The 115343-nt window shown below is 40.1% G+C and carries 84 protein-coding genes and 4 tRNA genes (2 of these 88 only partly in view); 50 read left to right on the plus strand and 38 right to left on the minus strand.

Annotated elements, in window-relative coordinates; genetic code table 11:
• From AC2SLT_RS04575 to AC2SLT_RS04660, 18 genes are all read left to right on the plus strand, one after another.
• Nucleotides 1-854, plus strand: partial view of an NUDIX domain-containing protein gene (locus AC2SLT_RS04575; RefSeq protein WP_486546453.1) — the 3' portion only. 283 nt of this gene lie to the left of the window's left edge; only the last 854 of its 1137 coding nucleotides appear in the window; the start codon falls outside the window, past its left edge; the stop codon is at nucleotides 852-854.
• A 339-nt stretch (nucleotides 855-1193) separates the two neighbouring features.
• Nucleotides 1194-1874: a lipocalin family protein gene (locus tag AC2SLT_RS04580; RefSeq protein WP_486546454.1), complete on the plus strand. Its 681-nt coding sequence runs from the start codon at nucleotides 1194-1196 to the stop codon at nucleotides 1872-1874.
• A 276-nt stretch (nucleotides 1875-2150) separates the two neighbouring features.
• On the plus strand, nucleotides 2151-3593 hold the full coding sequence (locus tag AC2SLT_RS04585; protein WP_486546455.1) for a glyceraldehyde-3-phosphate dehydrogenase: 1443 nt from the start codon (nucleotides 2151-2153) through the stop codon (nucleotides 3591-3593).
• A 541-nt stretch (nucleotides 3594-4134) separates the two neighbouring features.
• Complete coding sequence (obgE, locus tag AC2SLT_RS04590) at nucleotides 4135-5346, plus strand: GTPase ObgE (protein WP_486546456.1); 1212 nt, start codon at nucleotides 4135-4137, stop codon at nucleotides 5344-5346.
• Between the two features lie 235 nt (nucleotides 5347-5581).
• Nucleotides 5582-6745, plus strand: a complete 1164-nt coding sequence (gene proB / locus AC2SLT_RS04595) for a glutamate 5-kinase (protein WP_486546591.1) — start codon at nucleotides 5582-5584, stop codon at nucleotides 6743-6745.
• A 68-nt stretch (nucleotides 6746-6813) separates the two neighbouring features.
• Complete coding sequence (gene hemE, locus AC2SLT_RS04600) at nucleotides 6814-7920, plus strand: uroporphyrinogen decarboxylase (RefSeq protein ID WP_486546457.1); 1107 nt, start codon at nucleotides 6814-6816, stop codon at nucleotides 7918-7920.
• 200 nt (nucleotides 7921-8120) lie between these two features.
• Nucleotides 8121-9188, plus strand: coding sequence for an N-acetyl-gamma-glutamyl-phosphate reductase (gene argC, locus AC2SLT_RS04605; RefSeq protein WP_486546458.1), 1068 nt, complete (start codon nucleotides 8121-8123; stop codon nucleotides 9186-9188).
• A gap of 460 nt (nucleotides 9189-9648) precedes the next feature.
• On the plus strand, nucleotides 9649-10368 hold the full coding sequence (locus tag AC2SLT_RS04610; RefSeq protein WP_486546459.1) for a hypothetical protein: 720 nt from the start codon (nucleotides 9649-9651) through the stop codon (nucleotides 10366-10368).
• Nucleotides 10369-10553: 185 nt separating this feature from the next.
• Nucleotides 10554-10994, plus strand: a complete 441-nt coding sequence (gene clpS / locus AC2SLT_RS04615) for an ATP-dependent Clp protease adapter ClpS (protein ID WP_486546460.1) — start codon at nucleotides 10554-10556, stop codon at nucleotides 10992-10994.
• A gap of 952 nt (nucleotides 10995-11946) precedes the next feature.
• Complete coding sequence (locus AC2SLT_RS04620; RefSeq protein WP_486546461.1) at nucleotides 11947-14610, plus strand: AAA family ATPase; 2664 nt, start codon at nucleotides 11947-11949, stop codon at nucleotides 14608-14610.
• Between the two features lie 196 nt (nucleotides 14611-14806).
• Nucleotides 14807-15547: a uracil-DNA glycosylase gene (locus AC2SLT_RS04625; protein WP_486546462.1), complete on the plus strand. Its 741-nt coding sequence runs from the start codon at nucleotides 14807-14809 to the stop codon at nucleotides 15545-15547.
• A 13-nt stretch (nucleotides 15548-15560) separates the two neighbouring features.
• A complete protein-coding gene (gene tadA, locus AC2SLT_RS04630) occupies nucleotides 15561-16130 on the plus strand; it encodes a tRNA adenosine(34) deaminase TadA (protein ID WP_486546463.1) in 570 nt (189 codons plus the stop codon).
• Between the two features lie 202 nt (nucleotides 16131-16332).
• Complete coding sequence (gene cmk, locus AC2SLT_RS04635) at nucleotides 16333-17037, plus strand: (d)CMP kinase (protein WP_486546464.1); 705 nt, start codon at nucleotides 16333-16335, stop codon at nucleotides 17035-17037.
• A 232-nt stretch (nucleotides 17038-17269) separates the two neighbouring features.
• Nucleotides 17270-18952, plus strand: coding sequence for a 30S ribosomal protein S1 (gene rpsA / locus AC2SLT_RS04640; protein ID WP_486546465.1), 1683 nt, complete (start codon nucleotides 17270-17272; stop codon nucleotides 18950-18952).
• Between the two features lie 339 nt (nucleotides 18953-19291).
• A complete protein-coding gene (locus tag AC2SLT_RS04645) occupies nucleotides 19292-19591 on the plus strand; it encodes an integration host factor subunit beta (protein ID WP_486546466.1) in 300 nt (99 codons plus the stop codon).
• Between the two features lie 70 nt (nucleotides 19592-19661).
• Complete coding sequence (locus AC2SLT_RS04650; protein WP_486546467.1) at nucleotides 19662-20879, plus strand: CNNM domain-containing protein; 1218 nt, start codon at nucleotides 19662-19664, stop codon at nucleotides 20877-20879.
• A 527-nt stretch (nucleotides 20880-21406) separates the two neighbouring features.
• Complete coding sequence (locus tag AC2SLT_RS04655) at nucleotides 21407-21898, plus strand: hypothetical protein (RefSeq protein WP_486546468.1); 492 nt, start codon at nucleotides 21407-21409, stop codon at nucleotides 21896-21898.
• Nucleotides 21899-22385: 487 nt separating this feature from the next.
• The gene (locus AC2SLT_RS04660) at nucleotides 22386-25550 is read left to right on the plus strand and encodes a LysM peptidoglycan-binding domain-containing protein (protein WP_486546469.1); all 3165 of its coding nucleotides are present in this window, start codon (nucleotides 22386-22388) and stop codon (nucleotides 25548-25550) included.
• 79 nt (nucleotides 25551-25629) lie between these two features.
• Here AC2SLT_RS04660 and AC2SLT_RS04665 read toward each other — a convergent pair whose 3' ends face one another.
• Both AC2SLT_RS04665 and AC2SLT_RS04670 read right to left on the minus strand, forming a co-directional pair.
• Nucleotides 25630-26856, minus strand: coding sequence for an MltF family protein (locus tag AC2SLT_RS04665; RefSeq protein WP_486546470.1), 1227 nt, complete (start codon nucleotides 26854-26856; stop codon nucleotides 25630-25632).
• 1247 nt (nucleotides 26857-28103) lie between these two features.
• Nucleotides 28104-28871: a Nif3-like dinuclear metal center hexameric protein gene (locus AC2SLT_RS04670; RefSeq protein ID WP_486546471.1), complete on the minus strand. Its 768-nt coding sequence runs from the start codon at nucleotides 28869-28871 to the stop codon at nucleotides 28104-28106.
• Nucleotides 28872-29510: 639 nt separating this feature from the next.
• Here AC2SLT_RS04670 and AC2SLT_RS04675 point away from each other — a divergent pair.
• Nucleotides 29511-30851 carry a S1C family serine protease gene (locus AC2SLT_RS04675; RefSeq protein ID WP_486546472.1) on the plus strand — a complete coding sequence of 447 codons (1341 nt, stop codon included), beginning with the start codon at nucleotides 29511-29513 and terminating at the stop codon, nucleotides 30849-30851.
• Between the two features lie 205 nt (nucleotides 30852-31056).
• Here AC2SLT_RS04675 and yfaE read toward each other — a convergent pair whose 3' ends face one another.
• Together yfaE and nrdB are read right to left on the minus strand one after the other, a co-directional pair.
• Nucleotides 31057-31314 carry a class I ribonucleotide reductase maintenance protein YfaE gene (gene yfaE, locus AC2SLT_RS04680; protein WP_486546473.1) on the minus strand — a complete coding sequence of 86 codons (258 nt, stop codon included), beginning with the start codon at nucleotides 31312-31314 and terminating at the stop codon, nucleotides 31057-31059.
• Nucleotides 31315-31590: 276 nt separating this feature from the next.
• Nucleotides 31591-32724 carry a class Ia ribonucleoside-diphosphate reductase subunit beta gene (gene nrdB, locus AC2SLT_RS04685; RefSeq protein WP_486546474.1) on the minus strand — a complete coding sequence of 378 codons (1134 nt, stop codon included), beginning with the start codon at nucleotides 32722-32724 and terminating at the stop codon, nucleotides 31591-31593.
• Between the two features lie 879 nt (nucleotides 32725-33603).
• On the opposite strand from nrdB, the gene AC2SLT_RS04690 reads away from it, so the two are divergent.
• The 4 genes from AC2SLT_RS04690 to AC2SLT_RS04705 all read left to right on the plus strand — a co-directional run bounded on the left by AC2SLT_RS04690 (nucleotide 33604) and on the right by AC2SLT_RS04705 (nucleotide 38559).
• On the plus strand, nucleotides 33604-34701 hold the full coding sequence (locus AC2SLT_RS04690; protein WP_486546475.1) for a TRAP transporter substrate-binding protein: 1098 nt from the start codon (nucleotides 33604-33606) through the stop codon (nucleotides 34699-34701).
• 140 nt (nucleotides 34702-34841) lie between these two features.
• Nucleotides 34842-35378, plus strand: a complete 537-nt coding sequence (locus AC2SLT_RS04695; RefSeq protein ID WP_486546476.1) for a TRAP transporter small permease subunit — start codon at nucleotides 34842-34844, stop codon at nucleotides 35376-35378.
• On the plus strand, nucleotides 35375-36721 hold the full coding sequence (locus AC2SLT_RS04700) for a TRAP transporter large permease (RefSeq protein ID WP_486546477.1): 1347 nt from the start codon (nucleotides 35375-35377) through the stop codon (nucleotides 36719-36721). The genes AC2SLT_RS04695 and AC2SLT_RS04700 overlap by 4 nt, the downstream gene beginning before the upstream one ends.
• A 1028-nt stretch (nucleotides 36722-37749) precedes the next feature.
• Entirely contained in the window at nucleotides 37750-38559 is an 810-nt protein-coding gene (locus AC2SLT_RS04705) for a DUF5020 family protein (RefSeq protein WP_486546478.1), read from the plus strand.
• A gap of 534 nt (nucleotides 38560-39093) precedes the next feature.
• Here the strand turns inward: AC2SLT_RS04705 and AC2SLT_RS04710 are convergent.
• The 7 genes from AC2SLT_RS04710 to AC2SLT_RS04740 all read right to left on the minus strand — a co-directional run bounded on the left by AC2SLT_RS04710 (nucleotide 39094) and on the right by AC2SLT_RS04740 (nucleotide 51471).
• On the minus strand, nucleotides 39094-39828 hold the full coding sequence (locus AC2SLT_RS04710) for a tetratricopeptide repeat protein (RefSeq protein WP_486546479.1): 735 nt from the start codon (nucleotides 39826-39828) through the stop codon (nucleotides 39094-39096).
• Between the two features lie 809 nt (nucleotides 39829-40637).
• Nucleotides 40638-41756 (minus strand): protein kinase family protein, encoded by a 1119-nt coding sequence (locus AC2SLT_RS04715; RefSeq protein WP_486546480.1) that lies wholly within the window; start codon nucleotides 41754-41756, stop codon nucleotides 40638-40640.
• A gap of 222 nt (nucleotides 41757-41978) precedes the next feature.
• A complete protein-coding gene (gene nrdA, locus AC2SLT_RS04720; protein ID WP_486546481.1) occupies nucleotides 41979-44255 on the minus strand; it encodes a class 1a ribonucleoside-diphosphate reductase subunit alpha in 2277 nt (758 codons plus the stop codon).
• A 555-nt stretch (nucleotides 44256-44810) separates the two neighbouring features.
• Nucleotides 44811-45158 carry a YbeD family protein gene (locus tag AC2SLT_RS04725; protein WP_486546482.1) on the minus strand — a complete coding sequence of 116 codons (348 nt, stop codon included), beginning with the start codon at nucleotides 45156-45158 and terminating at the stop codon, nucleotides 44811-44813.
• Nucleotides 45159-45247: 89 nt separating this feature from the next.
• Complete coding sequence (rpoD, locus tag AC2SLT_RS04730; RefSeq protein ID WP_486546483.1) at nucleotides 45248-47128, minus strand: RNA polymerase sigma factor RpoD; 1881 nt, start codon at nucleotides 47126-47128, stop codon at nucleotides 45248-45250.
• Nucleotides 47129-47552: 424 nt separating this feature from the next.
• Nucleotides 47553-49847, minus strand: coding sequence for a DNA primase (gene dnaG, locus AC2SLT_RS04735; RefSeq protein ID WP_486546484.1), 2295 nt, complete (start codon nucleotides 49845-49847; stop codon nucleotides 47553-47555).
• 403 nt (nucleotides 49848-50250) lie between these two features.
• Nucleotides 50251-51471 (minus strand): outer membrane protein assembly factor BamD, encoded by a 1221-nt coding sequence (locus AC2SLT_RS04740; protein ID WP_486546485.1) that lies wholly within the window; start codon nucleotides 51469-51471, stop codon nucleotides 50251-50253.
• Nucleotides 51472-51726: 255 nt separating this feature from the next.
• On the opposite strand from AC2SLT_RS04740, the gene AC2SLT_RS04745 reads away from it, so the two are divergent.
• The 3 genes from AC2SLT_RS04745 (at nucleotide 51727) to AC2SLT_RS04755 (ending at nucleotide 55309) form a co-directional block, all read left to right on the plus strand.
• A complete protein-coding gene (locus AC2SLT_RS04745; protein ID WP_486546486.1) occupies nucleotides 51727-53022 on the plus strand; it encodes an RluA family pseudouridine synthase in 1296 nt (431 codons plus the stop codon).
• A gap of 123 nt (nucleotides 53023-53145) precedes the next feature.
• On the plus strand, nucleotides 53146-54438 hold the full coding sequence (locus AC2SLT_RS04750; RefSeq protein ID WP_486546487.1) for a purine nucleoside phosphorylase YfiH/LACC1 family protein: 1293 nt from the start codon (nucleotides 53146-53148) through the stop codon (nucleotides 54436-54438).
• Nucleotides 54439-54676: 238 nt separating this feature from the next.
• A complete protein-coding gene (locus AC2SLT_RS04755) occupies nucleotides 54677-55309 on the plus strand; it encodes a flavodoxin family protein (protein ID WP_486546488.1) in 633 nt (210 codons plus the stop codon).
• Here the strand turns inward: AC2SLT_RS04755 and AC2SLT_RS04760 are convergent.
• Nucleotides 55290-55610, minus strand: coding sequence for a hypothetical protein (locus AC2SLT_RS04760; protein ID WP_486546489.1), 321 nt, complete (start codon nucleotides 55608-55610; stop codon nucleotides 55290-55292). The genes AC2SLT_RS04755 and AC2SLT_RS04760 overlap by 20 nt on opposite strands.
• Before the next feature lie 297 nt (nucleotides 55611-55907).
• On the opposite strand from AC2SLT_RS04760, the gene AC2SLT_RS04765 reads away from it, so the two are divergent.
• The 3 genes from AC2SLT_RS04765 (at nucleotide 55908) to AC2SLT_RS04775 (ending at nucleotide 57701) form a co-directional block, all read left to right on the plus strand.
• Nucleotides 55908-56723 (plus strand): tetratricopeptide repeat protein, encoded by an 816-nt coding sequence (locus tag AC2SLT_RS04765; protein ID WP_486546490.1) that lies wholly within the window; start codon nucleotides 55908-55910, stop codon nucleotides 56721-56723.
• Nucleotides 56714-57145: a hypothetical protein gene (locus tag AC2SLT_RS04770; RefSeq protein ID WP_486546491.1), complete on the plus strand. Its 432-nt coding sequence runs from the start codon at nucleotides 56714-56716 to the stop codon at nucleotides 57143-57145. Before AC2SLT_RS04765 ends, AC2SLT_RS04770 begins: the two co-directional genes overlap by 10 nt.
• Nucleotides 57146-57314: 169 nt before the next feature.
• A complete protein-coding gene (locus AC2SLT_RS04775; protein ID WP_486546492.1) occupies nucleotides 57315-57701 on the plus strand; it encodes a surface-adhesin E family protein in 387 nt (128 codons plus the stop codon).
• Between the two features lie 117 nt (nucleotides 57702-57818).
• Here AC2SLT_RS04775 and AC2SLT_RS04780 read toward each other — a convergent pair whose 3' ends face one another.
• The 5 genes from AC2SLT_RS04780 to tolQ form a co-directional block, all read right to left on the minus strand.
• Complete coding sequence (locus tag AC2SLT_RS04780) at nucleotides 57819-59150, minus strand: hypothetical protein (RefSeq protein WP_486546493.1); 1332 nt, start codon at nucleotides 59148-59150, stop codon at nucleotides 57819-57821.
• Nucleotides 59151-59319: 169 nt separating this feature from the next.
• Nucleotides 59320-59673, minus strand: coding sequence for a TonB C-terminal domain-containing protein (locus AC2SLT_RS04785; protein ID WP_486546494.1), 354 nt, complete (start codon nucleotides 59671-59673; stop codon nucleotides 59320-59322).
• A 165-nt stretch (nucleotides 59674-59838) separates the two neighbouring features.
• Complete coding sequence (locus tag AC2SLT_RS04790) at nucleotides 59839-60696, minus strand: hypothetical protein (RefSeq protein ID WP_486546495.1); 858 nt, start codon at nucleotides 60694-60696, stop codon at nucleotides 59839-59841.
• Nucleotides 60697-60730: 34 nt separating this feature from the next.
• Nucleotides 60731-61183 carry a protein TolR gene (gene tolR / locus AC2SLT_RS04795; protein WP_486546496.1) on the minus strand — a complete coding sequence of 151 codons (453 nt, stop codon included), beginning with the start codon at nucleotides 61181-61183 and terminating at the stop codon, nucleotides 60731-60733.
• A 12-nt stretch (nucleotides 61184-61195) separates the two neighbouring features.
• Nucleotides 61196-61936 carry a protein TolQ gene (gene tolQ, locus AC2SLT_RS04800; protein ID WP_486546497.1) on the minus strand — a complete coding sequence of 247 codons (741 nt, stop codon included), beginning with the start codon at nucleotides 61934-61936 and terminating at the stop codon, nucleotides 61196-61198.
• A 719-nt stretch (nucleotides 61937-62655) separates the two neighbouring features.
• Between tolQ and AC2SLT_RS04805 the strand changes: the two genes are divergently transcribed.
• The 6 genes from AC2SLT_RS04805 to AC2SLT_RS04830 all read left to right on the plus strand — a co-directional run bounded on the left by AC2SLT_RS04805 (nucleotide 62656) and on the right by AC2SLT_RS04830 (nucleotide 73374).
• Nucleotides 62656-63951, plus strand: a complete 1296-nt coding sequence (locus AC2SLT_RS04805) for an NCS2 family permease (RefSeq protein ID WP_486546498.1) — start codon at nucleotides 62656-62658, stop codon at nucleotides 63949-63951.
• A gap of 755 nt (nucleotides 63952-64706) precedes the next feature.
• Nucleotides 64707-67949, plus strand: a complete 3243-nt coding sequence (gene putA, locus AC2SLT_RS04810) for a bifunctional proline dehydrogenase/L-glutamate gamma-semialdehyde dehydrogenase PutA (protein WP_486546499.1) — start codon at nucleotides 64707-64709, stop codon at nucleotides 67947-67949.
• A gap of 76 nt (nucleotides 67950-68025) precedes the next feature.
• The gene (locus tag AC2SLT_RS04815; protein WP_486546500.1) at nucleotides 68026-68718 is read left to right on the plus strand and encodes an aldehyde dehydrogenase family protein; all 693 of its coding nucleotides are present in this window, start codon (nucleotides 68026-68028) and stop codon (nucleotides 68716-68718) included.
• A 341-nt stretch (nucleotides 68719-69059) separates the two neighbouring features.
• Nucleotides 69060-69791, plus strand: coding sequence for a hypothetical protein (locus AC2SLT_RS04820; protein ID WP_486546501.1), 732 nt, complete (start codon nucleotides 69060-69062; stop codon nucleotides 69789-69791).
• 244 nt (nucleotides 69792-70035) lie between these two features.
• Complete coding sequence (locus AC2SLT_RS04825) at nucleotides 70036-72093, plus strand: AAA family ATPase (protein WP_486546502.1); 2058 nt, start codon at nucleotides 70036-70038, stop codon at nucleotides 72091-72093.
• A gap of 174 nt (nucleotides 72094-72267) precedes the next feature.
• Nucleotides 72268-73374 (plus strand): type I glyceraldehyde-3-phosphate dehydrogenase, encoded by a 1107-nt coding sequence (locus tag AC2SLT_RS04830; RefSeq protein ID WP_486546592.1) that lies wholly within the window; start codon nucleotides 72268-72270, stop codon nucleotides 73372-73374.
• 59 nt (nucleotides 73375-73433) lie between these two features.
• Here the strand turns inward: AC2SLT_RS04830 and AC2SLT_RS04835 are convergent.
• The 7 genes from AC2SLT_RS04835 to AC2SLT_RS04865 all read right to left on the minus strand — a co-directional run bounded on the left by AC2SLT_RS04835 (nucleotide 73434) and on the right by AC2SLT_RS04865 (nucleotide 78289).
• Nucleotides 73434-73524: transfer RNA gene (locus AC2SLT_RS04835), tRNA-Ser, on the minus strand.
• A gap of 270 nt (nucleotides 73525-73794) precedes the next feature.
• A tRNA-Ser gene (locus AC2SLT_RS04840) sits at nucleotides 73795-73885 on the minus strand.
• A gap of 95 nt (nucleotides 73886-73980) precedes the next feature.
• Nucleotides 73981-74316 carry a CopG family transcriptional regulator gene (locus AC2SLT_RS04845; RefSeq protein ID WP_486546503.1) on the minus strand — a complete coding sequence of 112 codons (336 nt, stop codon included), beginning with the start codon at nucleotides 74314-74316 and terminating at the stop codon, nucleotides 73981-73983.
• Nucleotides 74317-74705: 389 nt separating this feature from the next.
• A tRNA-Asn gene (locus AC2SLT_RS04850) sits at nucleotides 74706-74781 on the minus strand.
• Between the two features lie 114 nt (nucleotides 74782-74895).
• The gene (locus tag AC2SLT_RS04855) at nucleotides 74896-76887 is read right to left on the minus strand and encodes a flotillin family protein (protein ID WP_486546504.1); all 1992 of its coding nucleotides are present in this window, start codon (nucleotides 76885-76887) and stop codon (nucleotides 74896-74898) included.
• 224 nt (nucleotides 76888-77111) lie between these two features.
• Nucleotides 77112-77903 (minus strand): YqiJ family protein, encoded by a 792-nt coding sequence (locus AC2SLT_RS04860; protein ID WP_486546505.1) that lies wholly within the window; start codon nucleotides 77901-77903, stop codon nucleotides 77112-77114.
• A 310-nt stretch (nucleotides 77904-78213) separates the two neighbouring features.
• A tRNA-Asn gene (locus AC2SLT_RS04865) sits at nucleotides 78214-78289 on the minus strand.
• Nucleotides 78290-78624: 335 nt separating this feature from the next.
• On the opposite strand from AC2SLT_RS04865, the gene AC2SLT_RS04870 reads away from it, so the two are divergent.
• Nucleotides 78625-79194, plus strand: coding sequence for an acyl-CoA thioesterase (locus AC2SLT_RS04870; RefSeq protein ID WP_486546506.1), 570 nt, complete (start codon nucleotides 78625-78627; stop codon nucleotides 79192-79194).
• A 167-nt stretch (nucleotides 79195-79361) separates the two neighbouring features.
• Here the strand turns inward: AC2SLT_RS04870 and dps are convergent, their stop codons facing one another.
• Entirely contained in the window at nucleotides 79362-79847 is a 486-nt protein-coding gene (gene dps, locus AC2SLT_RS04875) for a DNA starvation/stationary phase protection protein Dps (RefSeq protein WP_486546507.1), read from the minus strand.
• A gap of 462 nt (nucleotides 79848-80309) precedes the next feature.
• Between dps and uvrB the strand changes: the two genes are divergently transcribed.
• On the plus strand, nucleotides 80310-82427 hold the full coding sequence (gene uvrB, locus AC2SLT_RS04880) for an excinuclease ABC subunit UvrB (RefSeq protein ID WP_486546508.1): 2118 nt from the start codon (nucleotides 80310-80312) through the stop codon (nucleotides 82425-82427).
• A gap of 311 nt (nucleotides 82428-82738) precedes the next feature.
• Here the strand turns inward: uvrB and AC2SLT_RS04885 are convergent, their stop codons facing one another.
• Entirely contained in the window at nucleotides 82739-82909 is a 171-nt protein-coding gene (locus tag AC2SLT_RS04885; RefSeq protein WP_486546509.1) for a hypothetical protein, read from the minus strand.
• A 620-nt stretch (nucleotides 82910-83529) separates the two neighbouring features.
• Between AC2SLT_RS04885 and AC2SLT_RS04890 the strand changes: the two genes are divergently transcribed.
• The gene (locus AC2SLT_RS04890; protein WP_486546510.1) at nucleotides 83530-84522 is read left to right on the plus strand and encodes an META domain-containing protein; all 993 of its coding nucleotides are present in this window, start codon (nucleotides 83530-83532) and stop codon (nucleotides 84520-84522) included.
• 356 nt (nucleotides 84523-84878) lie between these two features.
• On the opposite strand, the gene AC2SLT_RS04895 is transcribed toward AC2SLT_RS04890, so the two are convergent.
• Together AC2SLT_RS04895 and nirB are read right to left on the minus strand one after the other, a co-directional pair.
• The gene (locus tag AC2SLT_RS04895) at nucleotides 84879-85280 is read right to left on the minus strand and encodes a nitrite reductase small subunit NirD (protein WP_486540272.1); all 402 of its coding nucleotides are present in this window, start codon (nucleotides 85278-85280) and stop codon (nucleotides 84879-84881) included.
• Nucleotides 85281-85328: 48 nt separating this feature from the next.
• Complete coding sequence (gene nirB, locus AC2SLT_RS04900) at nucleotides 85329-87956, minus strand: nitrite reductase large subunit NirB (protein ID WP_486546511.1); 2628 nt, start codon at nucleotides 87954-87956, stop codon at nucleotides 85329-85331.
• Between the two features lie 609 nt (nucleotides 87957-88565).
• On the opposite strand from nirB, the gene AC2SLT_RS04905 reads away from it, so the two are divergent.
• The 5 genes from AC2SLT_RS04905 to cobA all read left to right on the plus strand — a co-directional run bounded on the left by AC2SLT_RS04905 (nucleotide 88566) and on the right by cobA (nucleotide 98635).
• Nucleotides 88566-90071 carry a NarK family nitrate/nitrite MFS transporter gene (locus tag AC2SLT_RS04905; protein ID WP_486546512.1) on the plus strand — a complete coding sequence of 502 codons (1506 nt, stop codon included), beginning with the start codon at nucleotides 88566-88568 and terminating at the stop codon, nucleotides 90069-90071.
• Between the two features lie 235 nt (nucleotides 90072-90306).
• Complete coding sequence (locus tag AC2SLT_RS04910) at nucleotides 90307-92397, plus strand: bifunctional protein-serine/threonine kinase/phosphatase (RefSeq protein ID WP_486546593.1); 2091 nt, start codon at nucleotides 90307-90309, stop codon at nucleotides 92395-92397.
• Nucleotides 92398-92560: 163 nt separating this feature from the next.
• Nucleotides 92561-94018, plus strand: coding sequence for an NAD(P)/FAD-dependent oxidoreductase (locus AC2SLT_RS04915; RefSeq protein ID WP_486546513.1), 1458 nt, complete (start codon nucleotides 92561-92563; stop codon nucleotides 94016-94018).
• 2 nt (nucleotides 94019-94020) lie between these two features.
• Nucleotides 94021-97497: a molybdopterin-dependent oxidoreductase gene (locus AC2SLT_RS04920; RefSeq protein WP_486546514.1), complete on the plus strand. Its 3477-nt coding sequence runs from the start codon at nucleotides 94021-94023 to the stop codon at nucleotides 97495-97497.
• 184 nt (nucleotides 97498-97681) lie between these two features.
• Nucleotides 97682-98635 carry a uroporphyrinogen-III C-methyltransferase gene (gene cobA, locus AC2SLT_RS04925; protein WP_486546515.1) on the plus strand — a complete coding sequence of 318 codons (954 nt, stop codon included), beginning with the start codon at nucleotides 97682-97684 and terminating at the stop codon, nucleotides 98633-98635.
• Between the two features lie 44 nt (nucleotides 98636-98679).
• On the opposite strand, the gene AC2SLT_RS04930 is transcribed toward cobA, so the two are convergent.
• The 4 genes from AC2SLT_RS04930 to AC2SLT_RS04945 form a co-directional block, all read right to left on the minus strand.
• A complete protein-coding gene (locus tag AC2SLT_RS04930; protein WP_486546516.1) occupies nucleotides 98680-98826 on the minus strand; it encodes a hypothetical protein in 147 nt (48 codons plus the stop codon).
• A gap of 185 nt (nucleotides 98827-99011) precedes the next feature.
• Nucleotides 99012-99398: a hypothetical protein gene (locus AC2SLT_RS04935; protein WP_486546517.1), complete on the minus strand. Its 387-nt coding sequence runs from the start codon at nucleotides 99396-99398 to the stop codon at nucleotides 99012-99014.
• A gap of 153 nt (nucleotides 99399-99551) precedes the next feature.
• Nucleotides 99552-99893: an AzlD domain-containing protein gene (locus tag AC2SLT_RS04940; protein WP_486546518.1), complete on the minus strand. Its 342-nt coding sequence runs from the start codon at nucleotides 99891-99893 to the stop codon at nucleotides 99552-99554.
• Nucleotides 99890-100738, minus strand: coding sequence for an AzlC family ABC transporter permease (locus AC2SLT_RS04945; protein ID WP_486546519.1), 849 nt, complete (start codon nucleotides 100736-100738; stop codon nucleotides 99890-99892). The genes AC2SLT_RS04940 and AC2SLT_RS04945 overlap by 4 nt, the downstream gene beginning before the upstream one ends.
• 206 nt (nucleotides 100739-100944) lie before the next feature.
• On the opposite strand from AC2SLT_RS04945, the gene AC2SLT_RS04950 reads away from it, so the two are divergent.
• Nucleotides 100945-102402 (plus strand): SLC13 family permease, encoded by a 1458-nt coding sequence (locus AC2SLT_RS04950; protein ID WP_486546520.1) that lies wholly within the window; start codon nucleotides 100945-100947, stop codon nucleotides 102400-102402.
• 92 nt (nucleotides 102403-102494) lie between these two features.
• On the opposite strand, the gene AC2SLT_RS04955 is transcribed toward AC2SLT_RS04950, so the two are convergent.
• Nucleotides 102495-102965, minus strand: a complete 471-nt coding sequence (locus AC2SLT_RS04955; protein ID WP_486546521.1) for a Dps family protein — start codon at nucleotides 102963-102965, stop codon at nucleotides 102495-102497.
• Nucleotides 102966-103457: 492 nt separating this feature from the next.
• A complete protein-coding gene (locus AC2SLT_RS04960; RefSeq protein WP_486546522.1) occupies nucleotides 103458-104120 on the minus strand; it encodes a YcxB family protein in 663 nt (220 codons plus the stop codon).
• 411 nt (nucleotides 104121-104531) lie between these two features.
• On the opposite strand from AC2SLT_RS04960, the gene serS reads away from it, so the two are divergent.
• Nucleotides 104532-105818, plus strand: a complete 1287-nt coding sequence (gene serS / locus AC2SLT_RS04965; protein ID WP_486546523.1) for a serine--tRNA ligase — start codon at nucleotides 104532-104534, stop codon at nucleotides 105816-105818.
• A 214-nt stretch (nucleotides 105819-106032) separates the two neighbouring features.
• On the plus strand, nucleotides 106033-108033 hold the full coding sequence (tkt, locus tag AC2SLT_RS04970; protein WP_486546524.1) for a transketolase: 2001 nt from the start codon (nucleotides 106033-106035) through the stop codon (nucleotides 108031-108033).
• Nucleotides 108034-108364: 331 nt separating this feature from the next.
• On the opposite strand, the gene AC2SLT_RS04975 is transcribed toward tkt, so the two are convergent.
• Together AC2SLT_RS04975 and AC2SLT_RS04980 are read right to left on the minus strand one after the other, a co-directional pair.
• Nucleotides 108365-109108 (minus strand): hypothetical protein, encoded by a 744-nt coding sequence (locus AC2SLT_RS04975; protein WP_486546525.1) that lies wholly within the window; start codon nucleotides 109106-109108, stop codon nucleotides 108365-108367.
• Nucleotides 109105-109677 (minus strand): ComF family protein, encoded by a 573-nt coding sequence (locus AC2SLT_RS04980; protein WP_486546526.1) that lies wholly within the window; start codon nucleotides 109675-109677, stop codon nucleotides 109105-109107. The genes AC2SLT_RS04975 and AC2SLT_RS04980 overlap by 4 nt, the downstream gene beginning before the upstream one ends.
• A 321-nt stretch (nucleotides 109678-109998) precedes the next feature.
• On the opposite strand from AC2SLT_RS04980, the gene AC2SLT_RS04985 reads away from it, so the two are divergent.
• From AC2SLT_RS04985 to AC2SLT_RS04995, 3 genes are all read left to right on the plus strand, one after another.
• Complete coding sequence (locus tag AC2SLT_RS04985) at nucleotides 109999-110610, plus strand: TrmH family RNA methyltransferase (protein ID WP_486546527.1); 612 nt, start codon at nucleotides 109999-110001, stop codon at nucleotides 110608-110610.
• Between the two features lie 292 nt (nucleotides 110611-110902).
• The gene (locus AC2SLT_RS04990) at nucleotides 110903-111544 is read left to right on the plus strand and encodes a hypothetical protein (protein ID WP_486546528.1); all 642 of its coding nucleotides are present in this window, start codon (nucleotides 110903-110905) and stop codon (nucleotides 111542-111544) included.
• 91 nt (nucleotides 111545-111635) lie between these two features.
• Nucleotides 111636-112211, plus strand: a complete 576-nt coding sequence (locus tag AC2SLT_RS04995; protein ID WP_486546529.1) for a hypothetical protein — start codon at nucleotides 111636-111638, stop codon at nucleotides 112209-112211.
• Nucleotides 112212-112313: 102 nt separating this feature from the next.
• Here the strand turns inward: AC2SLT_RS04995 and AC2SLT_RS05000 are convergent, their stop codons facing one another.
• On the minus strand, nucleotides 112314-113291 hold the full coding sequence (locus AC2SLT_RS05000; protein WP_486546530.1) for a DMT family transporter: 978 nt from the start codon (nucleotides 113289-113291) through the stop codon (nucleotides 112314-112316).
• 418 nt (nucleotides 113292-113709) lie between these two features.
• On the opposite strand from AC2SLT_RS05000, the gene AC2SLT_RS05005 reads away from it, so the two are divergent.
• Nucleotides 113710-114711 carry a GlxA family transcriptional regulator gene (locus tag AC2SLT_RS05005; protein WP_486546531.1) on the plus strand — a complete coding sequence of 334 codons (1002 nt, stop codon included), beginning with the start codon at nucleotides 113710-113712 and terminating at the stop codon, nucleotides 114709-114711.
• A 64-nt stretch (nucleotides 114712-114775) separates the two neighbouring features.
• Here the strand turns inward: AC2SLT_RS05005 and AC2SLT_RS05010 are convergent, their stop codons facing one another.
• Nucleotides 114776-115343, minus strand: partial view of an FMN-binding negative transcriptional regulator gene (locus tag AC2SLT_RS05010; RefSeq protein WP_486546532.1) — the 3' portion only. 65 nt of this gene lie beyond the right edge of the window; 568 of the gene's 633 nt are visible here — the last part of the coding sequence; its start codon lies off the right edge, out of view — the gene reads right to left on this strand; its stop codon occupies nucleotides 114776-114778.

The raw sequence follows: 115343 nt of genomic DNA on the forward strand, positions 1-115343 counted from the left end.
GAGTCCGTTTAAGTCAGCGTCAGTTTGAACGCTATTTAGTTCGGAATCAAGGTAATGAAGGGCAGTTATTGAGGTGGGTTACAGGGTCTGATCTCATTTCGCACCACTATCGGTTGCCAGAAGCCAATAAAACTATTTTGCACTGGCTTAGTTTGTCAGATCTTATCACCATTACTCAAGATATAGAGTTAGAGACAGGTAAAAAAGCATCTGATGATGTCAATCGACGGAGACTGACCAGTGCAGAAGCCTGGAGTCACTTCTATCAGCAATATCTACCTTTAAATGCTACTGTATATGTACGTTTAAAACATTCCGACATCGATAGTCAACTGCCGTTGGTGCAACAACTTGCTCTCAAGCGAAGAGATTTGAGTTTGATAGTGAGTAGTCAACTTGCCAGTTCATGGTTCAAACAACTACGAGATAATGACTCAACAAAAGCGAAGATGAAACTGCCTATTGCACAACATATAACAGAATCACAGGTGAATAATCTGGTGTCAGACGATATGGTTATTGAGGAAAGTAATGTAAAAAGTCTGGTCAATTTACCGCTTACTGCAAGTTGCCATACCGCACTAAGTCTTGAGAAACTCAATAGGTTGGCTCAATATAGGTTATCGTCTAATAGCTCGCCAGTAATCGGGGTTTACTTATCACCCGTTAACCCAACTCAAACCCACCCAGAAAAACATGCTCTAGGTTGGCAAGGACTCAATCAGCTTGCTTTTAAGTCAGAGGTCCCTGTTATTGCATTAGGGGGAATGGCGCCGAATGATTTAGATACAGCAAGACAACATGGCGCAGATAAAGTTGCTGGGATCCGCCAGTTTTTAACGAATTCTAGGTAATTGTTTCGTTTGAAATTAATATTTTACAAAATCATATCCTAATCACACATATTATCGATAGTATTGATTCAACTGAATACTTATTATGATAAGGACTTAACGCTCAACTCCTAACAAAGATTATGGCTTAAACCGAGTATTTTTAGTTAAAGGTCTCGATTTTCTGAGCTAAAATCGACAGTCTACCCTGAACTTTAATAAGTTGAGAACGGGGTATGTTAAATGAAGCCTTATTAAATGGACCCTTAGTAAATGGACCTTGCTCTAAAGATTAAATGGACCTCATTCTAAAGATTTCTATCGTAAATAAACTCATTTTAAATTCAGATAAATAATATTATGACTGATTATAAACCCGACATCCCAGATCGTAAATTCATGCGGACGCTACTTAAGCATACCGGTATTGCTTTAGCTATATTGATACCATTAGCAGCTTATACATCTTTAGCCCACTCTGAAACAGGGGAGGTTGTGACCCCTGCAAGCAGATTAAACGCCGAGATGAGAGTCTCTGAGCCTTCTTCAGTAGCTCAAGTTGATCTGCATAAGTATGCTGGTCAATGGTATGAGATTGCACGTCTGCCTATGCCTTTTCAAAAAAACTGCGCGTCAGATGTGACAGCAACTTATTCTTTAAATTCTGATGATGCCGGTAATATTGAATCTGTTAATGTTATCAACCAATGTAAAAAAGAAAACGGTGATACATTACGTGATGAAGGGCTTGCCATGCCGGCTAATGACTCAGGTAGTGAACTTAAAGTTAGTTTTTTACCCAGTTGGCTAAGATGGTTGCCAGTAGGTAAAGCTGATTATTGGGTTTTAGGACTGAGTGATAACTATGAGAGTGCGTTAGTGGGTACACCTGATAATAAGTATTTATGGATATTATCGAGAGACCCAAGCCTATCAAAAAACGTTTATACCTATTATACGGATATCGCTCAAAGTCAGGGCTACGATATCTCAGCGCTTAAATTAACGCCTCACACGACGCCTCAGCCTGTAAGTGATTAACAGTATTTAACAGATTTAAATTATATTTTGTTGAGTTTATATCTATCCATACCAATTTAATTTCAGTTGTTTGTGAGACACGTCAATGCATGAATCTCCAAACCTCAGAGTTAACTGACTGGCTAAATTTGGCAATATGATTTAAAATCTAGCAGTCATATAGACCACCGTGCTATAAATTGGCACTATAAAAAAACGCATTGTTATTCGTTAAATTGATTTGACAATAATGCGACGTTCATTAATTTTTCCTTCTTATTTTCATTTATCCAAAGGATGACTATTGTGAGTAATGCTGATACGCGACGCAAATTACACCAAGTTCACTTAGCCAAATATCAAGAACAAGATAACCTAGCCTATGAGCTGGTTAACATACTCCATGATTTATATATTAATAAAGATATTAAAGTTAACTTGTTCGGTGAAGCCCTAAACGGTTTATCGACAGCCGATGTGGTTACTAAAGTTCAGCAAACTGCACAACGTAATAATGGTAATGCTTTAGCTCTGTCAGACGTTTTAACCACTGTTAAAGAGGTTGCTAAAATTGATAATCTTAAGACAGCCGTTATTGATGCGGGTCAACTGGTTAAAAATAAAGACAACGCAGCAGATGCTTTAGCCAATAGCGACCAATCTCAGTCAGCCAATAGTACCGCTACGGATGTCGTATTATATGGTTTTGGACGTATCGGACGTATTTTAACCCGTTTATTATTATCTGAGGCAGCGACCGATAAGGGGCTACAATTAAAAGCCTTTGTTGTGCGTCCCGGTAAAGAGGGTGATATAGCTAAGCGTGCCTCTTTACTTGAGCGTGACTCAGTTCACGGAACCTTCTCAGGCTCAGTGGTGGTGGACGAAGAAAACCAAGGTATTATTGCTAATGGTCGTTTCATTCAAGTTATCTACGCCAATGATCCTAGTGAAATCGATTATACTAGCTATGGTATTAACGACGCCATTGTGATTGATAATACTGGCATTTGGAAAGATGAAGACGGTTTAGGTAAACACCTTAAAGCAAAAGGGGTCAAAAAAGTTCTATTAACCGCACCCTCTAAAGGTGATATCAAAAACGTTGTATATGGTGTTAATAACGATACCATTGGTGATGATACTATCGTCAGTGCCGCTAGCTGTACTACCAATGCTATTACGCCGTCTTTAAAAGTAATCCATGATGAATTTGGTATTGTTAATGGTCATGTTGAAACTATTCATGCCTTTACTAATGACCAAAACTTGATTGATAATTATCATAAGTCTGATCGCCGTGGACGCAGTGCTGTATTAAATATGGTAATTACCAGCACAGGCGCAGCAAAAGCTGTCGGTAAAGCAATGCCAGAGCTAAATGGTAAATTGACCGGTAATGCGATACGTGTACCGACACCGAATGTCAGTCTGGCTATCCTAAATTTAAATCTTGAGAAAGCACCAGAGAGTGCAGATGCTTTAAACGCATTTTTCAAAGAAGTGTCTAATAGCGATGCTTGGCAGTCGCAAATTGCTTACTCTGATTCAACTGAAGCGGTATCAACTGATTTCGTAGGTACTAAACAAGTTGGTATCTATGATGCTGAAGCGACAATTGTGACTGATAATCATGCGACTGTTTATGTTTGGTATGATAATGAAGTCGGTTACAGTACTCAAGTATTAAGAGTAGCGGCACAAATGGCTGGTATTCACTATACTAATATTAGCGCTTAGCTAGTACTAGCGCTAAGTTTTGCCAATTTTCTCTAGTTACTGTTCTGTCAAGATACTGGTTTTATGACTAATCGGCTATAGGCAGCGAGATAGTTGTTGGCAAACCGCAGATATATAGACTTACCCTTTTCTTATTTAATATTTTGCCAATAGTCTTTCGTTGTTCTCAAGCGTTAGCAATGACATAGGGTGATAGAGGGCAAAATGTTGTAATCTTTGAAGATTAATTTAGATTTTGATAGGGTATGACTGGTATATTTTAACGATACCCGATAATCAATATGGTTATCGGGTATTTATACATATAATCTTGGTTTAATGCTGTAGAATATGGCGTTATGATTTTTTATTATTGATTGTTATTGATTATATTAATGCCTAATTAATAGCTAATTTTATTAGCACCTTATTTTTAAAGAATAAATTTTATAGAATAATTTTTATTATTTTTCTGTTTTTATCCATATATCTATATCCGTTTTAAAGGGCTTTGTTTAGCATTTAAAATTGACTAACTTAAGAAAAGAAGGGAGCAAGACCAATGCGATTTATTGATGAAGCAATTGTTACTGTCAAAGCAGGGGATGGCGGTAACGGCATTGTGAGCTTTCGCCGAGAGAAGTATGTACCTCGGGGTGGGCCAGATGGCGGAGATGGCGGCAAAGGCGGTGATGTCTTCGTTGTTGCTGATGATAATACCAACACCTTAGTAGATTACCGTTATACGCGTCGTTATGATGCCGGACGAGGTGAGAACGGTCATAGCAAGAATTGCTCAGGTAGAGGTGCAGAAGATATCTATTTGCGCGTACCCATTGGTACCACTATCATTGATAACGAAACAGGCGAGGTCATCGGTGATTTGACTGAAATTGGTCAAGAGCTATTAGTTGCCAAAGGCGGCGATGGTGGATTGGGTAATACCCACTTTAAAAGCTCTACTAATCAAGCTCCGCGTAAAGCAACCAATGGATTTGATGGTGAGATAAAGGAGCTTAAGTTTGAGCTCAAAGTAGTGGCTGATGTGGGATTAATTGGTTTGCCCAATGCCGGTAAATCGACCTTCATCCGTCAAGTGTCGTCAGCTAAGCCCAAAGTTGCTGATTATCCCTTTACTACCCTTGTTCCGAATTTAGGAGTGGTGGATGTTGGACTACATCGCTCATTTGTAATGGCTGATATTCCTGGTCTTATTGAAGGTGCTTCAGATGGGGCGGGTCTGGGTATACGGTTTTTGAAACATGTGGCTCGTACTCGTCGTTTACTTCATATCATCGATATTAAGCCGATTGATGGCAGTGATCCTGTTGAGAATGGCCGTGTGATATTAAACGAACTCGAACGCTTTTCTCCAGAATTAGCAAACTTACCTCAGATTTTGATATTAAACAAAATCGACCAAGTACCGGATGCTGACGAGTTAAATGAACTGTGCTTGCATATTGTTGCTGAACTCGGCTGGACGGGTGCCGTTTTTAGAACCTCTACGTTAACCGGTCAAGGCGTCGATGATGTCAAATATCACTTGATGAACGTTATTGAACGTGAAAAAGAGCGTGAAGAGGAAGATCCTCTATTTGCAGAAGCCCAAAAAGAGAGATTTGAGCGCCTAGAGGCGGAAGTACGATTAAATACGGAAGAGCAAAAAGAGGCCTATCGAGCCGCTCGTCGAGCCCAACGGGAAGCTGCTTTTAATATGGAAAACCCAGACGATGATGACGAAGACGGTGTTGAAGTTGTCTATGCGCCATAATCCTTAGAGAAACGTTATACTTTGCATTAAATAACCTATCTTTAAAGGAATTATTGAAACGACTATCTTCGTGTTTACGATCGCCACCCTTAATAGGTTAACCTCAAGATTTAGTATTACTGAATGGCTGACATAGTGAACACAGCCTAACTAATTCATTAATTTTGGAAAAATTATGAGTGTAGATAATAAGAATAAAAACTCAGAGCTTACAAAGCTTGACGGGCCAATACCAATGCCCACCTCTCCAGATGATGAGCGTTTTGCTACTGTTAATCGATCCTTTGATGTCAAACGCGTAATCGTTAAGATTGGCTCTTCATTGCTCACTAATAATGGTAAAGGATTAGATCGCACGGCTATCTATGAATGGGCAAGCCAGATAGCAAAGCTGCATCATGAGGGTACTGAGGTGATATTGGTATCTTCAGGGGCGGTTGCTGAGGGGGTTGTGCGTATGGGGCTTGAGGAACGTCCCAAGAAGCTTGAGGGTCTACAAGCTTGTGCTGCTATCGGCCAAATGGGTTTGATAGAAACATGGGCGGCCGCGCTCATGCAAAGTGGCATTCGTAGCGCCCAGATACTGCTCACTCATGATGACTTATCAAACCGTGAGCGATATCTCAATACTGCCAATACATTAGATAAGCTGTTATCTTGGCGAGTATTGCCCGTTATTAATGAAAATGACACCATTACAGTGGACGAAATAAAATTTGGTGATAATGATACGCTAGGTGCGATGGCTGCGGCTATGGTAAGCGCAGACTTATACATTATTTTGACCGATCAAGACGGTGTGTTTACGGCTAACCCTCGAGAGAATCCTGATGCTAAAATGATTCGCCAAGAGCGTGCGATGGCTGAATATTTGTTCGAAATCGCAGGAGAAGGCGGAAAATTGGGCAGTGGTGGTATGCTGACCAAGATTCGGGCAGGTAGGTTAGCGGCTATGGGGGGCTGTCCTACGGTAATTGCCAATGGTAGTTTTGAGAAGGTGATTACCCGTGTGGTAGCCGGAGAATCGGTAGGCACCTTGCTTAAGACCAATCAACAAGACAAAATTATTGCCCGTAAGCAGTGGTTAGCAGCTCATTTGCGTATGGCAGGTACTTTGTACATTGATGCTGGCGCTGTTGATGCTATTACTGTACAAGGTAAAAGCCTATTGCCTGTTGGTGTCGTTGATATCCAAGGTGATTTTGAGGAAGGTGATGTGGTCGCTGTTGTTGACCAAGACACTAAAGAGCGTGTCGCAGTGGGACAGGTTAACTTCTCATCCGATGAAGCTCGTAGAGTGGCGAGAGAGCGTACTCAAAATTTTGACAAGATTCTGGGTAGCTCAGAGGATAGAGTGGTTATGATTCATCGAGATGACATGGCCATTCTTAATAAATAAAATGAGCACCATAAACTAGCACAAAAAATATGCATAGCCATTAATTTTAGTGATTTAAAGAGATAATAATGTCCACATTGAAAGCTGATAAGACTAATCATTGCCACAACTTTGCGCCGCTTAAGAATGATCGACTATTGAGGGCCTTACGATTTGAATCTATCGATGTCACCCCCGTTTGGATGATGCGTCAAGCAGGGCGTTATCTGCCAGAATATAAAGCCACACGGGCTGAGGCAGGTGACTTTATGAGCCTATGTAAAGATACTGCTCGGGCAACTGAGGTAACCCTTCAACCTCTTAGACGCTTTGACTTAGACGCCGCTATCCTGTTTAGTGATATATTGACGATTCCAGATGCTATGGGTTTAGGGTTGTACTTTGAGACGGGTGAAGGGCCTAAGTTCAAGCGAACCTTGCGGACAGAAGCTGACTTTAACAATCTTGAGCCCTATGACCCAAATGATGCCTTGGGGTATGTTATGGATGCCGTGACCAGTATCCGTAAAGCGCTTAATGGTTTAGTACCCTTGTTTGGATTCTCTGGCAGTGCTTGGACATTAGTTACTTATATGATCGAGGGTGGCAGCTCAAAAGACTACCGCTATACTAAAGGTCTTTTGTATAGTAAACCGGAGTTCTTGCACCAAATTTTAGATTATGTGACAACGGCTATCATTGATTATCTAGATGCTCAAATTGTAGCAGGGGCACAAATAGTCCAGCTTTTTGATAGTTGGGGAGGGGCATTAGGACATCGACAATTTGTCGAGTTTTCCCATAAATACAACAAACGTGTCGTCACTGAGTTAAAACAACGCCACCCCGATATTCCGGTCGTTGTCTTTACAAAAGGGGGAGGATTATGGTTGGATATTCAGGCTGATAGTGAGGCGGATTGCCTAGGACTGGATTGGACAATGCCGGTCGATAAAGCGAGAGAAATATTAGCCAAGGCACAAAATAAAAAAGCAGTTCAAGGCAACCTTGACCCCGCAACGCTTTATGGGTCACCCGATAGCATTCGCCAGCAAGTCAAACTTATGCTTGATGATGCTTATGTGGATAATGAAAAAACAGGATATATTGCAAATCTTGGGCATGGCATTACCCAATGGGTAAACCCGGAACATGCTAAAGTATTTATTGATTCAGTACATGCGTACAAGCTCTAATTAAAATATGACTGAGGGCAGAGCTATTTTTGACTCGCTACTTTTATTATGCAATAAAGTTTATAATGAGCGGACTCTGTGAAAATCAGTATCTATAAAACTAGTATCTATATAACTAGTATCTAAAAAACTAGTATCTATAAAATAAGTATTTAATAGTTATGATGTCATAGCTATCAATAAATCAAATAGGATTGACTATGATTAATGCAGCCATTGTTGGTGGAACAGGATACACTGGGGTTGAATTAATACGTTTATTATCTTCACATCCCCACGTTAATATTAAATGGTTAACGTCACGCTCTGAAGCTGGTAAACCTGTTTCTAGTATTTTTCCTAGTCTAAGAGGCATATCTAATTTGACCTATAGCGACTTAGGTGACAATACCCTAGAAGCATTGGCTGAATGTGATGTGGTCTTTTTTGCGACTCCTCATGGTGTTGCAATGCAGCAAGCTGAAAGCTTGGTGTCAGCTGGCGTCAAAGTCATTGATTTAGCAGCCGATTTTAGATTACAGTCTCTTGAAACCTTTGAGCAGTGGTACAAACATACTCATGTCTGTCCAGAGTTACTGAAAGAGGCGGCTTATGGTTTGCCTGAGATTAATCGTGAGGCTATCAAATCTGCTAATGTTATTGGCAATCCTGGGTGTTATCCAACGACTGCTATCTTAGGATTGAAACCCGTCATTGATGCTCAAAATCAATCGGACGCGCCAATTATTGAATCTCGTATTATCATTGATGCCAAATCAGGTGTTTCTGGTGCAGGTCGACAAGCAAAGTTAACCCTTAACTATGCTGAAACCACAGATAACTTTAGTGCTTATGGTGTATCGGGTCATCGACATTTACCTGAAATAGAACAGGGCGTACATCAACTTCTAAAAAGTAAATATAAGCAAAATATCCGTTTTGTCCCGCATTTGGTGCCTATGATTCGTGGCATGTTCACTACCATTCATCTAGGGTTGACGGAAGCTGGGTGTCAGCTTGACTTGCAGTCAGTGTATGAAAAGGCCTATGTAAACGAGCCGTTTATTGATGTGTTGCCTAAGGGTGAGCTACCTGACACACGTAGTGTCCGAGCTAGCAATCGATTGCGTATTTCCGTTTATCAGAACAATGATAAACAAGAAGCAACGATATTAGTCGTTCAAGATAATTTAGTAAAAGGTGCTGCAGGACAGGCGGTACAATGTATGAATGTAATGTTTGGCTTCGATGAAGGATTAGGATTGGACCATATTCCTGTGGTCCCATAGAAAGCAATAAGTTTATAGGCAACCTAGGGATTATGAATATTGATATGCCTGCTTAATGCTTGGGTTGCATATATATGTTGATTCTAATATAAAATTGTCGATGTAAAAAATAAAATTAAAACCTTTATCTAAAATTATCATTCCTTGTTAGACTCTGTCAGGCTCGTTAAACCTGCTATCAATAACGTTAGCACTCGACTTCCTAGATAGGATAATTTCTAGATTTAGTATAAAATTACTGTTTTTCAGATTAACGTAAGGGTGTTTGACTTTCACTAAAGTGTCAGAATCTGCGTAAAGTCAACATTTGTTAGTTAATGCCTAAAGAGTTAGGTATAATATTGAGCCGTTTCATTGGTGTTTTTTATTAATTGCCGATACATAATGCGAGTCTAGTACCATGCCCAGCGAGATTAGTAAATCAACTTCAAGTTATTCAAAGCGATCATCTTATGGAAAAATGAGCCCGCTGCTATTGGTATTATTTGCGTCTGCAGTATTATTAACGGGTGTAATTGCGACTGCTTTTGGCTATAAATTTGGTTATATTCAAGGCTATAAATCCTCACAGAAAGATGCTCAAAAGGAAGGTGTTGCCCAATCACTGAACTCCCAAGAAGTTAAAAAATTACAACAAAATGTTGAAAATTTAACGTCACAACTTGATTCGACCAGAAAAGAAAGAGATATTAGTCTTAATAATCTAGGTCAATTACGCAGAGACATGCAGAAACTTGAAGTTAAAAATCTGCAACTCTTACAAGTAAACGACGTATATAGTAATAGTCTTATTAAGCAGGGTGGCTTACCACTACAAATAGTGGGTGCTAAAATGGAGCCGTTACCCGAAAATGCCTTTGAATATCGGTTTGATGTGGCCATGTTAGACAAAGATGGTCAGCAACATACTTTGAAACCTAGTTTAACGTTGCTAGATGAAGACAGTTTGGTAGAGGTGCCTTTAGAGCCACGCAGGTATGACATTAAAGGTATTGCACGTATCAGAGGTAGATTTGTTATGCCTGAAGGGTTTAAACCAAAGCAAGTTAAGTTAAATTTACAATCTAACGGACAAAATGTCGAACAAATATACAACTGGCAACTGTCTTCACCTATTGATAAAATGCCGATGTCCTTATCAGAAGTACCAGAACCGGATCAACGTCCTGTAACAGAGTAACTAAGTTCAGCGATGATAAATTAATAGCCCAATTATGGGCTTTAAATTTGCTAATAAGTATAAATAATTCTGTAAAATTAAATATTTATGATTAACTGTCGTCGTGTCATAGATACTATAACTTTAATATTTTGACTTTTATTTAATACATTTATCAACACATACTGACTAAATAAATATAACTTATGATTGAACCTATCGACACTGAAACTCTGATGATTCTTGAAGAGTCCGTTTTAGCAGATTGGCACCACCCAGCCACTCTACCTAAGTCGTATCCTTTAAAGACCACGCCTTCTAAATTAATTGACGAGGAAAACGAGGAAGAGGCTGAAGTTGAAATTATGGTGGCAGAGCCAGAAATAGCTGAGCCGCCTATGTATGCAGTCGTCATGTACAATGATGACTATACACCAATGGAGTTTGTCGTGTATGTATTACAGTCAGAGTTTCGTCATAATGCTGACAAGGCCGTTGAAATTATGCTGAACATTCATCATCAAGGACGTGGTATCGCAGGTATTTATCCTAAAGATATTGCTGAGACTAAAGCTAAGAAAGTCAATCAAACTGCTCGCAAAGAAGGCTATCCTCTTTTAACTCAGATTGAGCCTCATCAAGGATAATTTCTTTATCTACTACTATCCTAAACCTTACTTATTAGTACTATAGGTTTCGTATTAATATATTTTGTTAATAGCTTTCCTAATTAATTTTTTTAATCCCTTACCACTTAATCCTTCTCTCTTATCGTAAGTAAACCCTCTTTTAATTTCCAGTCATCGCAAATGTCCTTTCAACGCTATCAATCAATTCACTTTGAAAGTCTACTAGTGATTGTTTGCAAATTTTAAATCATTATTATTACCCTATTTATTGCTTAGAGAATATTCTTTACTATCTTGAAACTGTTAATTCGTACATAATTTGAGTATAGACTTGATTTTTACCGTTCATAACCTTACTTAGTTAGTGTACTGATCAAATTAACCGTTCAAATTGCCTCTATAAATCAGCTATTGTGACAACATTTAAAATCGTTTTTTAAAACCACCAATAGTTGCAGTTAAATAAGTTGCGCCTGGTTATCAGGTTGCGGTTGAGTATTGACGCTGATATCTGATGAGATTTCATGGTGGTATGTATTAATGCAGTATTGACGGTTTTTTTAGATTAATTCACGTTTTTATCGAACGAAAAATAACCCTTTTAAACATTTACACTGCTTTGCTCGTTAATTATCCCGTTTATATGATTAACTATTGAACCAATAACCGTAAAACTAGTATCTGTAGCGTTAAAAACCGTAGAAATAGCTGTCAATAGATATATTATCAATGGGTGTTCGACAGCAATATAAACGTTTTGGTTTGTCAGTCTAAAATGAGGCATGATAAATGCTTATACTTTATGTGATCCCAACCTTTAATGTATCATGACAGTTACATAACAGAATTAGATTCACACTAAATTAGATAACCCAAATATATATTAACTTGCTATAGTTAATAGTATGCCTAATCTTATTATTAACTATTTGACCAATTTATAAAATTATAAAACTATCAGGACATATCTATGTTAAGTCGTCATCTCGAAGTTTCATTACGTTTAGCCATGACGTTAGCACGGCAAAAGTCACACGAATATTTAACGGTCGAGCATTTGCTATTAGCATTGCTTGAAAATAATAATGCTGTCACAACCTTAAAGTCTTGTGGCGCAGATATTACCAGTTTACGCTCTGATCTTGAAGCCTATATTGAGAAACATACCCCTACTATTGATGCTGATTTGGAGCAGACACCACAAGCGACTCAGAGTTTTGATCGCATTCTCCAACGCGCCATTTTCCACGTACAGTCGATTGGCTCAGGTAGACTTGTTGAAGGCTCTGATATCTTGGTATCAATGTTTTCAGAACATGATACCTATGCGGTTTATTTACTGAAGAAACAGGGCGTTAGTCGCCTTGAGCTTACCCAGTATTTATCTCATGGTGCCGAAGGAGATGAATCTCGGAGCAGCGCCGCAGATGCAGAAGCGACTGATGCCAAGGGGGTTAAAAATAAGAAAGACCCGCTTACTGAATTTGCTCAAAATTTAAACAAACGGGCTGCTGAGGGTAAAACAGATCCCTTAATCGGTCGTTCTAGTGAAATCGAACGTACTGCTCAAGTATTATGTCGCCGTCGTAAAAACAACCCTTTACTGGTTGGTGATCCTGGCGTGGGTAAAACATCTATTGCTGAAGGTTTGGCATGGTTGATCATAAATAACAAAGCCCCAAAGCCATTACAAGGCTGCGTTATTTACAGCCTTGATATTGGTTCTTTAATTGCTGGAACTAAGTATCGTGGGGACTTTGAGAAACGTATGAAGTCTCTACTTGAGGCTTTAAAAGATAGTCCCAACGCCATCCTATTTATTGATGAAATCCATATGATTATTGGGGCTGGCTCCTCAATGAGCAGCAATATGGACGTGTCAAATTTAATTAAACCTGCATTGGCAAATGGTGAATTAAGATGTATAGGTTCAACAACCTTTACTGAATATCGTCAAGTATTTGAAAAAGACCATGCTTTATCACGTCGCTTTCAAAAAATTGATGTCAATGAGCCAAGCATTGATGACAGTATTGACATTCTGCGAGGTTTAAAGTCTCGTTATGAAGAGTTTCATAATGTTGAATACACGGATGCGGCCTTGGTTAGCGCAGTTAATTTATCAGCCAAACATATTCATGAACGGTTTTTACCCGATAAGGCAATTGATGTTATCGATGAGGCGGGTGCATACAAACGTTTAGGGATTATCCCAAATGCCGATCAGGTTGAAGATGAAAACAGTTTGATTGATGAACTCAATAGTTCTGAATTTGAGGCTGACTTTGATGACAATGAGTCACTTACAAAGTCAGATGATCAGCTAGAAACGCGAGAGAGTGAATCCGATAGTGCTGAGGGTAGCACTGATGACAATGTATCTGACCAGAATACTGATAATACGGACAGTGATATCACTTCAGCAATGGACGACGATGATAAAGAAAGTGAAAAAGTCGTTGACGAAATGCTCTCACAAAGTGAAGGTAACGCTGATGTAGCCGAAACTGATACTGAGACAAGTAGTGATGAAGAAAAGGATGATGCTGTTAAAGCGCCTGTCGTGATCGATGTTGAAGATATTGAAGCTATTATCTCCAAATTGGCACGTATTCCACCCAAATCAGTATCGAATGATGATAAATCCTTGTTGCAGCATCTTGAACGTGATTTAAAACGCTTAGTATTTGGTCAGGATGAAGCCATTAAGACGTTATCTGATGCTATAAAACTGTCACGCGCAGGACTAAAGTCTGCTGAAAAACCGATTGGATCTTTCATGTTTGCAGGTCCTACTGGTGTAGGTAAGACTGAGGTCTCAAAACAATTGGCTAATTTAATGGGCATTGAGCTCATACGTTTTGATATGTCAGAATATATGGAAGCGCATACGGCATCTCGATTGATTGGAGCGCCTCCAGGCTATGTCGGATTTGATCAGGGCGGTTTATTAACTGAAAAAATTAACCAGCACCCACATTGCGTGTTGCTACTGGATGAAATTGAAAAAGCTCATCCTGATGTCTTTAATTTGTTATTACAAGTTATGGATCATGGTACGCTGACCGATAACAATGGTCGTGTGGCTAGCTTTAAGCAAGTTATTCTAATTATGACTACCAATGTAGGAGCTGAAAATATCAGCCGTGCGTCAATGGGCTTTACTAAGCAAGATCACAGCCGAGATAATACAGAGGCGATGAACCGAGTGTTTACGCCTGAGTTCCGAAACCGTCTAGATGCCATTATTCAGTTTAATGCGCTAGATCCATCTGTAGTGGTCTCTGTTGTTGATAAGTTCTTAGTTGAATTGCAAGCGCAGCTTGATGACAAACAAGTGGTATTAGAAATTGATGATGCCGTTCGTGATTACTTAGCGGAAAAAGGCTATGATCGCTTAATGGGGGCACGTCCAATGCAGCGACTCATCCAAAACGAGATCAAAAAACCACTAGCTAACATGGTTTTATTTGGTGACTTAGCTGAGGGTGGGGCTGTCCATGTAACACTATCCGATGAAGCGTTCGATGAGCCAGTTGATGATGATGGTAAAGCAGCCGCTGAAGGCAGTCGAATCTTACTCACGGTGGTTGAGAAACATGGTCAACGTGGCGTTGAGTACGCTGAAGGTTAATATTAGTCTAGATAAGTCTCTTTAGGAATAAGTATTAACTTTCAAGCTATTTTTATCATAGCGTTTTTCAATAAAAAAGAGGTTAACCTAAGGTTGGCCTCTTTTTTTACAAACCAAATTTATAAATATCCACTATAATGAGTATAAGCACTAACATCGACAGGACTAACCCAGTTATTCATAAAAGAGTGAAGATATGCAATTATTAGAAGAGGCAGAAAATCATAAAACTGATGCCGAAAAGCAAGCAATTTTGGCTAGAGTACAGATGCCTGAAGACTGGAAGCAGGCGTTATCAGATGAGTTAACGTCGCATAATATGGATAAATTACGACAGTTTCTCAAGCAAGAGTATGCTTCAGAGAAAAGTATCTATCCTAAAGCCAGCTTGATGTTTAATGCGTTTAATTTAACCCCATTATCGGACGTCAAAGTCGTAATCTTGGGTCAAGACCCTTATCACGGACCAGGGCAGGCGATGGGTTTGTCCTTTTCGGTACCTAAAACTATACCTAAGCCGCCATCATTAAATAATATTTTAAAAGAAATGGCAGATGATATCGGGACTTTGCCTCCCAAACATGGTGATTTAACGCACTGGGCACAGCAAGGTGTACTATTATTGAACACATCACTGACGGTAGAGGAGGGCATAGCAGGCAGTCATCAAGGTAAGGGCTGGGAGCAGTTTACAGATGCTGTTATTGATGTGGTTAATGAACATACTCAGCATACGGTTTTTATACTATGGGGTAGTAAGGCGAAGCTGAAAGGTAGGTTTATTGATACAGAAAAACATTTGATTTTATCAGCGGTACATCCGTCACCCTTAGCGGCCAATAGAGGTGGTTTTTTTGGTACAAAACCATTTTCAAAGGCCAATGATTACCTACTACAGCATGATAAAACGCCAATAGATTGGCAACTGCCGCAGTAGGTTAATCAAAATTATGAGTCACTCTAACGCGTTAAGCCCGCCGTTCAAATTTGACAATGAGTCAAACTATGCAAAGTTTAGTGCCAGCGCCAAGTATTGGTCTATTAACGATGTAAATTACATGCGTCAAGCTTTGGCATTGGCTCAGCAGGGCGCAGGAAATCAAGAAGTGCCGGTTGGCGCATTACTGGTATGTGATAACCAAATTATCGGGAAGGGGTTTAATCAGCCAATACGTCGTTGTGACCCCACGGCACATGCCGAAATTGTGGCATTACGTGAGGCTAGTGGCGCCATAAATAATTATAGGTTACCACCGAATACAACGCTATACGTAACCTTAGAGCCTTGTACAATGTGTATAGGCGCATTAATACATGCTCGATTATCAAGGCTTGTCTTTTCTACCTATGAGCCTCGTGCGGGTATGGTTGGTAGTCAGCTAAATTTGACTGATATGGACTTTTACAATCATAAAATAACGGTTCATTCAGGGTTATTGTCCATTGAAAGTCAGCAACAATTAAAACGCTTTTTTCGTGCTCGGCGGTCTAAAAAGAGAGAATTGAATAAGCTACCTTAATATGAGCCTTAATTATTTTTAGGGTTAAATTTAGCTGGTGAATAAGTTGATTTTTTGTTATAATCCCGCCCTATTTATGTTTAATGCAATTAAACAATTGGTAATATACGTTTTAATTTAAGACTTATAACCCATAAATTGCACACAAGCGCACTTAACTAGTCGTTAAAAATCAGTTAATAATCAGTAGGTGATATAATTAATGAGCTTTCCTGTTATTACCATTGATGGCCCAAGTGGCGCTGGAAAAGGAACAGTTTGTTTGCAGTTGGCACAAGCGTTGAATTATCGCTTACTGGATTCAGGTGCTTTGTATCGCATTGTGGGTTTAAAGGCATTTGAATCTGGATTGTTACCTGATCAAGAGTTGGGTAATAATGACGAAGAAAACATAGCAAAGTTAACGCAGAGCTTAGATATTAAATTTTTGCCGCGTGAATCAGGTGAAGTAGATATCATTGTCAATGATTCAAATGTCGCAGGCGAGATTAGAAACGAGACGGTTGGTGGTTATGCATCCAAAGTAGCCGCTCTACCAAAAGTAAGATCGGCTTTGTTGGAACTACAGCAAAATATGGCCAATAAATCAGGCCTCATTGCAGATGGACGCGATATGGGGACGGTAGTGTTTCCCAATGCTGATGTCAAAATATATCTGACAGCCAGTGCCGAAGCTCGAGCAGATAGACGCGTTAAGCAATTGCAGCAAGCAGGGCAGACTGTAGATTATGAAACTATTTTGAATAACATTCAGGAAAGAGACGAGCGTGATGAAAATCGAGAAGTGGCTCCCTCTAAACCTGCGGAAGATGCCTTAGTTCTTGATAGCTCACACATGAGTGCCGATGACGTATTTAATGAAATTAAACGTTTCTGTCAAAAAAAAGGTATTAGCTTTAGTATTTAACTTAAACGTTAAGACGTAGGTTAAACCTTAATAGGTCGAGCGTCACTAGGCTAAGCATCAATTATGTTATCAACGGTAAGATAACAATAAATTTTAAGTGTTTTATAAGGTGAGAATTTAACAATTTTTTTAAATGTGGATATAAAGAGTAAAAACCAGCGTCAATCTTTTATCCACATTAACTTGAACCGTACTGTGCTGGACAGGATACGGCTATATTAAGGTAATCATAATGGAATCATTTGCTGAACTATTTGAAGCGAGTCTAGAAGAGCAAGGTCTTGATATTGAGCGTGGCTCAGTTATCAGCGGTGCTGTTGTAGCAATCGATAGCGATTGGATTACAGTTGACACTGGTTTAAAGTCTGAGGGTGTTGTTGCTCGTGAAGAGTTCTTAGACGACAATGGCGAGCTTGAAGTAGCAGTGGGCGATAGCGTTGATGTGGTAGTTGAAGCTGTTGACAATGGTATGGGTCAAACCTTACTATCACGTGAAAAAGCCAAACGTGTTGAAACATGGAATGCACTTGAGAAACTATTTGAAGGCGATGAAATCGTCAAAGGTATTATCTCTAGTAAAGTAAAAGGTGGTTTTACAGTTGATATCGGCTCAGTACGCGCATTCCTACCAGGTTCTTTAGTGGATGTCCGTCCTATTCGTGATACGACGCATCTTGAAGGTAAAGAGCTTGAATTCAAAATTATAAAACTTGACCAAAAGCGTAACAACGTTGTTGTTAGCCGTAAAGCAGTTATGGAAGCTGAAAACTCAGCTGAACGTGAAGAGCTACTGAATAAGCTTGAAGAGGGTATCGAAGTAGAAGGTATCGTTAAAAACCTAACAGACTACGGTGCATTCGTAGATCTTGGTGGTATTGATGGTCTATTACATATCACTGATATGGCATGGCGTCGTATTAAGCACCCATCTGAAGTAGTCGAAGTGGGTCAAGATCTTAAGGTTAAAGTTCTTAAATTTGACCGTGAACGTAACCGCGTAAGCTTAGGCTTAAAACAGTTAGGTACAGATCCTTGGGATAACGTTGGCGGCACTTATCCAGTAGGTAGTATCGTTAAAGCACGCGTTACTAACCTAACTGACTATGGTTGTTTCGCAGAAATTTCTGACGGTATCGAAGGTCTCGTTCACGTATCAGAAATGGATCATACTAACAAAAACATTCACCCATCTAAAGTTGTTCAGATTGGCGATGAAGTTGACGTTATGATCTTAGATATCGATGAAGAGCGTCGTCGAATCAGCCTAGGTATCAAACAAACTCTACCAAATCCATGGGAAGAGTTTGATAAGAAATATGATCGCGGTGACAAGCTAACGGGTACGATCAAGTCAATCACTGACTTCGGTATCTTTATCGGTCTTGATGGCGGTATTGATGGTCTCGTTCACTTATCTGATATCTCTTGGAATGAAACCGGTGAAGAGGCAATCCGTAACTACAACAAGGGCGATACCGTTGAGGCTATGGTTCTGTCAGTAGATGCTGAAGCCAATCGCATTAGTCTAGGTATTAAGCAGTTAAGCTCTGACCCATTCAACGAATATCTGGTCGGTAACGATCGTGGTTCTATCGTTAATGGTACCGTTAAAGATGTTGACGCTAAAGGTGCAACAATCACTTTAGCGGATGAAGTTGAAGGCTACTTACGTGCATCAGAAATTCAACGTGATAAAGTTGAAGATGCAACTAAGCACTTAAATATTGGTGATGCTGTTGAAGCAAAAATCATTAGCGTAGATCGTAAGTCACGTAGCATTAGCTTATCCATCAAATCTAAAGATGAAGCAGAAGAGCGTCAAGCGATTAAAGAGCTTGGTAGTACGCAAACGGCAGCTCCAGAAGCACAGCCAAAAACTATCGGTGATTTGATCAAAGAGCAGATGCAAGACTAATAATTATAGTTTACTATAGTTATACTTAACTTAAATTTAACTGTTTATTAAAATTAAAAAGGAGTAACCTCGTTGTTACTCCTTTTTTTAATTATCTACTATTCTATTCTACATATAACATTGAACCAGCCAATGCCATAGAATTAAAATTTGTTATAAAATATATATAAAACAACAATATAGTTTAATTTTATCGTCAAATATAAAGTTAACTGTTTAATTATGTTTCAAAGTTAATGAAAAAGCTGTAAAATATCCTAATGCCTTTATTGTTCTAAGTTCTCTAACGGACTAGAAATTTAAAACGATTTAACCATTATTAATTAAGGTCAATAGGATATGACAAAAACTATCAATAAATCAGATTTGATTCAAGATATTGCAGCCAGATGTGAATACATTTCTGAAACAGAAGTAGATGGCGCAGTGCGTGAAATTCTTGAACTACTCACTGATGAATTAACCAACGATAATCGAATTGAAGTACGTGGTTTTGGAACGTTTTGTTTACATCATCGTGAAGCACGACAAGGTCGAAACCCGAAAACGGGCGAGATGGTACAGGTACCAGCCAAAGCAATTCCCCATTTTAAGCCGGGTAAAGCATTAAGAGAAGGCGTTAATGATAAATGGATGTAAACTGAAGGAAATTAATGGTATCCTGTTATACATAATTTCTTTTCTGTTTTAATTACATTAGGTGTTTGACTTGAAAGCTCGATTTAGAACATCTCTATTTCCATCTCAAAAATTCATTACCCTATTAATCTTATTAGTCTCCATGCCATTGGTTGCCTATGCAGCGGGTGGTGTAGATCCAGATGCAGTGGTACAAACGTCTTCTTACAGCTTCCACGTTATGTTGCTGTTGGCTTTTGTGCTACTGTCTGTCATGGTTTCTTTTGTCTGCTCAGTTTCAGAAGCTGCACTATTAACCATGACACCTTCCTATGTAGCCTCTATTGCAGAAGAAAATCCCACAAAATCCCTGATGCTAAAGAAGGTTAAAATTGACAATATCGATCAGTCAATTGCGGCAATCTTAACCCTGAATACTGTGGCTCACACTGTCGGTTCGCTGGGTGCAGGAGCACAAGCAACTATTGTATTTGGTAGTGAATGGTTTGGGGTATTCTCAGCACTTATGACTTTATTTATTCTCATTGGTTCTGAAATTATCCCTAAAACTCTAGGTACGGTTTACTGGAGGCAGTTATCTGGCCCTGTCGCCTATTTCGTTAAAGCCATTATCTTTGTGCTTTATCCTCTTATATGGGTATCTGAAAAGATCACTAAGCTATTAACTGGTGGTAAAAAAGCGCATACTTTTAGTCGCAATGAATTTGCTGCTTTAGCCAGTGTCGGTGAACAATCTGGTCAAATTGACCCTTTGGAATCTAGAATCATCCGAAATCTTTTGGCATTTGGTGCTATTAAAGTTGAAGATATAATGACGCCGCGCTCTGTGATGCATGCGTTTGATCAGTCTATAACCGTAGCTGAACTGTTGGCGAACCGGCCGAAGCTTATGTTCTCAAGATTACCTATTTACGATGGTGATTTAGATAAGGTCACAGGATTTGTGTTAAAGTCAGATATACTTCTAGCCAAAGCCAATAATCACATGGACAAACCTTTGGAGAGTTACAAGCGTGAAATTACTTTTGTATTCTCAAAAATGAAATTATTTGATTTATTGGACCTTATGTTAAATACACGTATTCATATTGCCGTCATTGTCGGTGAGTATGGAGAGGTTAAAGGACTTGTTACATTAGAAGATGTCATGGAGACGTTATTAGGGTTAGAGATTGTTGATGAAGTAGATAGGGTAGAGGACATGCAGGTTTTAGCCAGACAAATGATGCAGCGTCGAGCCACTCGTTTAGGCATGTTAGTTGAGGATGATGATACATTCATCAATTAAACTATTAATTGATCAATAGTAATACTCTTTGGAGCCTATAGCCTCATTTTATTTTTAATAAATGAGTGAAACCTCATGAGCTTGGGTTGAAAGTTATTGATCTTCTAGAGCATAACCATAAATATTTTGGGTGAATCAACCTTATTTTACTTACTAAATGAGCTCGTTGTACGTTTTAACGGTATACATGACTTATAGTCAAAGAACTTTAAAGTAGTCACAAGGTAACCGATTGCAAGTACTACTGGACTAGGCTTAGCGAGGTTAACACCGTGACTCTTTATAAGTTCGCCGACTATAGATTAAGAGCGAACTTACTTTTTTGTTGTAAGAAGAGTTTTATTAAAAATTTAGTACATAACTTTTTTGTGACTAATAATTACAAGAGGTTAAGATTTACCTAGGATAGTCATCATCTAATTATAGTAAGATAAAGTGTATACATTAACTAAGTTTATAAATTCTTAGATGATACTAACTTACAGTCTACTTGAGTACTCAACCATAAACTCAATAAGGAAGCAATAATGACTAGGTCTATCTTAAATTCTACAAAGTACTTAACCGCTATCGTTGCCCCAGTAGCGTTGGTTGCTGCTGTATCTATGATGGCATCAACGGCACAAGCAGCTGACATCACTGAAGCAGATGTACAAAGTTACGCGACTAAAATGAAAGCCGCTGCCAACAGTAAAAACTTGAATCAAATTTCAAATTTAGTAGCAGATGAAGCAATAATTTCATTATCCCGTCGTGGTAAGACAACCAGTTTGGATAAGTCTGCCTATTTAAATTTGCTGCAGGACAGTTGGACGAATACTAATGGCTATAACTATGACATAAGTATTTCAAATGTAGTGACCAGCGGTACACAGGCTAAAGCAGATGTTAAAACGGTTGAAACATGGGAAAAAGACGGTGTTAGAAGAACATTTACCACAACCTCAAGAGCGACATTAAGATCTAGTAATAATAATGCTGTATTATTAAGAGCGGTCTCTCAAATAACCATTGAATAACGTATTAAGCGGTTAGGTTATCTACTTGAAGAATTGTAAAATGAATATGATATTTGAGTAATTGAATAGCTAAACTTAATAAGATGATTCATTATTTACTTTTTTTTGCTGAACATAATATTTAAATGTTCTCATTTAATTGATTTATATGGTATTAAATGTATTTAACCGTTTTATAGATCTAATTTATAGTTCTAAGTAGTTAAATCTAAGTTTATTAATCTAAAGATTTTAATACTTTTATTAAATTCTGTACTATTTATTAAAAGTCATATCGTTTAAAATTGATAAATTAGTTGAAATTCCCAATCTAATTTATTCTTCTTTATTCGAAATTTATCATAAGATTTTGAATGATTAACTGCCTTATTGACTATTTTTTTGACCGAAATATAGTTTTCTCTACTCGTTAAATCGTAAATGACTGAGATGCAGACGCACCTTAAATCTTTACGATTTCTATTTATTGTACTGGGTCATTATTACTATGAATTTTAGAAAATCTACTCTTTCATTTTGTAAGCTCCCTTTAGTTATTGCTATGGGCACTGTTATCTTAAGCGGGTGTAATAATACAGCACCAGTAAGAGGAGGGGTTAGTTCTCAGACTAGTCGAATCCCAGTTGCCCAGAATGATGCGGTATCGAATGTCCCAGCGACTGAGGGAAGTTATAGTACGTCGTTGTTAGACGATGATAGTTTGTCTGAGCTTGAGAATCTGCTTGAAGCGACAGATATGAAAATGGTGGAGGATGATAAACTTGCTATTCAACAGTACGGTAATCTATGGGATAGAATGCGTGCTGGTTTTCGCATGGACCAAAGCGCTTATGGGTTTAGTCAGCAACAACGTATTGATGCGCAAAAAAATTGGTTTATAACCCGACAAGAATATATCAATCGATTAACGGCACGTGCCAGTCGCTATTTATATCATACGGTAAGAGAAGCAGAACGTCGTAACATACCAACTGAATTGGCACTTTTACCGGTTATCGAAAGCTCTTATGACCCTACTGGTACCAGCAATGCAGCGGCTGCGGGTCTTTGGCAATTTATTCCTAGTACCGGCCGTATCTATGGTCTAACCCAAACGGCAACTTATGATGGTCGACGGGATGTCATTGAGTCAACACGAGCAGCTTATGATTTCTTAACCTCACTCTATAATCAATTTGGTAGCTGGGAGCTGGCTTTGGCTTCTTATAACGCAGGACCAGGTAGAGTGCAACGCGCCATTGATGCTAACCGAGAAAGAGGTCTACCTACGGATTTCTGGTCATTGTCGTTACCTACTGAAACCATGCATTATGTACCCAGATTCCTAGCAGTCGCTCAGATTATCAAAAATACCGACCAATATAGTATTTATTTACCCGCCATAGCAAATCGTCAACATTTTAGAAGTGTCCCAGTAAATTATGGAGTCAGTTTATATGATGTCTCTCAACTTACAGGGGTAAGCTACGATGAGCTAAAAGCTCTTAACCCTTCATTGACGACAGGTAATATAGATCCTGCTGGTCCTAATCGAGTGATTATTCCTAACCAAGTTAATGTGTTAGTAGATGCTAAGATTAGTAGTTTAAGTGGTACTGGGGGTAATGGCTCTCCTTATACCATCCCTGAATCTCAATATGAAATAATGGCTAAGTCACCCGAAGGGCTTGCGGAATTTGCGGCTAAGGCACACGCACCTCTACAAAATAGTACTTATATCGAGCCTATTGCATCAACAAATTCAACCGTTGTTAAAGAACCCCCAATCAGCCAATCAGAAAAGAAAAAAATAGAATCTGAACTAGCGTCCTCTAACACCTTACCGACGACCTCTGCTCAATTGACAAAAAATGATACGATTGTGCAAGAGCCGCCTTTGTCACCCCAGGAAAAAGAGTTTATTTCCCAGCAAATTCGGCAACAATCTCCTGAAGTAGGTGAAGTAGTCAGCTCGGTTGATGGAAATATTAAACTTGAGGCCATTCAAACCCAACAGTCCATCCTTGAAGCGCGCGGCGAAGAGAAAAAAATTAGTTTTGACAAGCCAGTAATCGAACAATCCTCAACTCCACCAAAGCCCACTGGAAAGCGCACTATCTATACGGTTCAGCGGGGTGATACCCTAATAAATATCGCGTCTAGAGCTGGGTTGAATTGGCGTGATATTGCAGATTGGAACCAGATAAACCCCAATGCTACTTTGTTAGCTGGATCAAAGCTGTACTTGTACAATGCAAGACCTATTTTACCGCTTGATTCAGCAACGGCAGAAACAGATTCTAGCCAGAGCGCAGCCAAGCCAAATACTTATATTGTCAGACCCGGGGATACATTGATAGGGACTGCCAATCGCGTGGGACTCAGTGTGTCTCGTTTGGCCAGTTATAATGGCTTATCAACAAATGCTCAATTGCGTGTTGGACAGAAGCTATGGTTGATACCAGGCATGGTTGAGTCTAATACTGGTAGTTCGAGCAGTGCTAAACCAAGTAGTGCTTCAGCCTATACAGGTAAAACTGAAAGTTATACGGTTAAACGTGGAGAAGGGCTGATAATGCTGGCTTCACGATACAATATATCCGTTGATACCCTCGCTGCTATGAATGACTTAGAGACTGATGAACAGCTATTAGTCGGTCAACGTCTAACCGTACCCGCTATAGCGTCAAAAAGCTCTGTATCCTCTAATACGACTTCAAACAGCGCTTCATCCTCCGCTAGTACCTATCGTGGTGAAACCAGTAGTTATACCGTTAAGTCTGGTGAGACTTTAATCGGTATTGCTAATAAATTAGGTGTATCTCATACACTTATTGCTGACATAAACAATATACCTGCCAATACTCAATTACTGCGCGGTCAAAAACTAAAATTACCCGTTAGTAAAGAGCAGATTAGTTTAGGACTCAATAATGAGGCTATTAAATACAAAGTTCAATCTGGCGATTCGTTAACGAGTCTATCTAATAAGTATAATATTTCTGTTAGTGATCTTGCCAAAGCCAATAACTTAAGTGTGACCTCAAACTTGTTAATTGGACAAGTGATTACTATTCCTAGTGGAAGTAGCAGTAGCTCCAGTACTACTACTAATACCTCTAAATCAGCTTCGTCTTCTACTAATTCCAATGTATCTTATACAGGCACATACAAAGTTAAAGCAGGAGATGGGCTAATTAGCTTAGCCCGTGACTTTGGAGTATCTACCCAAGATCTTGCCTCTGCGAATAATATTAGTCCTACAGCGGGATTATTTGTGGGTCAAACATTGAAGGTACCTAATAAGGGCTCAGCTTCAAGCTCTAATAGCTCAACCAGTGCTAAGCCAGCCAATAGCACTACCGGCGTAACAACGGGTAGTAGCTATACCGTTCAATCGGGGGATTCTTTGATTCGCTTAGCCAGTAAGAATGGATTAAGTGTCAGTCAGTTGGCAAGCGCAAATGGTTTAAGTACCAATGCTCAGCTAAAAATAGGTCAAAAGATTACCATACCGGCTACCACGACCACCTACAAGGTGAAGTCAGGGGATAGTTTGATTGGTCTGGCTAGTAAATATGGTATGACACCTGAGAAGTTTGCAGAGCTTAATAACATTAGCAGTAACGCCATGCTACAGATTGGTCAGACTTTGATAGTGCCTGTACAGTAAAATATACAAATATAAAAAGAGCTCAATTTGAGCTCTTTTTTTATGGCATATATATTTGAATATTTAAACATACAATATGCTAAGTGGTACGTGTCTTTAGGGTCTCTAGATAACTGCGAATGTTAGTAACGTAGTGCATACACTGCACATAGCGAGAATTTCTTGATGCATTGTCAGACATGTAAGTGTATACATTGGACCAGCTATTAGGGTTTTGACCAGATTTTGCTAATTTACTTTGAATCTTTTTAACGGCATTGGGACCCATATTATAAGAAGCTAATGCAAACCACAATCGGTCAGGCTCTGGTACATCACTAAAGGTTTCTTTCATTTGTTCAAGGTAACGTGCGCCACCGCCAATACTTTCGTAGGGGTCTACTCTGTCAGATACGCCCATTGCTTTAGCGGTACTACTTGTCAACATCATAATGCCTTTAACACCTGTTGGAGAAACGGCATCGGCATTAAGATGAGACTCTTGATATCCCATTGCTACTAATAATTCCCAATCATGATCATAAGTATTGGCTTGTTTTTGAAAAGAAGACTTATAATGAGGCAAGTTTGAGTTAAGCGCTTTCTCAAAATGATCACGGTTATAACTATCTTGCAACAGAGTCTGATCATAAAAGTTTGCAATTTTGGCTGTATTTAAAAGTTGGTCGTCATCACACAAAAAGTGACTGGCTTTAACCGCTAATGGATCGATACTACTCCGAAAGCTCCAACTGGTCTTAGGATGTAGTCCATTTTGGGCTAAGGTGTTGTCGAAACCACAGCTAATATTAATGGTAGATACAGCCATCTCTTCAGCCAACTGCGTACTAGCAGTAGTCAACGCCATGTCTGCCTTACCTTGATGGACTGCTTTGAGTGCCTGTTCGTCCGATTTATAACTTTTCACGACTAAGTTGACGCCTAACTGATGGGCATATGATCGAGCGACATCATAACCAAATCCATGTTGGAAACCGTCGGTAGAAAAGAAGGTGCTATCACCAACCACTGACGCTAACGTTAGAGTTTTTGAGGACAAAACCGTATCATAAGCCATCGATTCTGTATTCAATACAGACGTCGTAATACTTTCAGCAGGGAGTGAGAGTAGCGCTATGCTAGATACTTTGGCTAGCATTTTAGTTTTAGCAAATTTCTTATTCGCCGGTATTTGTTTAGACGCTAGATTAATAGAGCGATTTGGGAATAAAAAACGGTGTACGTTTTTAAAATTTTGAGTAGATTTTAGGGGTAATTTAGTTTTAAATGCCTTGCTGCTTTTTAACCAATAGGTTATGCGTTGCATGGATGTCTCCTTTGTCTAATCATCCATACTGTGTGGAGGTCAATACACCATTGTATTAAGCTCTCTTTAAAGCCACAGTAATGAGCAACACATTCGTTATAATCTCATTAATGATACGTAGTAGAAATAATACAACTCGTATCAGTAAGACGCTCATAAAGGCATTAATTGCCTGGTTTAGACCCGCTTTACGGATTATTAAAATACCGTTAGCTGAGATCAAAAACCTTAAAATGAGTCAATATAACGTTTTAACCGTATAAGTGAGTAATACATTATTTAAAAAATAGAGTGATTCTCTAATGAATCATGCTCTAATAAACAATAATGCTTAAAACTTATAACATTAAAAGTGCTGCTAGCAAGACGAACTAAAAACAAAAAGACGCTAGACGTAACTTAATCGCAGACCTAGTGGATATAGCTACTAAGTAATATCGATTTAGTTAGAAATAGGACGAATATCGAGGTTTAGAAATGAAACTCATAAACTCGGTAATCATCTTATTCATAACTGACCTATTCAAACTAACGCTATAAACTTAAAAAATAATACAAACATTACATTTAAGCATGGTCAATCATGTCTAACATTTTGTCTTTGATATTGAATGCAATAGTTTATTAACGGTTTATTAGAATATTCGAATTATAAATTAAATAGGCATATTTCAAAGGTAGAAATAATTCTTAAATATTAAAATCGAAACACTAAAATAAAAATAAATAAACGAATGCTATCAAAACCTTGACAGGCTATACTTTTTACCACATACCTATAATGAATGAAAATAATAAATAAAAACTATATTATCAATTGCATTCAATAACTTGTATTCAACACTTAAATAATAATCTATTCAAGAGAGGGCAGTAAAAGCTAGACCATTGTCAAAATTCGCACTTGCGACGATTTGTAAAATTGGCAGTTCACCGCAAAACAAAATAAACCTGATAGTACTTAGGCATACATTTTGCTATCCAATTAAGTAGTATATGGTGCTTAAATACTAAAAATTCAAGGGTTAGTTAACAACTACTAAACTGAACCAAACACTCCATCAATAACTATTCTAATAAAGAACCATACCTATTAAAGTGTCTTTAAATTTTTTTAATCAATAACTACTTAATAGCCTATATTATACTTTAAATTGGGTTAAAAATGGTAATTGTTGCTTTCAATCTTAATCTTTTAACATTTCAAAGCTTATTACATTGATCAGTTAAAGCTAGCAAGTTAGGTATTATGCGGGGTTAGGATCGTCAATAAATGTGACGTTTAAGTCATGATGTTGTTCAATGAGTTCACCTAATCTTTTAATACCACCAATTTCAGTCGCATGATGTCCACATGCTAAATAATCGATACCTAATTCCCGAGCTGCGTGAGTGGTACGTTCAGATATTTCTCCAGAAATATATAGCTGACAACCCATTAACGCTGCTTGTTCTATCATATCTTGAGCACCTCCAGTACAGATGCCAATTTTGGTTATAGATTCATTTCCAGCAGAAATATGGGTAGGCGTTCGCTGCAAGCGATGGGTGACTTTATTGATTAGATCAGCAATGGAAACAGGTTGGCAGCGTGCTATATTACCGACAGGGTTCTTCTCATTGGGATATAGTGCTCCTATTATTTCAAGATCAAGCTGTTTTGCTAGCATCGCATTATTTCCTATAAGCGGATGCGCATCTAATGGCAGATGATAGGCAAGTAGTGAAATATTATTCTGTAGCAAGCTTCTGATTCGTTTGCCTTTCATACCCACCAAAGGCTGAGATTCACCTTTCCAAAAATATCCATGATGCACCAATATGGCATCTGCACCTTCGTCAATAGCAGCGTCGATTAGGTTTTGAGTGGCAGTAACCCCAGTTATGATTTTTTGAATGGGGGTATCTGCATCAACTTGCAGTCCATTTGGACAGTAGTCTTTAAATTCTGCGACATTAAGATACTCATCGCTCCACTTCGAAAGTTCTAACGGTGTCATTACTACATTGCTCATATTTTCAATCCAAAGTGTCATTTTTTAAGAATGTCTTTTATTAAAAGTGTTTATTTTAAAGGGTCAATTTTAAAAAGTTTTAAGCGTTTTAAGGTTTAGATACTAATTTTAGGTTAATTCAGAGAAACGCTTTTCCTATAAAAATAGAGTTATTGTACAGGTATAGATAAGTGATATAAAAAGTTTAAGTCAGGTGTTTAAGTCGGGTAATAACTGGCTATAGTGTTATATTTATATCAGTAAATAGTAAATAAAGAGTGCTAAAAACCGATTATTGCTAAAAATAGACAGTTAAAAATGTTGTGTAACATTAACTTAACAATTAATCGTTGCTATTAAGGTTGCAGAAGTATCAGATAAACCCTAACAAATGCTAAAATAGTGCAAGTTATAGTATTAGCCGGTTTAAGAGAGTTTTTATTGAATGAGTTCAATTTAATTGAAAGTTAGAGGTCATCTTAAAACTTACTCCGCTTTAAAACTATCTAAGCTAAAAACGTATCAAATTAAATGAAATCAAACCAATCTTTTAAAAAGCTAGCATACACAATAATAAGACTCGGTGCTAAAGCATTAGGTACCTATTGTAAATAAAATGTGTTTAGTAGCCTTACAACATTTTGACCATCGAGGAGCTAAATGTCTACATCTTCAAATTCGAATATCCTATGGAAGGTTTTACCTTGGCTGTTATTGGTTGCCGTACTCGCGGCTTTTATATGGGTCTATATCGATCAAAAAACCAGTCAACAATCGATGTGGGAGCCCCCGCGTAGTGAAACGACCTCCATTCCTTTAAATGCTAATCGAATTTCAGATCGACCTGAGCCAATCACTTCCTATCATGATGCAGTGGCGAGAGCGTCTCGCTCAGTGGTAAATATTTATACCACTCAGAAAGTGACTCAAAACCCTTATATGAGTGATCCGGTATTACGTCGTTTTTATGAGTTTCATGGACAGATGCCAGAGGCTGGTTCAGAGACTAATTTAGGCTCAGGGGTAATCGTATCAAAAGATGGTTATATCGTCACTAATGCGCACGTTATTGCAAAGGCTGATGAGATTGTCGTGGCGTTAAACGATGGCCGTAAAGCAGTTGCTAAGGTTGTGGGTACTGATCCAGATAGCGACTTAGCGGTTGTGAAAGTGGATATGACAGGCTTAGAGCCTTTAGCATTTAGAGAAAATCCGATTGAAGTTGGGGATGTTGCTTTGGCTATTGGGAACCCGTTTGGGGTGGGTCAAACGGTTACTCAGGGTATCATTTCAGCGACAGGTCGTACCGGTCTAGGGGTTAATACTTTTGAAGACTTTATCCAAACAGATGCGGCTATTAACCCTGGTAACTCTGGCGGTGCACTAGTGGACGCCAGGGGTGAGTTGGTCGGTATTAATACCGTCATATTCTCACGATCAGGGGGTTCAATGGGTATAGGCTTTGCTATTCCTACTGCCTTGGTTGAGCAAGTTATGAATGCCATTATCAAAGATGGTAAAGTGAGCCGCGGCTGGCTAGGCATAGAAGTATTATCACAACTTCGAGATCCTACTGATTTAAATAGTTCTACTGGTGTTCAAGTGCGAAGCATTATTCCAGATAGTCCTGCTGCAAAAAGTGGACTCAAAGTGGGTGATGTCATTTTGTCGATTGATGGCGTTGAGATGACAGATGCCAACCGTTTGATCCAATACGTGGCACGTAAGTTACCGAATACCGTGTTGTCTGTACAAGTGCTTAGAGATTCTAAGAATATGAATATCAATATTACCTTAGCTGAACGTCCCACTCAAAATACGATGTTAATGCCTGATGTTCCTGAAGATTCTGGCGTTCCTGAGGAGTTGATGCAGTCACCTCAACCACCAGAAGGCACGGGTAATCCAATCAGTGATGAACAGCGCGAGCGCTTACGTGAAGAGCTTATTCAACTGTTTGAAAATGGGGAACGACCTGATGTTGGGTCCACTTATCAATAATGTCTCATACGTTAAGCTATGATTTAATGACAGTTATTTGATAAATCGATTGAGACGAAAAGACCGCTATTTCATTTAAATAGCGGTCTTTTTATTCTATAGTCAGCGACCTACTAAACGGTTACAGTGTTAATCTCGTTAAACCTACTCCCGTATTACTTGCTACTTTCACTCAGTTGTAACCATTTTAGACTTCTTTGACTATCTATGTGACATCTTTTAAATGAATCATACCTTGAACCTGACAACAACACGGCAATATCTCATTTTTTTCGATCATTGCTAAAGGTGGCGTTGCATAAGTCACTGGAAGAGAAGACGCCGTTAACTTAACACGACAGCTGCCACAATATCCTTCACGACATTGAAAATTGACATCATGCCCCGTTCGTAACAAGCCATCTAATAACGTTTCATTATCGTGTAAATAAAAACGTGTTTTCGAGGTAAAAACCCAAGTCATACACTAACCAATAACCTCAGATAATAGCCTAAGCAAATACTTAATTAAATATCTCGCTATCAACAATTGAATACATATAATTTAAATCGATCAGGTCTAAACTAATCTAAACTTATGAATACAATATGACAGAACTGACTTAACGCTTGTTTATCATAATTGAATCATAATTGAATCATAATTGAATCATAATTGAATCATAGTTGAATCATAGTTGAATCAGTAGTGATCATGATCTGATGGGTACTGGATCGATATTTCGTGTTTATACAATGGCTACAGCTCGAAGTCATCAAAGTCAGTATCCGATAAGTCAGAATCGATTTGACCGACCAAATAAGAGCTGATCTCCGTTTCTTGCGGGGCAACCTGTACGTTGTCTGAGGATAACCAAGTATTAATCCACGGGATAGGATTGCTCTTAGATTCAGAAAATAGGGGAGGTAGGCCTACCGCCTCCATACGTAAGTTGGTAATATATTCAACGTATTGGCACAAAATATCTTTATTAAGACCAATCATTGATCCATCTTTAAATAAATAGCCCGCCCATTCTTTTTCTTGCTCAGCCGCTGTTCGGAAAATCTCGATACTTTCTTCATAACATTCTTTTGCGATGTCCGCCATCTCAGGATCGTCTTTACCGGCTGCCATAATATTAAGCATATGCTGCGTACTGGTTAGATGAAGTGCCTCATCACGGGCAATCAGCTTAATAATCTTAGCATTCCCCTCCATCAGCTTGCGCTCAGCGAAGGCGAACGAGCAAGCAAATGACACATAAAAACGGATGGCCTCTAATACGTTGACTGCCATTAAACATAGATATAGCATTTTTTTAAGTTTGCGTAAATCAACATACTTCTCTTCACCATTGACTGTATGGGTTCCTGGACCAAACAAACTATACAGCTGCGAATAATGGTAGAGCTCATCATAATATTCTGCAATGCCTTCAGCACGATGCAAGATGTGCTCATTTTCCATAATGTCGTCGAATACCACCGCCGGATCATTGACGATGTTACGGATAATATGAGTATAACTGCGTGAGTGAATAGTCTCAGAGAATGACCACGTTTCAATCCAAGTCTCAAGCTCAGGGATAGACACCAACGGCAACAGCACCACGTTTGGACTACGACCTTGGATTGAGTCAAGCAATGTCTGGTATTTTAGATTACTAATAAAGATATGCTGCTCATGAGTGGATAGATTACCATAGTCAATACGGTCTTTTGACACATCAACTTCTTCTGGACGCCAGAAAAAAGACAATTGCTTTTCGATAAGCTGCTCAAAAATAGGATGTTTTTGTTGGTCATAACGCGCCACGTTAACAGGCTGACCAAAAAACATAGGCTCTTTTAAAGCATCGTTTTTGGTTTGGCAAAAGATTGAATATGTCATGTTTTTACCTTTGAATATAAAAGTGTTCTGATAGATTAATAATGTAGAGATATGCAGTATAGAGCGGTTTAAAGTCTAATTATAGTCCTCGATAGTGACTATATAGAACCTGCATATTTTTCAATGTATTCGACAACCGATAAGAATTTCCCATAAATTATTTTCAACACCAATGCCTGTCCTAAAATGAAAGGCATTATTTAATTTATAGGCGGAAGGATTAGATTTATAGGTCAGGTTTAAGATTACGTTTTAAGGCTCGATATTAACATTCATTTTTCGCTGTATTCGAGTAGCAGTTTATTGTCTTTACTCATTCGCATTTAGGAGTATCAATGAATAATAGCAGGAATGAGGTTGTCGCATTACTTATTAAATAAAGAATAAAATATGTCATGTTTATTATATCGGAGAGACACGAGACGGTTGTGATAATTGATCATTTTTTTCTCATCAACGATAAGTCAATAAAGAGGCGGTTTTGGACAAACTAAATTATAACCATAAGGTCGTAAGATGTCTAAATTATAATACTTGAATGAAGGATTAATTACTTTAATAGCTCAGTCATTCTTGATGCTTGGTAGGATATCCAATTGTTATAACATCGAAATTTTTAAAATAAAGTAAAGGATTTCAAAAGGCTGTTATTTAAAACAAAATTTGTGAAAGCAATTAGTAATCAGCGTTTAGGGATAAATTATTTCTACTCCTAAATTAAGTAATGCTTAAAAATAATTTTTATAAATTTAAGTTTGGTGTTTCATAAAAAATGTGTATACTTGAGTGAAAAGTAAGTCTTTGTTGTCTTGTTATTTAAATTGTAACAAAACTGTTAAAAAAGATTTCAGGGAGTTTTATCTAAAAAGGAGCAGTAACTTGTTAAAAAAAATAACATTCATTCTAGCAGCCTCAATACTAGTCGCCGCATGCGGCTCTAACTCAGAAAGTTCAGAAGCTAATGATGCTGGTTCTGTAAATTCAGACAAAGTACATAAGCTTAAATTAGCGGCAACATGGGGTCCTACGCTGACGCCATTTATTGATGCAAACCAAAACATGGCCAAAATGGCTGAAGAGATGTCAAACGGCCGCCTTCAAATTCAAGTCGATCCTTCAAATAAACATAAATCCGCCCTCGGCATACTAGATTTAGTAAAATCTGGTCAATACGACATGGGTCACACGGCGTCTTATTATTACAAAGGTAAGGATATCGCTACGATACCTTTCACAGCGATGCCATTTGGTCTAACCGCAACTGAACAGCAAGGTTGGATGTACTACGGTGGTGGTCTGGAGCTCATGCAAAAAGTATATAAACCGCATAATATTATTTCTTTCCCAGGGGGTAACACAGGCATGCAAATGGGAGGTTGGTTTAAAAAAGAAATCAACACTGTAGATGACTTTAAAGGTCTAAAAATGCGTATTCCTGGTTTTGCAGGCGAAGTCATTGCTGAAACGGGTGCAGTGCCAACCACCATACCCGGTGGCGAGTTATACACGGCTTTAGACCGCGGTACTATTGATGCTTTAGAGTGGGTAGGCCCTTCAATGGATATCACCATGGGCTTTCATAAAATTGCGCCATATTACTACACAGGCTGGCATGAACCCGGTGCAGAGCTTCATTATTTTGTAAACGATAAAGCCTATGACAAGTTGCCAGCAGACCTGCAACAAATTTTAAAAACGGCTATGCGTGTATCTGCAGATGATATGTCAGTAAGAACTCAGTATATGAGTGCTGAATTTTTGGATAAGATGAAATCTGAAGCACCTAATGTGCAAATAAAAACCATGCCCCCTGCAGTACTTGATGAACTCAAAAAAATTAACACTCGACTCGTCGGCGAAATGGTGAAAGACAACCCGCTTATGAAAGAGATTATCGACTCTCAAAACGCGTATCAGAAAAAAGCACGAGCATGGAGCAAGATGTCTGATTATCAATATATTCAAGACAATCAATAGTCTATGAGTTTGTTTATGTTCAACATCTAAAAACTATAAAAAGGACAATAACACCAAAATGCACATTTGCATTTTTGGTGTTTTTTACAAAAGATTTGTTAAAAAGGATAAAGGAACTATTTAAAAAGGATAAAAGAACTATGCTCAAGCAAATCGAAAAAGGATTCGATGCCTTTGGTATCGCAATAGGGAATTTGACATCAATTATTCTAGTAGTGATGATTGCAAACGTATTTTATGATGTAGTGATGCGATATTTCTTCAACGTAGGTAGCATCGGGCTTCAAGAACTAGAATGGCACCTCTTTTCAATCGTATTCTTATTAGGGATGTCTTACACGCTACAACAAGATGCTCATGTGAGAGTCGACCTAATTTACGACAACTTAAACATACCCAAAAGAGCCTATATTAATATTTTAGGTACGCTACTTTTTATAATACCCGTTGCCATAATTATTGGTTATGGATCTATAGATTACGTCATTGAATCCTATCAATCAGCTGAGGCGAGTGGTAATCCGGGGGGCTTAACCCATCGCTGGTTAATAAAATCACTCATTCCTTTGAGTTTTTTATGCCTTGTTATATCTGCTATAGGGTTTTTGATAAAACAAATAAACCTCTTAAAAGAGTATAAGTTAAATAAAAATACGCTCAAAGGAGAAAAGTCATGATTGGTATTATCATGTTTTTTACCGCCTTAGTCATGCTCCTTATGGGCTTTCCTGTGGCGTTTACGTTTGCGGCAGTGGCGTTAATGTTTGCCATTATTGCGGGGCTTGTCGAAACAGACTTTAATCTCGGTGACGGCTTTGCCTCAGCACTCGATATGTTTGATTTTATGCCGTTTCGTATCATGTCCATCATGACGAATACTATCTTAATGGCCGTGCCTATGTTTATCTTCATGGGCGTCATTTTGCAAAAAACAGGTCTTGCAGAGAAGCTACTAGAGTCGATGGCAAAGCTATTTGGCGAAATACGTGGTGGTCTTGCCATCTCAACCGTACTGGTTGGCTCTTTGTTAGCGGCATCAACCGGTATTGTCGGCGCGTCAGTGGTATCGATGGGGGTCATCTCCTTACCGATTATGCTAAGGCATAAATACAGCCCAGAGCTTGCCTGCGGTACCATTTGTGCCTCTGGTACACTGGGACAAATCATCCCGCCCTCTATCGTACTGATTATTTTAGCGGATGTGTTTCAAGTACCGGTTGGTGATTTATTTAAAGCGGCTGTGTGGCCTGGTTTATTATTGGTTGGTCTATATATTGTTTATATTTTGGTTTTCGCATTCTTTGTAAAAGGAGCAGCCCCTGCCATACCAGCAAGTGAATTAGGCGCGACCAATAAAAAAGCCTTAATCTTTGAAGCTTTAAAAAACATTGTGCCGCCATTAACGCTTATCGTACTGGTACTCGGTTCTATCTTCTCAGGTATGGCAACTGCGACAGAGTCCTCAGCTGTTGGCTGTGTCGGTGCCTTGGTACTAGGCGCACTGTATAGGAAATTCTCGTTTGATATCGTAAAAACCGCCGCGCAAGAAACGGTTAAAATTACCTCAATGGTATTTGCGATTTTAATTGGGGCGACGGCGTTCTCAATGGTATTTAATTATACGGGTGGAGAAGAGCTAGTTGAGCAGTTTTTGCTTAACTTACCGGGTGATGGAAAATGGAGCTTTGTCATATTCACTATGCTGGCGATCTTTATCCTAGGGTTCTTTATTGATTTTGTCGAAATAGCCTATATTATCGTGCCTATTTTATTGCCCGTATCTGAGATACTTGGTATCAGCCCATTGTGGTTTGCCATCTTAATCGCAATGAATCTACAGACCTCCTTCTTAACCCCGCCCTTTGGATTTTCACTATTTTACTTAAAGGGGGTCGCACCGCCAGAGGTTAAAACAACCCAAATTTATAAAGGGGTGCTGCCCTTTATTGGCATACAGGTATTTGTGTTGATGTTAATTGCAGTATTTCCTGCTGTGTTTGGTATGACAGCGATGCTGTAGTCTTTTAATACTTTAAGTTTTCAATAGTTTAATCAGTTAAAAGGGTCTGTTGTATGTCAACAGACCCTTTTTTTCGCTTATTTTTTTGCTTATTTTTATGGATAATTTATAGCAAATCCCGCTTTTCACTACTATCTTGGCTGGCACGGCGGCAGATGCTATTAGCCAGTGTCGTTCCTGCGCGACGATACCGCCACTGGCTAAGCACCTGCATCGCCGTGCTGTACCAAGTATATCCGTTTCAATCGGGGCTAAACCACTCCCCAAGGCGGCTATCGTCGAGTCAATCAAGCTTTGCTCGATGCGAAGTTGAACACGAGGTTTTCAAAGCGTTGCACCCATAACATGCCTGCTTAGAATAGCTTCAATAGCTCATATCTACTTCAATATATATTCCCCATATAACCCCAACCAAGTCATGCCGCATTTACTATGTTCATAGTCATCTATCAATGTATAAATAAATCTAAACTTTATAACTATTCTAATGCCTAACTTCACAAGCATATTAGCAACTTTGATTTATAGAGAATAGGTTGCCTAACCACCAGAGTTTTTAAGATAACGAAAAGTAAGTTTTGATTCACTAGATAGAATTTCTATCATTTTTATGACAAAAACCCTACCAAATGTATATTTTTTGTAGTAGTATCAATCTTGACCAAATGGTCAGTTATATTTTTTAACCGCTTTTCAGAATTCTAAACCTAATATAACTCATCAAAAAGTTTGGTTGTTAACCACCATTCTGTTAGTAAATGCCTTATATCAAATTTATCGTAAGACTATGTTCTATATAGATAAATAAGTGAAATTGTAGTTTTTTTCACACTATATTCGATATATTTTTCTCTTAGATATTTATATTTTATCGCATTAAAACACCTTGAATAGGGCATTAGCCATACTAACGGAATCTAAACCTTAAAAATAGTAAGGCATGATTATTGCAATAAAAAGAATAGGGAAATCCTATTTCAAATTTTGCTTTGTTTCATGCACAAACTAACAAATTAAAAGGATATACTGTGCATTTTGACAACCCAAACAACGTATCAAAGCAAGCGCATGCAAACGCTTGTAAACTATCGACACTTAATCTAGTCTGTTTAAAATCAGTGATGTTAGCAACCGTCACTATTGGGTCCCTAGGGTTGATGAGCACTGCTCAAGCCAAAACCTTTTTTTCTGACACCAGCATATCCGCCTTATACGGCAGTGACTATGAGCTGGTAGAGGATGGAGAATTAACCACGGTTACGCTAGAGCATGTCTCAGCACATGATTGGGGTGGAGTGTTCTTCTTTGTAGACCGTCATCAAGGCGACAAAAATGATGAAGGGGCCACTTTTAAAGAGACATACGGTGAGCTGTCTCCAAAATTTAAACTTGGGAACTACAAAAACGGCCTTATTAAACAAATAAACCTTGCGGGTACGTATGAGTTTGGCTCAAACAGTAGCGGCTTTAGCCAAGACAACTATTTAGTAGGTATCGGGGTAGACTTAAACTTGCCTATTCCTAATATGAAATATGCGTCAGCCACCTTATATCATGCATTTAATGACAATACAGATGACGACCAACAAATTACCTTGACCTATGGTTGGGAGAAAAATAACGTTGTACTAGAAGGTTATGTTGATTATGCCTTTAACAATGATGACCGTGAAGACAACATCCATATTAATCCGCAACTCAAATACAACTTACAAGACGCTTTAGGTATTGATAATCGTTTGGAAGTTGGCGTCGAATACAGCTATTGGAACAATAAATACGGTATCGATGGGGTCAATCAAAGCGTACCTAGTGCGTTAGTTAAATTTCATTTTTAACCTATAATAGCCGTAGCCGTACAAATCGAGTAAACACCAAACCAAAAAAAGAGCCCAAATGGGCTCTTTATTTATTTTAAACAGTATAGTAGCGTGGGTGATAGCGTATGACAAGCTAAACTATTATGCAAAATTAAACTTACTATTTATAAATTGATTGAACTATTTAATAACTGAAGCGCTATTCAATCCGTGGGTTGCACTGCGTTGCGCCCATGCTACGGTTCTTTTTTTATTACATTAAGAATTTTAAATCATCACAAGTTTTACTAGGTATAAATTCAATCAGTTCATAATCTGATAGTTCGTTTATCTTAAATGGGTCTTTTGCAATAATAGATTCTAGTTCAAATTTTGATTTTACATTCGATAAAATTATTTCGTCCGTTCGCGCCACATTTACAGGCTGACCAAAAACATGGGCTCAGCATATCAATATATGCATAAGAGCTGGGTTAATAAGCAAGACTATGATTGCTATTTTTAGAGTCTGTTGCTAAGCCAACAGACTCTATCTAGTTTGTAGCATTAAGGCTAATTAAATCCTGAAGCGAAGTTCTCGCAAGCTTTTTCATTACCATTCATACAAGATTTTAAAAAGAGTTCTTCTGATTTTACAAGGTCTTTTTCGATACCAGAGCCATTATAGTAAGCAATCGCTAGATTATATTGAGCATTTGCAAACCCGTAATCGGCAGCTTGTTTGTACCAATAAACTGCTTTTTCTTTATCCATAGGAACGCCTTCACCTTTGGCATACATAGTACCTAGTGTGTTTCGGGCATCTAATAGTCCACTCTCGGCGGCATGTTGCAAATATTCAGCTGCTTTTTCTAAGTTTTTATCAACACCTTCACCCAAGTAGTACATCTTTGCTAAATTAAACTGAGCATAATGTAAACCTTCTGCGTCAGCTTTTTCATACCAGTATCTGGCATAATCATAATAGCTTTGAATAGTCTGCTCATCCAATGAGTCGCTAGATTTAATAGTTTCTACGTAGATGCTACCTATTAGATTAAATACATTAGGATCAGTGTTAGGGTAAGGTTCGAACCTTTCAGCCCAGTATAAGGCGTTTTTATAATCGCCGATGGTAAAATATTGTTTCATCAATTGAACTTGCGATGGTCCATTACCTGCCTTTGCCCTTATCAAGAGGTGATTTTTTGAGTCATCAATGGCCGCCGGATTTGATTGAACGTCTGATGCGGCGTAAGACAGGGATGATACCCCAATAATGGATATTGATAGTGTTATAGTCAGCAAATGTTTTATCATAGGTGTTTTGTGTGTTTCGATAGAAGTTTTATGGATTGATTGATCATAGCATCAATAGCTATCCAAAATCCATTTATGAACCAATAGATACCATAGTAACGTTGATGCTTACTCGCACAGTGTTTTATAGTTACTTTCATGTCTAATGGCTCTAATTGCCATCTATACGATGGTAAAAAATTGAATATGTCATGATTTCACCTTTTTAATCTTTTAATTCGCTGGTTTGTTTGATTACTAACTCTTAAATATTGAAGCGCTTTATTTATTCTGCGTAGGGTGCGTCCCATTCAGCTATTTGTTAGATAAAAGGTTTATTCGGTGCGTAAGATGCACCCTATGACTACTATTCCATTATGAATTTTAACTTGTCATAAGTTCTACTAGGCATAAATTCAGTCAGTTCATAATCCGCTAGGTCGTTTATTTTAAATGGGTCTTTTTCAATAATTGATTCTAGTTCAGATTTTGACTTTATATTCGATAAAATGATTGAACTATTTAATAACTGAAGCGCTATTCAATCCGTGGGTTCCACTGCGTTGCACCCACGCTACGGTTCTTACATAAATCTGTTTTAATTATAGGTTGTACGTCCTTTCAGGTTGCATTGTTTGGTAGACTGAGCTTTCGTGGGATTTATGGTGGCGTGGGTGATAACCCACGACAAACGGAGCTATTCTCCGAAATAGATCTTACTATTTTAATTAGTGATTCATTGAACTGTTTGAAGACGTAATTATTCAATCCTTGGGTTGCACGTTGTTGCACTCACGCTACACTTGCTATTCTATGATTTAGAACGGAATGTCATCATCAATAGTGTTAACTCTTCTTATGTTATCAAGTCTATGCCAAATATGGTTTATAATTATTTTTTGTTTCTCTTTAGACGACTCGTTTAAGAATTTATAAAATTTAGATAGAGTTTCAACTTCTATAATTTCGATTGACTTATAAGCAAATTCACCTTGTATGAAACATTTTATTAAAGCTACATTACTTTGAATGTAGTCCTCTAAAATAGAGTTTTTACATAAATCTCCTAGTTTTCTTATGATTTCGGAAACCTCTGTATTATATGAAGCATTGGAGTCTATATTGACTAGGGAATCATCTAATCCACGTGCAAAAGCCTGATAAATTTCTTTTTCAAAATAATCAATAGGTTCTTGTAATACTGTAGTCTCAATTAACTCTCTTTCGATATCAAAAAAAGTTTCAATTCTCTTAGAATAATCCGTTTCAATCATTTGATTTAGAATACTCATGTAATCGAAAGATTCAAGTTGATTAATTCTAATTATTTCTTCAAACAACTTACCAACGAAATATATTTCTGTTCTGAAGTCGTATATGTTCTCATTAAAGTCTAAAGGCAAGCTATAAATCCAATTTAAGCTAATACTTTTATTATAATCTAAGTTTAAGGAGACTTTTTTGCTAAAGCCAAAGTCTATAATTTTAACAATGCCATCAGTCGAAACTAATATGTTCTCAGGTCTAATATCTCTATGCAATATTCCTTCTTGTTCTAAGTGAGTGAATCCATTTATAACTTGTTTAAAAACATCATTTAGCTTATCAGGGTTATCAGCAAGAAATTTACTAATGTTTTGACCTTCGATGTACTCCATTAGAATGTAACCAGTGTATATTTCAGGGTACAAATAATAGTTAAATACTCGAACAATATTTTTATGATTCAGCAAGTATAATAGTTTAATTTCATCTTTAAAGTTCCGAAAGTAAATCGGTTTATGTTCTTCATAATAAGGTGAATACTTTTTGCAGATGAATTTTTCGTTAATTGTTTCATCTTGGAGTAATACTGTGCGTCCAGTACCACCCTGTCCGATTTCTTTCAAAAATATATAATCTTTCTGACGAATAAACTCTATTAATTTTCCCTGCATTAAATTAAATCCTAATCTGTAAAATAAAACTTAAATTTCCATATACTAGTTGTATCAGAGGAGCGGTTTAGCCCTGACAAAAGCGGTATCCTGCTGACGACAATGGCGATGCGAACTGTGGATAGGAGTGGTGTCGAGATAACAGCAACACACCTAGACACGATAGTTCGCACGCCATTGGCTAAGCAGATACAAGCGGATGGCAGGATTAGCTACCAAATACTACAACTTACAAGCCCCACTCGCACAGCCATCATCAATATCAGCTTGAGCATCGTTAGCACCATCACGGGTATTATGGTAATACAAGGTCTTCACGCCAAGTTTATACGCCATGAGTAAGTCTTTGAGGAGTACTTTCATAGGCACACGCTGACCGTCATAATGCGTCGGATCATAGTTCGTGTTGGCAGAAATACTCTGGTCAATAAACTTCTGCATAATCGCCACAAGCTTTAAGTAGCCTGCATTGTCAGGCATCTGCCACAATAGCTCATACTGGTCTTTTAACTTTAAGATATCAGGCACGACTTGCTTTAAGATACCGTCTTTAGACGCTTTGACCGATACCAAACCGCGTGGAGGCTCAATGCCATTGGTAGCGTTCGCAATCTGGCTCGAAGTCTCAGACGGCATTAACGCAGATAGGGTAGAGTTGCGTAGGCCATGCTCGACGATATCACGACGTAACGCTTCCCAATCTAGTCGCAATGGCTCGTTGCATACTTTATCAAGGTCAGATTTATAGGTATCAATCGGTAAGATGCCTTTTGAATACGTCGTCTCATTAAAAGCAGGGCAAGCACCTTTTTCTTTAGCAAGCTTATTTGAGGCTTTCAATAAATAATACTGTAAGGCTTCAAAGGTTTGATGAGTAAGACCAAGGGCGGAGTCGTCAGAATACTTAGTACCATTTTTCGCTAAATAATAGGCATAGTTAATCACCCCAACCCCAAGGGTACGGCGGCGCATACTACCATTTTCAGCTGCTTTAACGGGGTAGTCTTGATAGTCAAGTAAGGCATCAAGCGCACGTACGATAAGCTCAGTCGGCTCTTCCATATCGTCTAAGTTTTTAACTTCGCCCAAGTTAATTGCCGATAGTGTACAAAGGGCAATCTCGCCTTTTTCGTCATTGATGTTATCCAGTGGCTTAGTAGGCAGAGCGATTTCCATACATAAGTTGGACTGACGGATAGGGGCGACAGTAGGGTCAAAGGGGCTGTGAGTGTTGCAGTGGTCAACATTTTGGATATAGATACGGCCAGTGCTGGCACGCTCTTGCATCATTAAGCTGAACAATTCAGTCGCAGGGACGTGACGTTTGCGGATATTGTCATCTTGCTCATATTGGGTATACAGCTCTTCAAACTTATCTTGATCGGCAAAGAAGGCTTCATATAATCCAGGTACGTCAGAGGGCGAGAATAGAGCAATGTCTTTGCCTTTGATTAAGCGGGTATACAATGTTTTGTTGATTTGAACCCCATAGTCCATGTGACGCACACGGTTGTCTTCTACGCCGCGGTTGTTTTTAAGTACCAATAATGACTCAACTTCAAGATGCCATAAGGGATAGAATAAGGTTGCTGCGCCGCCACGAACACCGCCTTGTGAGCAACATTTAACGGCGGTTTGGAATAGTTTGTAAAATGGAATACAGCCAGTATGCTGAGCTTCACCGCCACGGATAGGGCTTCCTAGCGCACGGATATTACCAGCATTGATACCGATACCGGCACGCTGCGAGACGTAACGAACAATAGCGCTGGTGGTGGCATTGATAGAGTCTAAGCTGTCGCCACATTCAATCAGTACGCAGGAGCTGAACTGACGAGAAGGAGTGCGGACACCTGACATAATAGGCGTTGGCAATGAAATCTTAAACTGTGATGTCGCATCGTAGAAGCGCTTAACGTAGTCTAAACGCTCAGACTTGTCGTAGCTTGCGAACAGACACATACCGACCAGCATATATAAGAACTGTGGACTCTCATAAACGGTCTTGGTGACTCGGTCTTGGACCAAGTATTTACCTGCCATTTGCTCAGCAGCGGCGTAGGCAAGGTTCATATCGCGCCAATGGTCGATGTAGTCGTTTAACTCATTAAACTCTTCACGTGAGTAGTCTCGTAAGATATGTTCGTCATATTTACCCGCTTCGGTCAGCTTGCTGACATGGTCAAATAAATGAGGAGGCTCAAACTGGTTATAAGCGATTTTACGAAGATGGAAAATTGCTAAACGTGCGGCCAGATATTGGTAATCTGGGGTGTCTTCAGAGATTAGGTCGGCAGCGGCTTTAATAATAGTCTCGTGAATGTCACGGGTTTTTATGCCATCATAAAACTGGATGTGCGACTTGAGTTCAACTTGTGACACAGAGACATTGTCTAAGTCTTTGGCTGCCCAAGTAATGACCTTATGGATTTTATCTAAGTTGATAGGCTCTAGTCGGCCATCTCGTTTGGTTACTTTTATATTATCCACATGTGTCATTGTTGTCTCCGCTAAAGGTTATGATGAGTGCAAACGGTGTTACTTATTCCGATACTGTTAATTGGCAATAAAGAGCGCGCTACCAAAACTATAAGCCCAAAAGCAATTGTGTGTGATTTACGGTGTAGGCACAATATATGGGGTAGTTTCGATGATGTAGACACAATATAAAGGAAAAAAAGTAAATTTACTATATTGACAAAAGCGGTGTAAGCAGTTCAAGTTTTGATATTTTATGCAATATTAGGATATTACAAATAAGTGAAAATCCGTGAGCGTTGAAACGGTGAAGGCTAGGGAAGATGTCAAGAAAAAATTGATACATTTACAGACCTAAAAAATTTAATTCAAAAAGTTTAGACCCAAGCGTCATGCTATAGATAATTAAATTTAGAAAGTTAAGATGTTAAGTTTTAATAAACAATAGACGAGTATTTTAGATTATAAAAGCCCGTTATAGATTATTAATTTGAGCTTATACACATATAAAAAAAGCAACCAATATGGCTGCTTATTTTTATAATTAACTTGAGTGATAGGATTTATAGATACTATTTAAACCACAGTACGCACGGTAGCGGCTTTATCTAACGCTGCATAAAGCTCATTGACCTGTGCTGCTTCTGTAAAGTACAGCTTGACACGAAGTGAGCTAAATCGACCGGTGCTCGATTTTTTGACCTGAATGGTCTCATGATCAAAGTCGGGGAACTGAGTGCCTAAGATGAGTTTTACTTCATTTAATAATGTTTCATGTTCTCCTTCGTGGCCAATGATACTCATGGGATAGTCCATTGGAAACGACCAAAGATCAGGATTTTGAATATCTGTTTTTTTAGCAAATGGATCGGTACGTAAGGTCAGCTCACGGGTTAAATCGATGTTTTTGTTATTATTAGTCATAGTGTCTCCATAATTTTGATATAAAAAAAGCTGGGGTAGCAATAACTGACCCCCAGCTTTTTATAAACAACCCATTTATTGGCTATAAATTAGTCATTTTCTAAAAATGAGCGAAGGTGCTCAGAGCGTGAAGGGTGACGTAGCTTACGTAACGCTTTCGCTTCAATTTGACGGATACGCTCACGCGTCACATCAAACTGTTTACCCACCTCTTCTAAAGTGTGATCGGTTGGCATATCAATACCAAAACGCATTCGTAACACACGGGCTTCACGTTCTGTTAAATTACCTAATACATCACGCGTAGCTTCTTGTAAGCCAGCAGCAGTCGCGTCTTCAACAGGACTTGAGATGGTTTGGTCTTCAATAAAGTCGCCCAAATGGGAGTCTTCATCATCACCGATGGGTGTCTCCATAGATATGGGCTCTTTGGCAATTTTCAAGACCTTACGAACTTTCACTTCATCCATCTCTAAACGTTCGCCTAGCTCTTCAGGGGTTGGCTCACGCCCCATTTCTTGTAGCAGTTGACGGGAAACACGGTTTATTTTGTTAATAGTCTCAATCATATGCACCGGAATACGGATAGTACGGGCCTGATCCGCAATAGAGCGGGTGATGGCCTGACGAATCCACCAGGTCGCATAGGTTGAGAACTTATAACCACGGCGATATTCAAACTTATCCACCGCTTTCATTAAGCCAATATTACCTTCTTGGATAAGATCTAAGAACTGTAGACCACGGTTGGTATATTTCTTGGCGATAGAGATAACCAGACGTAAGTTTGCCTCAACCATCTCTTTTTTAGCACGACGTGCTTTCGCTTCACCAATGGCCATACGACGGGCCACTTCTTTCATCTCAGTAATTTCCATGCCAAGCTTGTCTTCATGGTCACGGATACGACGTTGTAATACCACCACGTCGTCAACAACTTTCGCAAGATTGTCAGCAAACTTCGGATTGCCTTTTAAGCGATCGGACAACCAGTCAACATTGGTCTCGTTACTTGGGAAAGTCTTACGAAATTCAGCACGCGGCATCTTACCGCGGCGTATCACCAAGCGCATGATTTGACGCTCTTGCTTACGCACATCATCATAGACATCGTGCATGATGGCCATAACGTTATCAGACATACGATTATTAAGCTTTAATAGCATAAAACGGTCTGCAAGCTGTGCATACGCTTCTTCTGCTTGAGGGCTACCACGTCCATATTCTTCAAGTGCCTGCTTGGCAGTTGCAAACAGCTCACGTATTTCTTCAACACGCTGACGAACAAGCTCAGGGTCTAGACCTCCACTTTCTTCAGCGTCTTCATCGGCGTCGTCATCAAGATCCGTATCATCTTCTTCTTCATCGTCGTCATCTATATCTTTAGCTTTAGACTTCGTGCTGACAATAGGGATCTCTTCTTCTTCAACCTCAACAGGTTCTAGTTCTTCTGGATCTAGAAAACCGGTAATGACATCTGAAAGCTTTTTTTCACCCGCTTGAACAAGGTCATATTCATCCAAAATAAACTGAACAGTACCTGGCCAATAAGCCATTGCGTGCTGTACATCACGGATACCTTCTTCAATGCGCTTAGCGATAACAATCTCGCCTTCACGTGTTAACAAATCGACGGTACCCATTTCACGCATATACATACGCACGGGGTCAGTCGTACGGCCCGGCTCAGTTTCAACAGCAGCGAGCACAGCAGCGGCTTCGTCAGTAGCCATGTCATCATCATTGGCACCATCGTTCATCAAGATGTCATCAGCATCTGGTGCTGACTCGAAAATTTTGATACCAACATCAGTTAGCATTTGAACGATGTCTTCGATTTGGTCACTTTCAGTAATAGAGGCGGGAAGTTGGTCATTCACCTCAGCATAAGTCAAATAGCCTTGCTCTTTACCCATTTGGATAAGGGTGGCTAGTTGAGAGGTAGATTGAGAGGCTGCCTTATCGGTCATAATATCTCGCTTGCAGTTGAAGATGTGGATTAAAGGTAGAGTGATAGGTGCATTGTTTTCTGAAATTTGCAGAGTATTGTCTATTTAGTCCTCTATTTATTATGCTATTTATTATGAGATTATTAGAGTTGAGGAACTAAACCTGTAGAACGAAAACTTCAAAAATGGGGTTGCATTATAACATAATATGAAAATTGGCACCGCAAATACGCTCTTAAGTGTCTAACATAAGCGTGATTATTTGCAATATTACTACCCGTGGTTAATTATACTATGGGGGCTTAACGGTTTTTTTAAAGTTTAATACTGTCTGTTCGTTGTAAATCTAGCGAAGGAGTAGACATTTTAGTCGATTGACGCTTAATCTAGAACGATTTTAGCTATCAGCACTCCTAATAGATGAAGTCTATATAAGCCCTAATCATTATTTATTAGATTGTTCAGCTTGCTGTTTTTTAAACCAGTTCAGTAGCGTCTGGCGTTGACGGTTTAAATGGGTAGTGATGATGATATTTTTAGACTCAGTCATCTGTTTGGCCAGAGCTTGCGACATAAGCTGTATTAATAAATCATCCACTAACTCATCGACGTCAATGATCCCTCGCTGATTTAAGTTGGACCAAAACGGATGCCAGCGTTTGGCTAGTTTTTGTTGTACTGGATTGGGTAAGTTTGCCAAAATAAAATGGGCAGCCGCGTTAGTATCTTTCGGCAAATGCGGAGATAGGGTGTTAATGGCTTGGGTTAATTGTATTAAGCTGGTGCTATTAAAGTCCTGCCAGCTAGGCAAAGCAGGAATGGTAACAGGCTGTCCCTGATCTCGAATCGCCTTTTGAGGTAATTTAATAGCGGTGACACCAGACTCTTGCCATAGACGTTCTATTGGATCAGAATCTAATAAGTTTGGCGCAAATAATAAACACAGCTCAAGCTGACGACAAACGGTCATATCACTGTCGAAATCCAGCAAGATATCATGCGCTGAGTTTTTTTGACCTTTTCTACCGCCTAGCTTTTGATAGATATCATTATTGAGCAAATACTTAAAGCTGGAGCCTTTAGGAAGGTTATTCGTCAGTTGTCGAACTTGGGACATGAGTTTTGCTTTGCCTTCTGCCACACTTAAATCATAACGCTCGCTAAGGTAGGCGAAAATATACTGAGACAATGGCATGGCACGTTTAATTTGATCACGCATTGCGTCGACCCCATGCGAGGAGACATAGGTATCGGGGTCATGACCTTCAGGCAAGGTCAAAAAACGCAGCTCTTTATCATCACTCAACACAGGTAGCGCAACCTCTAATGTGCGCCATGCTGCCTTTTGACCGGCACTATCGCCATCAAAACATAGGGTTAGCGTTGGATTCATTTGCAGTAGGCGTGAAATCTGACTTTCATTTATCGAGGTACCCATAGAGGCGACCGCACCGTAAATACCAGCTTGGTATAAGGCAATGACATCCATATAGCCTTCGACAACTACCCAGTCGTTAGCACGATGCTGGCGTGACTCATAATAGCCGTATAACACATGCTGTTTATGAAATACAGGAGAGTCACTGGAGTTAATATATTTTGGTTTGACCTCATTATCTAGCGCCCGACCTGCAAAGCCGATTACTCTGCCTTGATTATCGCGAATCGGAAATATCACGCGATCACGCAGTAAATCGTAGTCATTGCCTTTTTCCGATTTACGGACAAGTCCAAGTGCTTTTAGACCTTCTATATCTTGCGGGAATGCTTGCTCTAGATGTTGCCAACCACTAGGGGCGTAGCCTAACATGAACTCATTGATGGTTTTGTCTGTTAGCCCTCGTTCTTTAAAGTAGGACATCGCATGAGAGTTTTGGTGTAAGTTGTTCTGATAATATTGGCATACATTAATCAGAAGATCATAAAGATCACCCTCTTGAGAGGCAACAGGCATAGATATATTTGAGGTATGGTCAGGATTTTGAAATCTGCCAGACGCATTAGATCCAGATGACATCAAGGCGCTGTCTGGAGCGGATGACTCTAAGGGATAGTCTTGCGTCCAATCGGGTGGTGGACTTGACTGATTAAAATAGCTGGCTTCATCAAAGTAACCATTATCCGCAGACGTATAACCTGCTTCTTCGAGGTTTGCGGTCTGATTGACGACGCCGTTAGGGTTATCAAGAGTAGACTTATTCTGAGTGGTACTGTCATTACTGGATGGGTTAGGGGAGGTGTTATTCTGAGTCGGTTTGCTTTGGTCTATAGTGTTTTGATTTGAGTGACTATTGCTAAAGTTGCTTTGCTTTGAATTGCCTTGATTAGATGTGTTTTGGTTTGTGATAGTTTGCTGTGGCTTTATCCGTTGTGTTGGACTGGTTTGACTTTGACCAGATGGTGCTTGACGTGCAGGACTGCGTTTATATTTTAAGTCTCTATTATCTTCTTTGGGAATTTCAATGCCCGTTTGACGAGAGAGCTCTCTTATGGCCTCCATAAAGGTTAGGTTTTCATAGTCCCTTAAAAAGCTAATGGCATTACCACCAACACCGCAACCAAAGCAGTTATAGACATTCTTTTGTGGATTGACATAAAAGGAAGGGGTTTTTTCACCATGAAAAGGGCAGTTCCCTTTAAATTCTTTACCCGATCGCTTTAGGGTAGTATGCTTGCCAATGATCCCCACCAAGTCGGCTTGGCTGTTGAGCTGGTCAAGAATATGGTTTGGAATGCTCATAAGGGGCTTTTAGAATATAAAGTGAAGACTGAATGATTCAATACAGTAAAGGAAGGAGACTTAGTGCAAATAACCAAATCACCGAGTAGCTCATAAACTGATAAAGTATAGCTAGTAACGTAAAAGCTCGTAACTAAATAGCGAGTAGACTTAGAACTAATGTCAATAGTAGACTCAATGAGTTGTCGTTCACTATATAATAACCCCTATACCTTGTAGTTAATATAGGCAGCATAGGGGTTAATTGATCATAGATAATGATATAGCTCAATGTCTCTAAGCAAATCTGCACTCCACAAAATTATGCTAGTCATATTCAATAAAGACATGAGTAATACCAGTAAATTATGTCAGTCAATTGACCTAAACTTGGGTAGTTTAGCGCAGCTTAGACTATTGGTGACTACTCAGAAGGCGTCATTTCGGGCTCTAAAGGTTGAACAGGGGTTCTATTTTCGTCAGGATACATCTCACTAGGGCTCAAAATTTGGCGTTGAGGCTGTGTAGGAGTCGTAGTTTGAGCACCTGGATCGTCAGGTAACCCAAGGCCAATATTGAAGCCTCTGTTGTTATCCGTTAAAGTTGGTAGGCTAGACTGAGTAGTAGCAGCATTATCATCTGGCAATTGCAATTGAGCCGCTTGCCGAATCACTTGCTGTTTGGTCGCACCTGTATATTGTCCAGATGACATACCAGTAGACTTATCACGCTTGTCTGCTCGACCTAATTTTCCGTAGGTAATTTTATTAAGTAGACTGCTGGTATTATTGTTATTTATACGAACTCTTCCATCGCTGGTCAACCACTCTGGATAGTTGATTTGCAATAAGGTTTTGTATTGCTGAGCGAGATCAGTTAAACCAAGCTGTTGATGACTAAACGCTAAAATGGCGATGGCTTCTGGCACTTGCTGGCTTAATGGATAGTATTGGAATACCCATTTGGCACGGTTTGCCGCAGCGACATAGGCTTCACGTTTTATGTACCAGCGTGCAGCGGCAAGCTCGCTTTCTGCAAATTGGTTATAAATGAAGGTCATTCGTTGGGCGGCATCTGGCGCATAGCTGCTTGAAGGAAAGCGAGATAGTAAGTCTTGGAAGTTGCTAAAGGCAAGACGATAATATGAGGTATCGCGGTGCGCCTGATTCATCTTAGCTAAGCTTAGTAAAGTGCTAGTACCCGCTTGCATATTGGACACACCACGCACGTAATATGCATAATCTACTTGCGGGTTACGCGGATATAACTTGATGAACTGTTCTGCACTGGCTGCCGCCAACTCATACTCTTTGGTATGGAACTGACTGTACATCAAATCCAGTAAAGCTTGCTCTGCATAAGGACCGGTTGGGTAAAAGGTGCGCAACTCAGTTAATTGCTCAGAGGCGTATAAATAACGACCCTTTTCCATAGACTCAACCGCTTCATGATAATATTGGGCATCTGTCTTTTCAGCAGTGGCTACTGCCTCATTGTCATCGCCAGTTATGTTTTTCAAGGTCTGACAGCCCGTTAAGCTTAGCATACCAGCAGTGAGCATCGACAACGCTAACTTAGTTTTAAGAGTAGATTTAGGTTTTATACGAGCTGATACAATAGAAAGAGGGGTAGATGCACGCTGCATGGAAATCTCCGCAGAATATTTTAGTAAATTATAGTGGCACTAGTGTAGCATGACCGCACAAAATTTTGGTATAGGAATTGAGCTATTATAACGTGAATATATTTGGTAAGAGTATCGCTCATTCTGACGCTGATGTGGAGATTATTCAACAGATGCTTAGTTTATTACTACTATAAAAGGCCAGCATCAATCGAGATTTGACCAAACCATGCTACACTTAGCTCATTAATTAGTAATTTTTCGGTTCAAAATATTATGTCTTCAAGATCATTATTGCAAAATAGCTCAAACTTGCCCAATTATCAAGATAGCTCACCTTATCGCCGTCATGAGGAAGGTAATGCCATTGACCATCAACCTGATAAGGGTTTAAGCTCAAAAGAACGCTTATCGAAAGGCTTAGATCATGACGACTCTTATATTGAGCTGGCATCACATAGTGAAGAAATAGATGTCGAAACTGAAGATGAACTGCCTCTAGACGATTTAAATGAAGATGAACTGGACACTGATCAACTGGACACTGATGAACTGGACATTGAGGATGATGTTGAGAGTGATGAGGTAGAAATAAATAACGTCTACCAACATAAGGTTATACAAGTTGAGGCGACCCATACGGTCACAGAAGAAGAGGCTGGCGAGCGTATCGATAAAGTGGCCGCAGATATCTTTTCAGGGTATTCGAGAGCACAACTTCAAGACTGGCTTAAGTCTGGCAAGCTCAAAGCCAATGGCAAAGTTGTCAAACCGAAGCATAGAGTCAAACTAGGGGACCATCTGTCTTTGGTTGCGACACTTGAGCAACACAGCGGTGATAAACCTGAAAATCTAGCTCTTGATGTCATTTATGAAGATGATAGTGTGGTAGTGATAAATAAACCCGTCGGCATGGTCGTTCATCCTGGCGCAGGTAACTGGACAGGTACTCTGGTCAATGGCTTGCTATACCATTATCCCAATCAAGCCCATTTGCCTAGAGCTGGTCTAGTACACCGTATTGATAAAAACACCTCTGGATTATTGGTCATCGGTAAAACCAAAGCCGCTCAACTCAATTTACAAGAGCAATTAAAAGATAAGAGTGTCTATCGTCACTATCAGTGTGTGGTGGCAGGAGATGCGCCAAGCTTGACTCGCCAGCGTGTGATTGATGCGCCCATAGGTCGTCATCGAACTCAGCGGACTAAAATGACTGTCAGCAGTGTGGGGAGAACAGCGGTGACTCATATCATGACGATCACACCGCTTAATGATAATTATAGTCTGCTTGATGTACGACTTGAGACAGGGCGAACTCACCAAATTCGCGTGCACCTTAGTCATATAGGACACCCCATTATTGGCGATGATATTTATGGTAATCGTAAGCAATTACGGGCAGGGCTGACTGAAGAACAGCGTCAAGCCGTTGTTAAATTTCCACGTCAAGCACTACATGCCTATAAACTTGGGTTCATTCACCCTGAAACCAGTGAGCAACTTGAGCTAACGGCACCTTTACCAGCGGATATGGTGGCACTGATTGACGTACTGAGTGATGGGGCGTAAATAACTATTTGGCTATTTATCCATTTAGCCATTTAGCCATTTAGTATATTAAGGGTTAAGGGTTAAGGGTTAAGGGTTAAGGGTTAAGGCCTGTGTCCTAGCTTTGGCTTTGGAATATAAACGATGAATACCTTAAATAATGTGACTCACGACAATTCAGTGACTAAAACTCAAAGTCGTAATGCTATGGACGTATATGAAGTATTGGCGCATACCGATGACATCCTAGTTATCCAGACCAATGCTGGTATGCGTCTAGACGCCAATAGTATAGAACAAGCGTCTAACGATAATAACAACACTATAAGTGTCAATACCGATAAAAATAGCTTTGCCCGTTTTAATTTAGGTCTGCATGTCAATGATGATCCACAAACGGTCTTAAAAAACCGTGCGCAACTGATGACTGAAATTAATCATTATCTTGCCTCCCAAGCTCAGATAGATTCTCAACAACAAAAAACTAATGATTTAACCTCTAACCTTGAGTCAAATTCTAAATGTGAGCTTGAAGCCAAGCATGAGCCTAAATTAGCCAATAAGTCAAAACCTCAGCCAGAGACTCATTTACCTAATGAGTCACCGTCAAAATTCAGTCCGTCCATCGAGTCAATTTATTGGTTAAATCAAATCCATAGTAATCAAGTTGTGCGTGTGGGCAATTATCCTAAAACACAAACCCGTATTGATACTTCTATTGACTCTGATAACGCTCATTCTGCACTTAAGCTATCACTAACGCCGCCAGCAGCAGATGCAATGGTAACCAATCTCCCCCATCAAGCACTGGCGATCATGACTGCCGATTGTGTGCCTATTGCCTTATACGATCCCAATTCAAAGCAAATCTCAGCCATTCATGCAGGCTGGCAAGGTTTGGCGAATGGTGTAATTAATGCAAGCTATACCGAGATGTTGAATGGTACAAGTGACGATGCTCAGCATGAACCAATGCAAGCTTGGATAGGGGCTTGTATCAGTCAGCCTTGCTATGAGGTATCGACGGAGGTAGTCCATAAACTGTTGTCAGGTTGTGAAGCGATGGGTATGGACAGTCAGGTTGTTCATCAACAAATCATTAAGGTTCATGACAATCCTGACAAAGCGTGGTTGGATCTTCCAAAGTTGGCTGAGCTACAATTGACAAGCCTTGGTATCAAGGTTAATAGGGTTAATAAGGTTAATCAATCGAAGCAAGTGGCTATATCAGAAGATTATCAATCTATTAGTTCGAAAGAGTCGTTACCATCGGAAGGGTTGTTAAACGATAACGTTGCGGCCAAATCTCTGGAAAACAGCAGCCCAGCGTATGCGTGTAGTTATGCTAACTCGCGTTATTATTCTTACCGCCGAAAAACGCACCTTGCTGAAAAAAATACCGGACGTATGGCATTACTCATCATGCGACTTAAATAGCAGTGTCAATAGCAGTGTTAAAGGTGTTGTATTTTGTTAGCAATATTTGCAAATTTAGGTCAGGTTAGGTTAAATAGGCACTTTTATAGGGTTTTATAGGTTTAAGCCGAATAAGCGGTTATTGAAATGGCTTTATTGGTTAAATTATATCTAAAAATCCCATATTTGAAAATTACTCTATAAAATTACCATTTTAAATGCCCCCTCTGCCAGTTATTAATTAGGATGCTCGTAACCCATGACTGATATAAACTCTAAATCTGTAAGTAATGAGACATCAAATGATGAACCAAATCAGTCCCGAAGATCTGATGAGCAGTTAAAAATCGCCGTCATCTATCACAGCAACTATGGCCATACTCGACGCGTTGCCAATGCTATCGCTGAAGGGGTCAAAGACTATGCAGGTGCCACTGTGGAAGTAAAATCCATTGATATTGAGCACATGGATTGGGACTTTGCAGATGAGTCACAAATGATGGTATTTGGTAGTGCGGTATATATGGGTAGTATTACCGCTGAATTTAAGACATTTATGGACAGTACGTCAAAACGCTGGTTTCACCGCAATTGGCATGGCAAGTGGGCTGCAGGATTTGCAAATTCTGGCGGTCTAAGTGGGGATAAGCTTGCAGCCTTACAACAAATTTGTCTGTTTAGCATGCAGCATGGAATGAACTGGGCTGGATTTCCAGTGATGCCAACCGGTCATACCGAGCAAGATGTTAATCGCTTATCAAGCTTCTTAGGATTAATGACTCAATCTACCGATGACTCGCCAGAAGTGACCCCAGGAGAAGGGGATATTAATTCAGCGAAGCTGTTCGGTGAGCATCTGGCACAATTATTAATTAATCAGCCGCCGTTATAGCGTGAGTACTGCTATTTGATGATAGGTCGGTTGTTGTGGGGTTAAAATCTGCTGTCACCGGTATTGGATTTCTAGCCAGTTGTATATGTTGACAGGCGGATAAGCTTAACGCAACAGCAACCAACAACCATTGGCATACTTTAATAATACCCTTTCTATAAAAGACGATATGTTTATTAACCTTATTAAACCTACTGTTTTTGGCGTTTGGAATAGTAGTAGAGTTTGCACTCATTTTTCTTGATAGATTGGTTTCTATATTTGTTATAAGTTTGCCGGTGATCATGATTAATGCTTTCATAACGTGAGTTCTTTGATTATAAAGTTGTTTATCAGGTTTGACTATAGGGTAACCCTTTTCTATAAAATAACCTATCTTTGTCTTTCTGGCTGAACCTACTAAATTTGGTATTTGTTCAGAGGGATGGTTGAGAGTCTGTTAGAAACTCATTAAAAAAACCCTCAGTTCAAAATAGTAGGGGTTTTTATTGCCTAGTTATAAAATCAACATAATGAGAAGTAATTGCTGAATGAGTACCTATAAGGTAGAATAGTTTTACAAATGTAAAAATTTAATCAATTTAAATAGGTTTGAAAGATGAGCATTCAGCCACAGACAAAAGCTAGTGAAGTGAATCGCTATATTAATACCTATAACGGTATATTAGAACCTGATAACTTTAAATTTAAATTATGGCTGAGAGACGCTAAAGCTTTACGTTCTTCACGACCAGATGATAGTTATTTAATAGAAAGCTGGGTATATCGTGTGCAAGGTAAATTAAATAAGGCGCTAGAGAGTGCGAAAAAAGCATATGCTATTGATAAAGGCCTGTACGATAATTTAGTTAATATACATATCGCTTTGGGTAACTTTGATGAAGCAGAGGAGCTTTGTTTAAATGCCTTGCGTAAAGACTCGTCTGATTTTACTGCATTAAATGTTTTGTTCATGTCATGTATGACTACGCTGAATAAAGCCAATATAGAAGAAGGTCTAAATATATTTAGATCAACAAACTCTAAGACTAATGAACGTGTTGATTTTATTAAAAAATCTATTGAAGATATTAATATAACGCTAGATCTATTAGATGAAGTAGATATTTCTGTAGAAGTCTATAAAAGAGTTTTTGAAGTTGGATCTAAAATAAAAAGTTATAGTTATATTGGCGATAGTGCCGTAGGCATTACTAAACAAAATAATGAAGTTGGTAATTATCTTCTAGTATCTGAGAGTTTATATAATGTTAGCATTGATGACTGCTTAGACTTAAACGATAAGCTGATTGATGCTTTGCTTGAAGAGGAACTTCCATTCTTGGAGTCATCTAGAATCATATATGAATTTAAGCCATATATTGATATTGAAGAGTCGAACCCCGAGTATAAGGAGTTAATGGAATGGGTGTAAATTTATCGGATCTTGAAAATGCGGTAGATACTCTATTTCCTTCTCCAGAAACAATAGAAGATGAAGCCTTGCGAAGAGCGTGTGTCAATCGGAAATATTATCTTATTTATCATATTCTTTTACAGTTTATTTGCAAATATTTTCCTGATATAGATATGAGTGACAATGGTACATTTAAAAACACTGGATCCCATCAAAGAATTTATTTGGCGTTTAAAAAAGAATTTGAAGATACTAATGATAGAAGAATAAAGAAACTTTTCACTAAATATCAAAACTTCTTAACTAAGCGCCATGCAGCTGACTATCACTTAGATATTGACTTTCACGAATTTGAGTTTAAACAGGCAATAAAATTTGCCAAAGATATTCCTGAATTAGTTGAAGATCTAAAAAAAGAATATAGTCAAAAAGCAGTTTGATATTAATATACGATCTATTAAATTTTGATACTAATTTTAAATGCAAAAGCCCTACTCGTTGAGTGGGGCTTTTTATTGATGAAGTGATTATCGGATTTGATGATCAGGTTGCTAGTCACTAGCCTCAATGTAGAGTATATTGTAGCTATATTAAATAATAGAGTGCGATATGAGAAAATTACTATTAACAGCACTGCTGTCTGTTTTGACGATTAGTGCAAATGCAGAAGACCCAAAATGGCATCAAATTATCATCTACGAAGAAGGTGGTATTTATTTTATGCCTTCATCTTACACTGAAGATACGTTAGGATTCCGCGCCATGTGGATGCGAGTTGATTTCACGAAACCAGAAGATGATATTTATAGATCTGACGTTTTGCTAAGAGCCGACTGCCTTGCAAGAAAATTAGGACCTACACAGATTATAAGTTACGGCAAAAATGGCAAAGTTATTGAGAAAAATGAGGTTCCTGAATACCTTTCTCCAATGAAAACCGTACCGCCTAATGGGCTTGAGTACTATATGCTTGAAACCATGTGCAATAGATCCTAACTCATAAGAAAACAAATAAAACCAGCCACCTTAATGAACTGAACCCCAAATTTTGGACAGTTTAGTTTAATCCCAAGGACTGAGGTTTTTTTTATGACTGACTCATCATTCAAATATTTAACGACTGGGTATCCAAATCGGTGAGCTTGCTCTGCCATCTATTGGTAAAGTGATGGTCTTTCCGCCTTTAAGATAACGTATAACAATTTTGCTATTCTCTTTGCCTTGAGCATAAACCACCCGATGGCTAGTCGGAGAGAAACAAGGGGCTTCATCAATATTGGTAACACCAAAGTTTTTAAGAACGGTACCGTTGAGGCTCATTACCGCAGCACTACTGCCACTTAGATAACCTATTTTAGTACCATCGGGGCTAAAGCATGGATTTGCAGCATAACTTTCACGAGACAGCTTAGTAATTGGACCTCTAAAGCTAAAGCGATAGATGCTAGGACGACGAGGGCTTGCATGGTCAGAGACAAATACAAAACTACCGTCTGGCCCATAACTGGGCTGAAATTGGTCATAATCCAACTCAATGAGCGGCTCAGCTACGCCGCCCATACTACTGATTCGATAAATATCATGGTCACCATTTTGAGAGTTTGAAAATAAAATAGTGCTACCATCTGGTGAAAAACTCGGACCGAGGCTGCTGCCCTTTAAATTGACAAGCTGGGTGATTTGTCGAGTTTGCATGTCATATTTAAACAAGTGAGCCGCATTATTCTTTAATTGAACTGAGTAGGCGAGGTAACGACCATCGGGCGATACGGCGGGACTAATAATACTAGCATCCGTTACTTGAGTCAGTAGTTTGGGGTTTGAACCATCCGCATTAATAAGTTTCAAAGACGACGTTTTGTTTGCGCCTTCACCTTTTTCTTCCACATAAACAATACGGGCATTTAGATCTTCTCGATCCCCGGAGAGTAGTTCATAGATACGTCCAGCTGCTTTGTGAGCGGCTACTTGTGCATCTGGGTCACTGACACTTTGTTTGCCTTTAATAATTCTACCTTTGGCAACTTCGATAACCTCAAAGTCAGCTACGGTATTGCCACCCACGGTTTTTACGGTACCAATGACTAAGTAGGGAATCCCTAGTTGTTGCCAAGCGGGTAGGGTAGCCGCTAAGTCGTCACGGGTGTGCGGTTGACCAATCAGACCTTGACTCGTAACGGTTAGTGGCGAGTTTTCGAGATCTTTTTGAACAATATTAGATAAGGTACTATTGCCTGCAAAGGGTACAAAAGCGACTTGGTTTTGGCTTCGAGTCACTTCAATTTGTTTTTCAGCTTCAAATCTTAATACATTATCATCGTTATTGATAGCTATCTCTTCTGCATATGCAGTGGTAGCATAGGTAACTACACCTAATGAGATGAACGATGACAGTAGAGCGGTATTAATTAGTGAGCTTTTATAGTTTTTCAAAGTTAGAAACATGGAGATTACCCAATTATCTTAGATGATATTAGTTCAGAAATATTTATATTGATGATGCTGACGTTATTAATTTAAGCTTATAGAGGACTTGAGTATATCACCAATAATTCTGCTTTAATTTTAACATACGTATAACGATTAAAAACTGGCTAAAAAAATTAAGGTTTATTTATTCTACTGTGAATGTCGCTTGAATTTTAGAATACCCTGAACCATTTAGTGGCTTTAAAGGGCTGGCTGCATAGATAGCTGCTAACACTGACTTTTCTATAGAAGAATTAGGCATATTGGTAGATGCTTTAAGTATATTGCCTTCATCATCAACAGTGATGTATACCGTAATCTTTTGACCTAATGCACTTTGAGGGGGAGTCCACAAAGGTAATATTTGAGTGGTTACCTCTGCAGCGGTTACCTCTGCATATGCTGTGGTAGCATAGGTAACTACACCTAATAAGATGAATGATGACAGTAAAGCGGTATTAATTATTGAGCTTTTAACGTTTTTCAAAGTTAGAAACATTGAGATTACCCAATTATCTTATATGATATTAGTTCAGAAATATTTATATTGATGATGCTAATTTTATTAATTCAAGCTTATAGAGGTTTTGAGTATACCACTAATAATACTGCTTTTATTTTAACATACGTTTAACGATTAAAAGCTGGCAAGATAAGTTAAGGTTTATTTTTTTTCCGTTACTGTAAATGTCGTTTCAATTTTAGAATATCCTGAACCATTTAGTGGCTCTAATGGGCTAGCAGCATAGATAGCTGCTGATAATGACTTTTCTAAAGGTGAATTAGCCATATTGGTGGATACTTTAAGTACATTGCCTTGGGTATCAACAGTAATATATGCCGTTATCTTTTTACCTAATTCACTTTCAAGAGGCTCCCATTTAGGTAATATTTTAGCGGTGACTTCCGCAATTATTTGCCTTTTACTTTTATTATTACCGCCCTTAGGTTTAGTGGTTGGATCACTCATGTCAGGATTATCTCCATCGGCGGGAAAAGAAACATCAACCTTCTTATTGGTAGGGTCTTTAGGATCCGTATGAGGCTTGGTAGTAGGCTTCTCATCAAGATCTAAATCTGAGAAATCATCTTCCTGTGTAATATCTTCCTGCTCCTGATCGAACGGGTTAGGTTGTTCTGAGAGTTCGATAGGTTTAATAGTATTTTTCTTTGATGTGAATATCGACGATATACTACTCGCAATAGATGAACTAGAGTTATCAGTACTACTATCCACTGTTTCAGGAAAAGCCTCTGACGCCACATTAACGGTATTGTTCCTACCACTGTCAGCCATAGCAGCACGATTGGCTTTGATCTCTGATTGCAATGCTGCCAGCTCTTCTGGTGTAATGATGGTGGTTTCGATGGGCGGCGGCGTGTCAATCTCTGGCGCACGGTGGAAAAAGATAATAAACGTTAATATAGCACCATGCACAAGTAAACTTAAGACAGTGGGTAGGACGATACCATTGTCTTCAGGCTCTATAGGCGTATAAACACTAGGCGCACGATTTAGCACAGTTATAATCTCTAAAAGTTATTAAGACAGTATATTAGTTTTGAGTTGCAGGTAGCGGTTGCCCCGTTAATAGTCCGACTTTTTCAATGCCCGCTTGTTGTAGGTTTGCCATCAGCTGCATAATGATACCGTATTGATTGTTCTGATCGGCGTTAATCATGACTCTTAACGTCTCGCCGCCTTCCTGACTTTGTAATCTTAGAAGCGTCTCAATAAGCTCAGGCTCTGATACTGGCATATTAATGTCATTTTCATAACTGATATAGATCTCCCCATTGCTCATCAAAGAGACAACCACTGGCATTTGTGAACCTGTGCTGATGTTCTCGGTCTGTGCTTTGGGTAATTCGACATTAACCCCCGTGGTCATCATGGGTGTCGTCACCATAAATATGACTAATAGCACTAGCATCACATCGATGTAGGGCACCACATTCATGCTGGCATTAAGCTCTTTTTTTTGCCTTGAAAAGGGGCTTGATTTCATGCGTTGCTCCTTTTACACCAATGGCGATTGTATATTCTGCGCTCTATTCACATCCTGCTCACGAGGAACAGGGTTTGTCGCTGTGGTCTCATGAGTCTCACGCTGAAGCATACCCGTCATTTCATCACAAAATAAGGCACGACTGTCATATATTGAGGCAGATTTTGCTGTAAAATGGTTATAGGCCAATACTGCAGGAATAGCGGCAAATAAGCCCATAGCAGTGGCAATAAGTGCTTCGGCAATACCAGGGGCAACTGCGGATAAGCTCACCTGATCAGCAACAGATAAACCTAGAAAGGCATTCATGATGCCCCAAACGGTACCAAATAGACCAATATACGGAGAAACGGAACCGATACTTGCCAGCACGGCAAGGCCGGACTCTAAAGACTGCTGCTGACGACCAAGTCCCACACGCAGCTTACGCTCTACACCATCAATAATCTGGTCTTTGGGTTGGCGTTTCTTATTCATACGCAGAAATTCAGAAAACCCAACATAAAAAATGTTCGCTAGACCATGTCTATCTGGTGAATTTTGAATACCTTGGTATAGTTTTGCTAAGTCTTCACCAGACCAAAACCAATTTTCAAAATGTTGATCTTGGCGTTTTGCGGTACCTAAACGGGCGCTTAATCGAAAAATCAATACCCAACACACAAGGGAGGCCAATAGCAAAATACCCATAACGATTTGTACCAATAGGCTGGCATCGGTAATAAGGGAAATGAGATTAATAGACTCTGGCATGAATAGCTCGCTCAATGCAATAAAAAACAATTAAAGAATAATTTTAGCCCCATTATCAACTTTTAACGTAGGCTGTGGCTTTAGCCCAGCATTTTTGATTAAAGGTTTTGATTTGCTGGGCTAAAAGCACCAGCCTACAATGAGGTTTAATAAGTTAAGAACGGAGTAATTTTAATAAAAAAATAGACGGTTATAAATGAAGTGTTGTCAAAATATACTAGTAATAAAACTTGCTTGGTAATCAAAGGATGACAAGCATTAATTGCCATTTATTTTAATTGCTAAAGCTCTCAAGAGTTTAATAACTAAGTAGTTTAACAAAAACCTGCCCGCACTAAGTAAATTATTTTAATCAAATATCTCAACATAAGGCCAGCCATACAATATCAGGGAACTCATGATAATGGCAATAATCTTAAATGATTAAGTTAAAAAATAAGCTCTGTTGAGACTCGCTACAGGTTTTGTGAAGGTATTGTACTTGTAATTTCAAAAATTAATATACTAGTTTTGATACATATACTTTATAATTCACCCTTTTTGTTCCACACGCCCTAGTATATTGGCTAAAACTTAGAACTTATATTTAAACTCTGTAATAGGCAATTTTAGCCATAAATAAAGTACTAATTCCATATTTTAATCTTAAGCGACTTCAATCCATACTTTGGTTTGCCACTCGTATAACAAACTAAAGCGATAAACTCAGGCTAATTCTTATGAATGCAATAGAGCGTTATTTTGGTATTAATGGTCAAAACACCACGATAAAAACAGAAATCTTAGCAGGGCTTACCACGTTTTTAACGATGGCGTATATCATCTTTGTGAACCCAAATATCTTAGCAGATGCTGGGATGGATAGAGGCGCTGTATTTGTCGCGACCTGTTTAGCAGCGGCGGTCGGTTGTTTTATTATGGGTATTTACGCCCGCCTTCCTGTCGCACTAGCGCCTGGTATGGGACTGAATGCCTTCTTTACCTATGGCGTCGTATTGGGCATGGGCCATACTTGGCAAACGGCGTTAGGTGCTGTCTTTTTATCGGGCTGTATATTTGTCCTATTAAGTTTATTCAAAATACGTGAATGGGTGATTAATGCCATACCAAATAGTTTAAAACAAGGTATTGTTGCAGGTATAGGCGCTTTTCTAGCCTTTATCGCCCTAAAAAGCTCTGGTGTTATCATTGCCAATGAAGCCACCTTTGTCAGTCTTGGTAATTTACAACAGTTTCCACCTATGATGGCGGCGCTGGGGTTCTTTTTAATTATTGGCTTAGCCTATCGCAATATTCATGGCGCAGTGACCATTGGTATTTTGATCGTGACTTTGATCGCGGTGATCGCAGGTCAAGTTCCTTTTGAAGGCATGATGTCTATGCCGCCTGCAATAGCGCCCACCTTGCTACAATTAGATATTGCGGGTGCTTTTGATGTGACAATGATCAGTGTTATCTTTGCTTTTTTATTCGTCGATCTATTTGATACCTCTGGTACCTTGATAGGGGTAACTAACAAGGCAGGCTTGGTCGATAAAAAGGGGGATATTCCAAACCTTGATAAAGCCTTATTAGCAGATTCAACGGCAACTGTTGCAGGGTCGCTACTTGGTACATCGTCTACCACAAGCTTCGTTGAAAGTACGGCTGGCGTGGCCGCAGGTGGACGTACTGGCCTAATGGCAGTCACTGTTGGGGTGCTGTTTTTATTAAGTATATTTTTTGCGCCTTTAGCAGGTATGATTCCTGCCTATGCCACAGCAGGGGCGATATTCTATGTATCTGTACTGATGTTGTATACCTTAAAAGACATCGATTGGGAAGACTTAACCGAAGCGGCCCCTGTGGCAGTTGTACTATTACTAACGCCATTAACTTATTCAATTGCCGATGGTATATCTCTTGGGTTTATAACCTATACCGTGGTGAAAGTCCTTACAGGTAAGTTTGAGCAAGTGAGTCCTGCTGTTTGGGTGTTAACGTTTGTTTTGTTAGCAAAAATCATGTTTTTATAATGTCTGGCTTAGCGCTTGCAAGTTGTGATAACATTTATAAACCAAGCTCATAACCTCAATCAACGCCGTAGAGGTTTTTCTTTTAGGACTGACGCAGAAACAAAAAATAAAGCAACTGGCGTTATATCAACTGGATAGCCTGCTTTGCTTTTAATAGCTTCGCAAACGGTTTATCAGTACCAGAGGCTTAACTAATTCTAAATGGCTTTAAATATCTTAATCTAGTTCCTATAGATTTTTTGCGTACATCCTATCTTAAACAGGCTTGATGTGTTAGCGTCGCGTTAACAATCAGGCCTGTTTCTATAAAGAAGAAGGCATTAGTGAGTTTGGTGTTACCCAATGTCTACCTAGCGTTATTTATACCGAGCGTTAGAGGGCTAATAAGTAATACCGCTTGGGCTCGCTATGCTTTTTTTACCTGCCTATTACTTAACTGCCTATTACTTAACTGTGTATTACTTAACTGTGTATTACTTAACTGTGTATTACTTCTCTGTTTATTATTATTAGGCCCCGCACTTAACGTATTAAAACTCACTTTAGACTGGTGCTTTTAGCCCAGAAAATCAATACCTTTAATATATTGCTTTGCTAAAGCCACAGCCTACAATAAGAGTTGAGAATGAGGTTTAGTAAGTTATAACTATCCTATAAATTCTGACCTATAAAAGCATCTTATTAATCTACTGTTTAAATCCATTTTAAAAGAATCCCAATGACCCTAAACATAACAATATCTCAGTGGAGTTGATATGAGTTTGAATAACCCATTTTATCCTAAAAATCCAATTCAATTTTCACCACAACAAGTCTTACAACCCGACTTTATCAGTAAACCCGCCAGTGAGATTTATAGCTATATTTCTCCGCTATATAGCGCAGATGAGGACGAGTGGTTAGGGGCGTTATTGCCTCTGGCTGAGCCTAGAGTGAAAGAAGATGTTAATGAACGTGATGCCATAAGTGATCAAACAAGAAGCCTCGTTGAGCACGTACGCAGTAATGATAAAGCGGTTAAAATGGTGGACTCATTGTTACTTGAATATAGCTTAGATACCCAAGAAGGTATTTTGTTAATGAGCTTGGCGGAAGCCTTGATTCGAGTACCCGATAATGCCACTGCCGATGCGCTAATCCGTGACAAAATGAGTGTGGCAGACTGGAAGAAGCATTTAAAAGACGACAATGGCTTTATCGTGAATGCCTCAACGTGGGGCTTAATGATGACAGGCCGAGTGGTCAGTGTGGATAGTAAGACCACGGCGGCAGGCTTCTTAGATCGGATGACTAAGAAAATGGGTGAACCTGTCATTCGTAGTGCCATGCAGCGCGCTATGAAAATTATGGGTCATCAGTTCGTACTCGGTGAGACCATTGAAGAGGCCAGACGCAATAGCCTACCTTATCGAAACAAGGGCTATACCTATTCATTTGATATGTTAGGGGAAGCGGCTGTCACGCACAAAGATGCTGAGAAATACTTCAGCGACTATCTACATGCCATTCGCTCAGCGGCAAATATCGAAGTGAAAGAAGGGATGCCAAAGCCTTCGGTGTCCATTAAACTGACGGCATTACATCCTCGTTACGAGGCAACGCAAATTGATCAGGTGCTTGGGTTACTACGTCAGCGTTGTCTCTTATTGATTGAAGCGGCGCGCGAAGTCAATGTCGATATCAGTATTGATGCAGAAGAAGCTGACCGTTTAGAGGTGTCATTAAAGCTATTTGAATCACTATATCGAGACACGATGACACAAGACTGGGATGGTCTTGGTCTCGTAGTGCAAGGCTACTCTAAGCGTGCTTTACCAGTGTTAGCGTGGCTGGCAAGCTTGGCGAAAGAAGTCGGTGACCGCATCCCAGTTCGTCTAGTAAAGGGCGCTTATTGGGACTATGAAATTAAGCTTGCGCAGCAAAAAGGGATTACCGGCTATCCTGTATGGACCCGTAAAGAGGGAACTGACGTTGCGTATTTGGCCTGTGCAAGATTTCTGTTAACGGATCAGATTCGCGGAGTGTTGTGGCCTCAGTTTGCAACCCATAATGCGCACACGTTGTCTTCAGTCATGACCATGAGTGAGCATAGAGATTTTGAATTCCAACGTCTACATGGTATGGGCGATGCGTTATATGACCATATTATTGAGACATATAATATACCAGTACGTATCTATGCACCGGTTGGCAAGCATCATGATTTGTTGCCATATTTAGTACGTCGTTTGCTAGAAAATGGCGCCAATAGCTCGTTTGTGCATCAACTGCTGGATAAGTCGCACCCGATTGAAGCGTTAACGGTGCATCCTTATGACAAGCTGACCGCCCATGATACCTTGCATAATCCTAAAATTCCGATGCCCTTAAATATCTATGACGATAGACTGGCAAGCTTTGGGCCAAATATTTTTGTTGAGTCACAGTGGATTCCGTTTAAAGCTGCAGTCGATCAGTTTTTACCCGAAACATGGACGGCGAACTCCATAGTGAATGGTGAGCAAATAACGCATAGCATAAATGAGCAAGGTGAGCAGACCGACGAGGCACTCGAGCGAACCCAAGTTGTTGCTCCTTGGAACCATCGTGTCACTGCCGGTGAGGTCGTCTATGGCGATGCAGATATTGCTAAATTAGCGATCAAAACAGCTAATGAGGGTCAACAAAAGTGGCAAGCCCTTGGTGCTAGCGAACGTGCTGAACTCTTAAGACGTATCGCTGACTTGTATGAGGATAATTATGCGCAACTTGTGGCGATGTGCCATAAAGAGGCGGGCAAGACCATGCAGGACAGTATTGATGAGGTGCGTGAAGCGGTAGACTTTTGTCGCTTCTATGCTAATGAGGCAGAACGCTTAGCCCAGCAAGTCAATAGCTTTACTGACCTCAATGGCGATCAAATGACGCAAAAACGTAGCGCCCGTGGTACGGTCGTTTGTATTAGTCCTTGGAATTTCCCGTTAGCCATCTACACCGGACAAATTACCGGAGCATTGGCCGCCGGTAATACTGTAGTGGCTAAGCCTGCTGAGCAAACCAGCTTGATTGCTTACTTTGCCGCGCAGCTGATGTATAAAGCCGGTATCCCAGATTATGCCTTGCAATTTGTGACAGGTGCTGGGGAAGTAGGCGGCGCACTAACAGGATCAGCTTATATTGATGGGGTAGTATTCACTGGATCGACGCAAACGGCTCAGCTTATCAATAGAGCGCTGCATGATACCCAGCGCTTAGCTAAAGTGGATGATGAACTTAATAAAGATCGTAAAGATACCTTGCCTCTATTAATAGCAGAGACTGGTGGTCAAAATGCGATGATTGTTGACTCAACTGCGCTACCTGAGCAAGTGGTGAAAGATGCGGTGTTGTCTGCATTTGGTTCAGCCGGTCAGCGGTGCTCAGCGTGTCGTGTCTTATGTGTGCAAGAAGATGTGGCCGATAATGTCATCGAGCTATTAAAAGGCAACATGGCAGAGCTTATCGTTGGTAATCCTTCCTATGTCTCAACTGATGTAGGCCCTGTGATCGACAAAGACGCGCAAAAATCACTGCGTGCTCATATCGAAGCCATGCGTAAAGACACCCGTGCCCGTATTATTACTCAGACGCCTATTAGTTCAGAGGCAGCAAACAACCTAAGTCACAGCACCTTTGTACAACCAACGGCCATTGAAGTTGACAATATTGGGGTTATCGGTGGTGAGCACTTCGGTCCGATACTGCATGTCGTCCGCTATAAAGCCAATAAGCTTGATGACCTCATCGATGAGATAAATGCGACGGGTTATGGTCTTACTCTCGGTATTCACAGTCGGATTGAGTCAGTAGCGGATCATATCGAGCGCCGCGCTAAAGTAGGTAATACCTATATCAACCGCAACCAAATTGGCGCTGTCGTAGATGAGCAGCCCTTTGGCGGTAGTGGCTTGTCAGGAACAGGGCCTAAGGCCGGTGGGCCTCATTATGTGGCTCGCTTGACCAAATGGCAGGCGGTATAGCATTGGCTTCATTTATATTGATAACTAAACAATGCTAAACATTGACCAAAAAGTGGATTAAAAATAAGGAAGGCTCATGAGTGCAATATTTAAACAAGATCAAGCCAAGCAATGTGAAGCTTGGGGTCAGATGGATGCCGTGCAGCGCAAAATAATATTGAATGAAGCCGGCAGAAAGTTGGCAGAGTTGACTGATGATAGTGTCAAAGCGCAACAGCTGTTTGAGATTATTTTGTCGCAAGCGGCGCGATTAGATATCGTTCAACAGATGACAGGTGCGACAGGAGAGTCAAACCATTTATATTTCGCGCCACGTGGCAAGTCGATGATCGTCGGTACGGATAATGCAGATGCGATACCTGTATTAGGACTACTACTGACAACGCTGCTTGCGGGTAACGAGGTTATTTTACGCTATACTTCACAGCAGCAGCTTTGTGAACAAGCGATTGACATATTGACCCAATCTGGGGTTTATCCAGGCGTGATGAGTATAGCCAATGATTCGCAGCTAACCACACTGCTACACATTAGTCGACTGGCGGTAGTCGGAGCAGTGGGATCATTTGACGAGTTGGCTCAGATTGGTCAAGATCTGGCCGAAACGGATGGCATCTTGACGCAACTGGTCGCCATAACCGATCAAGAAGGATGCCGTGAGATGTTTGAGCCAGATTATATTGAGCGCTTTTTAACGGAAAGGGTAAAAACGGTCAATACTACGGCTATCGGCGGTAACGCCAGCTTGCTTGAGCTTGGGGTTGACTAATAGCTATCGTGAGCTAATTGGTAGCACTTAGCGTATGTACTTTGACGCTTGGTGCTTTTTAGCCCAGATTGAAGCGAATATACTGCTTGGGTTGACATAGTGCGTGGCTAGGTTTTGTCGTGGCGACGTGAAGCAAGCGACACGACAAACCTTAGCAAACGCATTGTCAAAACGAGCAGATAGTAGCGTAAAGCTGGATGAGCTACTAAGTAAATGGGCTTATTTAGAATAATAGCGACAGTGGATGACGCACAAAAACTAATTTTAACGTTTATTATCTTGTTATATGAATCTAAATTGCTTAATCTGATTTTAAATACTTCAAAGGATAACGTTAGAATATGGAACCACTCTCTATTGTACCTTTAACTTTAGCGTCATTATTGGCGTCTTTTTCAGCAGACAATGTCGAAGCTCCTGTTATTAATACCCATATCAGCCCTGAAATAGTAGGATTATGGGAGCTGGATTTGCAATCGACTCCAGATTTTGCGATGCCAGATAATTTACATGGTCAAAAATCTAATGGCCAAAAAATAAATGGGCAAAAATCTAATGGGCATAATGCTGCTATTGATGGTGAAGAAGGCTATGATCAAAGCTTAGAGGATTTAATAGCAGCGATCCAAGAATCTAATCAGTTAACTAAACACGTTGAACAAACGACGGATAACTCGTCAAATGCACAACCAACTTATATGGATAAACATTACCCATCAGATGACGCAGTAAACACAGTGGACGCGCAACAGGACGCCGCCCTAGTCGCTCAGGTTGTTAATTGTAAAGAGCGTTATAACTTCCAAGCAGATAACGTCCTATTTACCACCAGTGGTAAAGAATGGACTTATGGTCAATATTTGTATCAGCATCAGCCGGACGGTTTACCAATAATTGCCATCAATACCAGTTATGACAATAACAATCCGGATTGCTCTGGCAAGCAAATCGATCAAAAAGGGGACGCTATGTTTGCCTATGTCGATTATCAGCCTGAGAGGAATACCATGCGTTGGTGTATCGATGACCAAGGTGATAAATGCTTTATGACGTTTCGCCGGTTATTGCCTTAACGTTAAAGTTTAGTTTGAACCTTTTATGGCTTTATTGTTATGCTTAAATGACACGAGATCCACAATCATGATGACAATATGAGCAGGCTGTAATAAGATAGTCTAAGTGATAAGATTGAAAGCCACACATTGTATGTTGTGGCTTTGTTATATGAGTGAAAACTTAAGTTATGCCTTTTCTTGAAAATAAACTATCCTTTAAAAATCATAACACCACATCCTTCTACCAAAAGATACGTCTCCTATGAAACAAACCACCGCTTTGGATATCCTTAAAACTGGTCAGAATGTTTTTTTAACGGGCTCGGCAGGCTCAGGAAAAACCTACACCTTAAATGAGTATATTCACTATCTAAGAGCGAGGAGAGTACCGGTGGCGACGACTGCCAGTACGGGAATAGCCGCCACACACATGAATGGTATTACTATCCATAGCTGGTCGGGTATCGGTATTAAAGATGAATTAAGCGACCGTGATTTGACAAACTTGTCCCGCAAAAAGATTCTTAAAGATCGCCTGAGAGAAACCTCGGTGCTGATTATTGATGAGATATCCATGTTGCACGCGAAGCAGCTCAATCTGGTCAATCAAGTTCTAAAACATATGCGTCAAAATGACAAACCATTTGGGGGTATTCAGGTGGTCGTGGCCGGTGACTTCTTTCAGTTACCGCCTGTTGGTAGCCGAGGAGAGAGTAATCGCGATAAGTTTGCATTTATGTCCGATGCTTGGTTGGAAGCGGGGTTTAAGATTTGTTATTTAACCGAACAACATCGTCAGCAGTCCGATGATGATACTTCAAACGCCATCACCCTAGATAATATTCTGAATCAAATCAGAGGTGAAGAGGGGGTAAGTGCGGATGCCATAGAGGCGCTACAAAACACGTTTTATCAAGATGTCGATGTCAATCGTACGCGGCTTTACACCCATAATGTCAACGTGAATAAAATAAACGATCATGAGTTGGCGTTATTAAGTGGGGAGACCGTCACTTATAACGCCATTGCTCATGGTGATAATAAATTGGTCGAAACCCTGAAAAAGTCGGTACGAACTAGTGATGAGCTTACCTTGAAGGTCGGCGCTAAGGTGATGTTCATTAAAAATAATAATGAGCTGGGTGTGTCGAATGGGACGATGGGTGAGCTGATCGGCTTTACTACTATCAAGCCTTTAAAATCTAAAAGCATTGGCGCAGCTGAAAATGATTCTGACTCAGAAGATGATATCGATTACGATAAGGGTGTTAGTTATTCAGAGGATAATTTAGTTAAAAATTTAGTTAATAATTTAGATAAGAGCACTGATGACAACTATAATAAGGAATCAAAAGAGAAGAATGGCAGCCAGTCTCTTAGTCATAAAGATCAACAAGAGGCCGACTCTGATGGGCCCGCTGTTTCGACGGATAGATTTCCTATTATCAAACTTAATGATGGCAGGCAGGTCATCGCTGAAGGGGAAGAGTGGCTGGTTGAGGATGAAAATGGTGAGGTATTAGCCAGCTATAGCCAAATCCCGTTAGCGTTGGCATGGGCAATCACTATCCATAAGTCACAAGGCATGACGCTGGATGCGGCAGAGATAGACTTATCTAAGACCTTTGAGCTGGGTCAGGGGTATGTGGCGCTATCGCGTCTTAAGTCGCTTGAAGGCCTCAAACTACTGGGTATGAATGACTTAAGCTTAAGGTTAGATCCATTAGCACGTGGGGCAGACGCTAGATTTAGAACATTGTCGAGTGATGCGCAACTAGACTTTGCAGCGGTAGAGGCGGCAGTACTAAAAGAAGCTCACGATCGCTTTATACTGACTTCAGGAGGTACGCTGAGTAAGACCATTATCGACTCTTTTGAAGCTCAATATAAATCTCGTAAAAAAAAGCAGGCTCAGAAACAGGCCCAACAAAGCAAATTAGGTAATCAGCTAAGTGATCATTCTGACAGCACTCTTATGTCGACTAGGCTATTGCTTGAAGAAAGCCTGAGTATCGCTGAGATTGCTGAAAGCCGAGGACTGGCGCAATCGACTATTATGGGTCACGTTGCCCGTTTGAAGCGTCAAGACCCTAGTTTGAAATGCGATCATCTACGTCCCGATGCGTTGATTTTAGATAAGGTACGCGAGGCGGTGGATGCCGTTATTGCTGCTGCAGATCCTAATGATTTTAAAAGTAGCGAAGAGGACAGCGCAGAGGCTTTCAGTAAGGAGCGTATCAAGTTGCGTCCGATATATGACTATCTGAAAGAGCAAATAGATTATAATACCATTCGTTTAGCGCTGATATTTATTGACTAAGCTTAACTATTCTACAGACCCTATTCTAGGATTTAGAGGTTGCCCTTATTTTTTATCGCCAATTAAGTTGTCCTTATGTCACCAAATAGCTTCCCTACCATTACTCATCCAACCAGTACTCATCCAACCAGTACTCATCCAAATAGTACCAATGTATCTAACTCAACGTCCATCATTGTCACCAATTCACCCAAGGTGCCGCTGCGGGTGGTCATTAATGGATTTGGTAGGATAGGGCGGAATGTCCTAAGAGCACTGATAGAGCGGTTTGAGGTCTTGGGTAGATTGGTCCATATTGTGGCCATCAATGATATTGCCGATGAAGAGACTTTGCTACATTTACTAAAGTTCGATAGCACGCATGGTAGGCTCAGTCGATTGGGTGTTGAGGCCAGTCTTAATCAACGTGCTGATAGTGCTAAACAGGGCGAGAGCGATACAGTGATAACGCAGCTGTGTTTATCCAAAGATAACACCACGTATTGTATCGATCTATTAAGTATTGACTCTCCTGAAAATCTACCTTGGCAGGCGTTAGAAGTTGATGTGGTGTTGGAATGTACTGGCCACTTTAGATCTTATGAGGACGCCAGTCGTCATCTCAAGGCAGGTGCTAAGCAAGTAATCGTCGGGGCAGCGCCCTTTGATACAGTTGATGCCAGTATCGTCATGGGGGTAAATCACGATGAGCTGACCCGTGAGTTGCCCATCATCTCAAGTGTGTCCTGTACTACGCAAGCGTTGGTACCCTTAATCTATGTATTAGACAAAGCGTTTGGTACGCAGTCCGTGATGATGACAGAGATACACGCCGTGACCGCCGATCAAAATGTATTGGATCAGCCGCATCGGGATAAGCGCCGTGCCCGTGCATCAGGGCATAATATTATACCCACTACCTCAAGTAGTATTGCTGCCACTGAACGTACTTTACCGCATATGTTGGGTAAAATTGCTGGTCACTCAATACGGGTGCCTACGATAGATGTCGCAGCGATAGATGTCAACTTTGTATTTGACAGTCCAGTGAGCCTTGAAGAGGTGCGAGAGGCACTTAAAAGGGCCTGTGAGCCGACGAGCAGTCTATACGGCATTATGGGCTATACAGAGCTGCCATTGGTCTCAAGCGACTTTATACATCAACCTGAGTCGCTTATAATCGATGGGGAGCAGCTAATGCAGGTAGGCAGTCAGATTAAAGTATTCGCGTGGTACGATAACGAGTGGGGATATGCCAATAGGCTATTAGATATGTGTTTGCATTTGCATCAGGCAGGCTAGATTAAGTATTAGATATAAAAAAGCCAACTTAATATATATTAAGTTGGCTTTTCAGTATCTGGCGGAGTCGGAGAGATTCGAACTCTCGAAGGGCTATGAACCCTTGCCGGTTTTCAAGACCGGTGCATTCAACCGCTCTGCCACGACTCCAGTAGGTCGACTATTATAATGAAATTTTGTCTGAATGCAAGTAGTAACGCTATAGATTATTGATTTTATATCTGATATTCGTGTCGATTTAACCGATGTGTTCCAAACTTGCTTAATCTGTATTGCATTGTCTAATAGTAAGTTTGATTTCTTTGATATGTTAACTTTCAGAAACGGTATTAAACCTTGCAAAACGTTATTTAAAATTTGCCATCATAAAAAAAGCCTACTTAATGTGCATTAAATAGGCTATCTAACTATGTAACTATCTGGCGGAGTCGGAGAGATTCGAACTCTCGAAGGGCTATGAACCCTTGCCGGTTTTCAAGACCGGTGCATTCAACCGCTCTGCCACGACTCCGTAGGTGCAGTATTATAGAGGGTTTGATGGTTATTGCAAGTTAAATTTTAAGTTTTTCAAAAACAGTCGGTTATTAACTAAGTGTTAAACAGCGACTACTCTTTTGATTCGTATTGCTCTTCAAGCAATCCTTTACTCTTAAAAGCACTGTGAGTATCAATAATAGACTTTTCAATAATAGAGGCGCTTACTCCGTTTGCGCGAAGCTTTTCAATAAAGACTTCATCATCAGCAAGAGTATAGCCATCATTATCACGATCAAGACCTTGACGAATATATAGTCGGATCAAGCCTTGAATACGTTTGAACCCATGTTCCTCAGCGGTTTCTTTTAGTAAAGCAATCATCTCTTCTGACAGCTTAATACTAACGGGACGCATAATCTTTTGCGGATGATCAGAAAATTTGTTACGAATGTGCGGTGGTATCATAGCCGTATCATTATATTAAGTAAGTTTAACCTATTATAGTTAAATTGTAGGATATTACAAACCTAGTCGAATTCTAAACATCTATTTAACAACTTCCATACTTGAGCTTAGGGGATAAATAGAGTCGTCGAACTTATAAGAGTCACGGCGTTAACCTCGTTAAGCCTACTGCAATAGTACTTGCACTCGGTTGCCTTGTGACTACTTTAAAGTTCTTTGACTATAGTTAACTATCACGATTACATTCAGTGTTGTTAAAGGCTTTAAATCAATATCATAAGAAGATGATCGAAGCAGTAGACAAATACAAGGTATAAAAAAAGTCCTAATCAATGATTAGGACTTTTTAAAGGCTTTAAAATAAAGGATGTTTAAAGCCTTTTGGAATTTGGCTCCCTAACCTGGGCTCGAACCAGGGACACACGGATTAACAGTCCGATGCTCTACCAACTGAGCTATTAGGGAATAGCTTATCGACTTATCTTTGCAGAAGCAGTCTTAACTAAGTGATGCGTATTCTAGCCAAGGTTAGGGTAGGTGTCAAGCCTTTGTGTAATAAATATCGGAAATTTATGCGTTTTATTTACTCTCAGGGCTGATGTTTATTTTAGTTGGGGAATTACTTGGGGTAATTTTGTTTCCTTTATCGGCATAAGAGGTAGCGCTATTATCCGCTTTATCAATGGCTTGCTCCACACGATTATTGACCCCTGTTGGCAAATCTAATTGATGTAGATTCGCTGTGGCTGGACTCGATTGCGACGTTTCAGTGTCCTTTACCGAGGTATGGGTCGGTCCTGAATGGCTAGCGTTTTCGCTCGATGACCTTGAGTGTTTATCACGAGTGGCAGGCTCAAACTGCGAATCAACCAAGGTGCGAGTTAGAGCATTAATATCACCGCCTCCAGATAGGCCCAGCTCTCCTAATAAATGGTCAATTAAAGGCGCTTGGCTACGATAGCGTAGCGCTGAGCTGACGACTTCATCTGCCAATGAGCCACCACCACCATTACCGCCATTAGAGGCGTTATTATCAGCGTTTGATCCGCCTAGCATATTATGACCATTGCCACCGACTTGTAGTATCTTAATACCATCGATGTTTTCAATTGGCTTGACTGACTCAGCAATGATGGACGGCAGACGCTCAAGTAGGGACAGTCTTACTTGCATATCAATTTGATCGGGCGATAACACGTTAGCCGCATTATTGATTGCTTCTTGACCTTCTGCCTCTACTCTATACTGTTCAGCTTTGGCTTTGGCGATGACTAATTGGGCATCAGCCTCACCTTGGGCTATTAAGCGTTGTTTATCCGCTTGTGCTTGTGCTTCGATACGCACCGCTTCAGCTTTATCAGTGGCTGCGACCTTCTCTGCTTGGGCAGCAACTTTGATATCGATGGCCTCTTTTTCCGCCTCTTCGGTGGCTTTAATAAGTTGGACGGCTTTGGCACGTTCCGCAATTTCACGCTCACGAACGGTGGTTACATTTTCCGCTTGTTGAACGGCTAAAGCTCTTGCTTTATCCGCTTCTGCTTTGGCAACCGACTCTGCACGTGACTTCTCTGCCACAGCGATTTGACGCTCTTGTTCTGCCAGCTCAATCGCTTTTTGACGTTCAATATTGGCTTGTTCAAGCGCTTGTTCCTTAATGATATCTTGATTTTTGATATCACGTTCGGCATTAATGCGCTGTAAGTCAATTTCACGTTGTGCCGCAATCTTAGCTTCTTCCGCTTCTCGCTCTTTCATACTCTCTTCAGAAGCGATATTAGAAGATTGTTCGGCACGGCGAATAGAGATCTCTCGTTGCTGCTCAAGCTTGGCATACTCTTCTTCACGGACGATATCGATACGGCTACGTTCGGCTTCCAAGTTTTTGGTTTTGATTGCTAAGTCTGTTTCTTGCTCGATATCATTACGTAGCTTCAATCTATCTTGAATGGTCTTCGTTAAGCGTGTCATACCCTCGGCATCGAACGCATTTTGCGGATTGAAGTATTCAAATTTAGTTTGATCCAGACCTGTCAATGATACCGTTTCAAGCTCTAGTCCGTTTTTTGATAAATCCTCTGACACGGCGCGCTGGACACGTTGTACAAAATCAACCCGCTTTTCATGCAACTCCTCCATTTGCATTTCAGCAGCGACAGCACGTAGGGCATCAACAAACTTACCTTCTACCAGATTTTTTAGCTCATCAGGCGCCATGGTCTTCATACCCAGTGTCTGGGCAGCGGTGGCGATGGACTCTTTTAGAGGACTAACCCGCACATAAAACTCAGCTTTGACATCGACCCGCATACGATCTTTGGTAATCAGTGCCTCTTCATTGGCACGACGTACTTCTAACCGTAAGGTATTCATATTAACGGGGATGACTTCATGCAGCACCGGTAGCACGAATGCACCACCGTTTAGTATCACGCGCTCACCACCCATACCAGTACGCACAAAAGATACTTCTTTGCTGGCACGTGTATAAAGTCGAGTAAGTATAAAACCGATCAGTAACAGTAAAACAAAAATGATGCCAGCGATGATGGCGTAGGTGATTAAGCCTGACATAATACGTCCTTATATATCAATTATGATGCCCTTTCTATTAATTAACCTATCTTTGTGTCGCGTTGGCAATCGCTATCCTTGATAGGTGGATTTCTAGATTAGGTATTATTTTTGGTTTGATGGTGTTTTAAGCTTTTAATAATAGAAGCATATGGTATCTGACTCTTGCAAAATTTAACTGAAATCTAATGACAGCTCAATCTTAAAAAGAATCATAAATTCATTCATATTTTCTTGACCCAATAGCGATCACCAATTTTCTTAGTAATCACTAACGTATCTTCATCCGTAATCTTATAAGCAGATTGATCGCTATTGATATCAATAGTGTTACCACCATTCATATCAATAGTTTTATTACTGTTTATATCAGTAGCGGGTAGGGTAGATTCTCTTTTAGCTGTTGTTAAAGCGTCTTGTTCAGTATATCCAATCATGAACGAAGGGTCAGGCTCCACCATAATATAATGAATCTGACCATGGATATCTTGTGTTTTGGCTTGGGCAGGTTTGTCTGCGCTTGCATATCCAATCACTATTTTTGCCGATTGACCTACCAATGAGTCGCCACTGACGGCAGTCGTTTCATCTTTAGGAAATATCGGATATAGCAGGGCAGCAGTGACTTTTAATAAGGGAATACTAATGACAAAGGCGTCTAAGCTTGCCAACCAAGGTGATATATAATGTCCCAACACTAATAAAGAGATCTGTTGCAATATGATGCCACTGATACAAAAGCTGCCTATAAATAGTATCAGCAGAATCATCGTGGGAATACGACCAACGTATAACCAATCTAAAGCTTTGAGCCCTAAACTTATATCACTGTTAATGTCCATATCAACATCGGCATCAAAATCAGCTTCTAGCAGCGAGTCCGGTACCAAATTATCTAAGAAACCACTTAAGCCACCAAATAAAAAGCCAACGATTTCTACCAGTAATAATATGATTAAAACGAAGCCTGCGATGACAAAAGGGGCGAAAGCAGGCGTATCAAAAAGTGGCCACATGGTTTTATCAAATAAAAGTTATGAAGAGAAGGGTGGGTAATAAATTAAAAATGTCTTATTAGAAAATTTAACAGTAGTTTACCGTAATTTCAATCAAAAGGTTTAAATTTCCAACAAGAAGAGATGTTTAATGGAGCGAATGTGAGCTAAAGGCGCTATTATGATAAGCCCTAGGATAGGATGAAAGAAATGACAAGACAAAAAAAATCCCTATCAACAAAGATAGGGACTTTGGCAATTTGCCAGAAAGGAATTGCTTTTCAGCAATAATAGCATGTAATATTATGTTAAAAATATAATGCTAAGAATATGGCTCCCTAACCTGGGCTCGAACCAGGGACACACGGATTAACAGTCCGATGCTCTACCAACTGAGCTATTAGGGAATAACTTAAAAACACACTAAGAACTAAGTGCTGTTTGCGTTAAGTGGGGCGTATTCTATCAAATAAATCTGAGTCGTCAAGCTTTTTTTTAAAAAAAGCTCGAAATTAGCATTTTATTGCCATTTTCTCATTAATATAACTCGTTATCTGATAATTTAAGGTACCATACCTTCCTTTTATTTTATTATCTGGTTTAATGTTATTAACAGCGCATCTGATAAATTGTTTTGGTAATCCATGTTGTACCTCATTGTTTTATAACTTTTTTTAGATTTAATTTAATTTTACGTGTAATCGTTTTTATTTATTGACCATACAACTGTAGTAGGAATTCTATGCCACAAATTAATACCTCGAGCACAGCCGTCAAAGCTCCCGTAAGACATGAGTTATATATGTCAATTTTAATGACACCAGACATGGCCAATTTTATTGGAAATGTGCATGGGGGCGATCTACTAAAGATGCTCGATCAAGTCGCGTATGCTTGTGCGAGTCGCTATAGCGGCAGCTACGTTGTGACCTTATCAGTGGATCAAGTCATGTTTTTAGAGCCTATTTATGTAGGCGAATTGGTGACGTTTGCGGCGAGTATTAATTACGTCGGTCGCACCTCTATGGAAGTGGGTATCCGAGTTGAGGCTGAGAATATTCAAGAGCGCACAGTACGTCATACTAACAGTTGTTTCTTTACCATGGTTGCTGTCGATGAGCATGGTAAGCCAACCCCTGTGCCCCCATTAGATATTAAAAATCATTTGCAGCAGTGTCGATTTGATGCCGCAGTGGAGCGTAAGAGACTGCGCAAAGAGAATGCTAAACGTCCCAGTTGTAGCTTAGATAAAAAGCCGCCAGGAGAGCTTAAAGGGGCGTGCAAACCGAGTGATGATATCGAAGAATTATAGTTTAAATTGAATCAATGTTTGTAGAGCGTTTTAAGGCATTTATGCTAAGAGAAATTAGCATTGACCACAAAAAAGAGGCCATCAAACGATGACCTCTTTTTGTTTAAATCTAATTTATTAAGAACTTTATTTAAAATTTATAGTTTTCAAGTTAAGCATCAAAAGATTTATTTGTTTTCAGGCGCATTTGCACCGATAAACCAAGCATCTTTATCAACAATACGGCTAATTTCAGTAAAAAGATCCGCAGTATCTTCATCGCCCGCTTCGCCTGCTTTCTCAATAGCTTTACGCAGCTCTTCAGCAACTATTTTATAGCGATTGGTCAGCTCACGTACGTGTTGATCGATTTTAGTAATCTCAGTAGGATAAGGCTCTAAGATAGAGTCCTCAGTTACACGGCGAGAAATACCATTTGCCTTACCCCCTAAAATAACAATACGTTCAGCGACCGTGTCATAGGCTTCAGTAAGACGCTCATAAGTGTCATCAAGTAGCGTGTGAACACCGATAAAACCTTTGCCTTGAAGATTCCAATGGCATTGTTTACTGTCCATGCTGAGGTCAATCAGATTCGCTAGGTTATAGTTTAATAGCTCAATCATTTTTTTAGCAGTTTTGTCATCGATACCACTTGCGTAACGTTCTCTCATAATTTTATCCTTATAATTTAATTATTTATAATTTGAACTGAATTTGAATTGAATTTGAATTGTCGTAATAATAGATTTTATAACGGTGTAAACAACGATCTAAATAAATAACTAATTGAAGACAGTTTGAATGAACGACCGTCTTGTTTGGCTTATTTATTATGCTGTCTATATTAACAGAGACAATAAGTAATAACTTCTAAGGTTTATAGTGTTTCGTCATACAGTTTGTAAGACAATGTAATGAATTGAACAGAGCCCAACCCAAGAGGCCTAAACCCTTTAAATCTTGAGGTATTGTCCCCATAAATAGAACATCAAGTGTTACCCTTTAAGACACTATTTTACACGTCTCTTTACATAATATTTAATTGGCAAAACCCTATCAAATTTATCGTTTAACAGATTAAATCTATGAACAGATTTCCCTTTAAAAAAGACTAATTATAAAAGACTCTATCTATGCGAATGCCCGAACCCAGATCCTCACGACAATTAAATCAACTCGCCACCCAACTGCAAGGTGAAGCTGAAATTACCGGTGTTAACGTATCCGGCACCTTGATATCAAGCCGTGCCTTCGAAATGGTGACAGACTTTGAACCCGCAGGCGACCAACCTCAAGCTATTGAAAAGCTAGTCAAAGGCATCAATGCTGGCATGGATGCACAGCTATTGTTGGGTGTTACCGGCTCAGGCAAGACCTATACGATGGCCAAGGTAATCAGTGAGACGCAGCGCCCGACTATCATTATGGCGCACAACAAAACCTTAGCCGCCCAGTTATATGGTGAGTTCAAATCCTTTTTTCCAAATAATGCGGTCGAATACTTCGTCAGTTACTATGACTATTATCAGCCCGAAGCGTATGTCGCGGCCAGTGATACCTTTATTGAAAAAGACAGTGCCATTAATGATCACATTGACCAAATGCGTCTGTCAGCCACTCGGGCATTATTGGAGCGCCGTGATGCCATTATCATCTCTTCGGTGTCTTCAATTTATGGTCTCGGTGATCCAGAGAGCTATTTAAAGATGCTATTGCATATAGTAGTCGGTGATATGATCGACCGCAATGCATTAATCAAGCGTTTGGTAGCACTACAATATACCCGAAACGAGCTAGACTTCGAGCGGGGTACCTACCGGTTACGCGGTGAGCTTTTAGATATTTATCCTGCGGAATCTGAACAGCTGGCGGTACGTATCAGTATGTTCGATGATGAAGTGGAGAAAATCAGCTGGTTTGATCCGCTAACCGGTAAAACGGTGCGCAGTGTGCCACGAATTACGATTTATCCAAAGTCGCACTATGTGACGCCACGTGAGAAACTTGAAGCTGCCAGTAAGACTATTCGAGCAGAGCTTGATGAGCGTCTGGAGTACTTTCGAGAACATGATAAGCTTATTGAGGCGCAGCGCATCAAAGAGCGTACCCAGTATGACCTTGAGATGATTCAGCAGCTTGGCTACTGTAACGGTATTGAGAACTACTCACAGCATTTATCAGGTCGCCCAGCCGGTGTAGCGCCTCCGACTTTGTTTGATTATATCCCCCCTGATGCGTTGCTGTTCATCGACGAGTCACACGTGACTGTGCCTCAAATCGGTGCCATGTATAAGGGTGACCGCTCACGCAAAGAGAACCTAGTCAATTACGGCTTCCGTCTGCCGAGTGCGATGGACAATCGTCCGATGAAGTTTGAGGAGTGGGAGAAAATCAAACCTGCTACTATATTTGTCTCTGCGACGCCGGCGCTTTATGAGCTTGAGCACAGTGAGCAAGTGGTCGAGCAGGTGGTGCGTCCGACTGGTCTGATTGACCCTAAGATTGAGATTCGCCCGGTATTGACCCAAGTTGATGATGTGCTGTCTGAGATTACCAAGCGCCGTGAGGTCAATGAGCGGGTGCTTATCACTACATTGACCAAGCGGATGTCTGAGGACTTAACCGATTATCTAAAAGAATATGATGTCAAAGTGGCGTATCTACATTCTGATATTGATACGGTTGAGCGTATGCAGATTATCCATGAGCTACGCACCGGTGTGCATGATGTATTAGTCGGGATTAACTTGCTGCGTGAGGGTCTCGATATGCCGGAGGTTTCCTTGGTGGCGATATTTGACGCCGACAAAGAGGGCTTTTTGCGCTCAGAGCGCTCCTTGATTCAGACCATCGGTCGTGCGGCGCGTAACCTAAATGGTAAGGCCATTTTGTATGCTGATCGCATTACGCCGAGTATGCAAAAGGCGATTGAAGAGACGGATCGCCGCCGTGAAAAGCAAATCGCCTTTAACCTTGAGCATGGCATTACGCCGAAGTCCGCCACCCGCAGTATTACCGATAAGATTGATACCGGTGAGGTCGAGGAGGATCTCAATGACAATCAGGCCATACCAAGCAGTAGTGGTCTGCCCGATGTGGATATTGAGATACTGCGTAGTCCAGACTTACTCGCCAAAGAGATTAACCGCTTAGAGAAACAAATGAAGCAATTCTCACGCGAGCTTAAGTTTGAGGATGCGGCGAAAACGCGTGATAAAGTCTTGGAACTTAAAGCCTATATTGTTCAATAAACGAATGCTATTTCTATAAACCAACCTAGCCTTTTTAGACTCGGTCAGGTTCAAAAAACCTACTAGTTTTAGTTTTTGTACTCGCTTTCCTTGATAAATATCTAGATTTTCTATAAATAAATATTCGCCAAAAGGTGCGTCATTGAATATGACGCACCTTTTTTATTATTTATGTATAACCTATTTTTTATTACCTATTCCATAAACAAACCGGGTCGGAAGTTTATGAATTTGAGAACATTTTTGGAGCTATTCTCGCCTTACGCTTGTATCTGCCAATCTTGATGGCACAGGTGATACGGTTTGGGATGTCACTTGCTTCGCGTGCCACCCCAATACCTATTGCCTGTAAGCCATCCCGCTTCACAGGATACCGCTACAGTCAAGGCTAGCGGTAACATCGCATTATTGCCTATATCTGTTGTGAGTTGAAAGATTACACCAAAGTAGATGGCAACCGGCAGGATAGGTGAGTGACCCATAACAAGATAAATGCTAGTAGCCGTTTTTGTATTTTATCTAGATTTAACTTTTTATACCCCATTCTCAACTTATTAAAATTCACAATGATGGTGCTTTTAGCACTGCGAAACAAGACCTTTCATCGAAAATGCTGGGCTAAAGCCACAGCCTACGTTAGGAGTTGAAAATCGGGTTTTTAAATTTATTTTTCTGGTTTTAATAATGAGCGTGTCATTGAACGTGATAAGCTTTACAATATCTAAATACAGAATAATACTCGAATTAAATCATTCCTAAAATACTAGCTACCTATATTTAAACCGATTATAAGAATTAGGGCGTGTAGAACATTCGCAAATTAGCTCTGCTTTGCCCGTTCGCAATGCGAGAGCTATGCGTGAGTGAGAGCGGGACTCTTTTTTGCCAATATATGGCGGCATTTAAAAATTTAGGGTTCTAACTTAGAATGACTAAGCGTCAAAGATTTCACTACATATTGACTAAAAAATAGTCTCCGCCAGTGCCATGGTCGAATGCTCCACACGCCCTAACCTATATTAAAATATTCGCTAAATACAGCTTATAAATTAAGTGTATAAATACAGGTTCTAAGCTCAATCCTTAAAGGTAATAACGCATTATGATATTCGCTCAACACTCCAAACGACCTCTTACATTAGTAGTTACTTCTTTACTAGTCGCCTCACTAACAACAAGTTTAGTAGGGTGTCAGCAATCCGCAGAGTCAGAAGGTTATGAGTCCGACAGCACTGAAATAAATAATACCGATCCTAACAGTACGGATGTCGACAATACTGATACTGATAGTACCGATACTGATAGTACCGATCTTGGCAGTACAGATGATAAAAGTTTCGAGCCTAATTTAGACGATACTGATTTAGAACAAGTTGCGCTGATCTCAAGTGTAGAAGCCAAGCAAATTGACTTGCAACGGGATTTAATCAATCATAATTGGACGTTACTCAGTGCTGTTGATAGTAACAATAAACCCGTTACAGCATTAACGGCTATAAAAGATAATGTGAAATTAACCTTTCATAAAGACGACTCACAACAAACTATTGGCTTTAGTGTGGGCTGTAATGCAATGGGCGGCAACTTCGTGATAGAAGATGGCGTGCTCTTCGTCGATCAGGTCGCTGGCGATGCCCAAGCCTGTGGCGATCTTAATAAAGCAGAACAGTTATTAGCGCAAGCAGTGACTGGCAGTAGTCAGCTTAGTCTGAGTCCGAGTAAGCCGCTTATACTTACCCAAATTACAGAAGCCGATAAGACTTTTATTTGGCAAGGGTTAGAGACCTCTGAGAGTCAGTCTATTCAATCGCCAGATATCGTCTATTGGGAAATACACGGTACAGAGCAACCTTGTCCCGATGGTACAACCAGATCTTGCCTAAAGGTGAGACCGATAAAGTATAACCGTGATGGTGTAAGAATAGATGAGGGCAAATGGGCATTATTTGCAGGCGAGATTGAAGGCTATAATCATGAACGAGATCAATCCAAAATAGTGCGCTTAAAACGTTTTGAGGTTGCCCCAGAGGTATCACAAACGCAGGCTTATACTTATGTATTAGACTCAGTGATTGAAAATAAGGTAAACGACTAGATAGGTTGATTTTTAGATTTGGTATAAGGTATACGACTAGATAGGTTAACTTCTAAATTTACTGTATAAAGTTGTCGTGTGACGCGTTTTAGCCCTGACAATAGCGGATATACTGATGTAACCACTGAGATAGCGGTACTTGGCTGAGGGCAGTATCGAGGTAACAGGAATGGCATCAGCCAATAGTTACCGCCTCAGTGGGTACGGCAGATAGGAGCGGACGGCAGGATTAGCTACAATCTTTAGATTGTAGTTTAAAGGATAAAAAGGTGAGTCATTTTAAATGACTCACCTTTTTTTAAACAAAAATCACGTGTTTAAGAGGTAGCGTAATTTAGATGCAGGTGTCAGCCGTACTAGGCCGCAGCGTTATCAGCTAGTTTGATGACCACTTGATCGCCTTCTAAAGCGACCTCGTAGCTGTTTAACTTAACGGTTTCATCGTCTAAGCATTGACCTGTGGCTAAGTCAAAGCGCTGCTTGTAAATAGGGGAGGCGACATAGATGACTTCTCGCTGAGCACTGCTAGCATCATTGCTGTCGTTGGTGCTGTCCTCTTCTGACTCACTTTTGATGATTGTGCCACCAATAAGACCGCGCGATAGCACATTGGCTTTGCTAAAGGGATCAAAGTTGTCAATAGCGAATAGTTCGTCGTTTTTGGTGCGAAATACGGCGATTTGTTTGCCCTGAATGAGTGCGCAAACACCCGCTTCAGGAATAATATCATCAAGTTTGCAAATGGGCTGGGTTAACATAGGGTATTCCTGTATTTATTAAAATGGTGAGTAGTGTCGTCGTTTGCGCTATCCAGCAGTCGGCTCTAACACCTTTTTCTCTTCTTCAGTCGCTGGACGGATTTGTTCACGTTCGGTCACAAATACCACATTGTCATCACCAAGTTCACTGTTTACGAAATGACGGAAACGTTTGAGTTTTTCCTTATCGGTAATCGTCTCTTTCCATTCGCAAACATAGTTATCCACCAATAGCTGCATTTGATCTTCAAGCTCTTTGGCGATGCCGAGACTGTCATTGATAATCACATCTTGTAAATACTCTAGACCACCTTCTAAGCTTTCACGCCACTTTGAGGTGCGCTGTAATTTGTCCGCGGTTTTAATATAGAACATGGTAATGCGATCGATATACTTTAAAAGAGTCTCGGTATCAAGATCTTTTGCAAACAACTCTGCATGACGCGGTACCATACCACCATTACCCGCCACATATAAGTTCCAACCGTTTTCGGTTGCGATGACACCAAAATCTTTTGATTGGGCTTCGGCACATTCGCGCGTACAGCCTGAGACGCCCATTTTGATTTTGTGCGGTGAGCGCACGCCTTTATAGCGGTTCTCTAAAGTCAACGCTAAGCCAACACTGTCTGCAACGCCATATCGACACCAGTTGTTACCGACACAAGATTTTACGGTACGTAGAGACTTGCCATACGCATGACCGGTTTCAAATCCAGCTTCTACTAAGCGCTCCCAAATATCGGGTAATTGCTCAAGACGTGCACCAAACAAGTCAACACGCTGACCGCCGGTTATTTTGGTATACAGATTAAACTCTTTGGCTACTTGACCGAGTACAATCAATTTATCAGCAGTAATTTCACCGCCTGCAACGCGTGGAACAACTGAGTAGGTGCCATCTTTTTGGATATTACCCAAGTAATAATCATTGGTTTCTTGCAGAGGGGCAAGCTCGGTTTTTAAGACATAGTCATTCCAGCAAGAGGATAAGATTGAGGCCACGGCAGGCTTACAAATCTCGCACCCTCGACCAGTGCCGTGCTGTGTTAATAGCTCATCAAAGGTCTTAATTTCATGCACACGAACTAAGCTGTAAAGCTCTTGACGCGAATAAGCGAAATGCTCACATAAGTCATTATTCACCTCAAAACCAAGCTCGGTCAGCTGATATGCGAGTACATCTTTTACCATAGGGGCGCAGCCACCACAGCCTGTCCCTGCTTTGGTGCAACTTTTGACCTCAGCAAGTGAATATGCGCCATCTTCAACAGCCCCGCAAATAGCGCCTTTAGTCACATTAAAGCACGAACAAATCGTCGCCGTATCGGGTAGATTTTCGACACCCATTGATGGTTTTTCAACATTGGGTAAGATTAGGCTCTCGGGATGGGCGGGCAGGTCGATGTCGTTTAAAAATATCTGAAGTAGGTTGTTATAATCTTCGGTATCACCGACCATTACGGCGCCCAATAACTTCTTATTATCGCCACTGGTGACCAGTTTTTTATAAATACCCTCTGCAGGATTCTGATAGACATAGCTTAAGCTGCCTTCAGTTTTGCCATGCGCATCACCGATACTGCCAACATCTACGCCCATAAGTTTAAGCTTGGTACTCATATCCGCACCGGTAAAAGTTTTATCAGTATCGCCTGCTATCTGAGCAGCACAAATGCTTGCCATCGTATAGCCTGGTGCTACCAATCCAAAAATCTTGTTGTCCCAAACGGCGCACTCACCGATGGCATATATATCCTCATCGTTAGTTTGACACTGATCGTTAATTAAAATACCACCACGACCACCAAGCGTCACGCCACATTCTGGATTCTGTTTCATAATGCCATCTTGAGGGCGGATACCCGCACTAAAGACGATAAGATCAGTATCAAGCTGCGTGTCATCAGTGAACTGCATGGTTAAATACGTGTCTTTGTCTAAATGAATGTCTTGTTCATCTTTTTGATGAATATCGTGATTGAGTGATACGCGGCGGTTATGAATGATCTCCTTGGTATTTTTGCCCGTCAGTACCTTGACGCCTAATGATTCAATTTTTTTCTTAAGTATTTCACCGCCTGCCGCATCTAGCTGTACGCCCATGAGCTGAGGAGCAAACTCTACCACATAGGTGTCAAGTCCTAAGGTGACTAATGCTTTTGCCGCTTCCAGCCCAAGTAAGCCACCACCGACAACCACACCTTTTTTGACATTGGGTTTTTCAGCAACTTTAAGAATACTGTCCAAATCAGCAATGGTGCGATAAACCTGACAATGCGAATGACCGCCCCCTTCAATAGGCGGCACAAAGGGATAAGAGCCCGTTGCCAATACCAATTTGGCATAGGTTATCGTGTCACCCTCTTCGGTAGTGATGGTATGACTGCCGCTATCAATATCAGTGATGCGTTGGTTTAAATGCAACTTGACATCCGCAGCGTCATAATTGGCGAGATCGACAAGGTTGAGTTTACTGGCATCTTTATGTTCAAAGTAACTAGACAGATAGACGCGATCATAGGCAGGGCGGTCTTCTTCGCCAAAGACATGAATGTCGTAGACGTCATTGAGTCCAAGCTCGATGGCTTTTTCTACGAAATGGTGACCGACCATGCCGTTACCGACGACGACTAAATTAGCTTTTAGCGTTTCGTTATTCTTTGTATTACTCATAAATGCCTTGCTCGTTATTATTTATAAAGGGGGAGTTTGGTAAAGGAAGCGACTCATTTATATGGTGCACTTTACCAATTGCCTACCCTAATACATTCAATAATCGTGCCACTCTTAAGCAATACAGCTAAATAAACTTTAAATGAAATTGATATCTTATCTCAGAAGGAGCTGACTCCTTTATCAGTTCTCTTTGCATTTTTATAACCTTCCGATCAACTCATTTTTTATGTCACTCACTATTTATGGTTTATTCTTTTGTATTATTCGAACGTTATTTTTGATATCTATCAAGGTGTTAATTCATATTAAGAAAGCTTAAATTATATTTAATCATAATTTAAACAGATTTATGGATGGATGGCATGGGGATTGCAACGACATGGATAATTGGACCGTTTACTAAATAGCCTCTAAATCAATATAAAACTATGTAGTTAATTAAGACATATGATAATTACACGATGTTAAACGTTAACTTAATTCAGTAAAAATTTAATAGCTAGCTTAATAACGGGTTTTAACAATAAGTTTAATAACGAGCTTGACAATATGCATTTGAATAACTGTGTTATTGCAAGCTACCCATCCTAAATAAGGAAATCAAATATGTCTTCAGCCACTCCCGTCCCCCCTTCCAAGGGTAAACTAAATATCTTATCTTTTGCTGGAAAAAATAAAATTCTGCATTTAGGTTGGATGGCATTTTTCTTAACCTTCTTTGTCTGGTTTAACCACGCCCCCTTTCTATCTGCTATTGGTGAAACCTTAAATCTAACCCCGCAACAAGTTAAAACGTTGTTAATCTTAAATGTCGCATTAACCATTCCGGCACGTGTCATCATCGGCATGCTAACGGATAGGTTCGGACCTCGAATTGTTTATACCTGCATTTTAGCGCTGGGTGCCATACCTTGTTTTACCTTCGCATTCGCACAGGACTATACGACACTAGCCTTATCACGTTTCGTTTTAGGTTTCGTTGGAGCAGGCTTTGTGGTGGGTATTCGCTTAATGAGTGATTGGTTCCCAGCGAATGAGTTGGGTACCGCAGAAGGTATTTATGGTGGTTGGGGTAACTTTGGATCAGCTGCAGCTGCTATGATACTGCCTACCTTGGCGATTGGCTTTGCTGCTTGGTTCGGTGGAGACGAAGGTTGGCGATATGCTTGTGCGACCTCTGGTGTCGTCATGGCATTATATAGTATTTTATTCTATGCCAAAGTACGTGATACCCCTAAAGGGCATACTTATTTTAAACCTAAGAAACATGGCGCCATGACCGTAACCTCGTCAGGTGACTTTTGGTTAATGATGATCTTTAAAGTGCCGATGTATTTAGCGTTAGCTCTACTGGCATGGAAACTCTCGCCAGCAGGTGTTAGTTTATTAAGTCAGTTTTGGGTTAATATTATCTATTTGGTATTAGCATTATTGTATGTCTACGAGTTTATCAGTAGCTATCGTTTCAATAAAGAAGTATTTACCACCCCAGTTCCCGAAGCTCAGCGTTATGACTTTAAACAAGTGGGTGTACTAAATATTTTGTACTTCGCAACGTTTGGTTCTGAGTTAGCAGTAGTATCAATGCTACCGTTATTCTATCTAGAGACCTTTGAAGTATCTGTGGTTGCCGCAGGTTTATTGGCCTCGTCGTATGCCTTTATGAACTTAATGTCACGCCCAGGTGGCGGTTGGTTAAGTGATCGATTTGGACGTAAAAGCACGCTCCTTATCTTAACCGCAGGTCTTGCGATTGGGTATTTCTTAATGGGCATGGTTGACTCTACCTGGCCTATAGCTTTAGCGTTATTAATTACCATGTTTTGTTCATTCTTCGTACAAGCGGGTGAGGGTGCCGTATTCGCCGTCATTCCCCTTATTAAGCGCAGTATGACAGGTCAGTTCGCGGGTATGGCAGGCGCCTATGGTAACGTGGGCTCAGTAGTGTATCTTACCGTGTTAAGTTTGGTGTCTTATCAGATTTTCTTTATGGTCATTGCTGCCACGGCAGTCGTTGGTTTTATAGCGTTATTCTTACTAAAAGAGCCATCTGGCGTCATTCTAGAAGAAATGCCAGATGGATCATTTGCTGAAATTAAAGTGAGCCATTAATCCATTCAAAAAACGTTTCTTTAACTTATCGAAAGTTAACTTATCGACGTTTCATTTATAGAGTTTCATGTATAGAAGTTTAAGGGTTATTACGCCTCAGGACACGCCCAAGGAGTAACAGTTGAATAGTAGGAACAGTCGTCCTGATCAGCGTCATAAGACGGAAAACCAGTCTAACAATACAACAAGCCACCAATTTGCTTCGCAGGCAAGTTGGTGGCTTGATTTTTGGTCAATGGCAGGACGTAAGTCTGAGAATCAGGACAGTATGCTGATTACCAATTGTGTGATGAATGAAGATTGGCAAGGTCCAGCACCTCTTTTAGTACTGTTATCAGATGGCGTGAGCGCCTGCCAATTTCCAAAGCAGGCCAGTAGACTAGCGGTACAAACAGTTGCAGAAACCGTGGTCAATCAGCTACCTGATATCATTGAGCAAACTAATCATTCGACCAGTTCTGTACAAAGTGGAACCGGATTATTAAATGATGAGTATGTCGCAATAATGCTGAAGCAGGCCGTCAATAACGCCAATGACGCGATGTATTTCTCACAGGTCTATCAACGCGTGCCACCCTTGTTGTCAACCTTGTCGGGTTTGCTGTGTATCAATGACCGTATACATCTATTTCACACAGGTGACTCTCGAATATATCGACTGGGTGTCAATGAATTAACTATATTGAGCCATGACCATCGTATTCACAAAGGTCAAGATAAAGGGGCTTTATCGGCAGCTTTGGGTGCCGATACGACGGTGCATTTACAACAAGATGTGTTTACTTTACATCAAAATGAATATCTCGCCATCATGACGGATGGGGTCTACGAGTTTATCGAGTCATCGGAGCTGCAGTATGAAGTCAGTCAGTCGCTTACGAGTTTAGAAACGACATTAACTAATGGCGAGTTTGAATTTAGCGCCGATTCATTTGATCACTATATTCAGCATTGGCAATTAAGTCGACGATTGTGTGAGCATGCGTTAAAAGAGGGCAGTAATGATAATCTGAGTATGATCATGCTAGGTATGCTCACCCCAGCCGCCACTTATCCTTTGATGGTAAACCCGAAGAATCAACCGCTAAATAACCCATTGGCTACTGATGCTAAAAATACAGTGGCTGCTAACAGGACGTTGGAGGATAGTGTGGGCAATAACAGTACGCATCAGAGAAGTCCTAAAAATAGCATTGACGAAAGTGCTTACATACCACCGCCAACTCAAATAGCAACGCCTCTGCAAATAGAACCACCTCCGCAAACCTCTAGCTTTAAGTTACCGAGCGGTTTTGAGATAGGTGAGTCGATTGACGGGTTCACAGTCACTAAAATTATCGCTCGTACCGCTCGCAGTGAAGTCTATTTAGTTGTGGACAGGGAGGGGCATGAATATGTGCTTAAGTCGCCCAGTATTAATACGGTTGACGATGGAAACTACATTCGTGACTTCTTAAAAGAACGTAAGATTGGACTAAGCTTATCCAAAAATCGCCGAGCAGGGGAGTCTTCTTATAACCAAATAGACCCTAATAGCCCTGTTATTAATAATGTGCACACCAAAGAGACAAAGGAGGGTCAGCAGTCAAACTCAACGTTCAGTGACTCAGGGTTACTTCGCTATTATCCCGTTCCAGCAAGTACCTTATATTTATATCACTTGACCGAATACGTTGAAGGCGAGAGTCTGAGAATGTTTATAGAGCGCAATGCGCCTTGTGATATTTGGCAAACTCATGACTTATTAACGAAGATTGGCATGGCAGTTCGGGTGATGCACCGAAACTATTTATTGCACCAAGATTTAAAACCGGAAAATATATTGTTGACCAAAAGCGGAGCGGTCAAGTTGATCGACTTTGGCTCGGTAAGCTCTTCAATTTTAAAAGACAGTACCCGTCCGCCGGTAGGCGATTTGCATTACGCTGCACCTGAATACCACACGGATGCACCAAAAGGGGTACATTCAGATTTATTTTCCATAGCGGTTATCGGCTTTGAGTTATTAACGGCCGAGTTGCCGTTTACCTCACAACAGCTTATGTCGCCAACCAGTGCGCTCAAAGTGCCTACAGAATTACTACGTAAGCAAAACGTACCGTTTTCTAGCCAGCAAGCGCTATTGCGAGCTATGCACCGTAATACCAATGTTCGTTACCAAGCAATCGGTGAGTTTCTGCAAGAGTTCAATCCAGATAATATGGCCTCAGTAAATGATCCTGAACCGTTGATCAAACGTCATCCCTTATTGGTATGGCATGGCATTTGCTTGATACAAAGTGTCATTATTGTTTTTTTATTATTTAAGGTTTTAGGAACTCATTAATATTGCTAACTGTACTTATTAAAATCACAAATTTTAATTAGCGAACGTTTTTCTAACCGAAGCTTTGTTAATTCGCACTTTTCATAACCATTTTTTTAATTGTAATTTCAATCGCCAATTTTATGTCTGCACACATTGCCACCACAATGGCTAAGGTCTTCCCATGCCAGCTCCAGTAACTACTAGCTCAAATTCGCAATTCCCTAATAACGCACCCAATGATAAAGCTATCCCAAGCGGTATTGTGATAGTAGGGGCGGGTATGGCAGGCAGTCGTTTGGCCATTAAGCTGGCAACTTTATGGCAGGAGTGTAAAGGGGTAAACCCGGAGATTACCTTGATTAGTAAAGAGCCTCAAGTAGGTTATAACCGTATTATGTTATCTCCAGTGCTGGCAGGAGAGACCTTATTTGAAGACACTTATTTGTATGACAATAGCGAATACGAGCGTTTAGGAATCAAGGTATTAGCGGGCGTTTGTGTGGATACTATAGACACTGCTAGCCAGCAGTTAACTTTGAATAATAAGGATATTTTGAGTTATGACACGCTTGTTATTGCCACCGGCTCTACTGCTCGCGTGATTCCCTTTCCTAACCATGACGCCAAAGGGGTGCATGTGTTTCGGGATGCAAGTGATGTCGCTGTGTTAAGTGACTTTGCCAAACAGGGCAAAACGGGTTTGGTGATTGGCGGTGGTGTGTTGGGGTTGGAGGCGGCCTGTGCCTTGGCATCTCAAGGTGCGCGTATGAGCGTTGTTCATGTGGATAGTTATGTCTTAAATCGACAGTTGGATCAGCCCGCTGCCTTAATGCTACAAAATGAACTTACCTTACGTAACGTCGGACTAGAAGTGTCAGCGATGTCTACGACTATTGAAAAAAATGATGTCGGAGAAGTTACAGGGTTAAGCCTAAAAGATGGTCGAACCTTACCGGCTGACTTTATTGTGATGGCAGTGGGTATTATTCCTAATACTAAGCTCGCCAAAGACAGTGGGATTTTGGTCAATCGGGGCATAGTGGTTGATGAGTATATGCAGACCAACTGCGACAATGTTTATGCCATTGGTGAGTGTGTTGAAATTAATGAAGAACTCTTTGGCATGGTGTCCTCGGTCAATCAACATGTCGATACGCTTATTAGCGTCATATGTTATCCATATAATCAAAAAAAGTGGCAACCGTTTGTCAGTGTGCCATTATCTTTAAAGCTAAAAGTGTCGGGTATAGCCGTATTCTCAGCAGGACACATTGAATTTGCAGATGATGAGATTAAAGAGATTGAGCGTGTTATCTATCGGGACTTAGCGCAAAATCATTATCATTGTTTGTACATTAAAGAAAATGTGTTGATAGGGGCGGTGCTTTATGGAGAAACCAGTGATGGAAATTTTTACAGCCAGTTAATTAATGATAAAACGGACATATCCAGTTTTAAAGACTCATTAATATACGGCGCCGCTTATTGCCAACCTATGTTAGATGAGTCCACGGGTGAGCCGTTAACAGAAAGCATGAATGATAATTCAGTAGTAAACCAAGAAGATAATAATTTAAACAGTAAGGCCACAACCAAAACTGACGCTTCAAGCAGTCAAGCTGCACGGGAGCCTGCATAGGTATGAGTAACACTACCCATAGCGATACTATTGATGATTTAAATAACAATCGACACATCTATACCACCAGTCCGAAGCATATCTCTATACTAGTTAATAATGAGAGCACCAACCTTAGCGAGAATACTATTAATACCAGCCAACACAATCCAGCCAGTTTAATTCCCATAAAGCTTATCAATGAAGATAATCCATCTTTAAGTGCTCATTCAACAAGCGCGGAGCCAAGCAGCACAAAAACAATAAATGTAAAAACAAGAAACGAAAAGACAAGAAATGATAAGACGGATAAGTTGAAAAAAGTGAAAACCACGTGCCCATACTGCGGCGTTGGCTGTGGCGTATTAGCGACTATCGATACTGTAAATGGCGAGGTGAGTGTTGAGGGTGATCCTGATCATCCCGCCAATTACGGTAAGCTGTGTTCAAAGGGGAGTAATCTAGCTCAAACTTTAGGTACTGAACGACGACTCCTGACGCCTTATTACCAAAATAAAAAATTAAGTATGCAGTCGCTTGCTGCCGCTACTGATTTATTAAATGAGCCATTGGGTGGGCGTTTGAATGGACAGTCAGATGAGCCTTTAAATGAGCTCTTAATGACGACTCAAGAAAATAGCCTAAGCAAAGAAATCCAACCTTCTGATTGGGATCCTATTCTTGATGATATTGCCGATCGCTTATCAAAAACGATTGAGCAACATGGCCGAGATAGTGTGATGCTATATGTGTCAGGCCAACTATTAACTGAAGATTATTACGTTGCGAATAAATTTATTAAAGGCTTTATTGGCAATAACAATATCGATTCCAACTCGCGGTTATGTATGTCGTCAGCGGTAGCTGGGCATAAACGAGCTTTTGGCGCAGACTTAGTGCCCGGTAGCTATACCGATTTTGAAAGCTGTGACCTATTAGTATTAGTCGGTTCAAACATGGCGTGGTGTCATCCGATATTGTTTGGTCGCTTTTTAAAAGCAAAACAAGACAACCCTCATAAGAAGTTGATTGTCATTGATCCCCGACGTACAGATTCGTGTGAGTTTGCTGACTTACACCTGCCTTTAGCACCGGGTACAGACACGCATCTGTTTAATGGTCTACTCAATTATCTAGAGACAACTGGATATCAAGATGCTGCCTATGCACAGCAGTGTTTGGGCTTGAATGAGGCATTGGCCTCCGCAAGGTCATGGGATATTGAGTCAGTTGCCAAGGCCACTCAGCTTGATGCTGACACGATTGAACAGTTTTATACCCTGTTTGCAAATCATCCCAAAACGGTGACGGCCTTTAGCATGGGGGTCAATCAGTCAAGCTCAGGCACCGACAAAGTTAATGCGATTATTAATACGCATTTGCTCACAGGACGGGTGGGAAAAGAGGGCGCCAGTCCTTTTTCATTAACCGGTCAGCCTAATGCAATGGGCGGGCGAGAGGTAGGCGCTTTAGCCAATCTATTGGCAGGACATCTTGAGCTTGAAAATGCGGATCACCGTCAAGCCGTAGCCGACTTTTGGCAAGCCCCTCAAGCTATCGCACCGAATGTAGGCGTTAATGCCTGCGATGCTGCTGATGCCATATTAGATGGACGTATCAAAGCCATTTGGATTATGGCAACCAATCCAGTGGTCAGCTTACCTGAAGCGGATAAATTTCGTCGGGCGCTTGCGGAGTGTGAGCTAGTCATTGTATCTGAATGCTCAAAAGACAGTGATACCATTAAGTGTGCCGATATCGTATTGCCGGCGCAAGGCTGGGGCGAGAAGTCAGGAACAGTGACTAATTCTGAACGTCTCATATCTCGTCAGCGCACATTGCTGCCTGCTGCCGGAGAGTCTAAGCCTGATTGGTGGATACTCTCTCAAGTTGCCAAACGCATGGGATATGCAGGGTTTGACTACCAGAAACCTAGTGAGATATTTAGTGAACATGCGGCATTAACTAGCTATCAACAAGATAACTATCCCAGACAGTTGGATCTATTGTCAGAGCTGTCATCTAAACTTAAAGTCAATAACGAGAGCAGTTTTTTAAATAAAGAGAGCAATGTTTTACCCGAAAACCAATATGATACGATGTTGCCTTTTCAATGGGGTGGTGCGCGTATTGATGTGTTAGCTGAACAGTTTAAGCATGATACCCCTCGATTTATTACTATCAAACCACCTGAAGAAGCAGGGGCAATCAATAGATTTACCCCTAAACAGGACAGACTGAACCCTACCGAAGTCAAAGCTCAAGCACAGACCATTAATAGCACTCAGATCCGCAAAGATATAGACGAGTTAACTACGTCTTCGAATATGTCAGCTAATAATGCCATCAATTTACGTCTGATTACCGGTAGACTACGCGATCAATGGCATACCATGACCCGCACTGGTCTGGCACCAAAGCTTAACCAACAACAAACCATCCCAACCATAACTCTACATCCTAAGGACGCAGAAACTCTAGGCGTCGTTGATCAACAGTTTGTGTCCATTTCTCCTGAGTCTCCTTTTGAGTATGAGAAACAGCCGTCAACTGAATCGAATGCTTCCAGTGTTGCTATTGCGCAAGTTGAAACCAGTGATGAGATGCGAGTCGGCGATGCCTTTATGCCGATGCATTGGAGCAATGCATTTGCCAATCTTGCAAGAGTAGGCGTATTGATACCGACTAAAGTTGACCCTATCTCATCGCAGCCTGAGCTTAAGAACTCTGCTATTACCGTTAACCCGATAGCGATGCAAACCGTGGGGCGTTTACTGGTGCATCCAGATTGGTTAGACGCCGTTTTGGTGCAATTACGCGTTTTATCAGCTTCGATGAACTTTAGTGAGCAGGGTGTGTCTTCAACGGAATTACCCAATATAGTCTGGAGCCTGAGTCGTCAACAGGACAGCATCTTAATTAATATCGCCACCTCAAAGCCTGATATGAGCGCTTCTTGGTTAACCTCACCATTTTGGCAACAGATTGTCGCCTCAGTTGAAGAATTAACAAACGGTGAATCTTCTGACTTAGAGAATAGCTCAATTGGTAATAACGGCTTGATTGCTAACGCTAGTTTTATAGAAAATATCAGTTTTATAGAAAATAAAAGGGCCAAACAATTTCGTATGGTGGTTATTGATGAGGCCAATCAGCATAGCAAACACAGCTTTCTTGACCAACCGCAATTAATGCTAGCGGTATATATCGCGCCAGAGTATGACCAGCTTCCGAGCACGCATTGGCTAAACGAGTGCTTTGTCGATATGAGTACTGTACCTTCAACGAAGTGGTTGCTGGCTGGTCGTCCGGCAAGTGGTTATGTTGATCCCGGCCCTATCGTCTGCGCGTGTATGGGAGTCGGGGAAAATATCATTATTAATACCATAAAAAGTGATAAGGCGACAGATGCAATTACTCTTGGCAAATTATGTCAAGCAGGTACCAATTGCGGCTCATGTGTGGGTCAAATCAATGAGCTTATTAAAGAATATGCGTAGCCTTAATAGATTTGAAGGATGTTATGAGCGGTTGGCATATCAATTGCAGCTTATAAAGTACTGACACTGAAATGACGCTCAAATGTGAAAAATTTGATTCAAATGTTTATTTTCTCAATATGAATTAACTTGTAGCGTCTGTGTTAAGCCGTTTATTTGTTATACGCTAGGAGCGCCACCCAGCATGACCGACTCAATTCTATCAGCACTATCACATTTAGTCCCTTTATCAGACATATCATCATCGTCTAATTCATCTTCTTATACCCCAAATAATTTGCTACAGAGCTACAATGCTAAGACACCACAGAAACAGGCTAAAAAAGGGGCAGTGTATTTAGTTGGTGCAGGATCGGGTGATCCAGAGCTATTGACCCTAAAGGCGTATCGAGTTATGCAGCAAGCAGACGTGGTACTGTACGATAGCTTAGTGTCGCAAGATAACCTAGACATGTGTTCATTACAGGCAAAAAAAATATTTGTTGGAAAAAGACGAGATAATCACGCCCTGCCTCAGCAAGATATTAATCAGCTGTTAGTCACTCATGCCCAAGCTGGCAAATGTGTCGTGCGTCTAAAGGGCGGTGATCCTTTTATATTTGGTCGTGGTGGCGAAGAGCTACAAACAGTCATTAAGCATGGGATTTGCTTTGAATCTATTCCGGGTATTACCGCTGCAAGTGCTGCCGCCAGTAGCACTGGCATTCCGCTGACCCACCGCGACTGCGCACAATCGGTTAAATTTGTCACCGCCTATAAAAAGACCAATGCACCGAATGAGGACTTCGCTGAGATGCTCGATCCGACACAGACGGTTGTGTTATATATGGGATTGCATCGATTAGAGAGTTTAACGCAGGGCTTAATACAAGCGGGCCGTGATCCAAAAACGCCCTTTGCGCTGATTAGTCATGCCAGCCTGCCAACTCAACAAACCTTAGTCGGCACGCTTGAAAGTATCACGGCTCAGCAGGCGACAGCGAATCTACCTACGCCAGCGTTATTGATTATGGGCGATGTGGTGACACTTCATGATCAATTAGCCCCTTTTAATTTAGCCAATCGTCAAACGCTGCCAATGTCTTTAAATTTGTCAGAAAATGACTCGCAAAGCACAGTATGTGTCGCCACGATTTAACTCGTATCAATCAACAAATTACTCAGCTTATCTTCAAGCCATTTCTATAACCAAATAATGGTTAACGCTTCAGTATTAATAGTTATAGCCCATCCCGCTTTCCACTTGTATCTGCCAATTTGAGCGAGGCGTTGGCTACAGTTTGGGTCGTCGCTTGCTTCGCGTCGCCACCCCAAACCTAGCCACGCCATTCGCTCAACTTAGCAGGATACCGCTACAATCGGGGCTAAACCGCACTATCTTTTCTCTCTAAGTTTATAAGAACCTTCGATTCAATATACTTTTAAATAAAAAGAGCCCGTTAATCATAATAACGGGCTCTTTTTATTGTGAAAGTTTTGCAAACGCCTATAGAGGTTACGACGTTTAAAAAACTTTATTTAGTAAAGCTGGCATAACACGTCTGAAGAGATTTAGCGACGACTTTAGTCACCAGTTGCGAGCGATATTGAGGGTCAATCGCTGCATTGGTCAACTCAACCACCGTCACTTGTTTTGGGGCTTCTTCGCTGACACAGCCACAAATTTTAGTTTTAGCAGCTTCTTCTTGTTCTGAGTTCATAGCAACACGAGCAATACGCCATGCGTTTTGCTTTTCAAGTTCATTGCGACAGGTATTATCGACAGCTGCTTTAAAAATATTCATGCCAACATTGGTTGCGGTACCCACAGTATTGTCTGAATTATTTGGCGTACCGGTTGTGCTACATCCAGATAGAGCAAGCATTGTTACCAAAGCGGTTGCGGAAAAAATGTGTTTCATAAAAGAATCCATAAATAGATATTAAATTTAAGACCTGTATTGATAAACCTAAGGAAGGAAAATTTAACGTTAGTCTAAATAGCCAATGATAGGCTTTAATACAGGTTCAAAGGTGAACGATATCAACCCTCATAGTATGACAGTGAAAAACCATTATGCCAATCCATAATAGCGCATAATATAGAAGCCTAACAGACTGACAATAATGACCAAAAGGGTATAGCGTACGACCATACTCAGTACAATAGCCAAAAGACCGCCCCAAAAATAGCTACTATTAAACAATTGGCTATGCGATGTCTCGTCCAATCCCGCCTGAAACATAATGGGTATAAACATAGCGGTCAAAATACAAGGCGCCGTAAATACCAAAAGCCTTCTTGCTTTTGGGTGCAATCGTATCTCAAATGACGTGGTGAAGAATATATAGCGAACGCTAAAGGTGATGACTGCCATCATGATAATCGCTAGGGTAAAACGAGAAGGTGCTATCATGATTTTGGCTCCTTACTCGGTTTAGCGTGATCACCCTCTTCACTGGTTTTAAAATTTACTTTTTCGTTAGTATTAAGATCAGCTTGTTCGCTGGTTTTTAAATTTGTGTTGGCGTCATCGTTGTTGACGTCTGTAGACCTATCATCAAAAGCCGATAAAAAACCACCTACCGCCATACCCATGAGAGCAGAAAACATTAGACCATTACTCATGTTAATCAATTCAAACACATAAGCGCTGATGGCACTGACAATGACTGCCACAGCAATCGGTCTCGTTTTTATCATCGGAACGACCATCGCAATAAAGGTCGCAGCTATTGCAAAGTCAAACCCAAGTTTTTCAATATCACCTAATAGATGAGCGGACAAAATACCCACAAAGGTTCCAATATTCCAAATCGCATAAAACACCAATCCCGCTATCACTGCATACGCATAATCAAACCGCCCTGTTTTAAGTTGCTCCGCCTGAGCGACCACAAACATCTCATCTGTGAGTAAAAATGCAAAGAGCACTCTTTTATAAAAGGGTAGAGGCGTAATCTCTTCTTTATAAGTTGCTGAATACAATACATGACGTACACTAATCATAGTGGTGCTGTTAAATAATGCCAACCAGCTTCCCATGCTACCTAGTATGGCAATCCCTGATAATTGAGTCGCGCCAGCAAACACGATCAATGACATCAGTTGCGCTTCAAAACTGGTTAATCCAGCCTCAATGCTTAAGGTGCCACATAATATTGCCCAAGGTATTACCGACAGTGACAAAGGTAATATTGCCAATGTCGGCGACAGCAAACGATAGTTAGTCTTTAAAGACTTTGAATGAATAGTTGACATGATAAGCTCAGTTTTAAATCAATCGTTCAATAATTTGCTTTTACATTTTGTAATATAAGGATACAATTAAGATAGATTGCTAATAAAGTAGCATATATTAAACACTACGTATTCACTTTTAGTTTAATTTTTTATCTTAATCAGATGTCTCACCATTATAGTTTATTTGAATGTTAGTGGGTCAACTTAGCTAAAAAGGACGTTCTATGTCAGACTCAAATATGAACCCAACGCCTAATAAAGTCCCAGTGGAAAATTTAGATAGCCACTTACCAAATGATGGCAACGAATATCTTTTTACAGATACGTTTCCAAAGGGAACCTTCAAGGGATTGATTATCACTGCGATTGCAGCGGTGGTCAGTATCATACTATTCTCAATTTTACCATTTGATATCAATGTCAATAAAGGACTGGCATTATTGGTATTCATTGGTGCACTATGGCTTACTGAGGCCTTACATGTCACCATTACCGCGATATTAGTGGTGGTCATCGGTGTGATTATTGGCATACCAGATTTTGATACGACAGCAGCGCTATCAAGTTTCTCAAACCCCTTAATATATCTGTTCTTTGGTGGTTTTGCACTAGCTGCTGCACTTCACGTACAAAAGCTTGATGCCAAAATAGCACTTAAAATAATTGCCTTATCCGGAGGGCGACTTTTTAATGCGGTCATGTTGCTATTTGTCGCCACTGCTTTTTTATCCATGTGGATATCTAATACGGCAACCGCTGCAATGATGCTGCCATTGGCCATCGGTATGTTAACTCAAGTCGATAGAGAAAAGGATCGTGGTACCTTTGTGTTCGTCTTATTGGGCATCGCTTTCTCAGCCAGTATCGGTGGTTTAGGTACCATAACGGGATCACCACCCAATGGTATCGCTGCCGAAGCGTTAGGTATCGCTAACATCGATTGGATGAAGTTTGGTATTCCGATGGTGTTAGTCTTACTACCGACCTTAATTGGTGCGATGTATTTTGTTCTGAAGCCGAATCTTCACATTGATTTTAAATCTGTTGCAGCCCCTGCTATTCCTTGGACTAAGCCAAGAGTATTGACCATTCTTATCTTCGTTTTAACGGTATTGGCTTGGTTGTTTAGTAAAAAAATAGGCGATACGTTCGGGATATCTAAAACAGATACCATTATTGCTTTAAGTGCAGCAATAGCGGTCGTTAGCTTAGGATTAGTTTCGTGGAAACAAGTCTCTGATAACACCGATTGGGGCGTGTTAATGTTGTTTGGGGGTGGTATTGCTCTGTCAAATATATTAAAAATATCAGGAGCATCCGTTGTAATGGGTGAAACTGTGGCTCATGCCTTGGCGACAGCGCCATTATTCTTAATTTTATTAGCTATGGCATTGTTTATTATATTTCTAACCGAATTTGCGTCAAATACCGCTTCTGCGGCATTATTGGTGCCTATATTTGTAGCCATTGCTGAGCAGATGGGTATTCCAACAGAAGTGCTGGTTTTGATTATCGGTATTGGTGCATCCTGTGCCTTTATGCTACCCGTTGCCACACCGCCAAATGCGATTGTATTTGGTACGGGTTTAATCAAACAGTCCGAAATGGTACGGGTTGGCATCGTTCTAAATATTATTGCCTCTATAATAGTGGCAGTTTGGGCTTACTTTATCCTGATGTAATTACTGGATGAATTTAATGACAATAAAAGGCCCCTTAACCTTCTGATTAAGGGGCCTTTATGTACGCTTATTTAAGCCTATAGATCAATTAATTAACCTAAGAATGCATTGTACATCCAAATAAGTTTTTCTTGTTCTTGGACATACTCATCTACTAAATCAGCAGAACCTTGATCTTCAGCTTCTTCAGCGATTGCAGACACTTGACGTTGTTCTTCGATAAGGGCCTGAAGACCAGATACTACACCTTTGACACACTCTTTACCATTGAAGACACCTTTGTCTTCTTTGATACTACTGTTCTGAGCAAAGTCACTGTAGGCATGTAATGGTGTGCCGCCAAGTGTTAAAACACGTTCCGCTATTTCATCAATCTGAACTTGTAAGCTAGTGTATAATTCTTCAAATTTCTCGTGTAATGAGAAGAAGTGCTCACCTTTTACATTCCAGTGATAGCCACGTACATTAATATAAAAAATATGATAGCTTGACAATAAGCCGTTAAGCTTGTCAATAACCGCAGTCATGTCTTTTTTTTCTAAACCGATTTGATTGGTAGTCATAATTATTTTCCTTGTAAGTTAGTGAGTTTTTATAAGTGAAATAAAATTTAAATAGTAAAGGTCATGAGTTCATAACCTATCGACGGTTATTATAGTAACAAAATGCATTGTATAAGTTAAACAAATCGTTTTAATTATTATGATAAGTTAAATTAAACTTAAGATAGTTTATTACCATTAACAATGAAAGTTCATATATAGCTAAAACAACGGTAAATCACTTGATAACGTTTAGCCAATTCATACTTAGCTAATATACGCTTACTTATAAACATCATCATCGTAACCATTTGATCGTAAGCATTTGAATAAAGAGCATTTTTAAGCATACATTGTTATCGATGCCTACAATAGAATAGCCATCATACCCAAAATAATAGGTAGGGTTAAGACACGTTTACAAATAGTAAATAAACATTTGTTCTCTAATTTTTCATTAAGTCCTTATGTACTTATTAAGGTTAAATTAAAGTTATGAAGGTTAAATTAAAGTTATGAACGCCCGAGTGTTTCTGGTTGTAACCCGCGAATAGGCACCACCTCTTGCAGATGAGTGCGAACGGTATCAACAGGAAATCTATTGGCCTGCAAACGTTTAGGTATGATTTGACTGCCTTGCTGGCCCTTCATTTCAAATAGCATAAAGATATAGTCATCGGTCTCATCCCAGCTTTTTACTGACGTCCATGGAATAACCGCCTGCTGAGTATTAGCAGCGCGCATCTGCATACCGCGCATTGCTTTAGACGTATTTGGTTGTAAGCCAGCATTTGGTGCTGGCATGGCCATAATTAGCCCATGTTTTTGCACGCCAAGCTTCAGCTGTTTCATCTCTTCAGGCATTTCTTGTTCGGCCATTTGCTTTTCAAATTCTCTTTTGACATACCACTTCATACCTACGGTGCGAACCAAAAGATAAGCCACCACCAAAAACAACATCAAATAGAAAATAAAAGTAGAATAACCCGTGACATATACCAATCCAACAATAGCGGCAATCACCACAACGCCCATAATAACCCATTCTTTAACCTTAATATTCTTTAAGCCAAATGAAGGGTTTGTTTGTTCAAATAATTCGAATTGTGCTTGGTGAAATTCTTCTTCAGTAAGATTGATTTCAACAGGTTGAAGGGTATAAGGATAGAGAGCCATATAATTACTCGAGTAGAATAGATTATTAAATAAATTAAATAAAAAAGTTTTGATGACACAACGTAGAGTCACATTTTTAGTGTCACCATTATAAGGCTATCTTACCGAAAAGTGAGGCTAATTGAAACGTTTACCCAGCAAGTTTAGAAGATAAAAGGCTTAGATTAGATGTTATAAATAAATTGACTGTTTATTGACGTTTTTACATGGTCAAAAATGCTTGGTCTTGTTATCATAGGCGAATTGTAAAATTGCTCATTTATCTTAAGTTACGCGCAAAACCGATAACTAACGATTACGAATAAAACAACCATTTCAAATAAAATAACCATTTTGCATAAATCAAAGAAACGAACTTATTTAAAACAAATCAATCTATTCTAAAACTAAGTCATTCTATAAAGGTGCTGCATGATAGATCCTAAGTTACTACGTCAAGATTTAACACAATTGAAGCAAAAGCTTGCCACACGAGGCTACGAGTTAGATGTGGACTTTTGGGAAGAGATTGAATCGCAGCGTAAATCGTTACAGATTAAGACTGAGGATCTGCAAGCTCAAAAGAATGCGGGCGCTAAACAAGTCGGACAGCTTAAGAAAAATGGCGAGGATGCCACTGAGCTATTAGCCAAAATGCAGACGATTAGCAGCGATATGAAGCAGGCTGAGGAAGACCTAAAAGCGCTACAAGATAAGATTAATACCGCAGCTTTACAAATTCCGAATATTCCCGCTGACGACGTCCCAGTTGGTGAATCTGAAGAGGATAATGTTGAAGTACGCAAGTGGGGCAGTCCACGTCAATTTGATTTTGACATTAAAGACCATACCGATATTGGTGAAGGGTTGGGTCAACTTGATTTTGAGACAGCTGCCAAGATTACGGGAAGTCGCTTTAGCGTCTTAACAGGTCAACTCGCTCAATTACACCGTGCGCTCATTCAGTTTATGTTAAACACGCACACCGTGAAATATGGCTATACCGAATGCTATGTGCCTTATATCGTCAACTCAGACAGCCTACAAGGTACAGGACAGCTGCCGAAATTTGAAGAAGATTTGTTCAAATTGACCAACCATACTAATAATGACGATATGGGTTTTTATCTTATCCCGACCGCTGAAGTACCCATGACCAATATAGTGCGCGGCGAGCGATTAGAAGCGAGTGAATTACCCTTTAAGTTTACGGCTCATACTCCGTGCTTTAGAAGTGAGGCCGGCTCGCATGGCCGTGATACCCGTGGGCTTATTCGCCAGCATCAGTTTGAAAAAGTAGAAATGGTCAATATTGCGACACCTGAACAGTCTGATGAGCTACTTGAGCAAATGACAGGGCAGGCTGAATATATCTTGCAGCAATTAGGGTTGCCTTATCGCGTCGTCAAGCTATGTACCGGTGATATGGGCTTTAGTGCGCTACGCACTTATGACATCGAAGTTTGGTTACCGAGTCAAGAGACGTACCGTGAGATTTCAAGCTGCTCAAACTGCGGTGACTTCCAAGCCCGCCGGATGGGAACCCGTGTTAAAGACGGTAAAAAGACCACTTTAGCGCATACTCTCAATGGTTCTGGGTTAGCAGTAGGACGGACGTTATTGGCCATTATGGAAAACCATCAAAACGCCGATGGCAGCATCACTATTCCTGAAGTATTGCGTCCTTATATGGGCGGTGCTGAGACGATTTCAGCGTAGTCCATCGTTTGAAAGGCCCTATGTTTATATTTAATTTTGCGATATGCCTATTCGCAGTCGTATTAACTGTTAAAGATTTAACCTATTTTTTGAAAGTGTCATTTAACCTTGAATGACTCTTTCATTTATTTATTGATTATTTATTGTTTTGATCGTTCTACACTCCCTTTTCATTTTTGAGTTCTAATAGACCACCAACACCTAGGATTTTTTTATGTCAACTCCAATATCTGAACGCAAACTCGCCAACGCCATTCGTGTTCTTTCTTTCGATGCGGTTCAAAAAGCCAATTCGGGACATCCGGGCGCACCTATGGGTATGGCAGACATTGCAGAAGTATTGTGGCGCAAATTTCTAAAGCATAACCCTGCTGATCCACACTGGCCAAACCGCGACCGTTTCGTGCTCTCAAACGGTCATGGCTCTATGCTGATCTATTCATTACTGCATTTAACAGGCTATGACGTCAGCATTGATGACCTTAAAAACTTCCGTCAATTGCACTCAAAAACCCCCGGTCACCCAGAGTATGGCTACACCCCAGGTGTTGAAACGACCACAGGTCCATTAGGTCAAGGTATTGCTAATGCCGTCGGTTTTGCGATTGCTGAAAAGACCTTAGCCGCACAGTTCAACCGCGACGGTCATAACATCATCGATCACCATACCTATGCCTTCTTAGGCGATGGCTGCTTAATGGAAGGTATCAGCCATGAAGTATGCTCATTGGCAGGAACACTAGGTCTCGGTAAATTGGTCTTTTATTATGATGACAATGGTATCTCAATCGATGGTGAGGTAGAAGGGTGGTTCACCGATGATACGCAAAAGCGCTTTGAAAGCTATGGCTGGCAGGTCATCAAAGTGGACGGTCACGACACTGATGCCATTACCAAAGCAACTGAACAGGCGCTAGCAGAGACGAGCAAACCTAGTTTAATTATTTGTAAAACCATCATCGGTGTTGGTAGTCCTAACAAACAAGGCAAAGCGTCAAGCCATGGTGCGCCACTCGGGGATGATGAGATTGCCTTAACTCGAGATGAGCTTGCTTGGAAACACGCTCCGTTCGAATTAGCAGATGACATTTATGAGGCGTGGGATGCCAAAGCCAAAGGTGACGTTCAACAAAAGAACTGGGAAGCTGATTTTGAAGCCTACCAAAAAGCCTATCCTGAGCTTGCTGAAGAATTACAACGTCGTCTAAACGGCGAGTTACCTAGCGACTTTGAGCAAACAGCGACCGACTATATTAAGCAATGCCAAGAGCAGGGCGAGGACGTTGCCAGTCGTAAAGCCAGCTTTAACGCCATTAACACTTTCCAACCTTTATTACCTGAATTATTAGGCGGTTCTGCGGACTTAGCAGGCTCCAATCTAACCCTATTCAAAGGCGCCAAAGGTATCGAGACTGACGCAGATGGTAACTACATTTACTACGGTGTGCGTGAGTTTGGTATGACGGCCATTGCCAATGGTATCGCCTTACACGGCGGCTTCATCCCTTACGTAGCAACCTTCCTCATGTTTATGGAATACGCGCGTAACGCTGTCCGCATGGGTGCATTAATGAAGCAGCGTGTCATTCATGTCTACACTCATGACTCAATCGGACTGGGTGAAGATGGCCCGACCCATCAACCTGTTGAGCAATTAACTAGCCTACGCACGACGCCAAACTTATATACATGGCGTCCATGCGACACCGTAGAGACTGCAACGGCTTGGCGTGAAGCACTACTCGCATCCCATAATCCGAGCGCCTTGATCTTTAGCCGTCAAACCCTACCGCATCAACAGCGTGACAGCGAGCAAGTGACAAATATTGCCAAAGGTGGCTATGTATTGGCAAAAGAACAATCAGAGCTTCAAGCCATTATCATTGCTACAGGGTCAGAGGTTGGCTTAGCGATGGACGCTTATCAAACGTTAAGCGAGCAAGGCATCGGTGTCCGTGTGGTGTCTATGCCATGTGCTGAGATGTATACTCAGCAAGACGCCGCCTACCGTGAGTCGGTATTGCCATCCAATATCTTAGCCCGTGTTGCCGTCGAAGCCGCACACGTTGACTACTGGTACAAGTTTGTCGGTCTTGACGGCAAAGTCATCGGTATGACCACTTATGGCGAATCTGCGCCAGCCGGCGACTTATTCAAAGAGTTTGGAATCACTAGCGATGCCGTAGTAGAAGCGGTTACTGATCTAGTAAAATAACGTTATAAAAGTTTGGTAGGTTGGGTGAAGCTTGCGACACCCAACATTAAAAAAAGAGTTGTCAGATAATCTGGCAACTCTTTTTTTTAGTTTATTGGTACGTTTATTGGAGCTAATCTCGCTTTTTGCTACTATCTGCACGTTTGAGTGAGGCGATGGCTAAGGTTTGGTGAGTCTACTGCTTCGCTAGCCTCACCAAACCAAGCCATCGCAACGCCCTCAACCGTACAGTATATCCGCTTCAATCGAGGCTAAACCGCATCTCAAGACGACTATTATGTGGTAGATTAAATAATTGGTTTTAAAACAGTAAATATTGAAGTTTATATGACTAAAACAGACTTTCTTGCTCTTGGTTTTTACTAAATTCTATTTCTAACCAATCTATAAATTCGTTTGTGAATCTAATTCCTGTTATAATACCTCTATATTTTTCTAAAATAAAATGTTCATGATTTTTTAAAGGAATATATGCTTTTTCGTCTTTAACTAAAATTTTTTTATCTACTAGAAATTTATTTAGCGATCTGGTGCTTTTGAAATAATCATTACCCTCAGTAACTAAATACTCAATAACTTCTTTAGCTGAATATCCATTACTTTGATAATAAATAAAATCTATCTCATTTTTATTAATCTTATGTTGCTCAAGGAATTTATTTTGATAAGATAAGTATACCTTTATTTTTTTATTCAACTCTAATGCACGAATTATATTGTTGTGACTGCCTTTACTTTTACCATCCCATATTATAAGACTATAATCACTATCCTTTGTCATTGCCTCATCTTTAAAAGTTTGTCGCTCTCTTTCTTTTTTAATATCTGAAATAACTTCGATTGTCTTGGTTGAGAAACTTAATGAGCTTTGATTTCTAGGAGGATTGTAAATTGAATATATTTCAACATTGTTATAATTATTAGACTTGTAAAAATCTTGGATCTTTTTATCAATTCCATCAGCATCGCCCACTAGAACAGTAAGATTATTGTCTTGTATCTTTATAAGACTATCAATTACTCCATCTGGTAATCTTTTAATAGAGATCGATCCAGAAATAAAAACTTTACTCATCTATTACTCCTTGTTTTAGTTAAGGTTGCTATATAGACATTGTTGACATTTGCATGTTCATATAAAACTTTAGCTAATTCATTAAGTGTCGTACCCGATCTATATAAGTCGTCAATAATTAAGATCTTTTTATTTCGAAATCTTTCAGAATCACTAACCCTGAAGGCTCCCTTTATTACTTCTTCCCTTTTCTTAATGTCTTGAATAGATTTTAATTGCTTTGTGTCTTTTACCTTCAGAATAAAATCATCAATTACTTCAATATTTAAAGCTTTACCTACTTGTTCACATATTTCACTAACTGGCTGTCTCTTCCTTGGAAATGAAGCAGGAACTGGAATAATAGCGTCAATATAAGGTAAAACCATCCTTGTTTTTAAGAATGCTGCAAGCTTTTCACTAAGGAATTCAATTTGGCTATAGTCATTACGATATTTAAGTTGAAATAATGCTTCACCGATCTCAGTCCTGACACTATCATATCCACCATTTGAATTTGGTGTACTTGATAAAGTATGAACATCTAATGCCCATCCACCTTTCCATTTACCATATAAGTTATGACACATTCATATTTACCTTTAATTGTTATTGCAATTAATCTTACATCTAATATATTTATGATTTTATAATACTTTGTTTATAAGTTTTTATATAGATTAAATATTAGATTTAACATATTTGCATCTAAGTATTTGTTTAATAAACTATAAATACCCACCCCTTTTTTTAAGCAACTTGAACTTTAAAAAATCAGCTAAACTAATAATCTTGCTATAAAAGCATAAGTGTTGAAAATAAATCATAAAAATAACTATATTTCCAGTAGCTATAATTTCATCTTTATCTTACTAATCTATACTTAAGCTGATTTACTTATCGAAATAACTATGACCAACCATACCAAAACATCGCTAAGACAACGCGCAGACGCCATAAAGGACTTTAGGTGTAAAAATCTTATTGCTGTATTAGAAAATCCTAATGATGTCAAAAACCTTGCGACTACTATTCGCAATGTCAATGCACTTGGCGTCGATAAGTTATACATGGTCGATAGTCGCCAAAAGTTTCCAGATGATTGGCAAACGTTACGCGAACGAAAATCCCTATTAAAACCGTCCGTATCCGCTATTAAATGGACGTATGTCAAAGTCTTTCGTAGCACAGAAGCTTGTTTAGATCATTTAGAGAAGTACCGTTATATTTCTATAGTGACATCGCCTCATATAAAAGGTCAAAATAATGTATTACTCCAAGATGGTGACTATACTCAAAAACGCTTAGCTGTCTGGTTTGGTAATGAATCTAGAGGTATTAGCGATCTCGCAGTTGCTCGAAGCGAAGCCTGTGTGCAAATAGAAATGGGCGGTATGATTGAAAGTCTTAATCTTGCCACGTCAACGGGTATCGTTTTATACGAAATCACCAAACAACGTAGAGCCTATCAGCGTCAACATACACGAGGCAGACAAGTTGATCCCCCTGTTATTCATCCTTAAACATTGTAGCTCAATCTAATTATGATAGGACTTATGAAAAAGATAGCAACAGAGTGCGCCCAGCGTACCTGTTTAGTACGATCATCTATTTTAATACGACCATCTATATTACTTTAGAGCGACTATTATCCCTTACTTTTCTCATCCTTCAGTCTAATCCTATATAAATCTAAAACATCTTACCGTAAATAAATTACTTGAAATTTAATGAGATAAATTTTGCCAATTATATTAAGATTATAATTAATAAATATATAGTTATTTAAATATTAATTAATATGTGGTGATTTTTTTGATTCAGATTAAAAGTTTTAACTTGGCTTCACTATTATTAAGCATATTCATATTATTGTTCTTATATTTCTCAAATTCTGCCCATGCTACTATTATTAAGACACACACTGAGGACATCAAAGCCTTTAATAAATTAAATTTAACTAAAATCTGTATTTCTAATCAAACAGATGATGATCTAATTGAATATTGCGATAAAGGTTATGTTTTGAAGACCGAAATACTTGACGATGGTACAGTCGAAGAAAGCGTCTTTATGGACGATTATGATGGATATGGATGGTCACATACGACTATAAAAAAGATTAGAAATAATATTTATCTGTTCCGTCTAGGTTGTGGTACTTATTGTGCTGGGAATATTCTCGTAGGCTTAAATGGGAAAGAGCAGGCTTTTGATTATTGGTTTGCTTATGACGCACTTAGTCAGTGTGCCGTAGAATACAACATTGATAAAAAATTATGGGAAGCTCGACCTTTTTTCTCGAATGCCGTTTTTGAATTACAGCAAACCTTTGGTGATATTGAATCGGCTGCCATTCCTAAATATCAACTAGAATTCGTAGGGGAGAGCATGTTTGTTGTAAAATCTAATTTCGAAGATATAGTTGGATACATCTATAATCCTTGTAACCGATAAAGCAAAATGAATATGAGCCATGATTCGTATATTTTTTTATGCCTCTAATTTCTAAAGCTTAAAACTATTAATATATAAAGATAAACTTAAAATGAGCTTTAAATCGATGACCAAAAAAACAAATTTCACAGTTCTGCTATGCTCCTTTGCACTGATTGGTTGTGCTAGTGCCATGCCTAATCATGCGAATGTAGCTGTGGACAACATCGTTATAGATGATAATTTAAATCTTGAATTAGAGCATGATCAAGATCTAACTGAAGCGACAATTACATACTATAGGATTCAAAATTCTAAGTGCGAATTAGATAGCAGCTTCATTGAAACCTATAAAACATCGTCAGAAACTTGGCGCATTTGCGAACCTGAAAAGGGCGTTAGAATTATAGAGATTGAATCATTTGAGGAACCAGATCTTTATAATGAAGTTTATTTTGAACTGAATGATCAGTTAGTTTATGCCGTAGAATCAGAGCTTTATAAACCTAACAATCTTGAAATCTTACAAGGTTGGGTATGTGAATTTTATATAAAAGACGGCAAATTAAATTCTATTACCTCTTTAGGTCATGGTAAAACAGAATCGGATGAATGGGATCCTAGAGTTATCCTTGATATGTATAACAAGAGAGTAGATGAATTAAATTATATTCAAACCTCATCGTAGCCTAGTTTATAGCTGGCTAGCTCTAGCTAAACAAAAATATAATCTACCAGTAATCTAAACCAACTAATAAAGGACGAACTAAACAATAAGCTAAATAATTACTCACTGCCTTACCATCAGCATCACCGATGACACCGTAATCAAAATTCCGCCAATCCAGCCCAGCATTGTAATTTTCTCACCAAACAACAGCACAGCAAATAGAGCACCAAACACCGGCTCACTGCCCATCAATAATGACGCTCGACTCGGCGATCCAATTTTCACCGCCCAGTTTTGTATAAAAAAGGCGAAGATAGTACAAAATACCACTAAGTAAATTGTCGCTATCCAAAATTCTGCTTGAGTGGGAATAAATATCTCATCTCCTTTTATAACGCTGCTCACCACAAACAACACCAAACTACCCATAAACACCACCAATGATTGAACCGCTGTCAGTGTCAAAGATGAAACGGGTTTTGTATTAGCATGCTTTTGGTTAGCAGAGGGTTTATTAAGGAGTTTTTTGGTGAGGGTGACCATTAACCCGCGACCAAGTGCTGCCATTAAAATCAGTAAATCACCGATCTTCAGACTAAAATCAGATGACCCATCAGGTCCGCCGACGATCAATAAATAGGTACCTAATAAGGAGGTCACTGCACATATGAATACGAGATTAGAAGGTCTATTTTTTAAAATCACCCATTCCAAAAAAGGTGTCATAATAAGACACAGGCTGATTAAAAAGGCCGCGTTAGCCGCAGTGGTATAAAATAGTCCATAAGTTTCGAATATAAAAATGGTGAATAGGATTAATCCTAATGGCGCACCTATCTTGATGGTATGTTTAAACTGAGTGCTATCCTGTAGAAAGGATTGCCATAAGACAGGGGATAAAATTAGACACGTAAGCCCAAACCGAATCGTTAAAAACCCCAATATCGGATAAAACTGCAAGCTAAGTTTTGCCACGCCATAGCTTGAGCCCCACAGTGCCGCTACCAGTATTAAACAAATATCAGATAACCATAAAAGCTTAGTTTTATTGCCGTCATTACTCGATCGATTTACCGTTGCCTTTGCTTTCATGCTCATTGATTCTCTTAGCACATCGTATTATGAATGGGACTGTTGGATAATACAGTCGTCTGGTTGTTGAAAGTCAGTTTTAAGATTGCGCACTTTTATTGAATTTTTAAAAGACAATATCGAGAGTTAAGCTGTTATCCTTTACTAAGTATCGTATATTAAGTAGCCAATCCAGCCATCCACTTGTATCTGCTAATCTGTGCGAGGCGTTAATACGGTTTGTCATGTCTCTTGCTGCCGCGTAGCCATGCCAAAACCGAATCACCGCAGCTCGCCCATCTCATCAGGATACCGCTGCTGTCTGGGCTAAACCACATCACATGACGACTATTTTATGTGAGTGCTAGAATAGTTTTTAGGAATGCTCTACTAGCGAACAAAATCACTGCTAACTATTTACCAAACTTAAATTTGAGGCCTAAATGTGATAACGAACCACCCTCATCAAAAGCATAGCAAGTTAAATGTGTATTTCCTATTAAACAAGGGGGTGCATATATTAGATTTGGCAGGCCCGATGCAAGCGTGGCATGAAGCGTCTAAAAGAGGCGCAGCTATTGAACTGCATTATATTGGCTTTGAGGCGAGTTTGGCGTCACACCAAGGTTTACAATTTAACAATATTAAACTTCCGCCCCAATCCATTGCCAATAATTCAATTATCATGGTGTGTGCCAGTCATCACCATGACGCCATTTATACTGATTCATCAAGTCAACGTAGCATGCAATGGCTGAATAAGGTGGTCAACAGTCAGAATCATCTTATAAACAACACGATTGATGATAAGTCGGACCAGAGTGCAAATAAGTTACTGGTAGTAGGTATTTGTACTGGCAGTATTCTGTTGGCAAAATCAAAGCTACTGGATGGCAGACGTTGCACTACCCATCATAGTTTGCGCGGAGTTATTGAGCAACAATATCCCAAGGTACAGTTTGAATGGGATACGATATTTCTAGAAGATGGCAATTATATCACCACAGCTGGAGTAACGGCAGGTTTGGATGTGACATTGCATTTAATAGAGCGATATTTTAGTTATGAGTTGTCGTTAGATATTGCAAGAGACTTAGTGGTGTATCGACGCCGTATGTCAAATGACCCGCAATTATCAATCCATGTGCAATATAGAAATCATGTGCATCCCCTAATGCATGAGCTACAGGACTATTTACAAGCCAATTTTCAATCTAAGATTTCACAGCAGGCGTTAGCGGCACAATGGGGTGTCTCATTAAGACACTTACAGCGTACCTTTAAACAAGCCACTGGAACAACCATCCATAAATATCTAACCTACTATCGTACAGAACATGCCAAAAAAATGATGACTCAGCATACCAATTTAGAGTATGTCGCTCATGCCTCAGGCTTCCCTAATAGTGACTCATTAAGACGGCATTTAAAGTCTTTGGACGATTAAACGACAGGATTGGATTATTTAGGAAGGTGTCATTTTGTTCGCCTAATTTAATAGATATTCTTGTTTATCCATTATCTTGTATCAAGTCGGCCATCTCACTCGCTTTCTGGCTACCCAGTTGTCTTAGACCCGATATTACACCCGCTTTATCTGCCTCATTTTTATTTTGACTAAGCTTAAACTGTGCCTGTATATCAGTAATATCCAGACGTATACCAACGATGGCACGGGTCATCGCCTCAATGTAATTAGCAGGCGCATCATTCAGTGACCATGGCATCGGCTGGCTGGCTTCAAAGTCTGCGGTTTGTTTCGTGAGAATATCAATGAGTGAATCCGTTTGCGTTAAAATTTCAACCATACCTGTTACATGAACTGCTTGATAATTCCAGGTTGGAACTGCTTTATGGGTGACTGCTTTGGTAGGATACCAGTTTGGCGTTATGTAATGACCGGCATCATGAAAAATGACAAGCCAAGGTAATTCGAGGATGGTGATATCATTTAAAGGGTTGGTTTTAGTGATATGCCCATACAAACAGCCTAAATGGCTGCCATCATCCTGCCAATACATAGGTATATGACAGGCTTCAATGCCCCGTGAAGTGTTGGCAATGACAGTCGCCAAAGGA

This window comes from Psychrobacter sp. CX18 (assembly GCF_057396215.1).

Bases quoted from the DNA above. Each gene is read 5' to 3' on its own strand.
- AC2SLT_RS04740 (WP_486546485.1), bottom strand. From the start codon at position 51,471: ATGCAGCGTGCATCTACCCCTCTTTCTATTGTATCAGCTCGTATAAAA.
- AC2SLT_RS04750 (WP_486546487.1), top strand. From the start codon at position 53,146: ATGAATACCTTAAATAATGTGACTCACGACAATTCAGTGACTAAAACT.
- AC2SLT_RS04950 (WP_486546520.1), top strand. From the start codon at position 100,945: ATGTCAGACTCAAATATGAACCCAACGCCTAATAAAGTCCCAGTGGAA.
- AC2SLT_RS04620 (WP_486546461.1), top strand. From the start codon at position 11,947: ATGTTAAGTCGTCATCTCGAAGTTTCATTACGTTTAGCCATGACGTTA.
- AC2SLT_RS04915 (WP_486546513.1), top strand. From the start codon at position 92,561: ATGCCAGCTCCAGTAACTACTAGCTCAAATTCGCAATTCCCTAATAAC.
- hemE (WP_486546457.1), top strand. From the start codon at position 6,814: ATGTCCACATTGAAAGCTGATAAGACTAATCATTGCCACAACTTTGCG.
- nrdA (WP_486546481.1), bottom strand. From the start codon at position 44,255: ATGACACATGTGGATAATATAAAAGTAACCAAACGAGATGGCCGACTA.
- AC2SLT_RS04870 (WP_486546506.1), top strand. From the start codon at position 78,625: ATGCCACAAATTAATACCTCGAGCACAGCCGTCAAAGCTCCCGTAAGA.
- AC2SLT_RS04675 (WP_486546472.1), top strand. From the start codon at position 29,511: ATGTCTACATCTTCAAATTCGAATATCCTATGGAAGGTTTTACCTTGG.
- AC2SLT_RS05000 (WP_486546530.1), bottom strand. From the start codon at position 113,291: ATGAGCATGAAAGCAAAGGCAACGGTAAATCGATCGAGTAATGACGGC.
- AC2SLT_RS04935 (WP_486546517.1), bottom strand. From the start codon at position 99,398: ATGAAACACATTTTTTCCGCAACCGCTTTGGTAACAATGCTTGCTCTA.
- cobA (WP_486546515.1), top strand. From the start codon at position 97,682: ATGACCGACTCAATTCTATCAGCACTATCACATTTAGTCCCTTTATCA.
- AC2SLT_RS04920 (WP_486546514.1), top strand. From the start codon at position 94,021: ATGAGTAACACTACCCATAGCGATACTATTGATGATTTAAATAACAAT.
- AC2SLT_RS04670 (WP_486546471.1), bottom strand. From the start codon at position 28,871: ATGAGCAATGTAGTAATGACACCGTTAGAACTTTCGAAGTGGAGCGAT.
- AC2SLT_RS04960 (WP_486546522.1), bottom strand. From the start codon at position 104,120: ATGGCTCTCTATCCTTATACCCTTCAACCTGTTGAAATCAATCTTACT.
- AC2SLT_RS04770 (WP_486546491.1), top strand. From the start codon at position 56,714: ATGGGTGTAAATTTATCGGATCTTGAAAATGCGGTAGATACTCTATTT.
- AC2SLT_RS04825 (WP_486546502.1), top strand. From the start codon at position 70,036: ATGAAACAAACCACCGCTTTGGATATCCTTAAAACTGGTCAGAATGTT.
- AC2SLT_RS04760 (WP_486546489.1), bottom strand. From the start codon at position 55,610: ATGAAAGCATTAATCATGATCACCGGCAAACTTATAACAAATATAGAA.
- AC2SLT_RS04905 (WP_486546512.1), top strand. From the start codon at position 88,566: ATGTCTTCAGCCACTCCCGTCCCCCCTTCCAAGGGTAAACTAAATATC.
- tolQ (WP_486546497.1), bottom strand. From the start codon at position 61,936: ATGCCAGAGTCTATTAATCTCATTTCCCTTATTACCGATGCCAGCCTA.
- AC2SLT_RS04645 (WP_486546466.1), top strand. From the start codon at position 19,292: ATGACAAAAACTATCAATAAATCAGATTTGATTCAAGATATTGCAGCC.
- argC (WP_486546458.1), top strand. From the start codon at position 8,121: ATGATTAATGCAGCCATTGTTGGTGGAACAGGATACACTGGGGTTGAA.
- AC2SLT_RS04985 (WP_486546527.1), top strand. From the start codon at position 109,999: ATGACCAACCATACCAAAACATCGCTAAGACAACGCGCAGACGCCATA.
- AC2SLT_RS04845 (WP_486546503.1), bottom strand. From the start codon at position 74,316: ATGATACCACCGCACATTCGTAACAAATTTTCTGATCATCCGCAAAAG.
- tadA (WP_486546463.1), top strand. From the start codon at position 15,561: ATGAGTCACTCTAACGCGTTAAGCCCGCCGTTCAAATTTGACAATGAG.
- tolR (WP_486546496.1), bottom strand. From the start codon at position 61,183: ATGAAATCAAGCCCCTTTTCAAGGCAAAAAAAAGAGCTTAATGCCAGC.
- AC2SLT_RS04780 (WP_486546493.1), bottom strand. From the start codon at position 59,150: ATGTTTCTAACTTTGAAAAACTATAAAAGCTCACTAATTAATACCGCT.
- AC2SLT_RS04580 (WP_486546454.1), top strand. From the start codon at position 1,194: ATGACTGATTATAAACCCGACATCCCAGATCGTAAATTCATGCGGACG.
- dps (WP_486546507.1), bottom strand. From the start codon at position 79,847: ATGAGAGAACGTTACGCAAGTGGTATCGATGACAAAACTGCTAAAAAA.
- AC2SLT_RS04700 (WP_486546477.1), top strand. From the start codon at position 35,375: ATGATTGGTATTATCATGTTTTTTACCGCCTTAGTCATGCTCCTTATG.
- AC2SLT_RS04785 (WP_486546494.1), bottom strand. From the start codon at position 59,673: ATGTTTCTAACTTTGAAAAACGTTAAAAGCTCAATAATTAATACCGCT.
- AC2SLT_RS04745 (WP_486546486.1), top strand. From the start codon at position 51,727: ATGTCTTCAAGATCATTATTGCAAAATAGCTCAAACTTGCCCAATTAT.
- clpS (WP_486546460.1), top strand. From the start codon at position 10,554: ATGATTGAACCTATCGACACTGAAACTCTGATGATTCTTGAAGAGTCC.
- AC2SLT_RS04885 (WP_486546509.1), bottom strand. From the start codon at position 82,909: ATGGGTCACTCACCTATCCTGCCGGTTGCCATCTACTTTGGTGTAATC.
- AC2SLT_RS04975 (WP_486546525.1), bottom strand. From the start codon at position 109,108: ATGAGTAAAGTTTTTATTTCTGGATCGATCTCTATTAAAAGATTACCA.
- AC2SLT_RS04775 (WP_486546492.1), top strand. From the start codon at position 57,315: ATGAGAAAATTACTATTAACAGCACTGCTGTCTGTTTTGACGATTAGT.
- AC2SLT_RS04805 (WP_486546498.1), top strand. From the start codon at position 62,656: ATGAATGCAATAGAGCGTTATTTTGGTATTAATGGTCAAAACACCACG.
- proB (WP_486546591.1), top strand. From the start codon at position 5,582: ATGCCCACCTCTCCAGATGATGAGCGTTTTGCTACTGTTAATCGATCC.
- AC2SLT_RS04765 (WP_486546490.1), top strand. From the start codon at position 55,908: ATGAGCATTCAGCCACAGACAAAAGCTAGTGAAGTGAATCGCTATATT.
- AC2SLT_RS04895 (WP_486540272.1), bottom strand. From the start codon at position 85,280: ATGTTAACCCAGCCCATTTGCAAACTTGATGATATTATTCCTGAAGCG.
- AC2SLT_RS04655 (WP_486546468.1), top strand. From the start codon at position 21,407: ATGACTAGGTCTATCTTAAATTCTACAAAGTACTTAACCGCTATCGTT.
- AC2SLT_RS04890 (WP_486546510.1), top strand. From the start codon at position 83,530: ATGATATTCGCTCAACACTCCAAACGACCTCTTACATTAGTAGTTACT.
- AC2SLT_RS04660 (WP_486546469.1), top strand. From the start codon at position 22,386: ATGAATTTTAGAAAATCTACTCTTTCATTTTGTAAGCTCCCTTTAGTT.
- uvrB (WP_486546508.1), top strand. From the start codon at position 80,310: ATGCGAATGCCCGAACCCAGATCCTCACGACAATTAAATCAACTCGCC.
- rpoD (WP_486546483.1), bottom strand. From the start codon at position 47,128: ATGACCGATAAGGCAGCCTCTCAATCTACCTCTCAACTAGCCACCCTT.
- dnaG (WP_486546484.1), bottom strand. From the start codon at position 49,847: ATGAGCATTCCAAACCATATTCTTGACCAGCTCAACAGCCAAGCCGAC.
- AC2SLT_RS04860 (WP_486546505.1), bottom strand. From the start codon at position 77,903: ATGTGGCCACTTTTTGATACGCCTGCTTTCGCCCCTTTTGTCATCGCA.
- AC2SLT_RS04855 (WP_486546504.1), bottom strand. From the start codon at position 76,887: ATGTCAGGCTTAATCACCTACGCCATCATCGCTGGCATCATTTTTGTT.
- nrdB (WP_486546474.1), bottom strand. From the start codon at position 32,724: ATGACATATTCAATCTTTTGCCAAACCAAAAACGATGCTTTAAAAGAG.
- AC2SLT_RS04755 (WP_486546488.1), top strand. From the start codon at position 54,677: ATGACTGATATAAACTCTAAATCTGTAAGTAATGAGACATCAAATGAT.
- rpsA (WP_486546465.1), top strand. From the start codon at position 17,270: ATGGAATCATTTGCTGAACTATTTGAAGCGAGTCTAGAAGAGCAAGGT.
- AC2SLT_RS04955 (WP_486546521.1), bottom strand. From the start codon at position 102,965: ATGACTACCAATCAAATCGGTTTAGAAAAAAAAGACATGACTGCGGTT.
- AC2SLT_RS04945 (WP_486546519.1), bottom strand. From the start codon at position 100,738: ATGTCAACTATTCATTCAAAGTCTTTAAAGACTAACTATCGTTTGCTG.
- AC2SLT_RS04815 (WP_486546500.1), top strand. From the start codon at position 68,026: ATGAGTGCAATATTTAAACAAGATCAAGCCAAGCAATGTGAAGCTTGG.
- cmk (WP_486546464.1), top strand. From the start codon at position 16,333: ATGAGCTTTCCTGTTATTACCATTGATGGCCCAAGTGGCGCTGGAAAA.
- putA (WP_486546499.1), top strand. From the start codon at position 64,707: ATGAGTTTGAATAACCCATTTTATCCTAAAAATCCAATTCAATTTTCA.
- AC2SLT_RS04665 (WP_486546470.1), bottom strand. From the start codon at position 26,856: ATGCAACGCATAACCTATTGGTTAAAAAGCAGCAAGGCATTTAAAACT.
- serS (WP_486546523.1), top strand. From the start codon at position 104,532: ATGATAGATCCTAAGTTACTACGTCAAGATTTAACACAATTGAAGCAA.
- AC2SLT_RS04820 (WP_486546501.1), top strand. From the start codon at position 69,060: ATGGAACCACTCTCTATTGTACCTTTAACTTTAGCGTCATTATTGGCG.
- AC2SLT_RS04940 (WP_486546518.1), bottom strand. From the start codon at position 99,893: ATGATAGCACCTTCTCGTTTTACCCTAGCGATTATCATGATGGCAGTC.
- tkt (WP_486546524.1), top strand. From the start codon at position 106,033: ATGTCAACTCCAATATCTGAACGCAAACTCGCCAACGCCATTCGTGTT.
- nirB (WP_486546511.1), bottom strand. From the start codon at position 87,956: ATGAGTAATACAAAGAATAACGAAACGCTAAAAGCTAATTTAGTCGTC.
- AC2SLT_RS04625 (WP_486546462.1), top strand. From the start codon at position 14,807: ATGCAATTATTAGAAGAGGCAGAAAATCATAAAACTGATGCCGAAAAG.
- AC2SLT_RS04695 (WP_486546476.1), top strand. From the start codon at position 34,842: ATGCTCAAGCAAATCGAAAAAGGATTCGATGCCTTTGGTATCGCAATA.
- yfaE (WP_486546473.1), bottom strand. From the start codon at position 31,314: ATGACTTGGGTTTTTACCTCGAAAACACGTTTTTATTTACACGATAAT.
- AC2SLT_RS04610 (WP_486546459.1), top strand. From the start codon at position 9,649: ATGAGCCCGCTGCTATTGGTATTATTTGCGTCTGCAGTATTATTAACG.
- AC2SLT_RS04930 (WP_486546516.1), bottom strand. From the start codon at position 98,826: ATGGCGTGGCTAGGTTTGGGGTGGCGACGCGAAGCAAGCGACGACCCA.
- obgE (WP_486546456.1), top strand. From the start codon at position 4,135: ATGCGATTTATTGATGAAGCAATTGTTACTGTCAAAGCAGGGGATGGC.
- AC2SLT_RS04585 (WP_486546455.1), top strand. From the start codon at position 2,151: ATGACTATTGTGAGTAATGCTGATACGCGACGCAAATTACACCAAGTT.
- AC2SLT_RS04980 (WP_486546526.1), bottom strand. From the start codon at position 109,677: ATGTGTCATAACTTATATGGTAAATGGAAAGGTGGATGGGCATTAGAT.
- AC2SLT_RS04995 (WP_486546529.1), top strand. From the start codon at position 111,636: ATGAGCTTTAAATCGATGACCAAAAAAACAAATTTCACAGTTCTGCTA.
- AC2SLT_RS04910 (WP_486546593.1), top strand. From the start codon at position 90,307: ATGGCAGGACGTAAGTCTGAGAATCAGGACAGTATGCTGATTACCAAT.
- AC2SLT_RS04715 (WP_486546480.1), bottom strand. From the start codon at position 41,756: ATGCAGGGAAAATTAATAGAGTTTATTCGTCAGAAAGATTATATATTT.
- AC2SLT_RS04725 (WP_486546482.1), bottom strand. From the start codon at position 45,158: ATGACTAATAATAACAAAAACATCGATTTAACCCGTGAGCTGACCTTA.